The 95,428-nt window shown below is 47.6% G+C and carries 73 protein-coding genes, 1 rRNA gene, 1 other RNA gene and 1 other annotated feature (1 of these 76 only partly in view); of the genes, 31 read left to right on the top strand and 44 right to left on the bottom strand.

Annotation, left to right across the window (positions count from 1 at the left end; all coding sequences use genetic code 11):
* From ACVA6Q_RS16930 to rluD, 4 genes are all read right to left on the bottom strand, one after another.
* Positions 1-465: ribosomal RNA gene (locus tag ACVA6Q_RS16930) — 16S ribosomal RNA — on the bottom strand; the annotation flags it as partial.
* A 524-nt stretch (positions 466-989) separates the two neighbouring features.
* On the bottom strand, positions 990-3,563 hold the full coding sequence (clpB, locus tag ACVA6Q_RS16925) for an ATP-dependent chaperone ClpB (protein ID WP_446648250.1): 2,574 nt from the start codon (positions 3,561-3,563) through the stop codon (positions 990-992).
* An 84-nt stretch (positions 3,564-3,647) separates the two neighbouring features.
* The gene (pgeF, locus tag ACVA6Q_RS16920) at positions 3,648-4,376 is read right to left on the bottom strand and encodes a peptidoglycan editing factor PgeF (RefSeq protein WP_446648249.1); all 729 of its coding nucleotides are present in this window, start codon (positions 4,374-4,376) and stop codon (positions 3,648-3,650) included.
* On the bottom strand, positions 4,376-5,350 hold the full coding sequence (gene rluD / locus ACVA6Q_RS16915) for a 23S rRNA pseudouridine(1911/1915/1917) synthase RluD (protein ID WP_353497904.1): 975 nt from the start codon (positions 5,348-5,350) through the stop codon (positions 4,376-4,378). The genes pgeF and rluD overlap by 1 nt, the downstream gene beginning before the upstream one ends.
* Positions 5,351-5,480: 130 nt before the next feature.
* Between rluD and bamD the strand changes: the two genes are divergently transcribed.
* From bamD to pheA, 4 genes are all read left to right on the top strand, one after another.
* Complete coding sequence (gene bamD, locus ACVA6Q_RS16910; protein WP_353497903.1) at positions 5,481-6,206, top strand: outer membrane protein assembly factor BamD; 726 nt, start codon at positions 5,481-5,483, stop codon at positions 6,204-6,206.
* 111 nt (positions 6,207-6,317) lie between these two features.
* Positions 6,318-7,781 (top strand): transglycosylase SLT domain-containing protein, encoded by a 1,464-nt coding sequence (locus ACVA6Q_RS16905; RefSeq protein ID WP_446648258.1) that lies wholly within the window; start codon positions 6,318-6,320, stop codon positions 7,779-7,781.
* Between the two features lie 287 nt (positions 7,782-8,068).
* A complete protein-coding gene (hpf, locus tag ACVA6Q_RS16900; protein WP_112459827.1) occupies positions 8,069-8,401 on the top strand; it encodes a ribosome hibernation-promoting factor, HPF/YfiA family in 333 nt (110 codons plus the stop codon).
* Between the two features lie 139 nt (positions 8,402-8,540).
* Positions 8,541-8,662: a sequence feature (Phe leader region), on the top strand.
* A gap of 11 nt (positions 8,663-8,673) precedes the next feature.
* Positions 8,674-9,864 carry a prephenate dehydratase gene (pheA, locus tag ACVA6Q_RS16895; RefSeq protein ID WP_446648248.1) on the top strand — a complete coding sequence of 397 codons (1,191 nt, stop codon included), beginning with the start codon at positions 8,674-8,676 and terminating at the stop codon, positions 9,862-9,864.
* A gap of 59 nt (positions 9,865-9,923) precedes the next feature.
* Here the strand turns inward: pheA and ACVA6Q_RS16890 are convergent, their stop codons facing one another.
* Entirely contained in the window at positions 9,924-10,583 is a 660-nt protein-coding gene (locus ACVA6Q_RS16890) for an OmpA family protein (protein ID WP_446648247.1), read from the bottom strand.
* Between the two features lie 190 nt (positions 10,584-10,773).
* Between ACVA6Q_RS16890 and yjjX the strand changes: the two genes are divergently transcribed.
* Positions 10,774-11,289 carry an inosine/xanthosine triphosphatase gene (gene yjjX, locus ACVA6Q_RS16885; protein ID WP_446648246.1) on the top strand — a complete coding sequence of 172 codons (516 nt, stop codon included), beginning with the start codon at positions 10,774-10,776 and terminating at the stop codon, positions 11,287-11,289.
* A 56-nt stretch (positions 11,290-11,345) separates the two neighbouring features.
* On the opposite strand, the gene trpR is transcribed toward yjjX, so the two are convergent.
* Both trpR and sltY read right to left on the bottom strand, forming a co-directional pair.
* Positions 11,346-11,633, bottom strand: coding sequence for a trp operon repressor (gene trpR, locus ACVA6Q_RS16880; RefSeq protein WP_353497899.1), 288 nt, complete (start codon positions 11,631-11,633; stop codon positions 11,346-11,348).
* Positions 11,634-11,705: 72 nt separating this feature from the next.
* Positions 11,706-13,685, bottom strand: coding sequence for a murein transglycosylase (sltY, locus tag ACVA6Q_RS16875; protein ID WP_446648245.1), 1,980 nt, complete (start codon positions 13,683-13,685; stop codon positions 11,706-11,708).
* A gap of 302 nt (positions 13,686-13,987) precedes the next feature.
* Between sltY and ettA the strand changes: the two genes are divergently transcribed.
* Together ettA and ACVA6Q_RS16865 are read left to right on the top strand one after the other, a co-directional pair.
* The gene (ettA, locus tag ACVA6Q_RS16870; protein WP_446648244.1) at positions 13,988-15,655 is read left to right on the top strand and encodes an energy-dependent translational throttle protein EttA; all 1,668 of its coding nucleotides are present in this window, start codon (positions 13,988-13,990) and stop codon (positions 15,653-15,655) included.
* A gap of 149 nt (positions 15,656-15,804) precedes the next feature.
* Positions 15,805-16,812, top strand: coding sequence for a M23 family metallopeptidase (locus tag ACVA6Q_RS16865; protein ID WP_353497896.1), 1,008 nt, complete (start codon positions 15,805-15,807; stop codon positions 16,810-16,812).
* 59 nt (positions 16,813-16,871) lie between these two features.
* Here ACVA6Q_RS16865 and tyrA read toward each other — a convergent pair whose 3' ends face one another.
* A complete protein-coding gene (gene tyrA, locus ACVA6Q_RS16860; protein WP_353497895.1) occupies positions 16,872-17,999 on the bottom strand; it encodes a bifunctional chorismate mutase/prephenate dehydrogenase in 1,128 nt (375 codons plus the stop codon).
* Positions 18,000-18,007: 8 nt separating this feature from the next.
* Complete coding sequence (locus ACVA6Q_RS16855) at positions 18,008-19,081, bottom strand: 3-deoxy-7-phosphoheptulonate synthase (protein WP_353497894.1); 1,074 nt, start codon at positions 19,079-19,081, stop codon at positions 18,008-18,010.
* Between the two features lie 249 nt (positions 19,082-19,330).
* Here ACVA6Q_RS16855 and ACVA6Q_RS16850 point away from each other — a divergent pair, with 249 nt between their 5' ends.
* Both ACVA6Q_RS16850 and btsR read left to right on the top strand, forming a co-directional pair.
* Entirely contained in the window at positions 19,331-21,034 is a 1,704-nt protein-coding gene (locus ACVA6Q_RS16850; protein WP_446648243.1) for a LytS/YhcK type 5TM receptor domain-containing protein, read from the top strand.
* A complete protein-coding gene (btsR, locus tag ACVA6Q_RS16845; protein WP_353497892.1) occupies positions 21,031-21,756 on the top strand; it encodes a two-component system response regulator BtsR in 726 nt (241 codons plus the stop codon). Before ACVA6Q_RS16850 ends, btsR begins: the two co-directional genes overlap by 4 nt.
* Positions 21,757-22,141: 385 nt before the next feature.
* Here btsR and nagZ read toward each other — a convergent pair whose 3' ends face one another.
* Positions 22,142-23,125 (bottom strand): beta-N-acetylhexosaminidase, encoded by a 984-nt coding sequence (gene nagZ / locus ACVA6Q_RS16840; protein WP_446648242.1) that lies wholly within the window; start codon positions 23,123-23,125, stop codon positions 22,142-22,144.
* 102 nt (positions 23,126-23,227) lie between these two features.
* On the opposite strand from nagZ, the gene ACVA6Q_RS16835 reads away from it, so the two are divergent.
* Positions 23,228-24,346 carry an anhydro-N-acetylmuramic acid kinase gene (locus tag ACVA6Q_RS16835; protein ID WP_446648257.1) on the top strand — a complete coding sequence of 373 codons (1,119 nt, stop codon included), beginning with the start codon at positions 23,228-23,230 and terminating at the stop codon, positions 24,344-24,346.
* 8 nt (positions 24,347-24,354) lie between these two features.
* Positions 24,355-25,284: an N-acetylmuramic acid 6-phosphate etherase gene (gene murQ, locus ACVA6Q_RS16830; RefSeq protein WP_446648241.1), complete on the top strand. Its 930-nt coding sequence runs from the start codon at positions 24,355-24,357 to the stop codon at positions 25,282-25,284.
* 83 nt (positions 25,285-25,367) lie between these two features.
* On the opposite strand, the gene ACVA6Q_RS16825 is transcribed toward murQ, so the two are convergent.
* Positions 25,368-25,721 carry a DUF2799 domain-containing protein gene (locus ACVA6Q_RS16825; RefSeq protein WP_446648240.1) on the bottom strand — a complete coding sequence of 118 codons (354 nt, stop codon included), beginning with the start codon at positions 25,719-25,721 and terminating at the stop codon, positions 25,368-25,370.
* A 278-nt stretch (positions 25,722-25,999) separates the two neighbouring features.
* On the opposite strand from ACVA6Q_RS16825, the gene ACVA6Q_RS16820 reads away from it, so the two are divergent.
* Both ACVA6Q_RS16820 and ACVA6Q_RS16815 read left to right on the top strand, forming a co-directional pair.
* Positions 26,000-27,484 (top strand): carbon starvation CstA family protein, encoded by a 1,485-nt coding sequence (locus ACVA6Q_RS16820; protein ID WP_446648239.1) that lies wholly within the window; start codon positions 26,000-26,002, stop codon positions 27,482-27,484.
* Between the two features lie 169 nt (positions 27,485-27,653).
* Complete coding sequence (locus ACVA6Q_RS16815) at positions 27,654-28,082, top strand: GNAT family N-acetyltransferase (protein WP_446648238.1); 429 nt, start codon at positions 27,654-27,656, stop codon at positions 28,080-28,082.
* Positions 28,083-28,202: 120 nt separating this feature from the next.
* Here the strand turns inward: ACVA6Q_RS16815 and ACVA6Q_RS16810 are convergent, their stop codons facing one another.
* The 4 genes from ACVA6Q_RS16810 to thrA all read right to left on the bottom strand — a co-directional run bounded on the left by ACVA6Q_RS16810 (position 28,203) and on the right by thrA (position 33,899).
* Entirely contained in the window at positions 28,203-29,033 is an 831-nt protein-coding gene (locus ACVA6Q_RS16810; RefSeq protein ID WP_446648237.1) for an arylamine N-acetyltransferase family protein, read from the bottom strand.
* Positions 29,034-29,198: 165 nt separating this feature from the next.
* On the bottom strand, positions 29,199-30,479 hold the full coding sequence (gene thrC, locus ACVA6Q_RS16805) for a threonine synthase (protein ID WP_446648236.1): 1,281 nt from the start codon (positions 30,477-30,479) through the stop codon (positions 29,199-29,201).
* Positions 30,476-31,438 (bottom strand): homoserine kinase, encoded by a 963-nt coding sequence (thrB, locus tag ACVA6Q_RS16800; protein WP_446648235.1) that lies wholly within the window; start codon positions 31,436-31,438, stop codon positions 30,476-30,478. The genes thrC and thrB overlap by 4 nt, the downstream gene beginning before the upstream one ends.
* A 1-nt stretch (position 31,439) precedes the next feature.
* Positions 31,440-33,899, bottom strand: coding sequence for a bifunctional aspartate kinase/homoserine dehydrogenase I (thrA, locus tag ACVA6Q_RS16795; protein ID WP_353497883.1), 2,460 nt, complete (start codon positions 33,897-33,899; stop codon positions 31,440-31,442).
* Between the two features lie 421 nt (positions 33,900-34,320).
* On the opposite strand from thrA, the gene ACVA6Q_RS16790 reads away from it, so the two are divergent.
* Positions 34,321-34,809, top strand: coding sequence for a ribonuclease regulator (locus ACVA6Q_RS16790; RefSeq protein ID WP_353497882.1), 489 nt, complete (start codon positions 34,321-34,323; stop codon positions 34,807-34,809).
* 35 nt (positions 34,810-34,844) lie between these two features.
* On the opposite strand, the gene ACVA6Q_RS16785 is transcribed toward ACVA6Q_RS16790, so the two are convergent.
* The gene (locus ACVA6Q_RS16785) at positions 34,845-35,327 is read right to left on the bottom strand and encodes a putative 4-hydroxy-4-methyl-2-oxoglutarate aldolase (RefSeq protein ID WP_353497881.1); all 483 of its coding nucleotides are present in this window, start codon (positions 35,325-35,327) and stop codon (positions 34,845-34,847) included.
* 95 nt (positions 35,328-35,422) lie between these two features.
* The gene (locus tag ACVA6Q_RS16780) at positions 35,423-35,815 is read right to left on the bottom strand and encodes a DUF3293 domain-containing protein (RefSeq protein ID WP_446648234.1); all 393 of its coding nucleotides are present in this window, start codon (positions 35,813-35,815) and stop codon (positions 35,423-35,425) included.
* Between the two features lie 329 nt (positions 35,816-36,144).
* On the opposite strand from ACVA6Q_RS16780, the gene arcA reads away from it, so the two are divergent.
* Positions 36,145-36,861, top strand: a complete 717-nt coding sequence (gene arcA, locus ACVA6Q_RS16775) for a two-component system response regulator ArcA (RefSeq protein WP_112459845.1) — start codon at positions 36,145-36,147, stop codon at positions 36,859-36,861.
* A gap of 80 nt (positions 36,862-36,941) precedes the next feature.
* On the opposite strand, the gene ACVA6Q_RS16770 is transcribed toward arcA, so the two are convergent.
* The 3 genes from ACVA6Q_RS16770 to ACVA6Q_RS16760 form a co-directional block, all read right to left on the bottom strand.
* Positions 36,942-37,409: a hypothetical protein gene (locus ACVA6Q_RS16770; RefSeq protein ID WP_418641740.1), complete on the bottom strand. Its 468-nt coding sequence runs from the start codon at positions 37,407-37,409 to the stop codon at positions 36,942-36,944.
* Entirely contained in the window at positions 37,406-39,757 is a 2,352-nt protein-coding gene (gene arcB / locus ACVA6Q_RS16765) for an aerobic respiration two-component sensor histidine kinase ArcB (protein WP_446648233.1), read from the bottom strand. The genes ACVA6Q_RS16770 and arcB overlap by 4 nt, the downstream gene beginning before the upstream one ends.
* A gap of 68 nt (positions 39,758-39,825) precedes the next feature.
* Positions 39,826-40,764, bottom strand: a complete 939-nt coding sequence (locus ACVA6Q_RS16760; protein WP_446648232.1) for a TIGR01212 family radical SAM protein — start codon at positions 40,762-40,764, stop codon at positions 39,826-39,828.
* A 525-nt stretch (positions 40,765-41,289) separates the two neighbouring features.
* On the opposite strand from ACVA6Q_RS16760, the gene gltB (ACVA6Q_RS16755) reads away from it, so the two are divergent.
* The 11 genes from gltB (ACVA6Q_RS16755) to ACVA6Q_RS16705 all read left to right on the top strand — a co-directional run bounded on the left by gltB (ACVA6Q_RS16755) (position 41,290) and on the right by ACVA6Q_RS16705 (position 60,052).
* Positions 41,290-45,837, top strand: a complete 4,548-nt coding sequence (gene gltB, locus ACVA6Q_RS16755) for a glutamate synthase large subunit (protein WP_446648231.1) — start codon at positions 41,290-41,292, stop codon at positions 45,835-45,837.
* Positions 45,837-47,306, top strand: a complete 1,470-nt coding sequence (locus tag ACVA6Q_RS16750; RefSeq protein WP_446648230.1) for a glutamate synthase subunit beta — start codon at positions 45,837-45,839, stop codon at positions 47,304-47,306. The genes gltB (ACVA6Q_RS16755) and ACVA6Q_RS16750 overlap by 1 nt, the downstream gene beginning before the upstream one ends.
* Before the next feature lie 407 nt (positions 47,307-47,713).
* Positions 47,714-52,177 carry a glutamate synthase large subunit gene (gene gltB, locus ACVA6Q_RS16745; protein ID WP_446648229.1) on the top strand — a complete coding sequence of 1,488 codons (4,464 nt, stop codon included), beginning with the start codon at positions 47,714-47,716 and terminating at the stop codon, positions 52,175-52,177.
* 18 nt (positions 52,178-52,195) lie between these two features.
* Entirely contained in the window at positions 52,196-53,608 is a 1,413-nt protein-coding gene (locus ACVA6Q_RS16740) for an FAD-dependent oxidoreductase (RefSeq protein ID WP_446648228.1), read from the top strand.
* Positions 53,609-53,689: 81 nt separating this feature from the next.
* Positions 53,690-54,130 carry a DUF1499 domain-containing protein gene (locus ACVA6Q_RS16735; protein WP_446648227.1) on the top strand — a complete coding sequence of 147 codons (441 nt, stop codon included), beginning with the start codon at positions 53,690-53,692 and terminating at the stop codon, positions 54,128-54,130.
* Between the two features lie 86 nt (positions 54,131-54,216).
* Complete coding sequence (mtnN, locus tag ACVA6Q_RS16730) at positions 54,217-54,912, top strand: 5'-methylthioadenosine/S-adenosylhomocysteine nucleosidase (protein WP_353497871.1); 696 nt, start codon at positions 54,217-54,219, stop codon at positions 54,910-54,912.
* A gap of 43 nt (positions 54,913-54,955) precedes the next feature.
* A complete protein-coding gene (locus tag ACVA6Q_RS16725; RefSeq protein WP_446648226.1) occupies positions 54,956-55,909 on the top strand; it encodes a cobalamin biosynthesis family protein in 954 nt (317 codons plus the stop codon).
* A gap of 3 nt (positions 55,910-55,912) precedes the next feature.
* Positions 55,913-56,737 (top strand): vitamin B12 ABC transporter substrate-binding protein BtuF, encoded by an 825-nt coding sequence (gene btuF / locus ACVA6Q_RS16720; protein WP_446648225.1) that lies wholly within the window; start codon positions 55,913-55,915, stop codon positions 56,735-56,737.
* Positions 56,738-56,836: 99 nt separating this feature from the next.
* A complete protein-coding gene (locus ACVA6Q_RS16715; protein ID WP_446648224.1) occupies positions 56,837-57,454 on the top strand; it encodes a TRIC cation channel family protein in 618 nt (205 codons plus the stop codon).
* Positions 57,455-57,570: 116 nt separating this feature from the next.
* A complete protein-coding gene (locus ACVA6Q_RS16710) occupies positions 57,571-59,085 on the top strand; it encodes an ATP-binding cassette domain-containing protein (protein ID WP_446648223.1) in 1,515 nt (504 codons plus the stop codon).
* 100 nt (positions 59,086-59,185) lie between these two features.
* Positions 59,186-60,052, top strand: a complete 867-nt coding sequence (locus ACVA6Q_RS16705; protein WP_446648222.1) for a LysR family transcriptional regulator — start codon at positions 59,186-59,188, stop codon at positions 60,050-60,052.
* Here the strand turns inward: ACVA6Q_RS16705 and ACVA6Q_RS16700 are convergent.
* The 22 genes from ACVA6Q_RS16700 to rsmI all read right to left on the bottom strand — a co-directional run bounded on the left by ACVA6Q_RS16700 (position 59,982) and on the right by rsmI (position 88,806).
* Positions 59,982-60,761, bottom strand: a complete 780-nt coding sequence (locus tag ACVA6Q_RS16700) for a TSUP family transporter (protein ID WP_446648221.1) — start codon at positions 60,759-60,761, stop codon at positions 59,982-59,984. The two genes, ACVA6Q_RS16705 and ACVA6Q_RS16700, sit on opposite strands and share 71 nt — an antisense overlap.
* Before the next feature lie 192 nt (positions 60,762-60,953).
* Positions 60,954-64,178, bottom strand: a complete 3,225-nt coding sequence (gene carB, locus ACVA6Q_RS16695; protein WP_446648220.1) for a carbamoyl-phosphate synthase large subunit — start codon at positions 64,176-64,178, stop codon at positions 60,954-60,956.
* A 16-nt stretch (positions 64,179-64,194) separates the two neighbouring features.
* On the bottom strand, positions 64,195-65,334 hold the full coding sequence (carA, locus tag ACVA6Q_RS16690) for a glutamine-hydrolyzing carbamoyl-phosphate synthase small subunit (protein ID WP_446648219.1): 1,140 nt from the start codon (positions 65,332-65,334) through the stop codon (positions 64,195-64,197).
* A 543-nt stretch (positions 65,335-65,877) separates the two neighbouring features.
* A complete protein-coding gene (gene dapB, locus ACVA6Q_RS16685) occupies positions 65,878-66,687 on the bottom strand; it encodes a 4-hydroxy-tetrahydrodipicolinate reductase (protein ID WP_112459857.1) in 810 nt (269 codons plus the stop codon).
* Between the two features lie 91 nt (positions 66,688-66,778).
* Complete coding sequence (gene mutT, locus ACVA6Q_RS16680; RefSeq protein ID WP_353497861.1) at positions 66,779-67,177, bottom strand: 8-oxo-dGTP diphosphatase MutT; 399 nt, start codon at positions 67,175-67,177, stop codon at positions 66,779-66,781.
* Between the two features lie 111 nt (positions 67,178-67,288).
* The gene (gene secA, locus ACVA6Q_RS16675) at positions 67,289-70,021 is read right to left on the bottom strand and encodes a preprotein translocase subunit SecA (protein ID WP_353497860.1); all 2,733 of its coding nucleotides are present in this window, start codon (positions 70,019-70,021) and stop codon (positions 67,289-67,291) included.
* Between the two features lie 552 nt (positions 70,022-70,573).
* A complete protein-coding gene (gene lpxC / locus ACVA6Q_RS16670; protein WP_353497859.1) occupies positions 70,574-71,491 on the bottom strand; it encodes a UDP-3-O-acyl-N-acetylglucosamine deacetylase in 918 nt (305 codons plus the stop codon).
* 98 nt (positions 71,492-71,589) lie between these two features.
* A complete protein-coding gene (gene ftsZ, locus ACVA6Q_RS16665) occupies positions 71,590-72,816 on the bottom strand; it encodes a cell division protein FtsZ (protein WP_353497858.1) in 1,227 nt (408 codons plus the stop codon).
* Positions 72,817-72,845: 29 nt separating this feature from the next.
* On the bottom strand, positions 72,846-74,108 hold the full coding sequence (gene ftsA, locus ACVA6Q_RS16660; protein ID WP_353497857.1) for a cell division protein FtsA: 1,263 nt from the start codon (positions 74,106-74,108) through the stop codon (positions 72,846-72,848).
* 116 nt (positions 74,109-74,224) lie between these two features.
* The gene (locus ACVA6Q_RS16655) at positions 74,225-74,968 is read right to left on the bottom strand and encodes a cell division protein FtsQ/DivIB (protein WP_353497856.1); all 744 of its coding nucleotides are present in this window, start codon (positions 74,966-74,968) and stop codon (positions 74,225-74,227) included.
* Positions 74,969-75,252: 284 nt separating this feature from the next.
* The gene (gene murC / locus ACVA6Q_RS16650) at positions 75,253-76,713 is read right to left on the bottom strand and encodes a UDP-N-acetylmuramate--L-alanine ligase (protein WP_446648218.1); all 1,461 of its coding nucleotides are present in this window, start codon (positions 76,711-76,713) and stop codon (positions 75,253-75,255) included.
* Between the two features lie 17 nt (positions 76,714-76,730).
* Positions 76,731-77,792, bottom strand: a complete 1,062-nt coding sequence (gene murG / locus ACVA6Q_RS16645; RefSeq protein WP_446648217.1) for an undecaprenyldiphospho-muramoylpentapeptide beta-N-acetylglucosaminyltransferase — start codon at positions 77,790-77,792, stop codon at positions 76,731-76,733.
* Entirely contained in the window at positions 77,779-79,005 is a 1,227-nt protein-coding gene (ftsW, locus tag ACVA6Q_RS16640) for a cell division protein FtsW (RefSeq protein ID WP_353497853.1), read from the bottom strand. The genes murG and ftsW overlap by 14 nt, the downstream gene beginning before the upstream one ends.
* Positions 79,006-79,020: 15 nt before the next feature.
* The gene (murD, locus tag ACVA6Q_RS16635) at positions 79,021-80,349 is read right to left on the bottom strand and encodes a UDP-N-acetylmuramoyl-L-alanine--D-glutamate ligase (RefSeq protein WP_446648216.1); all 1,329 of its coding nucleotides are present in this window, start codon (positions 80,347-80,349) and stop codon (positions 79,021-79,023) included.
* Positions 80,350-80,373: 24 nt separating this feature from the next.
* The gene (gene mraY / locus ACVA6Q_RS16630) at positions 80,374-81,456 is read right to left on the bottom strand and encodes a phospho-N-acetylmuramoyl-pentapeptide-transferase (RefSeq protein ID WP_418641746.1); all 1,083 of its coding nucleotides are present in this window, start codon (positions 81,454-81,456) and stop codon (positions 80,374-80,376) included.
* Complete coding sequence (locus ACVA6Q_RS16625; RefSeq protein WP_446648215.1) at positions 81,453-82,817, bottom strand: UDP-N-acetylmuramoyl-tripeptide--D-alanyl-D-alanine ligase; 1,365 nt, start codon at positions 82,815-82,817, stop codon at positions 81,453-81,455. Before ACVA6Q_RS16625 ends, mraY begins: the two co-directional genes overlap by 4 nt.
* Entirely contained in the window at positions 82,814-84,313 is a 1,500-nt protein-coding gene (gene murE, locus ACVA6Q_RS16620; RefSeq protein ID WP_418641747.1) for a UDP-N-acetylmuramoyl-L-alanyl-D-glutamate--2,6-diaminopimelate ligase, read from the bottom strand. Before murE ends, ACVA6Q_RS16625 begins: the two co-directional genes overlap by 4 nt.
* Positions 84,314-84,323: 10 nt before the next feature.
* Positions 84,324-86,060 (bottom strand): penicillin-binding transpeptidase domain-containing protein, encoded by a 1,737-nt coding sequence (locus tag ACVA6Q_RS16615; RefSeq protein ID WP_446648214.1) that lies wholly within the window; start codon positions 86,058-86,060, stop codon positions 84,324-84,326.
* A complete protein-coding gene (ftsL, locus tag ACVA6Q_RS16610; RefSeq protein ID WP_042501227.1) occupies positions 86,057-86,377 on the bottom strand; it encodes a cell division protein FtsL in 321 nt (106 codons plus the stop codon). The genes ACVA6Q_RS16615 and ftsL overlap by 4 nt, the downstream gene beginning before the upstream one ends.
* A gap of 11 nt (positions 86,378-86,388) precedes the next feature.
* Complete coding sequence (gene rsmH / locus ACVA6Q_RS16605; RefSeq protein WP_446648213.1) at positions 86,389-87,339, bottom strand: 16S rRNA (cytosine(1402)-N(4))-methyltransferase RsmH; 951 nt, start codon at positions 87,337-87,339, stop codon at positions 86,389-86,391.
* Positions 87,340-87,490: 151 nt separating this feature from the next.
* An RNA gene (rnpB, locus tag ACVA6Q_RS16600) (RNase P RNA component class A) lies at positions 87,491-87,897 on the bottom strand.
* 45 nt (positions 87,898-87,942) lie between these two features.
* Positions 87,943-88,806, bottom strand: coding sequence for a 16S rRNA (cytidine(1402)-2'-O)-methyltransferase (gene rsmI, locus ACVA6Q_RS16595; protein WP_446648212.1), 864 nt, complete (start codon positions 88,804-88,806; stop codon positions 87,943-87,945).
* Positions 88,807-88,868: 62 nt separating this feature from the next.
* Here rsmI and ACVA6Q_RS16590 point away from each other — a divergent pair, with 62 nt between their 5' ends.
* The 5 genes from ACVA6Q_RS16590 to ACVA6Q_RS16570 all read left to right on the top strand — a co-directional run bounded on the left by ACVA6Q_RS16590 (position 88,869) and on the right by ACVA6Q_RS16570 (position 93,408).
* A complete protein-coding gene (locus ACVA6Q_RS16590) occupies positions 88,869-90,776 on the top strand; it encodes a penicillin-binding protein activator (RefSeq protein ID WP_446648211.1) in 1,908 nt (635 codons plus the stop codon).
* A complete protein-coding gene (locus ACVA6Q_RS16585) occupies positions 90,739-91,128 on the top strand; it encodes a YraN family protein (RefSeq protein WP_446648210.1) in 390 nt (129 codons plus the stop codon). The genes ACVA6Q_RS16590 and ACVA6Q_RS16585 overlap by 38 nt, the downstream gene beginning before the upstream one ends.
* Positions 91,129-91,130: 2 nt before the next feature.
* Entirely contained in the window at positions 91,131-91,721 is a 591-nt protein-coding gene (locus ACVA6Q_RS16580; RefSeq protein WP_353497844.1) for a phosphoheptose isomerase, read from the top strand.
* A gap of 10 nt (positions 91,722-91,731) precedes the next feature.
* Positions 91,732-92,421: a BON domain-containing protein gene (locus tag ACVA6Q_RS16575; protein ID WP_446648256.1), complete on the top strand. Its 690-nt coding sequence runs from the start codon at positions 91,732-91,734 to the stop codon at positions 92,419-92,421.
* Positions 92,422-92,613: 192 nt separating this feature from the next.
* Positions 92,614-93,408, top strand: a complete 795-nt coding sequence (locus ACVA6Q_RS16570) for a nucleotidyltransferase domain-containing protein (protein ID WP_446648209.1) — start codon at positions 92,614-92,616, stop codon at positions 93,406-93,408.
* A 55-nt stretch (positions 93,409-93,463) separates the two neighbouring features.
* On the opposite strand, the gene ilvN is transcribed toward ACVA6Q_RS16570, so the two are convergent.
* Positions 93,464-93,958, bottom strand: coding sequence for an acetolactate synthase small subunit (gene ilvN, locus ACVA6Q_RS16565; RefSeq protein ID WP_353497843.1), 495 nt, complete (start codon positions 93,956-93,958; stop codon positions 93,464-93,466).
* Position 93,959: 1 nt separating this feature from the next.
* On the bottom strand, positions 93,960-95,428 hold the 3' portion of the coding sequence (locus ACVA6Q_RS16560; protein WP_353497842.1) for an acetolactate synthase 3 large subunit. The gene runs 268 nt beyond the window's last position; only the last 1,469 of its 1,737 coding nucleotides appear in the window; its start codon lies off the right edge, out of view; its stop codon occupies positions 93,960-93,962.

Raw genomic sequence — 95,428 nt, 5'->3', positions numbered from 1 at the left:
ACCTTCCTCACGACTGAAAGTGCTTTACAACCCGAAGGCCTTCTTCACACACGCGGCATGGCTGCATCAGGCTTGCGCCCATTGTGCAATATTCCCCACTGCTGCCTCCCGTAGGAGTCTGGACCGTGTCTCAGTTCCAGTGTGGCTGATCATCCTCTCAGACCAGCTAGGGATCGTCGCCTTGGTGAGCCATTACCTCACCAACTAGCTAATCCCACCTGGGCTAATCTTGACGCGAGAGGTCCGAAGATCCCCCTCTTTGGCCCGAAGGCATTATGCGGTATTAGCCATCGTTTCCAATGGTTATCCCCCACATCAAGGCATATTCCCAGGCATTACTCACCCGTCCGCCGCTCGACGCCGTTAACGTCACCCGAAGGGTCAGTTAACTCGTTTCCGCTCGACTTGCATGTGTTAGGCCTGCCGCCAGCGTTCAATCTGAGCCATGATCAAACTCTTCAATTTAAGATTTTGTCGGCTCAATGAATACTGACTTTAAACTACATAAGTAATTCAAAGCTATTATCGTTCCAACAGAACGATAATGAATTGACTGTGCCAAGTCTTTCGACTTGATTGGTCACTCAGTTCATTGAAAACCTAATTTGATACCGAGGTATCTAATTTGATTATCATCAACGAGTGCCCACACAGATTGATAGGTTTATATTGTTAAAGAGCTTGTTTCGAAGCTTGCTTCAAAACGGACGGCCATTTTAGCGAGATAAGCTTTAGTGTCAACCACTTTTTTCAACTTATTTTGCTTGGCTTCCTCAGAAGCTTTTGACCTTCTGACTCGTTGGAGATTTCTCTCTCCGTTCCCGTGTCAGCGAGGTGGCATTATAGAGATCGCCATTCACTTGGCAAGCGCTAATTTGCACTAAATTCGCTTTTTCTTTCCATTCGCACACAAATGAATCAGAACGCCCAAAAAAGACACAAAAAAGGGGAGTAACCTCCCCTTTTATTTGCCAAAACGCTAGTAACAGCTATTGGCCAACCGCAATTTTGTCGTTATTGACGATTAGTTTGACCGGTTTAGTGGGATCCACCTTACCTGCTAGTATCTCTTTAGCGAGTGGGTTCTCTATACTTTGCTGAATTGCTCGTTTTAGAGGTCTAGCTCCGTATACCGGGTCATAGCCCACTTTCGCAATGTAATCGAGAGCTGTATCTGCCACGACTAACGAGTAGCCACTGTCTTCCATGCGCTTACCTAAACGCTCAAGCTGAATGCTAGCAATCGACTTAATGTGTTGCTGACCTAGTGGGTGGAATACCACACTTTCATCCACACGGTTTAAGAACTCAGGTCTAAAGTGAGACGTCACTACATCCATCACTTCTCGCTTAATGCCTTCATAATCGAGAACTTGGAAATTCTCTTGGATTCTCGACGACCCTAAGTTCGACGTCATGATGACGACAGTGTTTCTGAAATCCACCGTGCGACCTTGTCCATCGGTAAGGCGACCATCATCTAATACTTGTAGAAGAATATTAAAGACATCTGGATGCGCTTTTTCTACCTCATCAAGTAAGATCACCGAATATGGCTTACGTCTCACCGCTTCCGTTAAATAGCCACCTTCTTCATAGCCAACATAACCAGGAGGAGCACCGACTAGGCGCGCCACCGAATGTTTCTCCATGAACTCAGACATGTCGATACGCACCATGGCATCTTCACTGTCGAACATAAAGTTGGCGAGCGTTTTGCACAGCTCAGTTTTACCCACACCTGTCGGACCTAAGAATAAGAACGAACCAATAGGCTTATTCGGGTCGGCAAGGCCTGCACGACTACGACGAATCGCATCGGAAACCGCTTCCACCGCTTCCGCTTGACCAATGACGCGTTTATGTAGAACCTCTTCCATACGAAGCAGTTTGTCTTTTTCTGCTTCTAGCATCTTAGATACAGGAATACCGGTTTGCTTCGACAATACTTCTGCAATTTCAGCGTCTGTCACTTTGTTACGAAGCAGGCTCATCTCTTGCATCTCAGCTTGCGTCGCTAGGTCTAGTTGTTTCTCTAGCTCTGGGATACGCCCATATTGAAGCTCAGACATACGGTTTAGATCACCAGCACGTCTTGCCACATCCATATCCAATCTTGCTTGTTCTAACTCAGCTTTAATATGTTGCGTACCCGAAAGCGCCGCTTTTTCTGCATTCCATACTTCTTCAAGCTCAGCATAGTCACGCTCTTTAGTGTGCAGCTCTTCATTTAAGGCAGAGAGACGCTTACTACTTGCATCATCCGACTCGTTTTTCAGTGCTTGCTGCTCTATTTTAAGCTGGATGATTTTACGCTCAAGCTTATCTAATGACTCTGGCTTAGAATCAATTTGCAGACGAATGCTTGAAGCGGCTTCGTCAATAAGATCAATCGCCTTATCAGGTAGCTGTCTATCGGTTACGTAACGATGGGAAAGACTGGCCGCCGCAACAATCGCTGGGTCCGTGATTTCCACGTGATGATGCAATTCGTAACGTTCTTTCAATCCACGAAGAATCGCCACCGTGTCTTCAACACTTGGCTCATCTACCAGCACTTTTTGGAATCGTCTCTCAAGTGCAGCATCTTTCTCTATATATTGACGATATTCGTCTAGAGTAGTCGCGCCAACACAATGCAGATCACCTCGGGCAAGCGCTGGTTTGAGCATATTGCCGGCATCCATTGAACCTTCGCCTTTACCCGCCCCAACCATGGTGTGCAGTTCATCGATAAATAGAATGATGTTGCCTTCTTCCTTGGCAAGCTCATTGAGTACCGATTTCAAACGTTCTTCAAATTCACCACGATATTTAGCGCCAGCCACCAAAGAGCCCATATCAAGGGAAAGAACTCGGCGACCACGTAAGCCTTCCGGTACTTCATTATTGATAATGCGTTGAGCTAACCCTTCAACAATGGCGGTTTTACCCACACCAGGCTCACCAATAATGACCGGGTTATTTTTGGTACGGCGCTGCAATACTTGAATCGTTCGTCGGATCTCATCGTCACGACCAATCACCGGATCAAGTTTGCCCTGCTCAGCACGTTCGGTAAGATCAATAGTGAACTTTTCTAGCGCTTGGCGTTTTTCTTCTGCGTTTGGGTCATCAACCTTTTGACCGCCACGAATCTGCTCAATGGCTTGGTTGATTTTCGCTTCCGTAAGACCTTGCTGTTTAAGCAGTTGTCCTAATGCGCCTTTGTCTTCGATAGCCGCAAGCAAGAAAATCTCAGATGAGATATACGAATCTTGGCGTTTTTGAGCCACCTTATCACATAGGTTGAAGAGCTGACCCATTGAACTAGATAGCTGAACGTCACCACCTACGCCTGTCACTTTTGGAAGCTTATCCAATAGCTCGGCCAGTTTTGAACGTAAATGAACCACATCGACGTTCAACATTGTCAGCAATGGACGAATAGAGCTTCCCTCTTGGTTAAGCAAAGCAACCATGAGATGGACAGGTTCAATATATTGATGGTCTCGCCCTAGAGCTAGAGACTGAGCATCAGAAATAGCGACTTGGAATTTGCTAGTAAATCGATCTAAGCGCACAGCAACCCCCTTTAATTACATACGGCTTGATATGCAAATAAGATGGTTACTCACATTGAGGATTTCAAGAGTGGAAATAGAAAATCAGGCGTTGATCCAAATAAAGCTCGCCATACGGCCAGTTTGCCCATCGCGTCGATAAGAATAAAAGCGAGTAGGATCCTTGAAGGTACATAGCCCGCTCTGAGTAACTGAATTGACTCCAAGTGACTTGAGCTTCATCTCAGCAATCGATGCTAGATCCGCCAGCCACTTACCTGATGACGAGTGGGGTTTGAATGCAATAGCGTATTCAGAATGACTTGCACAAAATGCCTCACGAACATCCTCACCGACCTCAAAACTATCAAAGCCAATGGCAGGGCCAATCCAAGCTTGCAGCTCAGTCTCGAAAAGAGACACTGCATTTTCAACAATACCATCAGCAAGGCCGCGCCAGCCGGCATGAACAGCAGCAACGGCAGTGCCGTCTTTAGCCGCTAGCAAAATCGGCAAACAGTCCGCGGTCATTGCACTGAGCACGACACCTGGCTGAGTCGTAAAACTCGCATCGGCATCGATAACGACATCAGTGGGAGTCGCAATATTGGCAACCACAGTAGAGTGGGTTTGATTAAGCCAAACTGGCGCGGTTGGCATGTTCGCTAACGTAGCTAGTTGAGCTCTATTCGCTTCAACATCCGCAGGGTTATCACTGACATGCATCCCTAGATTCAACCCAGAAAACGGCGCTTTTGATACACCGCCTTCTCGAGTTGAAGTCACCGCACTCACATTCGGTGCGGTGTGCCAATTTGGCTTAAGAGTCGACATTAATAGTCTTCTTCTTTATTTAGCTTAGTGTCTTCGCGAAGCGCTTCTGCCATTGCCACCATATCGTCAGGCACTGGTGCATGGAACTCCATCTCTTCGCCAGTCACTGGGTGAGCAAACCTCAACATTACCGCGTGCAGCGCTTGACGATCGAAACTACGGATCATATCCGTTAGCTCTTCACTTGCACCGCGCGGGATGCGTGCGCGACCACCGTAAGCGGTATCACCTAAAAGTGGATGCTGTAGATAAGACATGTGTACACGGATCTGGTGGGTACGACCCGTCTCTAGACGCAATCTAATACGGGTATGCTCACGGAAGTGTTCTGCAACACGGTAGTGAGTCACCGCTGGTTTACCGAGCTCATTCACCGCCATCAACGTACGTTTCGTAGAATGGCGACCAATTGGCTTATCCACCATACCACCCGCGGTCATTTTGCCGATCGCAATCGCTTCGTACTCACGAGTAATATTACGTTTTTGCAGAGCACGAACCAAACGCGTTTGCGATGGAACCGTCTTCGCCACTACCATCAAACCTGTGGTGTCTTTATCGAGACGATGAACGATACCTGCACGAGGTACTTCCGCGATAGCTGGGTAATGATGCAAAAGCGCATTCAGAACCGTGCCATCTGGTGTCCCTGCTCCAGGATGGACAACGAAATCTCTTGGCTTATTGATAACAATGATGTCATCATCCTCGTAAACGATGTTTAGAGGAATATCTTGCGCTTCGAAGCGTTCTTCATCTTCTAGTTCAGCTTGAACGGTAATCAGTTCACCGCCCATCACCTTAGTGCGAGGCTTGGTAACCACTTCACCGTTAACCGCAATTTTTCCGTCAAGTAGCCATTCTTTCAGGCGCGAGCGAGAAAAATCTGCGAAGAGTTCAGCTACAGCTTGGTCTAAACGTTGACCTAACTGGCTGTCTTTTACTGTATTTGTTAATTCAATCTGCTGAGCCATATCGAACTTTTTAAAAAACCTTGGGACTAATACCACGAGTGTGGATAATATAGCTCATCATTGTATCTGTTACTGACAAGAAAAGTAATGGAAGCGGAAAAATATTTACGTCAAGGAAACTCGTTCTCGTATGAAACTACTTAAACTAACAGGCTTGCTTTCTATAGCTTTGTTGTTTGGTTGTGCTGACAAAGAAGTCACCGTCCCAGATGTCCCGCCGTCTCAGTTGTATTCAGAAGCCCAAGAGTCACTGCAAAGTGGTAACTGGACGTCGGCCATTGAGCGCCTTGAAGCACTAGACTCTCGTTACCCATTTGGTGCTTACACTGAGCAGGTGCAACTTGATCTCATCTATGCCTACTATAAGAACGATGACCTGCCATTAGCGCTTGCGACCATCGAACGTTTTTCTCGCCTAAATCCTACGCACGAGCGCTCGGATTGGGTTCTGTATATGCGCGGTCTAAGCCATATGGCGCAAGATCGTAACTTTATGCACGATATCTTCCGTATCGACCGTTCTGACCGAGATCCTGAGCCAGTAAAAGCAGCGTTCGCAGATTTCGACCGCTTGCTGAAGCGCTACCCAAACAGTGCCTATGCCGAAGATGCTGCAAAGCGCATGGTAGCACTGAAGAATCGCCTCGCGAATTACGATTTGGCAACGGCAGATTTTTACCTGCGACGTGAAGCCTGGATTGCGGCAATTAACCGCACACAAGAGCTTCAAAAGACCTACCCAGATACTGAAGCTGCGCGTAAGTCACTCAGCATTCAAAAGCAAGCCTACGAAAAGCTAGGCATGAAAGAGCAAGTTGAGCGCACTGAAAAGCTCATAGAACTCAACCCGCAATAATAGATTAAACCTTTAAAAAAGCGCTGTCTTATCAGCGCTTTTTTTGTGTCTAAGTTGGCGAAAATCCGTTTTCATTTATATAGTTATCATTAGATATGTAGTGAAAAAGGAATAGAAGTGAAAGCACTATTACTGGTTTTTGTTTTCGTTGTCTTCTCGCTACCACTGCGAGCACTAGAACTAAGTCCATTAAGCAACACCCCTTATACAGGGGACTTAGACACGCTCACAGAAAAGCGAGTACTACGTGTATTGGTGTCTGCCGATCTCGGTTTTTACTACATCGAAAAAGGGCAACCAAGGGGCATCGGTGCCGAGCAGCTCTATCACTTTGAAAATTACCTAAAGAAAAGATTCCCCAAACTCAAAGTACAAGTCATACCCGTACCGCGCGACGATCTTATCCCTGCACTGGTCAATGGTTACGGCGACCTCATTGTTGCTAATCTTACCGTAACCCCAGCTCGTGAAGCCGTAATCGAATTCAGTCGCCCCATACTCGACAATATCGATGAGCTCATCATCACCAGCGACGACTACCCTACTCTCTTAAGCCCCGAAGACTTAAGTGGCAAAGAAGTCTGGGTACGTGCCAGTTCAAGCTATTTTGAAAGTCTGCAAGAACTCAATAAAACACTCACCGGAGACGGACGCCCGCCTGTATTGGTTCAGTACTTAGAAGAAACATTACAAGATTACGAACTGGTTGAGATGGTCAAACAAGGCTTAGTCAGCGCGACTGTTCTTGATAGCCACAAAGCTTACTTCTGGAACAAAACCTTTGATGATTTGAACATTCACAGCGGTATTCCAATACGTAGCGGCGGACAGATAGCTTGGGCGATGCGCAAAGGTAGCCCGAAGCTTGCAGAGCAAGTTAATGCTTATATCAAAACGGCCAAAGAGGGCACACTGCTAGGCAATGTTATCTATAACAAGTATCTGGAGAACACGTCATGGTTTGCCAAAGCGCTTGATCCCAAAAACATTGATCAATTAGAGAAGCTGGTTTCACTATTTAAAAAGTACGCAGACCAATACGACTTTGACTTCCTAATGATTGCAGCACAAGCATTTCAAGAGTCAAAACTTAATCAAAACAAGGTGTCTCCAAAAGGTGCTGTCGGTATTATGCAGGTGCTGCCGAGCACAGCACGAGATCAGAACGTCAACATAAAGAACATCAACAACATCGACAACAACGTACATGCTGGGGTGAAATATTTACGCTTTATTCGCGATCGCTATTTCAGTGATGATGCCATTAGCGAAGATGACAAAGTCTATCTATCGCTGGCTGCTTATAACGCCGGCCCCGGCAACATATCACGCATGAGACGCTTAGCCGAAAAGCACGGTTACGATCCCAATAAGTGGTTTGGCAACGTCGAACTCATGGCGCGACGCAACATCAGCTCAGAGCCTGTCACCTATGTGGCCAACATCAACCGGTACTTTGTTATCTACAAACAGTTGGAGTCATTGCAGGAGATCCGCGAAGAGCAACAAGCCAAAAATCAAGACATTGAATTCTACAGAGTATTGGGGAGTAACAAGGAGGAAACAGTTAAGTGACAAAGATCACATTTCATTAGTGAGCATTTAATAGACAGCAACTTTTCTTAGGTCGTACTAAGTCGCCAAAAATGGGGAATTTTCAGAACGCTACTCTATCCAAATTAATGACTTTTGGAGGAAAGAAAAGGCTTTTTTACTGTTAACGATACAAAGTTTTGCGATAGATCACATTTAGATTTGGACATCAAAAACCATTACACAAGAGTGATCTAGATCACATTCTTTTCGGTCTGGATGAGTAATCTGGAGTTAACCCATGAGGGATGCAACAGAGGAAAAAACATATGAGAGTAAACATCACTGGTAAAAACATTGAGATCACCTCTGCAATCCGTGAGCATATCGAAAGCAAATTTAAGAAGTTAGAAAAGTGGCAAGTCGACATCATCAGCTGCCAAACTGCTTTCAACGAAGAGCCAAACAAACAGATGAAATTCGAAGCGGCCATTACGGTACCCAAAGGCAAACTTGTCGCTTCCGCTACTCATGAAGATTTATACGCTGCCGTGAACGAGGTTGAACAGAAGCTAGAACGTCAGCTAAACAAACTAAGACACAAACCGGAAGCTCGCCGCACAGAGAAGCCAGAGCTAGCTGAAGTAGAAGAAGTCGAATAATTCGGTCGTCTTAGCGAAAAGCAATTCAATTTAGTCATCATTATATAGCGCCTACGGGCGCTATTTTTTTGCTTGACGCCCCATGCTCCCTTGCTTATTGTGGGGCTTAGCCAATACAAACTGATAAACAACGATTTATGCGCCCAATTATTCTGTTCTTTTTTGACTTCTTTTTTCTCCACTAGGCTTGGAGGCTTCTTCGTTTTCGAAAGAAAAGTCAAAAACGAACGGAAAGCCTCCCAATTGGGAGGCTTTTTTATAAGGATTATTTGATGACCGACACTAAGTATTCTCTTGACGACATTCGCCTGCGACTCAACGAGTTGGATGACAACCTGCTGCAACTGCTATCCGAGCGCCGTCAGCTCAGTATTGAAGTTGCTAAAAGTAAGGTACAGACTTCGAAGCCGGTTCGTGATGCCGCTCGTGAGCAGCAGCTACTCGTCAAGCTGATTAACAATGGTAAAGATAAATACGAGCTTGATGCGCCATACATCACCAAGATTTTTCACACTATCATTGAAGACTCAGTGTTGCTTCAACAGGTCTACCTGCAAAATCTCGCCAACCCAGACCAGAGCAGAAAGCCAGTGGCACGCGTCGCATTCTTAGGCGCCAAAGGCTCATACTCGCACTTGGCAAGTCGTGACTACTTCTCGCGCAAGAACACCGAATTGGTTGAGCTTAACTGCGATCAGTTTAAAGAAGTCATCAAAACCGTTGAATCCGGTCATGCGGATTACGGTGTGCTTCCCATTGAGAACACCAGCTCAGGTTCGATCAACGAGGTGTTCGATTTACTTCAACACACGACACTGCATATCGTTGGCGAAATCACCCAACCGATTGAACATTGTCTTGTTGCAACCAAAGAGCTTCGTCTCGAAAACATCAAAACGCTCTATTCACACCCACAGCCGCATCAGCAATGTAGTGAGTTTTTGAGCCGCCTAAAAGGCGTGACATTAGAGTCTTGTGCGAGCACTGCTGATGCGATGCAAAAGGTACAACAGTTAAACCGCGATGACGTAGCAGCAATTGGTCATGCCGCAAGCGGTAAACTTTATGGCTTGCAATCTATTCAAGGCAATATTGCTAACCAAACAGAAAACCATACGCGCTTTATTATCGTGGCGAGAAAGCCTGTCGAAGTGTCTGCACAAATTCCGGCGAAAACCACTTTCATTATGGCAACGTCACAGGAAGCTGGCTCACTGGTGGAAACCCTATTGGTGCTGCAGCGTTATGGCATCAATATGACCAAGCTTGAGTCGCGTCCTATTATTGGTAACCCATGGGAAGAGATGTTTTATGTCGATGTAGAAGGCCATAAGGATTCTGAAGCGATGAAGTGCGCGGTCGATGAGCTAGTGAAGATCACTAAGCACTTAAAAGTGCTTGGCTGCTACCCTATCGACAATGTCAAACCGGTCATTCCAGACCTGACCGATAAGAAAGACTAAAACAAAAAATCCCTAGGCACGACCTAGGGATTTTTTTATGTCATCTTAGAAAGCGCTGCTTATGTAAGAGGCAAGATTTTGATCTCTACGCGTCGATTGCATTGGCGTCCTTCCGTCGTAGAGTTGCTACAGATTGGAAAGCGCTCCCCCATTCCACGCGCTACTGCGCGGCCGGGGGCAACCTTTTGGCTTACGAGGAAAGCACGAACTTGTTCAGCGCGCTTCTCAGATAATTCTTGATTGTAACTCGCACTACCAGTGCTATCGGTATAGCCATCAATCACTAGACTAGTATCTGGGTATTCAACCAGAATACGCGCCACGCCTTGCAGCGTTTTATGAATATTGCGATCTAACGCGTGTGAGTTGCTGGCAAAGCCAATACCGTTTTCAAGGCGAAGTACGAGCTGGTTGTCACCAGTACGTTCAACTTGCACACCAGAATTTAACAGCTCTTGGCGAAGTGCTTTTTCCTGTTGATCGAAGTAGTAGCCCGCGCCACCACCAATGGCAGCACCACTCGCTGCACCTAACAGAATGCCCTTACTATCGCCCCCGGAGGCGATACCCACTGCAGTGCCTGCAATGGCACCAATTACGGCACCTTTGGTTGCAGAGTTCGTTTCGTATTCACCGGTTGTGGCATTTTGACGCTGCGTTGCCTGACAACCTGCCAGCGTCACAATCCCTAAAGCCACCACTACTTGTTTTAATTTCATATCCATTGTCTCTTGTCGATGCTTCTGATCTAGAAAACAGAACATCATACTATAAAAATTATATTCGCTGTTAATTGAACTTCAAATAAGCTCATTAACAGAGTACGGATATTGAAAAATTTAATGACATGAATAAGGAAGATTTACGTTAGAATTAGGTTGTTACGTTCTCTACATGGATATGTCTGTCATGAAAAAGGTTGTCATTGCCTCTCTTAATCCCGCCAAAATTAATGCTGTAAAAAGCGCGTTTGAGTCGGCTTTTCCGAACCAAAGTTTTGAGTTTGAAGGCGTCAGCGTCCCTAGCGGCGTAGCAGATCAACCCATGGATAACGAAGAAACACACCGCGGTGCAGTAAACCGAGTCAATAACGCGAAGCAGGTCAAGAAAGGTAGCGATTATTACATAGGGATAGAAGCCGGACTTGACGGCGGCTGCACGTTTGCGTGGATGGTGATTGAATCTCAAGGCTTGATTGGTGAATCGCGAAGCGCCAGTTTGATGTTGCCCCCTGCGGTCGTCGAGCAGCTGTCACCCACCGTCGAGCTTGGAGACGTGATGGACAAAACATTTGGTACCGACAACATCAAGCAAAAAGGTGGAGCCATTGCGCTGCTCACACAGCACCAGCTCACTCGAAGCTCGGTGTATCATCAAGCGTTAATACTGGCTTTAATTCCTTTCGTTAACCCCGAGCATTTCTAACCGCCTATTTTCTATCGCTTAGCGATAAAAAGAATGAGCGAGACTCAAAGGTCTCGCTATTTAAGTAATAAGTCGCTAAGCGCGTTCCTGTCGGCGTCCTCAAGACGTTTCACTTCTGCACTGCCACGAGTAATTGTCGCAACACCCACCCCTAACATCTGGCTAATTTGACGCTGAGATAAATCGCCCTTTAACAGCTCACACAAAATATTGACGCGAGCCGTCACCGCTTCACGTTCGTCAGGAGTCAACAAAAGAGTCATTAACTGCGCTTGCTGCTCTGTACTTTGTGAGCGTTGGATCAGGTCGAGAACTTGTTGCCAGTCTTGGTATTGAGGTTCCATGAATCATTCCATTAGATACTTGCAATACTCCATTCTAACCCCAAGCTCGCGCCAATGCCTAGCCCAGGGTCATCAGTAACGTCTTTTCGCCTCAGCATCGGTTAGGAAACTTCCCTGAACACCCATCAGATCACGGTAATAAACCTGGAACATCAGAATGTTCTGAACATAGCCACGAGTCTCTCTAAACGGTATCGCTTCTATAAACGCGATAGCATCTAAATTACCATCGGATGCCGCACGCCAGCGCTTAACGCGGTTGGGTCCTGCGTTGTAAGCCGCAAGCGCAAAAATACGATTATCGTCGTAGTTCCCTAGTAATTCATTCAAGTAATGCGAACCGATTTCAATGTTTTTTGCGACCTGATAAAGCTCGCTAGTGCGCTTGTAGGCAATCTTATGCTTCTTAGCGGTGTACTTAGCCGTAGCGGGCATAATTTGCATAACCCCTCTTGCGCCAACAGGTGAACGAGCCTCCACATCCATTGCACTCTCCTGCCTTGCTAAAGACATAAGAAGATCCTTGTCTAGGTCAAGCTTCTCACCATAAAAGTTAAACCACCATGCATGTGCCTGTGGAAAGCGAAGACTCATGTTGTCCCACATTTTGGCTGAAATGGTTGCGACCACCGTCAGATGATGCCAACGCTTTTTGCCTGCATACGCTGCCAGCATCTCTTTATCTGGTGTGGATACTCTAGACAGCAAAAAGCGCCACTCAGATTTTGCTGCAGCAATTTTATCGCGCGCAATTAACTCTTCGATGCGTGTTAAGCTCGTTTGGTATGGCGCTATCGCGGCGTTATCGAGCGTGGTGGTAGAAATAGGATAGACAATCGAATGCTTGAGCTGAACTGCAGCAGCCGCACTATAGAAATTGCGCTGCCCGACAATCGATTCCAATCGTTTTTCACCCTGCGCTTTATCGCCACGACTGATCTCCGCTCTCGCAAGCCAATACTGCCAGCGACTAGTCTGCTTAGCTTTGTCACTGAGCTTACCAATCCATTGCTCCAACCCCCTCCAATCGGCTTGCTGCACCGCTAGTCGAGCACGGCGTTCTAAATACCCATCGCTGCTAGATTTCGCCAAAATACTGTCGCGCCATTTGGCTTCGCTATCTGAGTCGGTAGTAATAAACCGCATTGCCACGTACTCATTCATCGATTGTTTGAGTTCCGAGGTCAATTGACTGTTTTTATTAAGCGAAGCTAGCGCTGTGCGAGCTTGCTCTTTGTCACTGCGAGCAAGCTTTTGCAAGGCAAGTTCGGTGAGAGTGGAACGATTGGGCTCAGGGAAGTTGCTTGAAGCAAACTTGGTCACCATTTTCGGTGATTTAAACAAACTTTGAATTTGCTTACCTTGCTGTTTGCCCTTGGAAGTTTTGAGCTGTTTATTCAGATAGTTAATCAAAGAGCCATTGCGACGTTGAAACGCCAGTGTCATTCTCTCGAGATCCAGTTCATCGCTGCGCAGCCCCGCTTTGGTCCACGAATCAAATAGAGGATCACAAGCACTATCAACACTGTCACCACTTTTCCACAATGTTTTTGCTCCATCATAGGCTGAATCCGTATCACCTGTTTTTAACTGCGCATAGTGGTAGTGACATTGGTAACGTTCACCACTTGGGTAGCGGGTTTGAAACGAGAGCAAATCGTCCCAACGCTTTTGCCTGGCGAGCTGGTCTAGATAGGGGGCTCGAATGCGTGATGAAAAAGGAAAAGCCTGATGTTTCTCGATAAAACGGTTCACTTGCGATACAGATTTGTCAGCTAACTGCAGCGAAAATACGCGATAATCGACATAAGGTGTTAAAGAGTAATCCGCGATTTTCGGGCGGATTTTGTTGTAACCGTTGATGTTTCTACTATCAATCAGTTCTTGCGCCATATCGTAAGCTGCACGCTGGCGCTCAAGCTTATTTTCGGAGGCTGACGCATTAGTTTCAGAGGCAACCGCGCTACTCATTAGCGCTGGTAAAGCCAAAGTCACGATAGCTCCGCAAGCGGTACTGACGAGCGGCTTCCGGTATCGTTGTTTAGAGTTCATGTAACCGTTCCTTCGATGCTGTAACAGTTGACCAAGAGAAGTATTGTTATTGTTTTCCGTACCGCTATGTCAGCCAGTGTTGAGTGCATGGTCAAACTTCAATTTAAGACCAAATAGGTCAACTTTCCAATGGCTTTGTCATTAAGAATTTGTTTCTGACTGTTTGTTACGCGGCGACTGGGGCCAGTAGCGCATTCGATGTACGCATTCTTCAAAGTAATCTCTGAAGTAAAATTGAAAGGATTCCGCTCGGTGGTGTAAAATAGAAACTTTATTGACTTCAAAATTAGGAACGATCGGCAATGGCTGAATACGTCTATACTATGTCGCGCGTGAGCAAAGTGGTGCCACCAAAGCGACAAATCCTCAAGGACATTTCTCTAAGCTTCTTCCCAGGCGCGAAAATCGGTGTACTTGGTCTTAACGGCGCAGGTAAATCGACACTGCTACGCATCATGGCAGGTATTGATACTGACATTGATGGTGAAGCTCGCCCACAACCAGGGCTTAACGTAGGTTACCTACCGCAGGAGCCAGTACTAGACGAGTCAAAAACGGTTCGCGAAATCGTAGAAGAAGCCGTTTCTGATGTTGTTGGCGCTATGAAGCGTCTTGATGAAGTTTACGCGGCTTACGCAGAACCAGATGCAGACTTTGATGCGCTAGCAAAAGAACAAGGTGAACTAGAATCGCTGATTCAAGCGAAAGAAGGCCACAACCTAGAAAATGCACTGGAGCGCGCTGCAGATGCACTTCGTCTTCCTGAGTGGGATGCGAAGATCCAACACCTTTCTGGTGGTGAGCGTCGCCGTGTTGCTATCTGTCGCCTACTGCTTGAGAAGCCAGACATGCTGCTTCTTGACGAACCAACCAACCACTTGGATGCTGAATCTGTCGCTTGGCTAGAGCGCTTCCTTGTTGATTATACTGGCACCGTTGTGGCGATTACCCACGACCGTTACTTCCTAGATAACGCAGCAGGTTGGATTCTAGAACTTGACCGTGGTGAAGGTATTCCATGGGAAGGTAACTACACCTCTTGGCTTGAGCAAAAAGATGCGCGTCTACAACAAGAAGCGTCATCAGAGAAAGCTCGTCAAAAGACCATCGAGAAAGAACTTGAGTGGGTTCGTCAAAACCCTAAAGGTCGCCAAGCGAAGTCTAAAGCACGTATGGCGCGCTTTGAAGAACTGCAAAGCGGCGATCACCAGAAGCGTAACGAGACTAACGAGCTGTTCATCCCGCCAGGTGAGCGTCTAGGTGACAAAGTTCTTGAAGTGAACAACCTGACTAAGTCTTTCGACGGCCGCGTACTTATCGATGATTTATCATTCAGCATTCCTAAGGGTGCTATCGTGGGTATTATCGGCGCCAACGGTGCAGGTAAATCAACGCTATTCAAAATGCTAAGCGGCACTGAGCAGCCAGATTCAGGTACGATTGATCTAGGTGACACCGTTAAGCTGGCGTCTGTTGAGCAGTTCCGTGACTCAATGAATGACAGTAACACTGTATTCCAAGAGATCTCTGAAGGCGCTGACATTATCAAGATCAACAACTTTGAGATCCCAGCTCGTGCTTACTGTTCGCGCTTTAACTTCAAAGGTAGTGACCAACAGAAGATCATCGGTGAGCTATCTGGTGGTGAGCGTAACCGTGTTCACCTTGCTAAGCTTCTTAAAGCTGGCGGTAACATGCTGCTACTCGATGAGCCAACCAACGACCTTGATGTTGAAACGCTACGTGCACTAGAAGAAGCACTGCTTGAGTTCCCTGGCTGTGCCATGGTTATCTCGCACGACCGTTGGTTCCTAGACCGTATTGCAACGCACATCATCGACTACCGTGACGAAGGTCAGGTTAACTTCTACGAAGGTAACTACACCGAATACATGGAATGGTTGAAGAAGACACTTGGCCCTGAAGCCGCTGAACCACACCGTATCAAATACAAGCGTATCTCAAAATAATCACCCATATTTGAGATAAACTTGTTTTTTTCCTAGAGGGCGCCGATAATAGCGCCCTCTTTTTTTTGTGATTTTGCACCATAAATCAGCGAAATTTACTGAAAATTCACCTTATTTTATAGACACACTGTCTTTTATGAACTGTCACTATGCCTAATAAGATCCGGGTGGTTATCCCGACACAACAAGGAAAGAAGAGAACGCTGCGCCTAGGGAAAAAGCGCACCTATACAGCGATCTTACTTGCTGCGGCTTTTCCTGTTGGCTTGGGTTTAGTTGGCTATTCATATCAACAATCGCAACTCGAACTGACCTCAACTGAAGGTTCATTAGCGAGTCTTAATCAAGAAAAAGCGATGCTCGAGGTGAAGCTGGAACAGCAAGTGAATGAAATGCACGCGCTCTCTCAAGAGCTTGAAGAGAAACGTGATTCATTACAGCTTCTGGGTAAACGTGTTAACGATGTGGAAGCGGTACTTGGTCTTGTTGATGAAGAGCAGTATGACAGTGAGATGCCATTAGAAGAGCGCATTGATGCGGCAGCCATTGATTCAGCAGTGCGCGCGACCATGCTCAGACTCATTCCCAATGATAGTCCGATGACTTATCAGCGCATCTCTTCTTCTTATGGCAGGCGTACACACCCTATTACCGGTAAGCGTCATGTACATAGCGGTATCGACCTAACCTGTAAAACTGGTGAACAGATCTTAGCGCCCGCAGACGGCGTCGTTGAAACCGTAAGACCCAGCCGCCAAGGTTATGGTAACTATCTCACCGTGCGTCACGCCTTTGGTTTTATGAGCTCTTACGCTCACCTACACAAGTTCAAAGCGAAGAGCGGTCAGTTTGTGAGTAAAGGCGATGTGCTGGCCACTTGCGGCAACAGTGGCACCTCGACAGGCCCACACCTTCACTATGAAATCCGCTTCTTGGGTCGTACTTTAAACCCTCAGTACTTTATCGATTGGAGTCCAGAAAACTTCGATTATGTCTTTGAAAAAGAGAAGAAAGTACAATGGGCGCCATTGATTGAGTTGGTTAGTAGTGTGGTTAAGCTTCAGATTAACCTGACCAATGCGCCTTATGTGGATTCATCGATTAAGACCGCTGGCAATGAAGAAGTCGACGCGATAGACACCGAACAAACCAATTAAAAAAACGCAGCTAACTCGCTGCGTTTTTTCTATCTCATTCACTCGATATATTTAGTCAACTAGCCACGATGAATCGCATCATTCGCCTGCTTGAGCAAGTTCTGGCTCTCAGACATAAATTGCTGTGAGTAATCACCAAACCAATCGCTGACCTCATTAAACTCTGTCACGAACTGGGCTTTGTCCTTGCTGTCGAGCAGCGCTAACGCTTCGCCGAACTGTTTGTGGAAACACTTAATCATCTCAATGTTTTCATCCGACGACATAATAATATCACCGTAAAGCGTTGGATCTTGAGCAAACAGTCTGCCGACCATAGCAAGCTCAAGGCGGTAGATAGGTGAACTTAGTTTCACCAAAGTATCAAGATCTGGGTTCTGCTGGCTTAGGTGACGGCCGTATGCGAACGAGGTGAAGTGACGTAGTGCCTGGATAAGCGTCATGCCTTTGTCGTGCTGCTCTGCAGAGATCTGGCATAGACTTGCGCCCCAAATTTTAAACTGCTCAAGCAGCCATTGGTACTCTGTGTCTTGTCTACCATCACAGTAAACAATAACCTGCTTAGCAAGACTTGGAACGTCTGGACCAAACATTGGGTGCAGACCTACAACAGGACCTTGGTGAACGTTAAGCATGGCATTGAGTGGCTTAGACTTAACTGACGTTAAATCACACAAAATGCAATCTTCTGGCAGGTTACCAAGCTTCTCAATCACCCCTTCTGTTAGGTGAATGGGCACCGTCACTACCACTAGACCGGCATTGTCTAAGATCTCGTCGGCGCGATCCCAATCTTGGCTGCCAAGTACTTTTACTTGATAGCCAGACAAGGTAAACATACGACCAAACAAGCCACCCAACTGTCCTTTACCACCAACAATCACAACCGAGCGCAATTCTGGGTTGAGGCACTTGAAGCCTGAGTCCTTTTCACTGGCGTAAGACTCTCGCATAGTGCGGCGTAGGATGTCCTCTATAAGTTGCGGCGGCACACCCTTTTTTGCCGCTTCTTCACGGCGAGAGGCCAGCATGGCTGCTTCTCTGTCAGGGGCATAGATGGGTAAGCCATGTCGGCTCTTTACTTCACCAACTTGCTCCACAAGAGATAGACGCTTTGCCAAAAGCTCAAGCATCTGCTTATCAACGTCATCGATTTGGTCACGCAATGCGTTCAGTTCAGCAGCCATGGATGTCATTATTCCTTAATACGATTTTCCAAGAATGGGACAAGCTCAGTATGAGCATGACGTAATAGTGCCTCAGTTGAATCCCAATTGATACACGCATCGGTGATAGACACACCGTATTTCATTTCGCTTAGAGGAATATCGCTACTCTGGTTACCTTCGTTGAGGTGACTTTCAATCATTAGCCCGATAATCGACTTGTTACCTTCACGGATTTGATGGATAACATCTTCAGCAACCAATGGCTGGCGACGGTAGTCTTTACGTGAGTTCGCGTGGCTACAATCGACCATTAGGGATGCGTCTAGGTTCGATTTGGCAAGCTCCTGCTCACATTCAGTCACAGACACTGAATCGTAGTTAGTTTGTTTACCGCCACGCAAAATTACGTGACCGTTAGCATTACCTTGGGTCGTCAATAGTGCTACCTGTCCTTCACGGTTAATACCCATGAAGCGGTGGCTTGAAGATGCCGCTTGCATCGCATTAATTGCGGTTGCTAAGCTACCATCGGTGCCGTTTTTGAAGCCGATAGGCATAGACAGACCACTCGCCATTTCGCGGTGAGTTTGTGATTCTGTTGTACGTGCACCAATCGCTGCCCATGAGAAGGTATCCGCTAGGTACTGTGGGCTGATTGGATCAAGCGCTTCTGTTGCCAGAGGGATTTCCATTTCTGCCAGTTCCACCAGCAACTGACGACCTACATGCAGACCGTGCTCAATGTCGAACGTGCCATCAAGTTGAGGATCGTTGATAAGACCTTTCCAACCCACTGTGGTACGAGGCTTTTCAAAGTAAACACGCATCACGATGTAAAGCTGATCACTCAACTGCTCTGAGAGTGCTTTTAGGCGCTTCGCATATTCTTTTGCTGCATCCACATCATGGATAGAACAAGGGCCACATACAACCAATAGGCGATGGTCTTTTTTATGGATGATGTCAGCGATGGTTTCACGAGAGTCTTGGATGAACTTACGCGCTTTTTCACTAAGCGGCAGTTTTTGTTTTAGTTGTTCCGGCGTAATTAGTACCTGTTCGTCACTGATATTAATATTACTGAGTTCGCTCTTTTTCATCTCGTCACCTGTAAATTTATTTTTACACCGAACTTTTGTCACTTCCACGTTCGGATAAGCTTTAACTGGTAATATACATAGATAAAAAACACATGCAAGCGTAAACTTTAAAAAACACTTAATGTAAACTTAATTGTACACTAACTTATCTCTATTCTGCTTTCACTCTACTATCAGACTTAGAGATGTTCCCCTCCTCTTTATTCGTACTTGGGTTACAATAAAACCATCGAGGTTGAGGTGGTATCCATGGACTTAATTATCTCTCTGCTGCAACAGATGTGTGTGTATCTGATGCTGGCTTATATGCTCAGCAAAACGCCGCTGTTTCTGCCACTGTTTAGCGTAACCAATCGCTTGAGTCATAAATTCAGCATTTATGTGCTGTTCTCTTCATTTTGTATTCTTGGCACTTACTTTGGCCTTCAGATCGACGATGCGATTGCCAATACACGAGCCATTGGTGCAGTAATGGGCGGCCTATTCGGAGGGCCGGTCGTCGGTTTTGCTGTGGGCTTTACTGGGGGGATGCACCGCTACACGTTGGGCGGCTTCACGGATGTCGCTTGTGCTATCTCAACCACCGCTGAAGGGGTAATTGGCGGCATTATGCACCTTTACTTCCTTCATAAAGGCAAGAAAGAGCAGCTATTTAATCCATTAGTGGTGTTCTACGTGACCTTTGTCGCCGAAGTGGTACAGATGCTGATTATTTTGATTGTCGCTAAGCCGTTCGATCAAGCTTACACGCTCGTCTCTAATATCGCAGCGCCAATGATTATTGCCAATTCGGTAGGCGCCGCGCTATTTATGAGCATACTGCAAGATCGAAAAACCATCTTTGAAGAGTACTCAGCAACCTTTTCACGTCGCGCTTTAAACATTGCTGAGCGCTCAGTGGGGATTTTGGTGCACGGTTTTAACTCCGACAACGCCAGTAAAATTGCGCGTATCATTTACGAAGAGACCAATGTTGGCGCCGTTGCCATCACCGACAGAGAAAAGATCTTAGCGTTTGTTGGCATTGGCGCCGACCACCATAAACTGAACCGCCCAATCTCATCACAAAGCACCCTCGACTCGATGAACAACAACGACATCATCTACCTCGACGGTAAAGAAACTCCATATCAATGTTCAATTTCCAAGGACTGCAAGCTAGGTTCGGCCCTGATCATACCGCTGCGTACCGGAGACGAGGTTATTGGCACCATAAAGCTGTACGAGCCGAAGCGTAAACTGTTTTCAACCATCAATATGTCGATGGCTGAAGGCATTGCTCAGCTTCTTTCCAGCCAAATTCTGCATGGTGACTACATCCACAAGCAGACCCTACTCAATCAAGCAGAAATTAAACTGCTGCATGCACAAGTGAATCCGCACTTTCTGTTTAACGCGCTCAATACCATTAGTGCTATTACACGCCGAGACCCAGACAAGGCTCGCAGTTTAATTCAGCATTTATCGCAGTTCTTTCGCAGTAACCTCAAGCAAAACATCGAAACGGTGACCCTCAAAGAAGAACTCGCGCACGTCAATGCTTACCTCACGATTGAAAAGGCAAGGTTTACCGACCGCTTGGAAGTGGATATTGATATCAGCCCCGAGCTACTCGAACAAACCGTGCCCAGCTTTACCTTGCAGCCCCTAGTTGAGAATGCCATCAAGCACGGCATCTCTAATCTACTCGAGGGTGGTTCAATTCGAATATTCAGTGCACCGTGTGAGCAAGGTTATCGGCTGACGGTAGAAGATAACGCTGGCACCTACCAGCCACCTGAGCAAGATCACCAAGGTCTGGGGATGCAGATCGTAGATAAACGCCTACGCAATCAATTTGGACGTGACTCAGCGCTAAAAATTGAAGTGGAAAACCACCAACACACACGGATGAGCTTTATTATTCCAGCGCCCGCAAATTCAGACGATAAAAGGACGGCTATCGCCTCATGACACGGTTAACCGCAATAGTAATTGATGATGAGTTATTTGCTCGTGAGGAGCTTATTGAGCTTTTATCTGAGTTTGATCAAATTGAGATCATCGATCAAGCCAGCAACGCCATAGAAGGTTTGAAGAAAATAAATCAACACAAACCTGATGTGGTGTTCCTCGATATTCAAATGCCACAGATCACCGGCATTGAGCTTTTGAGCATGTTAGATCCAGATACTATGCCGAATGTCGTGTTTGTCACCGCGTATGACCAGTACGCAATCCAAGCTTTCGAAGACAATGCGTTCGATTATCTGCTCAAGCCCGTCGACCCTTGCCGCCTAGCTAAAACCGTCAAGCGCCTAAACAAACGCGATACAACCCAAACAGAAAGCTTTGATCCCATCGCACCGCCTACACTTGATCAAATTCCCTGTTCTGGTCACAACCGTATCGTCATTATTGCCACTAAAGATGTGGAGTTTGCTTACAGTGACCTGTCTGGCGTGCACGTACAAACGGCGACCCAGAAAGCCACCTCGCAATTAACGCTGAAAGTGATTGAAGACAAGACATCTCTGATTCGCTGTCATCGCCAGTTTTTGGTCAATGTGAAGGCAATTAAAGAGATCAAGTTATTGGAGAACGGGCTGGCGGAAATCATTACCCAAAGTGACCATCCAATACCAGTGAGTCGCCGGTATTTGAAGGCGTTGAAAGAGACGTTGGGGTTTCACTAATTCTCTCAGCTAGCTTGCACATTAGCACTTGTTACCAATGTGCCTGGTTAGAAATGTTACCTATGAGCCCGGTCAATATCCAAGGGTTCGTCATTCCACTAGCCGCGCTCCTGTGTAGACAGAGATCTACTCAACGCACGCACCAAGCCTCAGGAAGATTCCTGTCTGCACAGGAATGACGCGCGCTTTAAATCCATTTATCAAAATAACCGTCACCCCTGCGCAGGCAGGGGTCTACTCAACTCTCGCACCAAGCCTCAAGTAGATTCCTGCCTACGCAGGAATGACGCGCGCTTTAGAGCCATTTACCAAAATAGCCGTCACCCCTGCGCAAGGCTAGTGGAATGACGCGCGTTGAGAGTTGTTCTAATCCTGAAACGCCCCCCTAACCTTCCAGCGCCGACAACACCTTACTATTCGCCGCTTTCCACTGAGCACTTTTCTTAAGCTCTGCTAAGTCAAAGTTCTTCTTTCTAAGCATGCGACTTGCCTGCTTCACTTTGGTAATCGGCAAGTTATCCAATACTTCAATTGTCGAGTTGCGGTTATTACACATTAACAGCGTATCGCAGCCCGCATCGAGTGCTTGCTGAGCGCGCGCCGCAGGGCCGCCCATAATCGCAGCACCTTCCATAGAGAGGTCATCAGAAAACACGATACCGTTGAAACCAAGCTGTTTACGAAGTACCTCTTTTAACCAGTAGCTTGAGCCGCTCGCTGGTTTATCATCGTAATGAGGGAACACCACATGGGCTGGCATCATCGCATCAAGCACGCCAGCTTTGATATGCGCTTGGAAGATACGCATGTCGTCCTCAAAAATAGAGTCTCGATTATCCACTGGCGTTTCAAGATGCGAGTCTGCAGTCACGCCGCCGTGCCCAGGAAAATGCTTTCCGGTTGTCGCCATACCCGCTGACTTCATACCCGCCATAAAAGCAGTGGTGTATTGCACGATAGTTTGGAAATTATCCCCAAAGGCGCGATTACCAATGGCTTTGCTTTGCTCGCCTTGGTCTAAGACTGGCGCAAAGCTTAAATCAATATCATGAGCAATCAGCTCAGCGGCCATCAGCCAACCCGCTTGATGCGCCAAGGCTTCGTCTTTAAGCTTGGCATAACGCGCCGCAGGCGGCAGCAAAGTAAACCCGTCACGGAAACGCTGTACTCGCCCACCCTCTTGATCAACACCAATGACAATAGGCTTCTTCGCCGCTTGACGGATTTGTCGATTGAGTTCAATAAGCTGCTCGGAGTCATGGTAGTTTCTAGCAAACAGAATCAAGCCACCGACGGTTGGGTGCTCTAAAATTTCGCGATCTTCCGCAGTCAGTTCGTAGCCTGCCACATCAATCCATAGCGGTCCCATAGTTGCTCCTCTGCAAATTTATTATCAAATGGGCATCCCCAGAGGTTATTCCTATTGTTTTTGATTTACAATAAAGCTACGTAAAAACGGAGTAAGTTTATGATGTCAAAGGAAGCGTTGTATATCGGTATCATGTCTGGCACTAGCCTAGATGGTGTCGACACCGCCATTGTTGCGATTAGGGACAAGCAGATTCGTCTCGTAGACAGCGATTTCTTGAGCTATCCCGACGCCCTTAAAAGTGAGGTGCTAGCGATATGCCAAGGACAACCCACCAGCCTAAAACAAGTCGGTGAACTCGACCATAAACTCGGAAAACTCTATGTGCGTGCGGTGGAATCACTACTGGCTAAATCGAACTACAGCGCTGGTGACATCACCGCAATCGGCAACCATGGGCAGACGGTCTTTCACCAGCCAGACGGCGAAATGCCATTTACCACCCAGTTGGGCGATAACAACCTGGTTGCCGCGCTCACTGGCATTAATACTGTCGGTGATTTCAGACGCAAAGACATGGCGCTAGGTGGTCAAGGCGCGCCCTTAGTACCTGCTTTTCATCGCTACCTTTTTAGTGACAGTGAATCGACTCAAGTGATCCTTAATATTGGCGGTATTGCCAATGTATCCGTTCTGCAACCAAATGGTGATGTCGTAGGATTTGATACTGGGCCTGGCAATGTGCTATTGGATCATTGGTGTTCCCACGCGTTCTTGCAAGCTTTTGACCAAGATGCACACCTTGCCAAACATGGAAACGTTAACGATAGCTTGTTGGCACAGATGCTCACCGACCCTTACCTCAAGCGCAGCGCACCAAAAAGTACCGGGCGTGAGTATTATCACGGTGAGTGGTTGCAAACTCAGCTAGCAAAACTAGATAGCGCCGTTAACAACCACGATGTATTACGCACGCTCACCGAATTTACCGCCAGAACCATCGCCCAAGCAGTCAAGCCATACTGCGTTGGTGCCAGTCCAAAACTGCTCGTCTGTGGCGGCGGCGCGAACAACCCGATTATCATGAGCCGCATGAGCGAGCTACTCGCAAACTGGCACGTCGATTCTACCGATAGTGAAGCGATCAGCGGTGACTACATGGAGTCGATGGCCTTCGCTTGGCTGGCACACTGTTTTATAAATAAAATACCAAGCAATCTACCTTCGGTGACCGGCGCCAGCAAAGCCGTACCGCTAGGTGTGTTTTACCCTGCTAACTAGGACTCACTATGACAAACGACGCTTTATTAAATGCGCTTTCCCAACTCGTCTCTGAAGGGCGCAACCCGGAAACCATGGATATCGATCTGCTCTCGTCTGAGCAAATCCTGATGCGTATGAACCAGCAAGACAGCCTAGTTCCGCTCGCCGTCGAAAAAGTGATTCCAGAAATAGCCGAGGCCGTCGATGCCATTACAGAAGCCTTCAAACAGGGGGGGCGCTTACTCTATGTTGGCGCAGGAACCAGCGGTCGTCTTGGCGTGTTGGATGCATCGGAGTGCCCGCCAACCTTTGGAACCGACCCTGATATGGTAGTTGGCATTATAGCAGGCGGTAAAGAGGCAATGTTTAAAGCCAAAGAAGGGGCAGAAGATGACCCAGTGCTTGGTGCGCAAGACTTAAAAGATATCGTGCTTACCGACAAAGATGTGGTGGTGGGCATCGCGGCAAGCGGCCGAACACCTTATGTGATTGGTGCTCTTGAGTATACCAACGAAGTTGGCGCGACGTCAGTGGCACTGTCATGTAATCCCGCTTCTGATATTGCGAATGTAGCGAATATTGCCATTAGCCCAGTCGTGGGACCAGAAGCACTGACCGGCTCGACACGTTTAAAGTCTGGCACTGCGCAAAAGCTGGTTCTGAACATGCTAACAACCGCGAGCATGATCCGCTTAGGCAAGAGCTATCAAAACCTGATGGTAGATGTGAAAGCGACCAACGCAAAGTTGGTTGCCCGTGCAACGCGCATTGTGATGCAAGCGACCGACTGCAACAAAGACGCTGCGACGACAGCACTCAAACAAACGGACTATGATGTAAAACTATCGATACTCATGATTCTAACGGGATTAGACAAAGCCAATGCTGAGAAGCAGCTTACAAAGCAAGACGGATTTCTTCGTAAGGCTGTGGATAACGAGACAAGCGCCAACTAATACGCGACCTTAAACTAAAAGCTCATAAAAACGAGAAGGGTTAGCACTAAGCTAACCCTTTTTACTGCGATCGAGAGGCGCTATTAAAAGCCACTTTGCTGAGAGTAATCCGTCCAGCCTCGTTGCCACTCCATTCGAAAACGCTGCGCTTCAGGCAGACCTTCACACGCACCCGTATAGTATTGTCCTGACAAACCAATTTGGTATGCAAAGTCGGCATCACAAAATTCGATAACACCGCGCTGATAACCCGCATCATACTCAGAGTGCACCGCTTCACCGAGCTTATTCAAATCCGAGTAACTGCGCGATAGCTGACCTCTCACGCCATCTTGATAGCCGATCTGATCCCAGCTCCCTTCTTGGGCAAGATCGTCCACACCTTTAGCACAGCCGAATGCCAGTAAGCTGGTCGCAACGATGATTAGCGCTCTCATGATTTCCCTTTATGATCGATAAATATCTGCCGGTAACAATGCCAGTTCTCACGCAGTTTTGCCACTCTCAAACAGTGAAAGTGACCCACTTCACGCTTTTATTCTACCACTCAGCCGATAAATTCGACCGCTTAGTTATCAGCAAAACCACTTAACTTAGCTATTGACCACTTAATCAGCTATTTCACCACTAACCGAATAAGCCAATGTGGAACCAATTCATCATTTTTATAATGGTTACCAGAAATTAATGTCATCACAAACTAGGGATAACAGTTATGTTGTGGTTTTTAACTTGTGTTGCAGCCTTGATTGGCGGCTACTTTATCTACGGGGCTTTCATTGAGAAGGTCTTTGGTATTAACGAAAAACGTCAAACCCCCGCTCATACGAAAGCTGACGGTGTGGATTACGTTCCAATGTCGACCAAGAAAGTTTACTTGGTTCAACTACTGAACATCGCAGGTGTCGGCCCTATCTTCGGCCCAATCATGGGTGCTTTATATGGTCCTGCAGCAATGCTTTGGATTGTTATCGGCTGTATCTTCGCAGGTGCGGTTCACGATTACTTCTCAGGTATGCTGTCTGTTCGCAATGGCGGTGCATCTGTACCTACCATAACCGGTCGTTACTTAGGCAATGGCGCCAAACACTTTATGAACATTTTTGCCATCGTCCTATTACTACTGGTTGGTGTGGTTTTCGTTTCAGCTCCAGCTGGCATGATTACTAACCTAGTGAACGACCAAATGGACATGTCGATGAGCATGACCACTATGGTTGTGATTATTTTTGCGTACTACATCATCGCGACAATTGTTCCTGTAGATAAAATCATCGGCCGCTTCTACCCACTGTTCGGCGCACTGCTGATCTTCATGTCTGTCGGTCTAATCACTGCGGTTGCACTGTCAAGCGAGCACCAAATCATGGGCGGCTTTGAAATCAGTGACATGTTTACCAACATGAACCCGAATGACTTGCCACTTTGGCCTGCACTATTCATCACCATCGCTTGTGGTGCTATCTCTGGCTTCCACGCGACTCAGTCTCCACTGATGGCTCGCTGTATGGAAAATGAAAAGAACGGTCGCTTCGTATTCTACGGTGCAATGATTGGTGAAGGTGTTATCGCGCTAATCTGGTGTGCACTGGCTCTATCTTTCTTCGGCTCTATCGATTCTCTTGCAGAAGCAGTGAAGAACGGCGGTCCTGGTAACGTAGTTTACAGCGCGTCATTCGGTCTACTGGGTGTGTTTGGTGGTGTGCTTGCCTTCCTAGGTGTGGTTATCCTACCGATTACTTCTGGTGACACAGCGTTCCGTTCAAGCCGTCTTATCCTTGCTGAATACTTCAACATGGAGCAGAAGACACTGCGTAACCGCCTGATGATGGCTATCCCACTGTTCATTATCGGTGGCATCCTAACTCAAGTAGACTTCGGTGTTATCTGGCGCTACTTCGGTTTTGCAAACCAAACCACGGCAGTAATGATGCTTTGGACTGCGTCGGCTTACCTGCTGCGTCACAACAAGCTTCACTGGGTAACAACAGTACCAGCGGTATTCATGACAACGGTAGTGATCACCTTCATCCTGAACAACGCGACACTAGGCTTCGGTCTGCCAATGCAGCTATCAACCATCCTAGGTATCGTGTCTTCACTTTCTATCGCGGGCTACGTGATTAAGAAATCAAAAGGCAAAGGTGATATTGACCTGGCAGATGAAGATAAACCGACCGGCGAAACAGAGACGGCGTAAGTAATCCCTCAACGCTAAGTTCTACTGAACTCAAAATTTGAGCTGAACACTCTAAAGCCCTCAACATCTGTTGAGGGTTTTTTTCACACTCATAGGAAAAGCCAATCAACTCTAGTACTATTTGCGGTCACTATCTTCCTACCCGCGTATAAAGCAGTAGAGGTGCACAATGCCAAATATCGAATTCACCCAAGGTCGCCTGGATGAAAAATCACAACTTGAGCTCACTGCTGGTCTTGAGTCTCATAGTCAAATGCAGGTAGCGCCAAACTATGACAAGCAGCATGTCAATTGGACAGTTCGCGATAACAATGGTGAGCTAATTGCTGCATTGACCGCAGACCTTCTTTGGGACTGGATGTATATCGATGAACTTTGGGTCGATGACCGCTGCCGAGGAACAGGAATGGGCAGTAAGCTGATGAAACACGCAGAGCAATATGCCATTAAAAGCAAGTTATCTGGGCTTTGGTTGTGGACTCAAAGCTGGCAAGCGCCAGTGTTTTATCAAAAACTGGGATTTGTGGAATTCACACGCTTTGATGATTTTCCAAAAGGCCACAGCCGTATCGGGCTTCGAAAAACACTTAGTAGCTAATTGGAAAGATCCCAACGAAATCACAATCAAAGACAAAGGGGCATTGTGTCCCTTTGCCTTTTTAACTTCAGTCAGCTCTTAAAGACAGATTCTCACCAAAGCACACTCCCAGTGACCAGCTTATGAATACAGCCGAGCTAAGATGAGTGCTCGCTTTTCTTCAGGTACCACTATCCCAAACTCCCGCTCCACAACGTCAAAATAACCGTGTTTATCAAGCTCACTCACTTTAGTTTCTTGCTCCCCCTGACGATGACGAAGTGTGGTATCAAGTAGCGTCACATTACCCTCAGCAGTAGCAAGTGCCGCCGTAATAGACTGGGTAAACACCGCATTGGGGCTAGTCGATGTATAGTGATTGGCGTGCTCGATGTCGCCCCTTGCAGCAAACACTAAATCTAAGCTATACAGATCCAACCACCCTTCTTCAACTCTACGCTGTAAAAGGTAGCCAAAGTCCTCTACCTCAATAAACCGAAACACTTGGAAATCCGCCTGTTGCTCAACATTGGCCACCAACTTGATGGGCGCACGTGGCGTATTCGAACCAAAGCCGACATCGACAACCCATTGCTCTTCACTAACCGTCACCAGCGTCACTTGATGGCTTCGTCCCGATGGCGTGCCAGAGAGGTGTACGCGAGCAAGCTTAGGCTGAACGTGATAACCCAAAGTCTTCAGCACTTCTAAAAACAGTGCATTGACCTCAAAGCAGTAGCCACCGCGAGAGTGCGTGACAAGTTTTTCAAATCTCACCTCAGATTCGAGACTGATACTGTCACCAGCAAACACATCAAAGTTTTCAAAAGGGATCGTGCGGTGTTGAGCTTTTTGCAGCTTGCTCAAATCGGCATTGCTGGCTAAAAACGTATTTCTCACCACACCGCTATCTACGCCACAGAGCGTGATATCCAATTTATCTAAGTACTGCTGCAACTGGTTTGGTGTCATGGGGGTTCCTGTTGTTTGGTATTAAGCTGATTGGCCACAAGCATAAAACCTCAACCTAACCTGAGGTCAATGATTTCAATTCGGTTTATCCGCTCTTTATCATGTACTGAAGATAAAAAAATGCCCAAGCTGCATAGGCTCGGGCATTGATACCAACAAATCTGATTACTGAACTCGACGTAATACGGCTTTCAGTGCATCAAAGTCGTTATCAAGATCTTCAGATAACAGCTCCATCACTGCGTGTTTCGCTAGAGGTCCTGGAAGGTCGATGTCTGACTCGAGGATATCATCCACCACTTCTTTAAACTTGGCTGGGTGAGCAGTACACAAGAACAAGCCGGTTTCGCCTTCTTGCAGTTGCTCGTCGAGCAAGCGGTAAGCAATCGCGCCGTGTGGCTCACACAGGTAGCCATGAGCATTGAGATCACGCACTGACTCAGCACTTTGCTCATCCGTCACCATGCCTTTACCTAACGTATCTAGACCCCAACCTTTGATTTGGCATAGCTCTTCGATACGTGGCCAGTTGTTTGGCTGGCTTACGTCCATTGCATTTGAAGTTGTCGCAACCGTTGGCTTAGGATCCCACTCGCCTGTTTCTAGGTAACGAGGAACGGTATCGTTGGCATTGGTTGCCGCAATGAAGCGTTTGATAGGAAGACCTAGTGCTTTCGCCAATAGACCTGCCGTTAAGTTACCAAAGTTACCACTTGGTACCGACACCACTAGGTTCTCACGCTGTTGTTTAGACATCTGAGATGCCGCTTCGAAGTAGTAACAAATTTGCGCCATCAGACGGCTGATGTTGATTGAGTTCGCCGAGTTAAGGCCAATCTCTTCACGCAATGCTGCATCGTCAAAGGCGTGCTTAACCAACGCCTGACAGGCATCGAAGTCGCCGTCTATCGCTACAGTATGGATGTTTTTACCTAGTGTACAGAATAGCTTTTCCTGCAGCGGGCTGATCTTACCTTTTGGATAAAGGATAACAACATTGATGTCTTCCATGCCGTAAAACGCATGAGCAACTGCCGCACCCGTATCGCCGGATGTCGCTGTTAGGATAGTGATCTTTCCACCATCAGAGACTGCAGCCAGAGACTGAGCCATAAAGCGACCACCGAAGTCTTTAAACGCTAATGTTGGGCCGTGGAAAAGCTCAAGCGCGTATACGCCGTCTTTTACCTGATTGATAGGAGCTGGGAACTGGAATGCATTGTCGACCAACTCATTCACTTTTTCTGCTGGAAGCTCATCACCGATCAGCGCAGACAAGATTTTTGCACTACGCGTGACAAAGTCTTCTGCCAAAAGTGCGTCTACATCATCGAACCTTGGCAGTTCAGATGGGAAAAATAGACCTTGGTTACGACCTAAGCCTTGGCGAACGGCTTGGCCAAACGAGACTTGCTCGTCGTTCTCTTTGATGTTGTACAGCTTCATAGCTTACTTCCTGTTACCTTCGAGCCTTGCTTGTCGAGACGACAAACATGGACGAATCCTTCGTTATTTTGTACGTAATTCTCTTCTAGCCAGCGAGCCACTCTGTCCGCGACATCTTTATCTTTGCAGATGCTAAATAGCGTCGGGCCGCTGCCTGAAATTCCTGTTGCTAGTGCGCCCGCGCTCGCAGCGTATTCACGAGCTTTGCTAAACCCTGGAAGCAGTTTAGCGCGATAAGGTTCGGCGATGACATCTTTGATCATCTTCGCTGCCAACTCAGGTTGATTCGAGTGACAAGCATGGATAAAACCAGCTAAGTGGCGACCATGGGCAATGATATCTTGTCTGCGATACTGAGATGGTAGGATCTCACGCGCTTCTGCAGTTGACACCTTGATGCCTGGATAAGCCATAACCCAGTACCACTCATCGAAACAGGGGACTTCTTGGCTGATGATACCTAACTCTTCCAGCATCAACTGCACGCCACCTAGGTAGCAAGGTGCCACATTGTCATAATGGATGCCACCAGAAATTTGACCTTCCATCTCGCCCATTAGTGCGAGAAGCTCAGTTTCATTCAGTGGATTACCGTGGAACTGGTTCAAAGCGTCGAGCGCAGCAACAATAGAACAGGCGCTTGAACCTAGTCCAGAACCAATCGGCATGTTCTTCTCAAGCGTCATGTACACAGGTTTGAGTGCCACACCTTTTTTGTCTAGTTCACGGGCATAAACCTTCCAACAATCGTAAACGATGTTCTCTTTTGGATCGCTTGGCAGCTTATCAACAAAACTGCCTTTGGCCGCAAGATCGAACGGCTTATCGCCCGGTCTCACCTCAACACAATCGCCAAGCAAGGTACCATCAACAGGTGATACCGCCGCGCCCAACACATCAAAGCCAACGCTCACATTGCCAATCGAGGCAGGCGCATAAACGACAACGCTATCACTCATCTTATACTCCTAGTTTCCAGCCTAACGTACGCATCACATCAGAGAACACGCCCGCGGCCGTGACTTCTGTACCTGCACCGTAGCCGCGAAGAACCAATGGAATTGGCTGATAGTAACGGCTGTAGAAGGCCAGTGCGTTCTCGCCATCTTTGATCTTAAACATCGGATCGTTTTCATCGACAGCTGCAATACGAACTCGGCACTTACCGTCAGCGATCTCGCCAACGTAACGCAATACTTTGCCTTCTTTAGCTGCGTTTTCTACCAACTCACTAAAGTAAGCATCAGCTTCTGGTAATCGAGCCATGAACTCATCGATAGAACCAGAATCATCAAAGCCTGGTGGCAGAGCTTGGTCAACTTCTACATCTTCAAGCTCGAGTGCCATACCCGCTTCACGTGCCAAAATAAGTAGCTTACGTGCCACGTCCATACCCGAGAGATCGTCACGTGGGTCTGGCTCAGTAAAGCCTTTATCTTTCGCAACATTGGTTGCTTGACTTAGTGTTAGTCCTTCATCCAACTTACCGAAGATGAATGATAGAGAGCCAGACAGGATGCCGTTGAACTTCTCAAGTTCGTCACCAGCGGCAATCAGGTTCTGTAAGTTTTCGATAACTGGCAGACCTGCACCCACTGTCGTTTCATACATCAACTTACGGCGAGAGCTGCGAGCCACATCGCGAAGCTGATGGTAGTATGACATGCTTGCTGTGTTCGCTTTCTTGTTTGGCGTTACTACGTGGAAACCTGCAGCTAAGAACTCAGCATACTGGTTAGCGATATCTTCGCTTGATGTACAGTCCACTAATACAGGGTTAATGATGTGATTACGTTGAACAAGTGCAGCTAGGCTAGAGACGGTGAATTTTTCACTGACATCACCCATGCGATCACGCCACTGCTCAAGCGGCAAACCATTACCATCAAGTAATACACCTTTGCTGTTTGCCAGACCGCAAACACGAATGATGATGCCTTTCTCGGCCAGCTTCGCTTGCTGTCTTTGGATTTGATCCACCAACTCACCACCTACGCCGCCAACACCAACAACAAACACATCTAAGAAGTGCTTAGAATTGAATAGGTTTTCGTGACAAGCTTTGATGGCTTCAGAAATCTTATCTTCTGGAATAACCGCTGAAATCGCGCGCTCTGATGAGCCCTGAGCGATAGCCACAATGTTGACGTTTACTTCAGCAAGTGATGAGAAGAACTGAGATGCGACGCCACGAGAAGTGCGCATACCGTCACCCACAAGCGTCACAATCGCAACATCATCCATAAACTCTACTGGCTCAAGTAGACCGTTTTTCAACTCAAGTTCGAATGCTTCACTAAGCGCACGCTCAGCTTCTAGCTTGTCTTCCTCTTCAATACAGAAGCTGATGCTGTACTCTGATGAAGATTGAGTAATAAGAACAATCGACACACCCGCTGATGACATCGCACCAAATACGCGGCTTGCCATACCTACCATGCCTTTCATACCAGGGCCAGATACGTTAACCATGATGAGGTTAGAAAGCGTGGTGATACCTTTAATTGGCAAGTTGTCTTCGCCAGTGTCTTGGCCGATCAAAGTACCCGCACCCTGTGGGTTAAAGGAGTTCTTGATAAGACAAGGGATATGGAACTGAGCAATTGGGGCAATAGTTTTCGGGTGAAGTACCGAAGCACCGAAGTAAGAGAGCTCCATCGCTTCTTGATAGCTAAGCGATTTAAGAAGGCGCGCATCGTCAACCAGTCGAGGGTCACAGTTGTAAACACCATCGACATCGGTCCAGATTTCACAGCAATCAGCACGCAAGCATGCGGCTAGTACCGCTGCTGAGTAGTCCGAGCCATTACGACCTAACGTCACTAACTCGCCTTTAGCATTGCCTGCAGTGAAACCTGGCATGATGTGTACAACACCCTCAGCAAGCGGATTCGCTCGGAAGTTTTGAGTCGACACTTCAACGTCAACCATGGCTTCTAGGTGGTCGCCGTTGGCAAACAGGTATTTCACAGGGTCGATAAGATCCGCCGCTTGGCCTTTCGCGATAAGCACCGCTTTCATCAACTGGATAGAAATGCGCTCACCTTTAGATATGATGCGAGCATTAACATGATCTGGACAAGTGCCAAGAAGGCGAATGCCATGGACGAACTGGTGAAGCTGGAACAGCGATGTTTTGACTTGATTGTCAAAATCTGTGCTGTCGATATTCGGGAGGACTTTCTTAATGTTGGAGAACAACTCATTGAATGACGTCTCTAGTTCAGAGATTTGCAGTTCAACTTCACTGTTCTTGAGTGCAGTTTCAATGACTGCTACTAGTTTGTTGGTCGTTTTACCTGGTGCTGATAGCACCACGGCTAAGTCTTCTTGCTGGGCATTGTTGGCGATGATGTCCGCCGCTCTTAAAAAACGGTCCGCATCGGCTAACGATGAGCCTCCAAATTTTAGTACTCGCATCCTTTCCTCCCGAAATACTCAAAACAGGTAAAAAAAAGGCCCGTATCTCGGTGATACAGGCCTTGTTTTTGAATTTCTTTCGTCTACCAGCCTGCCCCAACGATAATGTCGGTAATAATAATGGTGGTGGTCATTACTACGTGCTGGTGATTAAACATAATAGGTCGTGCTTCAGATTCTGTTATGTGCTTACCCATACGTGTACCGCATTTGTTGGCGATTAGTCAATCAAAATTTGTTCTTTTGTTGCTTATCATGTGATTTTTTCTTAAAACCATGAAAATAGCCACTATTGCATTTATATGCACTTGAGATCTTTAGACATAACTAAATGCTATATAGTTTTACAACTTTTTGCTTAGATTCTGTGCTTTAATTAGAAATCAATAAACTATAAAAACTATAACCAAGGAGTGGTGCCATGAGAGCAGTGTCTTTATACGCCTCAGCGTTATTGTTTTTTAGTGGTTTGTTGTTCAGCGCCTCTGCACTCTCTGTTGAGCTTCCAGCGCTTCCCTCTCAGCATAACCAGTCACCCCACAGCTTTTTCTTGTCTTCCGGCAGTAAATCCGGCGGTGCAGACTCATTTGATGTTTGGAACGTTGATAGTGGGTATTCTTATGCCGTGTTTGATTCTCTAGATGTTTACATTGGTGCCCGTCTCAACAATTCAGACATCACCAATGATCGTGGTTTTTTAAGTGGTGTGAACTATCAAGTGTCTGATCGTATCTCTGTGAAGAGTACGCTACGCGGGTATCAGTACGAAGAGAATAATGAAACACAAGGTGCGATGGCGGCCGAGATTTCCAGCCGAATGAGGCTAACAGAAAACCTAGACGTTCACGCCACCTTTGACTTTGAAAAGGTCCAGCAAGGGGTCGAAGTCGGCCTAGGTTTCCGTTTTTAGTTGAGTATCTAGATACTGCGGTTATCGCTCACAAACTAAAATTCCAGTGCTTCTTTACTGATTAGCACGCCATTCCAATCTGAATACACATAGTGACCAGGCTGAACAATTTGATTGTTCATGGTCAGTGTGACATTGATTTGCCCAGCTCCGCGCTTTTCCGTCTTAAATGGACACGCTGCGAGTGCTTTCACCCCAAGATCCATCTCCGACATTGCGGCAACATCGCGAATTGCACCATTAACAATGACGCCTTCCCAGCCATTCTCAATGGCCATGATCGCCAACTGGTCGCCCAAAAGCGCTTTCGCACATGAGCCATTCCCATCAACAAAGAGTACTTTCCCTTTTCCATCGTGGCCTAACACTTCTCGCACCATGGAATTGTCGTGGTAACAACGTACCGTGACAATCTCGCCCCAAAAGGCAGCGCGTTGACCAAAGTTTTGCAGTGGTATGTTCAGCAGCATCACTTTGTCTTCGTGTTGGTCACAAATATCAGGTGTGATATCTCTCATGTTTCCTCCGTGATAATAGCTCAATAGACGCAAAAATAGCCGCACCTTTAGAGAGCATTAAAGTAAAATCCCTTTTCACTTGCCCAGCCAAACGGTCATTGACGCACGTACTGACTCAGCAAGCCTAAATTTTTTTTCGTCTGGTCTTCATCACAGGAGACCAGAAACAGTACACCATTTTCGACCCAGTAGATGGCATTTTGCTCATATTTTTGCGCTAACTCACACGCTTGTGAAAACGAGATGTCCACTGCAAAACTCGCTTCCACCCACTCAAAGCTGGGGTCACCAACGTTTACACTTACATGATGAAAATCTGCTAAATTTTGTTCTAGCTCTCGGTTTTTTATGCAGTTTTCTTCATCACTCAGCTTACGGCTTCGTGGGTTAAAAGCCGTTATAACAGCGTAGCTCTCGCATTCCCACTCAGTGAGAAACCGCATCACAATGCTTGAATAAGCACTCCAAAGTTGTGCATCGATACTCATACTATCTAAAATTTAGCCTCTGCCCAATACTATTAATATTTGTTACAAAGCGCCTATTGATTTAAATCAACAAACTGCATGGAATTAACATTTGACCATTGTTAGCATGCTGTTAACATTATAGAATTCGCCTCAATGACCTAGCAGAATAATAAGAGATTACAGGGATTTCTCGTTTTTTGGCAACATCATGGATGGCGACGTAAAACGTAACTGTTTCAGTGATGGTGAGTAAAAGCTCCAAGAAACATTACCTATATGTTAACTTTTTGCCTAGAATTTATTCTACTACAGACAGAATTTTCACAAGTTTAATTTAGGTACCGCCGATGCAAAGCCCGCAGATTCTTATTGTTGAAGATGAGCAAGTAACCCGTAACACCCTAAAAAGCATTTTTGAAGCAGAAGGATACGCTGTATTCGAGGCCAGCGACGGTCAGGAAATGCACCAGGTGATGTCAGAAAACTCTGTAAACCTAGTTATCATGGATATCAACCTTCCTGGTAAGAATGGTCTACTGCTAGCACGTGAACTACGTGAGCAAGCTAACGTTGCTCTTATGTTCCTAACTGGTCGTGACAACGAAGTTGATAAAATCCTTGGCCTAGAGATTGGTGCTGATGATTACATCACTAAACCATTTAACCCACGTGAACTGACTATCCGTGCACGCAACCTACTGACTCGCTCTATGAGCAGCGGCGCAGCGACAGAAGAAAAACGCAGCGTTGAAAAATACGAGTTCAATGGTTGGGTTCTAGATATCAACAGCCGTTCACTCGTTAGCCCAAGCGGCGACAGCTATAAGCTGCCACGCTCTGAGTTCCGTGCACTGCTGCACTTCTGTGAGAACCCAGGCAAGATCCAAACTCGTGCCGACCTTCTTAAGAAGATGACTGGTCGTGAGCTTAAGCCACATGACCGCACTGTAGACGTAACTATTCGTCGTATTCGTAAGCACTTTGAATCAGTATCTGGTACACCAGAAATCATCGCTACGATTCACGGTGAAGGTTACCGCTTCTGTGGTGATCTAGAAGAGTAATCGACCATCGATTATTGAATATGGAAAAGGGACGCATTCGCGTCCCTTTTTGTTTTTCTCTGACTATTCACAAGCAAAGCTTAGTACACGGTATCCACTGGCACTTCACCGTTGACTACCCAGATTTCGCGGCCACTATCGGTTAGCTGCACCGCCACATCGATAGGCTTGGTGATGTTGACTTCAAGCTGCCAGTTGAACGCCACTTCCCATTGACTTTCTGATTGAGTTCTCAACTCAAAATCATCACCTTCAAATTCCCATACCATGTCGTCCTGCTTAAGTACGACTTTACTCACGTCCATCCCAGCAGGCAGCTGCTTATCGGTACGCAGATAGAGCGCCCCATAGAGATTTTGCTCTTTTAACAGCGCCGACGTTTCCCCTACTTTGGGCATCATATCAATCCAAAGCGTCGACTCTAAACGCACCGCTTCTTTTTCAACCATGACAGTATCGCTGGATGCCCAGATAGCATTTCCTGTTGGTGATGACGCACAACCAATAAGAGCGATAGAAAGTGCGACCGCTGAGACTATTTTTTTCATTTTGATTCCCTACTTTCCAACCACGATTTTAGTATCTGAATATCATTCTGATACTCGTTTTTGATCTCTTCAACCCAATCTTCGATATTCTCCCACCAAGCTGGAAGCTCTGGGGACTGTGCTTTTTGAGCAATCGACTGAATACGCTTAAGACCAATCGACCCTGCCGCGCCTTTTATCTTATGCGCTTCAGAGGCGATACCAGGCTGATCTTTGGCCGTCATATTTGAGTCGAGGATATCGATATAGTCTGGCATCATCTGCTCAAACATTGTGATGCTATCGAGTACGGGTGCACTGCCAACAATATCGACATACGACTCCAGCATGTCCAGATCGAGTAAGCGATTAAATACTTCACTGTTGATATTCGTTTCCACTTCTTTTTCCTCTGGTTGCGGCTCTTGCAAGGTGTCGTCACCGTGACATTTGTTAATCACTTCTGTGAGCGCTTTCACGCTGAGCGGTTTACTAATGGCATCATCCATGCCGTTTGTCAGGTACTCCTGCTTATCTTTGAGCACATTGGCTGTGAGTGCCACAAGCGGTGGTACCTCAGAATAACGCGATCTTAGCTCCTGGGCGACATCGAAACCCGTCATATCTGGAAGCTGAATATCCAGCAGCGCTAAATCAAAACTTGCTGGATTAAAGTTCGCTAACGCTTCTTCACCCGTCATGACAACTTCGACGCTATGACCAAGGCTCTCTAGCAAAGAACGTGCGACGGTTATGTTAAGTTCAATATCTTCCAGCAAGAAAATACGCAGGCTACCTTGTCGCTTCACCTCAACCGGTGCAAGCTGCATTTCATCGGCACATGGAACATTGATGGTCACAGTGAACGTACTGCCAAAGCCCTCTTCACTATCGACCGTAATGTCGCCATCCATCATTTGGATAAGCTGTTTCGATACCGCAAGGCCAATACCAGTACCAACCGCGTGCAGGTTGTCTTTGCCCGACTTCACCTGGTAGTACATAGCAAAAATTTTATCGAGCTCTTTTTGCGGAATGCCGATACCGGTATCTTCAATTTCGATCGTAATGTACGCGCGGCCATCCTCGATATCCGCGCTGATGGTCATTACCACTCCGCCCTGCTTAGTGAACTTCATGGCATTGCTCACCAAGTTCCAAATTACCTGACGTAGACGCGTTGCATCAACGACGACGCCTTCCGGCAGGTCGGTAAGCCTCTCAAGGTCGAAACGCAGCCCTTTTTGCTCCGCCATCAAGCCTGAGATACTCTCTAGCTCTGCGACAAAATCTTCAAAGTTCAACGGCTCTGGGAATAGCTCAAGCTTGCGTCTATCAAACTTATCCATGTCGATAATATCGTTAAAGATATGACCAAGAGTGATGGCGCTGACGTTAATCGTTTGCAGCTGCTTGCGCTGCTCACCATCCAACTGCCCATCTAGGAGCATGCGGCTTAGGCCAACAATGCCGTTGAGCGGTGTGCGCAGCTCGTGACTGATGGTTGAGATAAATGTGGTCTTGTCTCTGCTCGCCTTTTCTAATGACTCAGCATGGCGTTTACGCTCGGTGATATCACGGCCAAAGCCCACCAGCCCGAGATGGCGACCATCCTTACTGTAGAACGGCACTTTACGAAGCTCATAGAAGCATTTTTTGCCATCAGGGTATTCCAGCCACTGCTCATACGTCAGTGCCTGATTATCACCCATCACCTTGTGGTCGGTTTCCACGACTTGTTTAGCGACTTCTTCTGAATAGACATCCCATGGAGTTAGGCCGACCAAGTCTTGCTCTTTACGACCGGTAAGCTCCTCCATTGCCTTGTTACAGCCAGAGAACACACCTTCTGCATTGCGGTAGTAAATAAGGTCTGGTGATGCATCGATGAACGAGCGCAGCAGCGCGGTTCGTTCCGCAAGTTCAAGCTGGGTACGTTCACGTTGAAAGACTTCGTTCTCGAGATCTTTCATCGCTTCTTCACGAGCCTCTTCCGCTTTTTGACGCTCTTCAATCTCTTGGTTGAGCTTACGAATGTTTTGCTGAAGTTTATGGTTAAGATCTTGGTCGCGTGAGCGCATCTCCTTGAGCTTAGACACCATCTTAGCGAGACGCTGACGAGATTCTTCAAGCTGATCGACCACAACTGACAGGAAATAGACCGCCCAAGGGGTGATCAATAGTCCAAAGAACACCGAGCGAACAATGTCGATATCATCAACGCGTCCATTGAGTACCAAGGTAATGCCAACCTGAACCACAACGGCCAAGGCGACAAGAGCTAGCGCCAATATAATAGAGAAGCGCACAATACCGAGTTTCACCAATAGGTCGACATAGTATTGCGCGAGATTTTTGATGGGTTTCATTCAGCACTCCGTGCGTTACAACTGGGCTAAGTCTATCACTAAGCCCAAGTTTGCACACGGAAGGCGAATTATTTGAGAACAGGTTTGTGATAAGTAAACGGATTCTCGGTCAGTGCTCCCTGAGCGCCTTCTGCCGTTAGAGTTCTGCCAAGTTCGGTCATCGCCAGCCAACGGTTTTCACACCATAATGGTGAGAGCAGCGTTGGTCGTCTTGCTGAGGAAGAAACGCGGTGATAAACAATCTCGGCCGGCGTTCTGCGAATCATCTCACTGGCAACATCTAAGTAGAACTCTAAAGTTGGTGCCTCTAGGCGTCCTGCACGCCAAGCCTTTGCCATGGTGCTACCCTCAACAATATGAAGCCCATGCAGCTTGATGCCATCGGTACCGGTTTCCAGTACCTTTTCTAGCGTCTGTAGATTATCTTGCTTGATTTCGTTCGGCAGACCGACAATCAAATGCGTGCACACTTTAATACCTAGAGCGCGAGCGCGCTTGGTGATTTCATCATAAACCGCAAAATCGTGACCACGATTAATGCGTTTTAAGGTTTGATCGTTCGCTGTCTGCAGACCTAGCTCGAGCCAAATCTCATAGCCTTGCTCAACATAACCGGCAAGTAGCTCTAACACCGAATCTGGCACACAGTCTGGGCGGGTTCCCACACACAAACCAACGATATCCGCGTATTTGAGCGCTTCTTCGTACATGTTTTTCAGCACTTGAACTTCGGCATAGGTACTGGTGTAAGCCTGAAAGTAGGCCAGATACTTCTTAGCACGCTTCACTTCACCCGCGCGATCGGTGAGCTGTTCGTTGATCGATTGGATCTGGGTCTCCTCACTTGCGAAAGAGGCCACGTTGCAGAATGTACAACCACCACGGCCAATAGTGCCATCGCGGTTTGGGCAGCTAAAGCCGCCGTGCAGGGTTAGCTTGTGAACCTTTTCTCCATATCGACGCTGCAGATCTTGGCCGATGGTATTCACTAACTCATGTAATTGCATGTTCAAAAAACCTACTAATAAGAATGAATCTCACTCTAATTTGTGAAACTAAATTACATCCCTGCAAAAGAAAACCATGAAGAGTAGCAATCAGCGTTTTAAACACTCTTAATCAAAATCAATAAATATGCAGAAAAACAAGCAAAAAACCCGAAATGTTGCACCGATGTTATAAAACATATTCAAAACAAGATAAAAAAAATGTGTAACAGACGTAAGTTTCGTTGGAATTAACGAGGACAAAATTGTAGGATACTTACACAATTCTGCTGTATTTGCCGTTTTTATTACAGTACGAATTGGTAGATTAGGGTCGATATTCTACTCCCACCAACAGATTTCACTAGATTGTGGAATGAAGACATTGAATATCACCACGGAATGTTTTTCTCGCGACACTTTTCCTGCGAGATGCAGAATGGACTCGAACACTGCCCCCTCTGGCAGTCAAGAATCAAAATTACAAAGGACAAGACGCAATCACACACTCTAATTGCGTCTAGATTTAACTGGAAGGAAGTATCTATGGTAGATAGAGAGCAGAATACACAAGGTCTGTATACTCCTGAATTGGAGCATGACGCTTGTGGTATCGGTTTTGTTGCTCACCTAAAAAACCGTAAATCTCACGATGTAGTGACTCAAGCCCTGGATATGCTAGCGCGAATGGAGCACCGTGGCGGTCAAGGTTGTGACCCATGCAGCGGTGACGGTGCAGGTATCCTACTTCAAAAGCCACACGAATTTTTGCTAGAAGAGACCGTGAAGCTTGGCATTAAACTGCCATCGTTTGAGAAATACGGTGTAGGTGTTGTGTTGTTCCCTAAAGACGAACACAAACGCGCACAATGTCGTGACATCCTAGAGCGCAATGCACAGCGCCTAGATCTAGAAGTGATTGGCTACCGCGTGCTGCCAACCGACAACTCTATGATTGGTGCTGATCCACTAAGCACAGAGCCTCAATTTGAACACGTATTCGTAACGGGCGGCCCTGGCTGCACACCGGAAGAGCTTGAACGCAAGCTTTACGTCCTTCGTAACTACACGGTTCGTGTATGTCTAGAAAGCGTGTCAAACATCGGTGATGACTTCTACATCAACTCGATGTCTTACAAGACTTTGGTGTATAAAGGTCAGTTGACGACAGAGCAAGTACCTCAGTACTTCTTAGATCTACAAAATCCAACGATGGTGACAGCACTTGCGCTGGTTCACTCTCGTTTCTCTACCAATACTTTCCCAAGATGGCGCCTAGCGCAGCCTTTCCGTTACATTGCCCACAACGGTGAAATCAACACAGTTCGCGGTAACTTGAACTGGATGAAGGCGCGTGAAGCTATCATCGAATCTGACTTGTTCACACAAGCAGAAATCGACATGCTGCTTCCTATCTGTCAAGAAGGTAGCTCGGATTCATCAAACTTCGATATGGCACTTGAGCTCCTAGTTCTGTCTGGTCGTAGCCTGCCACACGCGCTAATGATGATGATTCCTGAAGCGTGGCAAGAAAACAAAAACATGGATCCAACCCGTCGTGCGTTCTACCAGTACCACGCGAATGTGATGGAACCATGGGATGGCCCTGCATCGGTCTGTTTCACTGACGGTGTTCAGGTAGGTGCAACGCTTGACCGTAACGGCCTGCGTCCATCACGTTATACCGTGACCAAAGATGACTTCCTAGTCATGGCGTCCGAATCTGGTGTTGTCGACATTGAGCCAGAGAACGTTGAGTTCCGTGGTCGTCTACAGCCAGGTCGTATCTTCGTTGCTGACCTAGAGCAAGGTCGTATCATCTCTGATGAAGAAGTGAAAGATGGCATCGCAAGTGCTCAGCCATACCAGAAATGGGTGGAAGAGAACCTACTAAGCCTGAAGAAGCTTCCAGATGCGAGCAACGAATTCAGCCAACCTTCTCCAGAGAAGCTACTGCACAAACAGCAAGCGTTTGGTGTCAGCTCAGAAGAAGTAAACGAAATCATTGTGCCTATGGCAAAAGATGGCAAAGAGCCACTTTCTGCAATGGGTGCCGACTGGCCACTAGCGATCCTTTCGCACCAGTCACAACATCTATCTAACTACTTTAAGCAGCTGTTTGCTCAGGTAACCAACCCACCAATCGACCCGATTCGTGAGCGTATGGTTATGTCTCTGAACACTTACCTAGGTAAAGATCAGAACCTATTGGCAGAATCGCCAGAGCACTGCCAAAAAGTTGAGCTTGAGTCTCCAGTTCTGTCTAACTCAGAGCTTGAGAAACTGCGTGCTATCGACAATGAGCACCTACAAGCGAAGACACTGGATATCGTATTCCAAGCAAGCGAAGACGAAGGCAAGCTAGAGCGCGCCCTAAAACGTATCTGCCAATACGCGGAAGACGCGGTTATCGATGGTTACTCAATCATCTTACTAACGGACCGTGCCGTGAACTCTAACCACGCCGCTATCCCAGCGATGCTGGCGGTTGGCGCAGTTCACCACCACCTAATCCGTAAAGGCTTGCGTGCTAAGTGTGACATCGTGGTTGAAACGGGCGACGCACGTGAAACGCACCACTTTGCAACACTAGTGGGCTACGGCGCGAACGCAGTGAACCCATACCTAGTTATCGAAACTATGGTAGAGCTACAGCGCACTAAGAAGCTTGATCCAGAAGCTAGCATCTCTGAGTTGTTCGAGAACTACCGTAAGTCTATCAACGGCGGTCTTCTGAAGATCTTCTCGAAGATGGGTATCTCAACGCTGCAGTCTTACCACGGTGCACAGATCTTCGAGGCACTTGGCGTAAGCAAGTCTGTGGTTGAAAAATACTTCACTGGCACGGTTTCTCGTATTCAAGGTCTAACCATTGATGACATCGCGAAAGAAGTACTGATCCGTCACCGTGTTGGCTTCCCAACGCGTGAGATCCCAGTACAAGTTCTTGATGTCGGTGGTGTTTACCAGTGGAAACAACGTGGTGAGAAACACCTGTTTAACCCAGAAACTATCTCGCTACTGCAAGAGTCGACTCGCAGCAAAAATTACGCTCAGTTTAAGCAATACGCGAAAGCGGTTGATGACCAAGGCGACAACGCTGCAACACTGCGTAGCCAGCTAGACTTTGTTAAGAACCCAGCAGGTTCAATCCCTCTAGAGGAAGTTGAGCCAATTGAAAGCATCCTTAAGCGTTTTGCAACGGGTGCAATGTCGTTCGGCTCTATCTCGTACGAAGCTCACTCTACTCTTGCTGTAGCGATGAACCGCATTGGCGCTAAGTCGAACTCAGGCGAAGGTGGTGAAGACCCAACTCGTTTCGAACGTAAAGAAAACGGCGATTGGGAACGCTCTGCGATCAAGCAGGTTGCATCAGGTCGCTTTGGTGTTACCTCTTACTACCTAACCAACTCTGAAGAAATTCAGATCAAGATGGCACAGGGTGCAAAACCGGGCGAAGGTGGTCAGCTACCAGGTGATAAAGTCGATGACTGGATCGGTGCGACTCGTCACTCCACTCCAGGCGTTGGTCTAATCTCGCCACCGCCGCACCACGATATCTACTCAATCGAAGATTTGGCTCAGCTGATCTACGACTTAAAGAATGCGAACCGTGCTGGTCGCGTGAACGTAAAACTGGTATCGGAAGCAGGCGTTGGTACTATCGCCTCAGGTGTAGCGAAAGCGAAAGCGGACGTTGTCCTTATTGCAGGTTTCGATGGTGGTACAGGTGCATCACCAATGTCTTCCATTCGCCACACTGGTCTTCCTTGGGAGCTCGGTTTGGCAGAAACACACCAAACGCTTCTGAAGAATGGTCTACGTAACCGTATCGTGGTTCAATCTGATGGTCAGATGAAAACGCCACGTGACCTTGCCGTTGCGACCTTGCTAGGTGCAGAGGAATGGGGTGTAGCAACAGCCGCTCTTGTTGTTGAAGGCTGTATCATGATGCGTAAGTGTCACAAGAACACCTGTCCTGTCGGTATCGCAACACAAAACAAAACGCTACGTGAGCGCTTTGATGGCCGTGTAGAAGATGTCGTCACCTTCTTCCAATACATGGCTGAAGGCCTGCGTGAAGTAATGGCAGAGCTTGGGTTCCGCACTATCGACGAAATGGTTGGTCAGTCTCAGAAACTGAAGATCCGTGACGACATCGGCCACTGGAAATACAAGAACCTAGACCTATCGCCAGTTTTGCACATTCAACCGGCACGTGAAGAAGACGGTGTTTACAACCAAACAGAGCAAAACCATAACCTAGAAGAGGTTCTAGACCGTAAGCTGATTCAAGCGGCTATCCCAGCACTTGAGAAGGGTGAAGCCGTTAACGCTGAATTCCCAATCATCAACACGGATCGCTCTGCAGGTACCATGCTGTCGAACGAAATCTCTAAAGTTTACAAAGACCAGGGTCTACCACAGCCAATGAACGTTAAGTTTAACGGCAGCGCTGGTCAGTCATTCGGTGCTTTCCTTGCTAAGGGCGTGAAGTTCGAAGTAGAAGGTGACGCGAACGATTACTGGGGTAAAGGTTTATCTGGCGGTACGCTAGTACTGTACCCAGATGCGAAATCGAGCATTGTTGCTGAAGACAACATCGTTGTTGGTAACGTTTGTTTCTACGGTGCAACGTCTGGTGAATCGTACATCCGCGGTATGGCTGGCGAGCGCTTCTGTGTTCGTAACTCTGGCGCGAAAGTTGTGGTTGAAGGCGTGGGTGACCACGGCTGTGAATACATGACTGGCGGTGTGGCGGTTATCCTAGGCTCAACAGGTCGTAACTTTGCTGCCGGCATGAGTGGTGGTGTGGCGTATGTTTGGGATAAAGCCGGTGACTTTGAAACCAAGCTAAACCCAGAATTGGTCGACCTAGACCCAATCGAACAAGAAGATCGCGAACTACTACTAGACATGCTAACTAAGCATGTGGAGTTCACAGGAAGTGAAGTCGCTCAGTCGTTCTTAGACAACTTTGAAGCCAGCATTGCATCGCTAGTGAAAGTGATGCCACGCGACTACAAAGCGGTGCTACTAAAGCGCAAAGCAGAAGCTGAGCAAGCTCAAACGGAAGAAGTGGAGGCAGTATAATGGGTAAGCCTACTGGATTTTTAGAACATGGTCGCGAGCTTCCAGGGAAGCTAGACCCAGCAGTTCGTATTGAAGACAACAAAGAGTTCGTTCTTAACGAAGAGTTTGGCGATAAGATCAATACTCAGGCTTCTCGTTGTATGGATTGTGGCGTACCTTTCTGTCACAACGGTTGCCCTATCGGCAACATCATCCCTGAGTTTAACGATGCCGTGTATCGTGACAGCTGGGAAGAAGCTTGGCGCATCCTAAGCACAACAAACAACTTCCCAGAGTTTACAGGTCGTGTGTGTCCTGCTCCGTGTGAAAGTGCCTGTGTACTTGGTATTAACCAAGACCCAATCACTATCTGTAACATTGAGAAGACGATCGTTGAAACGGCTTACCGTGAAGGCTATGCGAAACCAAAAACGCCTCGCTCTCGTACGGGTAAAACGGTGGCTATCATTGGTTCAGGTCCTGCGGGCCTGTCTGCGGCTGAGCAGCTAAACAGCGCTGGTCACTCAGTGACAGTGTTTGAACGCGATGAGAAAGTCGGTGGGCTATTGCGCTTTGGTATTCCTGACTTCAAATTAGGCATGGATATCATTGACCGTAAGATCAACCTAATGGCTGAAGCGGGCGTTGAGTTCAAGGTTAACCAACACATCGGTGTTGATGTAAACGCTGCGCAGCTTCGTCAAGAGTTTGATGTTGTGCTGCTAACCGGTGGCTCTACTGTACCTCGCGACCTACCGGTTCCAGGACGTGAGCTGAACGGCGTTCACTTTGCGATGGAATTCCTAGCGCAAAACAACCGCCGTGCTAACGACATGGATCTGAAAGGTGAAGAGATCCACGCGAAAGATAAGCATGTTGTGGTCATCGGTGGTGGTGATACTGGCTCTGACTGTGTAGGTACTTCTAACCGTCATAAAGCAGCAAGCGTCACTCAGGTAGAAATCATGCCAATTCCGCCAGAGAAGCGTCCAGCTAACATGCCTTGGCCGCAATACCCAATGATCATGAAGACCACAACTTCTCACGAAGAAGGCTGTGATCGTCATTGGAACATCCTAACCAAAGAGTTTATCGGTAACGATGAAGGTCAAGTAACGGGTCTTCGTATCGCTGATATCGTTTGGCAAGATGCCGCTCCAGGTGAGCGTCCTGGGTTTGAAGAAGTAGCCGGCTCTGAACGTGTGATCCCATGTGACATGGCGTTCCTAGCAATGGGCTTCCTACACCCAGAACCTACCGGTGTGCTGGCTCAGCTTGACATCAAACTGGATGAGCGTGGCAACGTTGCTGCAGAGAACTTCCAAACTAACCAACAAGGTGTATTTGCCGCAGGTGACATGCGTACTGGCCAGTCTCTGGTTGTACGCTGTATCAACGAAGGCCGTGAGTGTGCGCGTGCTATCGATGAATACCTAATGGGCAACACTAACCTAGAAGCGAAAGCCAACTCGTTGATGCTTTCCGCTTAAAGGTAGACTGTCTAGTTACGCGGATAAGTAACTAACAGCATTCCTTCCTAATTTGGCCAGCTTTATGCTGGCCTTTTTTCTATCTATAACTCAGCCTAGGCAAAAGCACATCATTGACGGGCGACACCCATAAATCACGCGCAACTTGTTAACCTTCTCTCCTTTTACACAGCAACCGACTGTAAAGTAACTAGATTATTTGTTTGTTTTTTCGAGACATACACAACAAATTTCTGAAAACTTGACCTTTCTTGCCATAAGCTATACGTTGTGAAGTTCGTGAAAATAAAATAAATGCAATTTGTTAATAACTAACAGTTAAAAATTTGACTCACATAACAATAAAAAGTCATTAAAAAGCATTAATTTACTGTCAGGATGACAGCAAGCTCAAAGGGAGAAAGGCAATGGCTCTTTACGATCCAAGTCTTGTAAAAGACAACTGTGGATTTGGCCTGATTGCGCATATGCAAGGTCAACCCAGTCACAAACTGGTTCGCACCGCAATCTCAGCACTGGACCGCATGACTCACCGTGGCGGCATCAACTCAGATGGAAAAACCGGCGATGGTTGTGGCTTATTACTTCAAAAACCCGATTCATATTTCCGCTTAATTGCAGAAGAAAACCAATGGAACTTGGCTAAGCAGTATGCCGTCGGTATGATGTTTCTCTCCAAAGATCCGGTCAAAGCCCAATCTGCAAAAGACATCATCCACCAAGAACTGTCTAAAGAAACGCTGACCATTTCTGGCTGGCGTGACGTGCCAACCAACGAAGACGTACTCGGCCCAATCGCGTTAAGTTCGCTACCCAATATTGTTCAGGTCTTTATCTCGGCACCGGCAGGTTGGCGGGAGCAAGATGTTGAACGACGTCTATACATCGCTAAGCGCCGCATTGAAAAACGCATTACGGAAGATCAAGACTTCTATATTTGTAGTTTATCGACTCAAGTGATCGTCTACAAAGGTCTATGCATGCCGGCCGATCTTCCGCGATTCTACCTCGATCTTGCCGATCTTCGTATGGAATCGTCGATCTGTTTGTTCCACCAGCGTTTCTCTACCAATACTCAGCCCCGCTGGCCATTGGCACAGCCTTTCCGCTACTTAGCGCACAATGGTGAGATCAACACCATTGAAGGCAACCGCCAATGGGCAAAGGCTCGCGCCTACAAATTTGCGTCACCACTCTTACCGGATCTACAAACTGCCGCTCCTTTCGTGAATGAAACGGGCTCAGACTCTTCGAGCCTAGATAACATGCTCGACCTATTCTTATCTGGTGGTATGGATATCTTCCGAGCTATGCGAATGCTGGTTCCGCCAGCATGGCAAAATCACCCAGATATGGACGCAGATCTGCGCGCCTTCTATGACTTCAACTCAAAACACATGGAGCCTTGGGATGGCCCTGCTGGTATCGTCCTTTCCGACGGTCGCTATGCGGCCTGTAACCTTGACCGCAATGGCTTACGCCCAGCACGTTACGTGATTACCAAAGACAACCTCATCACGCTGGCATCTGAAGTCGGTATATGGGATTACGCTCCAGATGAAGTAGCAGAGAAAGGGCGTGTCGGCCCAGGCGAACTGCTGGTTGTCGATACTCAAGAGGGCGAGCTGTGGCATTCAGATGACATCGATAGCGACCTCAAGAGCCGTCACCCATACCGCGAGTGGATGGAAAACAACGTCCACAAGTTAACGCCATTTAGTGCTCTCGAAGATGACCAAGTTGGCGAGCGCAGCTTTGATGAAACGGTGCTGAAGACCTATCAAAAACAGTTCGCTATGACCAACGAAGAGACCGATCAGGTTCTTCGCGTGCTTGGCGATATGGGTCAAGAAGCGGTTGGCTCCATGGGCGATGATACTCCAATGGCAGTGCTCTCCTCTAAAGAGCGCTTGGTGACTGACTACTTCCGTCAGAAGTTTGCTCAGGTCACCAACCCACCTATCGACCCACTGCGCGAAAAACACGTGATGTCGCTTGCAACCAGTGTCGGTCAAGAGATGAATGTGTTCTGTGAAACCGATGGCCACGCCTACCGTGTGACGTTCGATTCACCTGTACTGCTTTACTCTGATATGCAGCAACTCCTTGAGCTGAGCGACAAGCATTATCGCAACACGATCCTCGATATCAACTACGATCCAAATGAGAAAGATCTCAAACAAGCCCTACTCGATCTCTGCGATCACGCCGAGACCGTCGTTAAAGAAGGGACGGTTCTGGTGGTGCTTTCCGATCGTGCCCTCGTTAAAGGCAAGTTGCCTATTCCAGCAGCTATGGCGGTTGGCGCGGTACAAACTCGATTGATTGACGCGAACCTTCGCTGCGATGCCAACATTATTGTTGAAACTGCAACCGCTCGTGACCCACATCAGTTTGCGGTTCTGCTTGGATTTGGCGCGACTGCTGTCTACCCTTACCTCGCTTATGAAGCGCTAGGAAAACTTGTTGATGATGGTGCCATTGATAAGAGCTACCGCGATGTGATGCAAAACTATCAGTATGGCATCAACAAGGGTCTGTATAAGATCATGTCAAAGATGGGCATCTCGACCATCGCCTCTTACCGCTGCTCACAGCTGTTTGAGGCGGTTGGTCTGCATCGTGATGTGGTCGACCTATGCTTTACTGGCGTAACGACACGTATTCAAGGTGCAAGCTTTGAAGACTTCCAACAAGACTTGTTCAACCTATCTCGCAAGGCATGGGCAAAACGCAAACCCGTAGAACATGGCGGCCTGCTTAAATACGTCCACGATGGCGAATATCACGCCTACAACCCTGATGTCGTTGGTACGCTGCAACAAGCGGTGAAATCGGGCGAAGCCTCCGACTACAAGTCGTATGCCAAGCAAGTGAATGACCGTCCTGTCGCGATGCTACGTGACCTAATGCAGTTGAAAAAGGCGGACAACGCGCTGCCACTTGAGCAAATTGAACCTAACACGGAGCTGTTCAAACGCTTTGACTCAGCGGCAATGTCCATTGGCGCATTGAGCCCAGAAGCGCACGAAGCGCTTGCCATGGCAATGAACAAGCTTGGGGGCTATTCCAACTCTGGTGAGGGCGGCGAAGATCCCCGCCGCTTTGGAACTAACCGTAACTCTCGCATTAAGCAGATTGCCTCCGGCCGTTTTGGCGTGACGCCACACTACCTCACCAATGCCGACGTGCTGCAAATCAAAGTTGCGCAAGGGGCGAAACCCGGCGAAGGTGGCCAGCTGCCAGGACATAAAGTCACAGCGGAAATTGCTAAGCTTCGTCACTCAGTACAAGGGGTCACGCTTATTTCCCCACCTCCGCATCACGATATCTACTCTATTGAGGATTTAGCCCAGCTTATCTTCGATTTGAAGCAGGTTAATCCCGACGCGCTGGTATCGGTAAAACTGGTTTCCGAGCCGGGTGTCGGCACGATTGCCACAGGTGTTGCCAAGGCCTATGCCGATCTCATCACCATCTCAGGCTATGATGGTGGCACAGCAGCAAGTCCACTGACATCAGTGAAATACGCGGGTTGTCCTTGGGAACTCGGCCTTGCTGAAACGCAACAAGCTCTCGTGGCCAATAACCTGCGCCATAAGATCCGATTGCAAGTAGATGGGGGTTTAAAAACCGGCTTAGACGTTGTTAAAGCGGCCATCCTTGGTGCTGAAAGTTTCGGTTTCGGCACTGCACCTATGGTCGCGATGGGCTGTAAATTCTTACGAATCTGTCACCTGAACAACTGCGCGACGGGCGTTGCCACGCAAGATGAAACGCTGCGTAAAGAGTACTTCAAAGGTCTACCTGAAATGGTAGTCAACTACTTCACGGGACTTGCCGATGAAGTACGCGAACTGCTCGCTGAACTCGGAGTAGAAAAGCTCACTGACTTAATTGGTCGTACCGATTTATTAGAAGCTGTCGAAGGGATGACCGCGAAGCAATCCAAGCTCGATCTGTCGAACATTCTCGAAGCGCCAGTGTCTCCGCAATCTCATCCACTGTATTGGACTGAGCCAAATCAACCTTTTGATAAAGCAGAGCTTAACCAGAAGATTGTTGAACAAACCAAATCGGCCGTTGAAAACAGATCCGGAGGCAGTTTCTACTTTGATGTCAGAAACACCGATCGCTCTGTTGGTGCGAGACTTTCTGGCAGTGTGGCTAAGCGCTATGGTAACCAAGGCATGGCGACCAGCCCAATCAAACTCTATCTCGATGGTACTGCTGGCCAATCCCTCGGCGTTTGGAACGCTGGTGGGGTGGAAATCTACCTAACGGGTGATGCCAATGACTATGTCGGTAAAGGTATGGCGGGCGGTAAGCTCGTTATCAAACCACACGTCGGTACTACTTTCACTTGTAACGATGCCACTATCGTCGGTAACACCTGTTTGTACGGCGCAACAGGCGGAAAATTGTATGCAGCAGGTACCGCTGGCGAGCGCTTTGGGGTGCGTAACTCAGGCACTATTGCTGTGATTGAGGGCGCCGGTGACAACGCTTGTGAATACATGACTGGCGGTATTGTCGCCATCCTTGGCGCTACGGGGGTTAACTTTGGCGCAGGAATGACCGGCGGCTTTGCTTATGTGATGGACAGTAACGACGACTTTGAAGGTCGCGTCAACACGGAATCAGTAGAAGCGATTTCGCTGTCTGATTTGTATATCCATCAAGAGCATCTGCGCGGCCTTATTGCTGAGCACCTAGAAGAGACAGGCTCAGTGCACGCCGAACACATTCTGGCGAACTTCGATGAATGGATTCCGAAGTTCTATCTCGTCAAGCCAAAAGCTGCGGATCTTCGCACCTTGCTTGGTCACCAAAGCCGAAGCGCTGCAGAGCTGCGCGTTCAAGCACAGTAATTGGAAGGAGCCAGAATAATGAGCCAGAACGTATACCAATTTATTGATGTGAATCGCGTCGACCCTGCTAAAAAGCCGATTAAGATTCGCAAAATCGAATTCGTGGAAATCTACGAACCCTTCACTAAACAGCAAGCGACGGCTCAAGCCGATCGCTGCCTTGACTGCGGTAACCCATACTGTGAATGGAAATGCCCTGTTCATAACTACATCCCGCAATGGCTAAAGCTCGCCAATGAGGGACGTATCATCGAAGCGGCTGAACTTTCGCACCAAACCAACAGCCTGCCCGAAGTCTGTGGTCGCGTATGTCCGCAAGATCGTCTCTGCGAAGGGTCATGTACCCTGAACGATGACTTTGGTGCCGTCACTATCGGAAACATCGAAAAATACATCACCGACAAAGCCTTCGAGATGGGTTGGAAACCGGACATGTCTCATGTGGAGTGGACGGATAAAAAGGTCGCCATTATCGGTGCTGGACCCGCTGGTCTTGCGGCGGCTGATATTTTAGTGCGTAATGGGGTCAAGCCGGTTGTATTTGATCGCTATCCAGAGATTGGTGGCCTACTCACCTTTGGCATCCCATCATTCAAGCTAGAAAAAGATGTCATGCTCAACCGCCGCCGCATCTTCACTGAGATGGGTGTTGAGTTCCGCCTCAATACCGAAGTCGGCAAAGACGTTGAGATGGCAAGCTTAGTTGAAGATTACGATGCGGTGTTCCTTGGCGTCGGAACTTACAAAAATATGCGAGCAGGTTTAGAGAACGAAGATGCTCCTGGTGTTTTTGATGCCCTGCCGTTTTTGGTTTCCAATACCTATAAGGTAATGGATCTAGGTGAAGAGCAGCCGTTTATTGATATGAAAGGTAAAAAAGTCGTCGTCCTTGGCGGTGGTGATACAGCCATGGACTGTGTGCGCACCTCAATTCGCCAAACGGCGAGCAGCGTTATTTGTGCCTACCGCCGTGATGAAGCCAACATGCCAGGCTCTCGCCGAGAGGTGAAAAACGCTCGCGAGGAAGGCGTTAACTTTATGTTTAACCTTCAGCCGCTTGGTATCGAAGTGGACGCCAACGGCAACGCTTGCGGCGTGAAAGTGGTGAAAACAGCCTTAGGTGATCCAGATGAAGCGGGTCGCCGCCGACCTGAACCTGTGGAAGGCAGTGAGCATGTGCTGGAAGCAGACGCTGTCATCATGGCATTTGGCTTCCAGCCGCATCAAATGTCGTGGTTGGAACCTTATGGCGTAGAACTTGACCAATGGGGTCGCATCAAAGCGCCAGTATCTCAAGAGTTTATGTATCAAACCACTAATAAGAAGATCTTTGCCGGTGGTGACGCCGTGCGAGGCTCAGATTTAGTCGTTACGGCCATTGATGAAGGACGCAAAGCCGCAGAAGGCATACTAGACTTCCTAGAAGTATAGGGTTGCCAGTACACGAACCAAGACTAAGCCCAGCACTACTGCTGGGTTTTTTTAAAGCGCTACATTTTGCAAGGGAACGTTATGACAATAACAAAGCTAATTACCCTCTCTTCTGTCATTTTGCTTACCGCTTGCGGTGCAGGCTATAAGACCACCACAGATCGAACTGAGGAGCCTTGCGGCGATAGTCCGCGCTGCGTCTCCACCCAAGATAGCCGTGAAGAATTTAAACTCGCGCCATTTAAGCTCGCCCCGGATACCAACATCAATCAGATTGAAACCGTAGCGCTTAGTTTCGATAACGCCGAGGTAGCTGCATTCGAAGGCAACTATCTACGCGTGGAATACACCTCAAGTGTGTTTCGGTATGTAGATGATATGGAGGTTAAAATCCAAGACGGTGAGCTACTAGTGCGCTCCGAAGCACGAATTGGCTACTACGATTTCGACGTAAACAGAAAACGAGTTGAAGCGTTTCGCGCTAAGCTCATCGAAACTGGATTAGTCATCGCAAATCCCTAATCGCTCCATCTCGCAAAGGTTGGGAAGCGCGGCGACTGTTGCTATACTGCACGCCAAAATACGTTTTCCAACTTGAGAGACTCTCTATGAAAATCGGCGTAATTGGCGCAATGGAACAAGAAGTGTCCATCCTAAAAGCAGCACTGACGAACCTTGAAGAAACCAAGAAAGGCGGTTGTACCTTCTTTACTGGTCAACTTGACGGTGCAGACATCGTGTTGCTTCAATCAGGTATCGGTAAAGTCGCGGCAGCAGTGGGTACCACGATCCTTCTTAGCGATTACCAGCCAGACGTTGTGATTAACACGGGCTCTGCAGGTGGCTTTGAGTCTTCTCTAAACCTAGGTGATGTGGTTATCTCGACCGAAGTTCGTCACCACGACGCTGACGTAACAGCATTTGGCTACGAGATTGGTCAAATGGCAGGTCAACCAGCAGCGTTTGCAGCGGATCAAAAACTGATGGACGTCGCTGAGCAAGCGCTGGCTCAAATGGAAGACAAGCACGCAGTACGCGGCCTTATCTGTACAGGTGACGAATTCGTATGTCGCCCAGAGCGTCAAGCGGTTATCCGTGCTAACTTCCCTGGCGTTATTGCCGTTGAGATGGAAGCGTCTGCGATTGCGCAAACCTGTCATCAGTTCAACACGCCATTCGTAGTGGTTCGTGCTATTTCTGATGTAGCCGATAAAGAATCACCAATGAGCTTTGAAGAGTTCCTACCCCTAGCAGCGCAAAGCTCGTCGGAGATGGTAGTAAAAATGGTTGAGCTGCTTAAGTAAGCGCGCCTTGTTGTAAACAACATCACGTACAAGGACGACGTAAATGAGCTCTTTTATTGAGAGTTTATATGCCAATGGTGCACTCCTAACGCTTTGGGGTGCACTTTTGTTTCATCTACTTATCCCCATTCCACCCTCGGCACATCCAGTCAGGTTCTGGCAATTATTGCTAAGTCATATAGCGAGCAAGGTTAACTCGCCAAGCGCATTACCTCAACAGCAGCAGCTATCGGGAATACTGGCGTTAATGCTACTACTCGTTCCAACCTTGGCCGTGCTAGTCGCACTTCAGACCTTGGTTTGGAAAGCAGAATTCTATCAGCTCGCCCTACTACTGCTCGCCGTTGAGTGGCGAGGCAATGAGCTATTCACACGACGCTTCATAGACGCCTTGGCAAAAGAAGATAAGCTAGGCGCTCGCCATTTACTCGCATCCAAAGTCAATCGAGAAACGGACGCGCTGTCGTTACTTGGACTTGGTAAGGCTGGAGCGGAAAGCGTTATTGTGGGCTATGCGAGAAACGTCATCGGCGTTTTGTTTTGGTATGGTCTAGCGGGCGGCATAGGCGCACTAATGTATCGTCTTTGTGCAGAGCTCGCTCGCAGCTGGAGTCCAAACAAGCTAGGTTATGCGACCTTTGGTAAACCCGCGGCTTGGCTATTTATGATGATTGACTTTGTGCCGCAAAAACTGTTTTCAATGATGGTTTTACTCGGCCTGCCTACACACGCTATCAAACAAACCCTATCACAAGCGAAAGCTTGGCCAAATGCAGCGACTAACTGGCTCATCTGCGGCTATGCCAACCGCTTTGAACTGGCGTTAGGTGGCCCTGCTATTTATGGCACTGACAAACTACAGCGTGCTCGAGTAGGTGGGAAAATCGCACCCGCGGCCATTCATATCGCTCAAATTCAAAAACACATCGCATGGCGGATCTATGTGTGGTTAATGCTACAAAGCGCTGTGATGTTCATCATCTACCAAGGATTGTAATCAATGAAGAAAACCCTGTTAGGCGTTTTAGCTCTGCTAGCCAGTGGCGTAGCCATTGCCGATACCCAGCGTATTATCAGCCTCGCCCCACACACGACAGAGCTGGCTTATGCCGCTGGTCTTGGCGACAAGCTGATTGCTGTCAGTGAATACAGCGACTACCCAAAGCAAGCAGAAAACCTTGAACGCGTTGCTAACTATCAGGGCATTAAGTTAGAGCGAATTGTTGCTTTAGAGCCTGATCTAATCTTGGCATGGCCAACCGGAAACCCTGCCCGAGAGCTTGAAAAACTAGAGCGCCTCGGCTTCAACCTCTATTACTCCAAAGCCAAATCTCTAGAAGGCATTGCCAACAACCTTGAAGCGCTAAGTCAATATGCTGACGATCCTGATATCGGCATCAATGCTGCAAAGCAGTTTCGTGCCAAGCTTGCTGAGTTAAAACAGAAGTACGACACCGAGGATAAGGTGCGTTATTTCTACCAGCTGAGTGAAAAGCCTATCATTACCCTGTCCGATGGTAACTGGCCAAGTGAAGTGTTTGAGTTTTGTGGTGGAGAAAACATCTTCGCAAGTAGCAAAGCGCCCTATCCTCAAGTAAGCCCAGAGCAAGTTATCGTTCGCCAACCTGAGGCTATATTCACTTCTGAGCATGCCATCGCTAACGGCAATATGTGGCAAAAATGGCAGCAAGAACTGCCCGCGGTACAAAACGACCATGTATGGGCTTTAACCTCAGATTGGCTCAATCGCCCAACCCCAAGAACCTTGCTGGCTGTCACTCAAGTGTGTGAGCACCTAGACTGGGTACGAGCACAGAAGAAATGAGACATCGATCACATTCAGGTAAGATTCGCTATCCGCAAACGTTAAATCCCGTAAAATTGGCGCACTTTCCTATTACTTTTCTTCAGTGAGAATATAGCTGTGGATTCCATGCTCTATTTGGTCGACCTTTTTGGTACGGCAGTGTTTGCAATATCGGGAGTGATACTTGCAGGAAGACTTAGGATGGATCCTTTTGGTGTTATGGTGCTAGGCAGTGTAACCGCTATCGGTGGTGGTACTATTCGTGATATGGCGCTTGGTGCAACACCTGTTTTTTGGATAACGGATACAACCTATATCTGGGTAATCATAGTGACCTGTATTGCCACTATGATGCTGGTCAGGCATCCAAGACGACTGCCTTGGTATGTATTGCCTGTCAGTGATGCGATTGGCCTTGCGGTATTTGTCGGCATCGGCGTTGAAAAAGCACTGTTCTTTCAAGATTCGTACTTGATTGCAGTGATCATGGGGGTATTAACCGGCTGCGGTGGTGGTATTATTCGTGACGTTCTTGCCCGTGAAGTTCCTATGGTATTGAGGCGCGAGGTGTATGCTACCGCCTGTATTATTGGTGGTGCCTTCCATGTCGGAGCTCTGATGATGGGCGCGTCAACTGGCAGCGCCTTTCTATGCTGCGTAGTGGCCACTCTGGTGATCCGCCTTGGCGCAATTCGTTGGCACCTTTCTTTGCCAACCTTCGCACTCGACAAGTAGCTTCAAATAACTGACAGGAGATACCGAATTCTCCTGTCAGCCTCTTCATTTTTCTCTGTCGCTTTAGTATGTTGGTTAAAAGCCACTCACTTTTGTATTCAGACAGGGAAACGTCTATGGATATCTGCTTCAATAATGTCTCACTAAACCACCCACTGTCGCTGTCTGTACCTGAATGGATCATTCGCTCAGGCGAACACTGGGCAGTATTTGAAACCCATGGCAATGTTGGCAGCCTACTTGGCGATCTACTATGTGGGGAACTGAAAGCCGATGAAGGCCAGCTCCAGCAACCTCACTCTGGCATTGCTCAAGTCTCGCTTGCCGAACAGCAGCGACTGTTAGAATTAGAACAAGCTAATGACGACAGTGAGTTTTTAGATCGAATTGATTTTGGACGCACCGTTGAGCAATTGGTCTCGGAGTTTTCTGATAATCGGGATGTGGTTGAGCAGCTTATCCAAGAGCTAGATTTACTTCATCTTAGAGAACGCGGCTTTAGACAACTCTCAACCGGAGAAACCCGCCGCGTGATGTTAGCTCGAGCACTCGCTAGTGCGCCAAAAGTATTGGTGCTCGATGAGCCTTTTGTTGGCCTAGATACCCTGCACCGTAAAATGCTGGCAGACTACCTGAAAGACCTATCCCTACACGTTCAATTGATCATCATTACCTCTCGAGAAGATGAAGTCCCAAGTTGGATGTCACATGTAGCAATGTTTGAAAAAGGGGCACTCAAGGAGCAGCTCAGCTATTCCGAATGGCGCGAGCACCCAGTCATTTCTCAGCTCTTAGCGCAATCTTCACAGCAAAGTGAACAGTGGCTCGAACTTATCCGTAAACATCAGCATACGGCAAAGTTTGCGGATCCCTTGGTCAACATCACTGACGGTAAGGTGGAGTACGTTGAACAAAAGATCTTCTCCGGGGTCAATTGGCAAATCAACAATGGCGAACACTGGCAAGTTCGCGGTCCCAATGGCTGCGGCAAAAGTACTTTGCTCGGGATGATTTTTGGTGACCACCCACAATGTTATAGCAACGATATCGAGATTTATGGCATCAAACGCGGCAGCGGCGAGACAGTTTGGGACATCAAGCAGCACACTGGAATGGTGTCTTCCTCTTTGCACCTGCAATACCGAGTTAACTGCAATGCCCGTGACGTTTTACTGTCTGGATTCTTTGATTCCATCGGACTTTATGACAAACCAAGCAAAAAGCAAATCAACGCCGCTGATGAATGGTTAACTCTGCTGCACATGTCGCACCTGAAAGATTGCGCATTCAAGTCTTTAGAATACAGTCAGCAGCGTCTGCTCCTTATCGCACGTGCCATTATCAAACAGCCGACGATACTGATTTTGGATGAACCTTATCAAGGCCTTGATTTCTTAGGGCGCAAATTGGTTATGAATGCATTAGAGCTTATCGCTAAGGAAAACCTAAGCCAGTTGCTGTACGTCTCGCATTATGTCGAAGATGAGCTAGACAGTATTCACTATTTTGTGGATTTTGTTGAAGCAGGTAATGAGAAGGGCTACCGCGTAGTCATCACCACACCGGAGCTAAAAAGCCAAACGCCTGCTAACAACACCAATCAAAAGGAAATCTCGTGTCAGGAAAAATAGCCATCGTCTACTTTACTAAAAATGGCACAACGCGACAGTTAGCGCAGAGAATTGTATGCTAATCTAAGCCTATTGATTCCATTTTTTCATCGTAATCGACATGCTTTTAGAAGGTATTGAAACACTGCTGGTGCTTGCTCAAGAGAAAACCATGGGACGTACCGGTAGTCGTCTCTATATCAGCCAATCTGCGGTCAGTAAACGCATCGCCAATCTAGAAAAGAAACTCGGTAAAACCTTAGTTGAGCCAGAAGGAAGGCAGATACGTCTGACTCCAGAGGCAGAGGCGCTCATTGCTCGTGTTGGCCCAAGTTTGAATGAGCTGCGCGGCTTAATTGCTGAAGAGCAGCAGGTCGAAACACACTCAATATTAAGACTCGATTGCTCAGAAACCTTAGTTGCAGGCTACTTGAGTGACGTAATGCCGCAGCTACTTGCCAAAGACAGCTATCTCACCGTCACCACCAACCACACGCCCCGTATCATCGAGCATGTCAAATCTGGTGAGGCGGCGGTAGGTCTGTGCGCCGGTCATTTAAACTCGCGGCTTGGATTAGTAACGACGCATCTTTTTGATGAGCCATTTAAGGTGGTAAGCAAACAGCCTTTAACCGAGCCACCTACGAGTCTTATCACCAACGACCTTAACAACCCGGCAAATACATACCAGGCTGGATTGCTGCAGCAAGCAGGAATAACGCCAAGCATGCAGATGGACTCGTACACTGCTGCAGCTCAGCTCGCTATCCGAGGGGTGGCACCTGCACTCGTACCGCTATCAATCATCAAAACCTTGCACATAAGTGAGTCACTGTGTTTTGACTTTGATTTTTTGACCACCCTAACGCGCCCAGTTCATGTGATATACCGGCCAAGTGCACTCAAGCAATCACGCCTTAAAACAGTGATTGAAACCATTGAGGATTTTGTTCCCAAAGTAGCTTTAATGCCATCACCATTGACATAACAACCACCAGCGGACGAATAAACTTCTTTCCCTTAGACACAACAACTTTAGCTCCCATGCGCGCACCTAGGAAGCCACCCGCCGCCATTACTAAACCAATTTCCCATACTGGTAGACCGGCAATGATAAAGAAAATCAACGCAGCCAGGTTCGAGGTAAAGTTGAGTACCTTAGTACGCGCAGTCGCATGAACAATCGAGAGCTGAGCGATAGCAACAAAACAGATAGTAAAAATAGAGCCAGTACCCGGCCCAAAGAAACCATCGTAAAAGCCCACACCAGTACCAACTGAAAAAGCAAACAGGGTTTCCGACATCTTAGGTTTGCCACCACCTTCGCCTGCCTGTGGTGCTAATAAGAAATAGAGTGAGATACCCAATAGCAAAACCGGAATAAGGCTCGTCAACACGCCCGCATCTATATGCTGTACAAGCTCAGCACCCACAGCCGAGCCAACAAAGGTACAGGCAATCGCCAAGCGCATATCTTTGAGATCAACAATGCCGTTACGAACAAAATACCAAGTAGCCGAAAAACTGCCAAACGAGCTCTGCAGCTTATTGGTCGCCAGTGCCTGAGTGGGCGGCACACCCGCAGAGAGCAGCGCTGGCAACGTCAACAAACCACCACCACCCGCCATGGCATCAATAAAACCAGCTAAACCAGCTACAAAAAACAATAAAACAAGAATGTCGTAAGTTACGTCCATGTCAGGCGCTCAATAATGTAATTTTGCTAAATTGTAACGACTTACATCGCAAGGACTAGCGAAACCATCGCTACAAACCTATTCCAAATAGGAATCATTGGATTTGAAATAAAAAAAGCCCGCTCAAATGAGCGGGCAATGTGGTTGTCTAGGAGGTGATAGCTCACCTCTCTATTCTGTTGTGCTACGCGATTATGCGTTTTTGATCTGCTCGTGCAGTTCTTGTACTGACGTTACTGCTACTTTCGCATCAGCAGTGTGAGCCATACACGTTGCAAACGCTGCATTTAGCGTTGTTGTGTAGTTCACTTTCTCAGCAAGAGCACCGCGACGTAGAACTTTTGAGTCTTCAATCGATTGACGACCTGCTGTCGTGTTCACGATGTAGGTGTACTCGTTGTTCTTGATGCGGTCTAGGATGTGTGGACGACCTTCGTGCACCTTGTTAACAAGACGAGGGTTGATGCCAGCTTCACCTAGGATAACTGCTGTACCGTGTGTTGCATCCAGTTGGTAACCAAGCTTAGTCAGCTTAGATGCTAGGTCAACAACGCGCTGCTTATCGCCTTCACGAACAGACAATAGTGCGCGGCCGCCTTCTGGGTAAACATTGCCGCAACCGAGTTCTGCTTTCGCGTAAGCTTCTGCGAACGTTGCGCCAACACCCATAACCTCACCAGTAGAGCGCATTTCTGGGCCTAGTAGTGGGTCAACACCTGGGAACTTGTTGAACGGCAGCACTACTTCTTTAACAGAGTAGTATGGTGGGATGATCTCTTTCGTAAAGCCTTGAGACTCTAGAGATTGACCCGCCATAACACGCGCCGCAATTTTCGCAAGTGGTGCACCTGTTGCTTTAGAAACAAACGGCACTGTACGAGCTGCACGTGGGTTTACTTCGATTAGGTAAACTTTGTTGTTCTTAACCGCAAACTGAGTGTTCATTAGACCGCGTACACCCAACTCGAACGCTAGCTTTTCAACTTGCTCACGCATCACATCTTGGATTTCCGCGCTTAGCGTGTAAGCCGGTAGCGAACATGCTGAGTCACCTGAGTGAACGCCTGCTTGCTCAATGTGCTCCATGATGCCGCCGATAACCACTCGCTCACCGTCACAGATTGCATCAACGTCGACTTCAACTGCATCATCAAGGAAGCTATCTAGAAGTACTGGTGATTCGTTAGACACGCTCACTGCTTCGTTGAAGTAGCGACGTAGATCTTGCTCGTCGTATACAATTTCCATCGCACGACCACCTAGTACGTATGAAGGACGTACTACCAGTGGGAAGCCGATTTCACGTGACTTATCAACCGCTTGCTCAAGCGTTGTTACTGTCGCGTTTTCTGGCTGAAGTAGGCCTAGACGGTCTACAGCAACTTGGAAGCGTTCACGGTCTTCTGCACGGTCGATAGCGTCTGGGCTAGTACCAATAATTGGCACACCCGCAGCTTCTAGAGCGCGTGCTAGTTTCAGTGGCGTTTGACCACCGTACTGAACGATAACACCCTTTGGCTTTTCAACGCGTACGATTGACAGTACATCTTCAAGCGTTACAGGTTCGAAGTACAGACGGTCTGACGTGTCGTAGTCCGTTGATACTGTCTCTGGGTTACAGTTAACCATGATGGTTTCGTAACCATCTTCACGCAGTGCAAGAGACGCGTGTACACAACAGTAGTCAAATTCGATACCTTGACCGATACGGTTAGGACCACCGCCCAGAACCATGATCTTGTCTTTGTCGGTTGGCTGTGCTTCACACTCTTCATCGTAAGATGAGTACATGTAAGCCGTGTCTGATGAGAATTCTGCCGCACACGTATCGACGCGCTTGTAAACAGGATGAATCTCGTACTGGTCACGTAGACGGCGGATTTCGCTTTCAGATACACCTAGTAGAGTCGATAGGCGAGCATCCGCGAAGCCTTTGCGCTTCATCTTACGAAGTACGTCTTCAGTAAGACCTGCAAAACCACCGGCCTTAACTTCGTTCTCCAGTTTCACAATCTCTTCGATTTGAACTAGGAACCAACGGTCAATTTGCGTTAGGTTGAATACACCGTCCACAGACAAACCGGCACGGAATGCGTCTGCGATGTACCAGATACGCTCCGCACCCGCTTCTTTCAGCTCGTGACGGATTTTAGATAGTGCGTCTGGAGAGTCTAGGTCAACCATCTCGTCAAAGCCGTTCGCGCCAACTTCTAGGCCACGAAGTGCTTTTTGTAGAGATTCTTGTTGGTTACGACCAATCGCCATTACCTCACCAACTGACTTCATCTGAGTCGTTAGACGGTCGTTAGCGCCCGCAAACTTCTCGAAGTTGAAGCGAGGGATCTTAGTCACAACGTAGTCGATAGTTGGTTCGAATGATGCTGGTGTTGCACCGCCCGTGATGTCGTTCATTAGCTCGTCTAGAGTAAAGCCAACTGCTAGCTTCGCAGCAATCTTCGCGATTGGGAAACCTGTTGCTTTAGACGCTAGCGCAGAAGAGCGAGATACACGTGGGTTCATCTCGATGATAACCATACGGCCATCTTTCGGGTTGATACCAAACTGAACGTTTGAACCACCTGTTTCTACACCGATTTCACGCAGTACCGCTAGAGAAGCGTTACGCATCAACTGGTATTCTTTGTCCGTCAGCGTTTGCGCTGGCGCCACAGTGATTGAGTCACCAGTGTGGATGCCCATTGGGTCAAAGTTTTCAATCGCACAAACGATGATACAGTTGTCCGCTTTGTCACGAACCACTTCCATCTCGTACTCTTTCCAGCCGATTAGCGACTCATCGATAAGAAGCTCGTTGGTTGGAGAAAGGTCTAGACCGCGGCGACAAATCTCTTCGAACTCTTCTTTGTTATACGCGATACCACCACCGGTACCACCCATAGTGAAAGAAGGGCGAATGATACAAGGGAAGCCAACCATATCAAGAACGCCATAAGCTTCTTCCATAGTCTTAGCCGTGTCAGCACGTGGACACTCTAGGCCAATTGACTTCATTGCTTTATCGAAGCGAGAACGGTCTTCTGCTTTATCGATAGCGTCAGCCGTTGCACCGATCATCTCTACGCCAAACTCAGCAAGTACGCCGTGTTTTTCTAAGTCTAGAGCACAGTTAAGTGCAGTCTGACCACCCATCGTAGGGAGTACTGCATCTGGACGCTCTTTCTCGATAATCTTACGAACCACTTCCCACTGGATAGGCTCGATGTAAGTTGCATCTGCCATGTCTGGGTCAGTCATGATAGTTGCAGGGTTCGAGTTCACAAGAATAACTCGGTAACCTTCTTCGCGCAGTGCTTTACACGCTTGAGCGCCTGAGTAGTCAAACTCACAAGCCTGACCGATAACGATTGGGCCAGCACCAAGAATTAGAATACTTTTTAAGTCAGTACGTTTTGGCATTCTCAACTACTCCGAATTACGCTTTGTGTTGTTTAATAAGTTCGATGAAGTGGTCAAACAATGGCGCTGCATCGTGTGGACCTGGGCTCGCTTCAGGGTGACCCTGGAAGCTGAACGCTGGCTTATCTGTACGGTGGATACCTTGAAGTGTGCCGTCAAACAGAGATTTGTGCGTTGCACGTAGGTTCTCTGGAAGCGTCTCTTCATCCGCAGCAAAGCCATGATTCTGTGAGGTAATCATTACTACGTCACGGTCTAGGTCTTTAACTGGGTGGTTTGCACCGTGGTGACCAAACTTCATCTTCACTGTTTGCGCACCAGACGCTAGAGCCAAGATTTGGTGACCAAGGCAGATACCAAAGAGTGGTAGGCCTTTGTCTAGGAATACTTTTGTTGCTTCGATAGCGTAAGTACATGGCGCTGGGTCACCAGGACCGTTTGATAGGAATACGCCATCTGGGTTAAGTGCAAGCACGTCTTCAGCAGAAGTTTGCGCTGGAACCACTGTTAGGCGGCAACCGCGGTCAACAAGCATGCGTAGGATGTTGCGTTTTGCACCGAAGTCGTAGGCAACAACATGATATGGCAGCTCGCTGTCGTCTTTCGCTTCAGGAAGACCACCCTCGAGCGTCCACGAACCCTGTTTCCATTGATACGTCTCTTTTGTTGTAACTTCTTTCGCAAGATCCATACCTTTCAAGCCAGGGAATTCTTTCGCTTTAGCGAGTGCTAGCGCTTCATCTAGGTTATCACCTGCAACGATACAACCGTTTTGAGCACCTTTCTCACGTAGAAGACGAGTCAGCTTACGCGTATCGATATCTGCAATACCAACGATGTTTTGAGACTTAAGGTAGTCTGAAAGTGACTGTTCAGTACGGAAGTTAGAAGCGATAAGAGGAAGATCGCGGATCACAAGGCCTTGTGCGTGGATTGCTGAAGACTCTTCGTCTTCTTTATTAGTACCAGTATTACCAATATGAGGGTAAGTAAGGGTAACAATCTGTTGAGAATAGGAAGGATCAGTGAGGATTTCTTGGTACCCCGTCATCGAGGTATTAAAAACAACTTCACCAACGGATAAACCATCTGCTCCAATGGAAACACCGCGGAACACTGTCCCATCTTCTAGGACTAACAGTGCTGATTTACTCAAGACAACCTCCAGAATAAAAATGCATAAATTTTAAATTAAATTGCAGATTTGCCTTCCTCTTCGCTATAAGTAAGCGGTTTTAGGTAGTTCAGACAAATTGGCGGTATTCTAATGATGCCGACGTTTTGTGTCAACAAGCATGGAAAAATAAATTTAATTTTTATAGTCGCTGGCGAATTTTTCGTTTTAAACCGCCAAAAATGTACATTTACAAAGACAAATTCAATCAGTTAACGGCAAGCATAGTTTTTCGATGCAGAAACCCGTCAGCCCACTCCGTTATTTGCAACAACTATTTGCGCAAACGATCGCCAAACAGACAAAACATATAAAAATAGAGGTTTAAGTTAAAAAACGACAAATAATCTCCATAAAAATAAGCAAAAACCACAATTACTGTACAGTTTGCATCCATTTGTGAAAGTTGGGGCGCAAAGTGTTTATAGTAGTTCCGACCATCGTTTCTAGAATATTTATGTATTTGTTGTTTCTAATCACTACCCCAATTTTGGGTATAAAAAAAGCGCCATACTGGCGCTTTTTTTAAATGCTATCTAAGCCGAGCACTTCGGTCATGGTGTAAAAACCAGCAGGCTTGTCGTTGAGCCACACTGCGGCTTTCACTGCACCGTTTGCAAAGGTCATACGATCGGTCGCTTTGTGAGTAATCTCAACACGCTCGCCGATATCTGCAAACATCGCGGTGTGCTCACCGATAATGTCACCGGCCCGAATAGTCGCAAAGCCGATTTCATCACGAGTTCGCTCACCCGTAATACCTTCGCGAGCATAGACTGCCACATCGTTTAGCTCATTACCCATGGCGCCAGCAATCGCTTCACCCATGCCAATCGCAGTGCCAGATGGAGCATCAACCTTATGGCGGTGATGTGCTTCAACAATTTCAATGTCGCAGTAATCACCCATCACTTTCGCTGCTTTCTCTAGCAATTTGAAAACGAGGTTAACACCGACGCTGTAGTTTGGAGCCATAACCACTGGAACCACTTTGGCCGCTTCATCGATAAGTTGTTTCTCTTCATCGCTAAAGCCAGTGGTACCAATCACCATTTTTTTGCCGTGTTGTTTACACAGCTCGAGGTTCGCAAGGGTACTTTTTGGTGCGGTAAAGTCGATAATCACATCGAAGTCTTCAATCGACTTTGTTAAATCGTCTACAAGCGCGACATCAAAACGCCCCTCACCACATAGTTCGCCAACATCAACACCAACGAGTGAAGACTCAGGACGCTCTGAGCCCGCTCCCACGGTCGCTTGTTTGTTGTGAAATGTTGCTTTTACTAGGTTGCGACCCATTCGGCCCGCTGCTCCTGCAATCGCAATTCTTACCATTGCGCTATTCTCCGTTGTTTTGTGTTGCTACCGTTTTTTGTTGCTACCAATGTAACGTAAAGCCTTTGGGGCTGCTAGCACCTAAGGGGATTTAGCTGAATTTTTCTATCACTTTATTCAACACTGGCACGTTGGCTTCTGGGAAGGCATAGTCAGCCAACTCACTGATCATTACCCATCGACCTTCCTGTCCTTCTTTTCCAAACGGAGTACCTTCGAAGGCAGTGACCGAAATAAAGTCAAACTCCAGTGACTTCTCTGGGTAGTCGTGCAGCAGATGCTCAAACACGGTTTGCTCGGTCACTGTGATATCAATCTCTTCGTAAAGCTCACGAATGATAGCCTCGCTAATGGTTTCTCCGGTTTCAACTTTACCACCAGGGAACTCCCAAAAACCGCCTTTATGCAGATTGTCCGGTCTTTTCGTAATGTAGATTTGAGATTTATCTTGATTGAAAATGATTGCGGCAACGATATGAATGCGTTTCACTCTACTTTCCTCATTATTGTTTTTGTTACTCGCGCAGAAGCTATGCATAAAAAAGAAGTTACGCATAAAAAAAGAGCCGCATAGCGCGACTCTTTTCTTCAGCATCGTGTCTTAGTTGATCTTACCATGACATTGCTTGTACTTCTTACCGCTTCCACATGGGCATGGTTCGTTGCGGCCTACCTTACGCTCTTCACGCACCATAGGTTGTTGTGAACCATCCTCCGCTTGCTCTGAATTATCGGCTAGCTGATTTTCAGCATTGGCATGCTGCGCTTGCGCTTTTGCCGCTGCCGCTTCGGCTTGAGCTTGGCGCTGAGCTTCCATACGCTCCACTTCTTCTTGCTGCTGTACACGTACTTTAGAAAGAATCGTGATCACGTCAAATTTCAGAGAATCTAGCAGTTGCTCGAACAACTCAAACGACTCACGCTTGTACTCTTGTTTCGGGTTCTTCTGAGCATAACCACGTAGGTGGATACCTTGACGTAGGTGATCCATCGCCGCTAGGTGCTCTTTCCAAAGCGTGTCTAGCGTTTGTAGCATCACAGATTTCTCGAAGTTGCGCAGTACTTGTGCGCCAACCGTCTCTTCTTTCTGCTGGTAAACCGTTACTGCAGTATCCAAGATCTTCTCACGAAGCGCTTCTTCGTAGAGCTTGTCGTCTTCTTCCAACCAAGACTTGATCGGCAGATCAAGGTCAAAGTCATTCTTAAGACGCTCTTGAAGGCCTTCTGTATCCCACATATCTTCTAGCGATTGCGGAGCAATGTATTCATCAATAACAGACGTGAACACATCACTGCGGTTCTGCTCTAGCATCTCGCTGATGTCATCAGCAGTCATTAGCTCGTCGCGCAGCTCGTACACTACTTTACGTTGGTCGTTCGCCACATCATCGTATTCAAGAAGCTGTTTACGGATGTCGAAGTTACGACCTTCCACTTTACGCTGTGCTTTTTCTATTGAGCGAGACAGCATCTTACTTTCAATCGCTTCACCTTCATCCATACCGCTTTGGATTAGGCTTGCCATACGATCAGAGGTAAAGATACGCAACAGTTGATCTTCCATCGATAGGTAGAAGCGTGAAGAGCCCGCATCACCCTGACGACCAGAACGACCACGAAGCTGGTTATCGATACGACGAGATTCGTGACGCTCAGTACCGATGATGTGTAGGCCACCGGCTTCTAGCACTTGGTCATGAATCACTTTCCATTCCGCTTTAATCGCGTCAATCTGCTCTTGTGATGGGTTGTCTAGCTGCTCAACCTTCGCTTGCCAGCTACCACCTAACACGATATCGGTACCACGGCCTGCCATGTTAGTCGCGATAGTTACCGCGCCTGGCGTACCCGCTTCAGCTACGATTTCCGCTTCTCTTTCGTGGAATTTCGCATTCAGTACGTTGTGTTTGATCTTCGCTTGCTTAAGGGCGTTAGACAATAGCTCTGATTTCTCAATCGATACCGTACCCACTAGGCTTGGCTGACCGTTTGCCGTGCGCTCTTTGATGTCTTCAATGATGGCGTTGAATTTTTCCACTTCTGTACGATAAACCACATCCGGCATATCATTACGAACCATAGGCTTGTTGGTTGGGATAACCACTGTCTCTAGGCCGTAGATAGATTGAAATTCGAATGCTTCAGTATCAGCCGTACCTGTCATGCCTGACAGTTTGTCATATAAACGGAAGAAGTTCTGGAAGGTAATCGATGCCAGCGTTTGGTTCTCGTTTTGGATCTTAACGCCTTCTTTTGCTTCAACGGCTTGGTGAAGGCCTTCAGACCAGCGGCGACCCGGCATAGTACGGCCAGTGTGTTCATCAACGATAACCACTTCACCTTGCTCGTTCACGATGTAGTCAACGTTCTTTTCAAACAGTACGTGAGCACGAAGCGCCGCATTCACGTGGTGTAGCAAACTGATGTTAGTTGGCGAGTAGAGAGTGTCGCCCTCTTCCATCATGCCATTCTTGATAAGCAGTTCTTCAACAAATTCCTGACCGGTTTCTGTTAGGTGCACTTGCTTAGACTTCTCGTCCACTGTGTAGTGGCCGTCACCACGATACTCTTCCGAATCTTCTTGATCTTGTTGCTCAAGGTGAGGAATCAAGGTGTTGATGCGAGTGTAAAGATCAGAGCTATCTTCGGCTGGACCAGAGATAATTAGCGGTGTACGCGCTTCATCGATTAAGATCGAGTCCACTTCATCGACAACAGCAAAGAAACGTTCACGTTGAACACGATCTTCAACGCGGAAAGCCATGTTGTCACGTAGATAGTCGAAACCAAACTCGTTGTTTGTTCCGTATAGAATATCTGCTTGGTATGCGTCTTTCTTCTCTTGAGGGTGCATGTTTGGCACGTTAATGCCAACGGTCATACCTAAGAATTCAAACAATGCACGGTTGGTTTCCGCATCACGTTTCGCAAGGTAGTCGTTCACGGTAACAATGTGAACGCCTTTACTTGGTAGAGCGTTTAGGTACGCAGGTAGTGTCGCCGTAAGCGTTTTACCTTCACCAGTACGCATCTCTGCGATTTGGCCAGAGTTAAGAACCATGCCACCGATAAGCTGAACATCGAAGTGACGCATGCCGAATACACGTTTAGATGCTTCACGAACAGTTGCAAATGCTTCTGGCAGGATTTGGTCTAGGTTTTCACCTTTGTCCAAACGCTCACGAAACTCAACCGTTTTCGCTTTTAGTTCTTCGTCAGACAACGCTTCGAACTGCGGCTCGTAGTTATTGATCTGTTTTACGATTTTTCTTAGTCGACGCAGTGTTCTGTCGTTGCGACTACCAATGACCTTTGTCAGTAGGTTACTAATCATTGTGTTTTTGTTCTCTCTACCATTAGATCATTTCGACCTATTAAAATTGCCTTCCGTCTCTACTAAGGCCAAGCGACCTAACTGAGATAAAATCTATACCAACTGATATTGAGTTCAAGCGGCTAGAATTCAAGGCAGACATACCAATTAATGGCACATAGTTTAAGGAATTTTTGACCCAACAACCAAGCATCTATCGAAACTAACCGTAATTAGTTTGATGTGTTTGGAAGTTTTGAAGAATAAACCCGCTATAAGGTGGATATTGTCGCTGAAAAGAACGGCATTTGATAAAGATAGCGCGGCTCAAATTTGCAAACTTAAACTGCGTAAACGCCGCCTACTTTAGTATTTCGCCGAAGTGGTTGAGGTAAATATCGAGGAAAGATCCCTATGATCGGCAAGAGATCGTCGCGATCCTGAAAGTACTTGGCAAGCTTTTGCCACCTAATTGACTCTCAATTTGCGAAAGCAATTCAAACTAAAAAGCCAAATCACAGATACAAAAAAATCAGGCGCTAGGCCTGATTTTTCTCAATGAGGAGGATTGGATTACGCCAAAACCATGCTCGGATCTGCAAACGCAACTGGAGAACCTTCTTTTTCTTCAAAGGTCGTCCACTCCCACGCTTCTTGATCCGCCAGTACCGCACGAAGCAGTTGGTTGTTCAAGCCGTGGCCAGATTTGTAAGCAGCAAACTCACCAATGATGGCATGACCTGCCATATAAAGGTCACCAATCGCATCTAGTACTTTATGAGTCACAAACTCATTATCAAAACGAAGGCCATCTTCATTAAGAATACGGTAGTCATCAAGTACGATTGCATTATCAAAACTTCCGCCAAGCGCAAGGTTCTTAGACTGCAGATATTCGATGTCACGCATGAAGCCAAACGTTCTTGCACGAGAAATCTCTTTCACAAAGCCTTGTGAAGAAAAATCGAACAGTAAGTGCTGCTCATCTGCATCAATTGCAGGATGGTTGAAATCAATCTCGAAATCCATGCGGAAGCCGTTAAATGGACGGAACTCAGCCCACTTGTCACCATCTTCAAAACGTACAGTTTTCTTGATACGAATGAATCGTTTTGGTGCATTTTGAGTCTCAATGCCCGCTTGTTGTAGCAGGTATACGAATGGGCTTGCGCTACCATCCATAATTGGGATCTCAGGTGCATCAACTTCAACGATAATGTTATCGATACCCATGCCAGCCAGAGCCGCATTTAGGTGCTCAACCGTAGAAATACGGATGCCTTCATCGTTAACAAGCGCAGTACATAACATAGTGTCACGTACAGAAAGAGGATCCGCAGGGAAATCCACAGGCGGATTCACGTCAGTACGACGGTATACAACACCAGTATTCGCAGCCGCAGGACGCAAAGTTAGTGTTACTTTACGGCCAGAGTGGAGACCCACTCCTACAGTAGTCACTATTTCTTTAAGCGTACGTTGTCTGATCATCTACAAACCTCTTAATCTACGCTACATATCACGGTTGATTATGTAACCAACCGCGAATCCTACCAGAAATTTGAGCTATGTCAAATTCACGCAGATTATCAATCTGCCTGACGACGCAAAAATGCTGGAATGTCTAAGTAGCCACTTTCCTTCTCAGGCTTAGGTGCTGCGCTGGTATTGCCGCTCGACACAGGTGCAGAGCTTGCAGTATTCGGCGTGTTCACCTCAACCTTCTCCTGATTATTTACAGGCAAAGATTGTGCCACCTTGTCCTCTACTTTTGCAGCTGGTGCTTGAGTTGACTGTTGGGGCTGACTTGCCGTCACTGGCGTTTTACCGCCTGCGACTAGCGTAATATCTGGCTTACGTTCGTTGCCAATACCCGTCGCAACCACAGTCACGCGAATTTCGTCGCTCATGTCTGGGTCTAGAGAAGTACCGATAACAACCGTTGCATTGTCAGACGCAAAGGCTTTCACTGTGTTACCAACCGTCTCGAATTCGTCTAGACGCATATCAAGACCAGCAGTGATGTTCACAAGCACACCACGTGCACCTGCTAGATCGATGTCTTCTAGAAGTGGGCTAGAAATTGCCATCTCTGCCGCTTCTTCTGCACGATCTTCACCTTTAGCAACACCGCTACCCATCATTGCATGACCCATCTCTGACATCACGGTACGTACGTCCGCAAAGTCGACGTTAATCATGCCTGGGCGAGTAATCAATTCTGCGATACCTTGAACCGCATTCTTCAGTACGTCGTTTGCACTTGCAAACGCTTCCAGTAGCGTAACGCCACGGCCTAGTACTTTCAGAAGCTTTTCGTTTGGAATCGTGATCAAAGAGTCAACGTGCTTTGATAACTCTTCAATACCTTGCTCTGCGAATAAAAGACGCTTTTTACCTTCGAAGCTAAATGGTTTCGTGACCACTGCGACGGTAAGAATGCCTAACTCTTTCGCGACTTCAGCAATTACTGGAGCGGCACCGGTTCCGGTACCACCGCCCATACCAGCTGCGATAAATACCATATCGGCACCAGTAATGCTTTCTTTAATTCTTTCTTTGTCTTCAAGAGCTGCATCACGTCCAACTTGAGGGTTTGCACCCGCGCCCAAGCCTTTTGTGATATCGCCGCCAATTTGAATAACGTGGTTGATGCTCGTTTTGCGTAGTGCTTGAGCATCGGTATTAACACTAATGAAATCAACCCCTTCGATTGACTCACGTACCATGTGTTCTACAGCGTTACCACCGCCACCGCCTACACCCACTACTTTAATGACAGCTTCGTCAGACATTTCCATCATCGGTTCAAACATTTGTTATCTCCGTTTTCCTGCAACTCAGGTTAAAACTCTTTTTGTATCCAGTTACGCAACTTACCAAAGATTGTCGACACCGATTGACGCTTTGGTTCGTTATAATCATTGTCGTCATTAATCTGACTGTCTCTTGCGTAATGAAGTAATCCAACGGCCGTAGAATGATACGGCTCTTTTACATAGTCCGTAAGGCCACTCACCTCTAGAGGCTTGCCTACACGAACCTGGTTACGGAATACACGTTCAGCGCACTCCACAACCCCTTCAATTTGTGCTGCACCGCCGGTTAAGACGACACCTGCTGCGAGATGGTGCTTCACACCGTTCTCTCTAAGTTTAGCTTGAACATTATCAATGGTTTGATTAACAAGTCCCATTAATTCTGTATAGCGCGGTTCTATCACTTCTGCCAATGTTTGACGTTGTAAACTGCGTGATGGACGACCGCCAACGCTTGGAACGTTCACTGTATCGTCTTTACTCACCAGTTCACTCAGTGCACAGCCATACTTCACTTTGATTTCTTCAGCATCACTCAAAGGTGTACCGAAAGCAAAAGCGATATCACTGGTCACCGCATTGCCAGCATAAGAGAACACTTCAGTGTGTCTCAGTGCACCGCCAGTCCAGATGGAGATATCCATAGTGCCAGCGCCAATGTCAACCACACAAACACCAAGCTCGCGCTCGTCTTCGGTGATCACAGCATTACTTGATGCCAGACCAGAGAAAACCAGTTGTTCGACTTTGAGTCCACAGCGTTCTACCGCTTTAATGATGTTTCTTGCCATGTCGTTATGACAAGAGATCAAATGAACACTCACTTCCATTCGAACCCCAGACAGTCCAAGCGGGTTTTTAATACCCTCTTGATAGTCTATGGTAAATTCCTGAGGAATCACATGAAGAATGCGCTGTTCATCACCAATTTTTATGGATTTAGCGGTATGAATCGCCCTGTCCATATCATCTTGTGACACTTCTTCCTCAGAAATGGTTCCCATGCCCTTTTCAATTCGACTCGCAATATGCTTACCAGAAAGTGAGATAAACACGCTGCTGATCTGGCATTCCGCCATCAGCTCAGCCTGATCGACAGCACGTTGCACGGATTTAACCACTGACTCAAGGTCGTTAACGCCACCTTTGTCCATTCCGCGAGAAGGACTAGAACCTGCACCAATGATATTTACCTGCCCGTCCGGCAAAACTTCGCCGACTAGCGCAGATACGGTCGCAGTGCCAATATCAAGACCGACAATAATATTGTCATCCGTGGTCTTCGTCATCTGTACTCTCTTATGTTTTGCTATCTCAAATCCCAGAGAACAACTCGCTTGGGTTGCCCAATTCCTAACTGAACTTAAGTATCGATACGCTAATGCCTATCGATACATAAAACCAGTTACCCTGCCGACTCCGTAAGATTACCTTCTGCTGTCATTTCAGCAGGAAACCAACCGACGGCTGCACCTGTGTCATATCGCAAATCGATGTAACTGATTTGAGATACCTTGTCACCCAGTTCGCGATACAAAGAGATAAAACGCTGTAAGCGCTCATCAAGTGCATCTTTGCCTAGCTCTAGACGGATCCCGTTATCTAGGATCACTTGCCATGCCCGGCGCTCATTCAACACTAACGAAGATATGGCTAGCCCTAAACTCGCTAACTTGGCATTGCTATCACGATAAGTATCCAACACAAAGCGTTCAGTACCCATCGGGCCATACAGTTTCACTTTCTGTTCTTCAATCACAGAAACATCACCGCTGAACACGACACCATGAATATCAAGCATATCGATGCCATTCCAAATTGCGCTAGCCTGGTACTCGGTCAAAAACACCTTAACTGTATCTGGCCACTGTTTACGTACCGATGCTTGCGAGACCCACGGAATTTGCTCAACACTTTGCTGAAGAACATCGATATCTTGAGACATGAAGGTCCCAATATGTTCCAAATTGGCAAAGGCATGCTGCACATCTTTAGCACCTACATGGGTTAAATCCCCTTGTAGCACTATCTTAGATAATGGAAGGCGCTGGTCGTCCCACATCCAGCTAATGGTGGAATAAAGTGTTGAACCGATGACTGCGATCACTGCAAATAAAAAAATCGCCCCGATCCCGTGTTGTGAAAACATGGAAGCTCGACGCGTTTGCTCTACACTGCTGTCTGAAGTTTCAGTCAAACTCTTTGGTCCCTTATTAACTTCTCTTCGCCTTTCCTTAAGATAGTGGAATAAGAGTCTAATCTAATGGTCTTAACCTAACGATTATACTAATCAATATCAAACTATCAAACACTCAACCCAAGAAAACTAGGCTTTTGCGCACTGAAACAACAAAAAAGTTCGGATGGGCGATCAATTCACTGTATCGCTCATTCGAACTCATAAATTATTCAATACACTCGAAAATCGAGAAACTAGCTATTTTGCATCACTTGGATATCTAGCTTCATCTTCTCAAGCTGCTTAGCCACTTTACCAATATCACCAGCACCTTGCGTCAAGACTAAGTCGCCATCTTGCAAAAGATTGGATAAAACTGATGGTAAACCATTCATTTCTGGAACAAAAACTGGATCAAGCTTGCCGCGAGTACGAATAGTACGGCACAGTGAGCGGCCATCAGCGCCAGCAATTGGGGCTTCTCCAGCCGAATACACATCCAGCATCACCAGTACATCTACCTGCTCCAGTACATTGGCAAAATCATCGTAAAGGTCACGAGTACGGCTATAACGGTGCGGTTGGAACACCATCACCAGTCGTTTATCCGCCCAACCATTACGCGCCGCTTTGATGGTGACGTCCACTTCTGTTGGATGGTGACCATAATCGTCGACCAACATGACACGGCCATTACCCGTTTCAAATTCGCCTAAATGCTCGAAACGACGTCCTGTACCTTCAGTACCAAGCATCGCCTTAACGATGGCCTCATCACTAATATTATCTTCGGTCGCGACAGCAATAGCAGCAGACGCATTCAACGCATTGTGTTCTCCCGGAATATTCAGGGTAATCTCAAGATTATCTCGGCCTTTTCTGACAACGGTAAACTTACCTTGCTGCCCTTCTTGGCGATAATTCTCAATACGTACGTCCGCATCCTCTGAAAAACCGTAAGTAATCACTTGACGACTAACACTTGGAATCAGCTCACGAACCACTGGGTCGTCAACACACATTACGGCCTGTCCGTAAAACGGCAGGTTATGTAAAAAGTCGATAAAGGTCTGTTTGAGCGTATCGAAATCACCACCATAGGTATCCATGTGGTCAGCTTCAATATTGGTGACGATGCTGACCATTGGTTGAAGGTGTAGGAACGACGCATCACTTTCATCAGCTTCGGCAATCAGGATACGGCTTGAGCCCAAGCGGGCATTCGTGCCGGCACTTTTCACCAAGCCACCGTTAACGAAGGTTGGATCCATGCCCGCTTCTGAATAGATTTGCGTAACCAGCGCTGTGGTCGTGGTTTTTCCGTGCGTCCCCGCAACGGCAATACCATGTCTAAAACGCATCAGCTCAGCAAGCATTTCAGCACGGCGAACCACTGGGATTCGCAATTCTTTCGCCGCAACTAACTCAGGGTTTTCAGGGTCAATCGCAGTAGACACTACTACCACACTCGCAAGATCAATATTACTAGCAGCATGACCAATAAAGACAGTCGCCCCCTTTTGCGTCAGGCGCGCTGTCACAGCATTCTCAGCAATATCAGAGCCGGTAATTTGATACCCCTCGTTCAGTAGCACCTCTGCGATACCACTCATACCCGCGCCGCCGATACCGACAAAGTGAATACACTTCACGCGTCTCATTTCAGGTATCAAGGCACGGATCTGCGCTAAGTCTGGTGTTTGTTGCTGTGTCATGAGTCTGTCTCGTTAATCTATTTTGTTAATTCGATAATTTCTTTCGCGACGCGTGTATCCGCATCGAGCTTAGCCGCTTGTCGGGCATTAATGGCCAGCGTTTTTAACTGCGTTCGGTCTAAGCTACGTATCTGTTCAGTCAGTTTTTCCACGCTCAATTGAGGCTGCTCAATCATATACGCAGCCTGGCAGTCGACCAAGTGGTCGCCATTAAGCGCCTGCTGACGATCTTTATGCATAAATGGAATAAAGATAGCGCCAACGCCGGCTGCAGCAAGCTCGGATACTGTCAGTGCACCGGAGCGACAAACCACAAGGTCTGCCCATTGATACGCTTCGCTAACATCATCAATAAACTCCGTCACCTCAGCCTTACCAACTTGGTTTTGCTGGTAAAGCTCAGCGACTTCTTGCTTGCTACCTTTTCCTGCTTGATGGCGAATCGTGTAGCCTTCACCCAGCGCAGCCATGACTGGTGGCAGCGTGTGATTGAGGATGCGAGCACCTTGACTGCCCCCCATCACTAAAATTCGAATATCACCATCACGGCCGTTAAGTCGTGTTTCTGGCGCTTCAATGTCTAATAAGTCTTGGCGCACTGGATTCCCTACTACTTCTGCGTCAGCAAAAGCGCCCGGAAATGCCTGGAACACCTTTTTGGCAATTTTGGAAAGCCACTGGTTGGTCAGTCCCGCGACGCCATTTTGTTCGTGGAGGACGACAGGGATACCCATAGTCCAAGCCGCAATGCCACCAGGCCCACTGACATAGCCCCCCATGCCGAGCACAGCATCAGGTTGCCAGCGCTTTAAATGTTGGCGCGCTTGAAAAATCGCACTGATGATCTGAAACGGTGCTTTAATCAGTTTAGCAATGCCTTGACCGCGCAACCCTTTCACTTTAATAAAATCAATTTCAATCCCGTGCTTTGGTACTAAGTCTGCTTCCATTCTGTCTGCAGTGCCAAGCCAACGGATCTCCCAGCCTTGCTCTTGCAAGCGCTTCGCAACAGCCAATCCCGGAAATACGTGACCGCCGGTTCCACCAGCCATCACCATTAAGCGTTTATTTTTCTTCATCTTGTTTCTTTTTCTTATCTGTTTCAGGCTCGCTGCTCGGTGCAGGCTCAGGTTCAATGTCCGGAAGCAGTCGACATTCATGGTCTACTCGTAGCAGGATCGATACCGCCACCGACATGATAATCAAACTGGAGCCACCATAGCTTATCAGTGGCAATGTTAGACCTTTGGTTGGCACCATACCCGCTGCTGCACCAACGTTGACTAAGGTTTGAAACGCAAACCAAATACCGATGGCAAAACACAAATAGCCGCCAAAAAACTGCTGTTTTTCAAACGCACGCCTACCGATATACAGGGCTTTAATCACCAGTGCAAATACCAACATCAATACTAAGACGACACCAACAAACCCGAGCTCTTCAGCCAGCACCGCAAATACAAAGTCGGTATGCGCTTCTGGTAAGTACTCCAATTTTTGCACTGAGTTACCAAGCCCTTGTCCCATCCAGTTACCACGGCCAAATGCCATGAGTGATTGCGTAAGCTGATAGCCGCTGCCAAATGGGTCTTCCCAAGGGTCTAGAAACGAAGTAACACGTCTTACTCGGTATGGCTCGACCAAAATCAGCGCTATAACCGCGCTGACGCCCGCAACAAATAGAGCAATAAACTGTGATAATTTGGCACCAGCAATAAACAACATGCCAAACAAAGTCACCAGCATCACCACCACGGTACCTAAGTCAGGCTGTCCCAACAATAGGATGGCAAACGTGGTGAACACCATAATAGGTTTGATAAAGCCGCCAAAAAACGACTGCCTGACCTCGTCTTGCTTTCTCACCAAGTAGCCGGACATGAAGATGAACAGCGACAGTTTGGCTACCTCTGCAGGCTGAAGGTTAAACAGCCCAAGCGGTATCCAACGAGACGCGCCGTTAACGGACTTGCCGACGACGAGTACAACGATCAGCAAGAAAATAGATATCGCTAGCAAATAAGTACTGTATTTGAACCATTTAGCGATAGGGATTTGCAGAACCACAGCCGACGTACCAAGCGCTAATACCAGAAAGATAGCGTGGCGAAACATAAAGTGGAATGGCTGATCCGTCAGTCGAGAACTGATCGGAAACGAGGCTGAAGTTACCATCACCAGTCCCGTCACCATCAACCCAAACGCCAACCAAACCAGTTGTCGGTCATAAAGCGTATCTGGGGCACTGTGGGTCATCCATCCCATGGTGCGTTGTCGAATTTGATGAAACATAGTGACGAATCCGTGTTAACTAACTTGCGCTGAATAACGCTCTGCCAAATCGGTAAAGTGATCACCGCGAGCCATGAAATTGGCAAACTGATCAAAGCTGGCGCACGCAGGCGACAACATGACCATATCACCTTGCTTCAATTTTGGCGTGATCTCAGCCAATATATCGTCCATTGAAGCAAAGTAGCGCGCACTATCGTGAAGCGGTAGAAACTCTTCTCCATCGAGACCAAAACAGCACAGCTGAACATTGAGTCGAGAAAGCGGCGTAGCAAGCTCAGAAAAATCTGCGCCTTTCCCCACCCCGCCGACAAGCAAGTACAGCGTTCCTTGGAGTGCTAAGCCTGACAAAGCGGCAAGCGTACTTGCTACATTAGTGGCTTTCGAATCATTAACCCATTTCACGTTAGCTTGTTCGGCCACCACTTGGCAGCGATGGGTTAAGCCTCGATAAGATTTCAAGCATTCCAATGCCGAACGATAATCGATATTTGCTAGCTTGAGCAGCGCACAAGCGACCAAAGCATTTGACCAATTGTGCTTACCCACGATGCTCAGCTCATCCGCCGCGAGGATTTTAGCATCGCCATCCATCAACCAAGTGCGTCCATCAAATACCTGCATACCGAACTGCTTAGCATCAAAACCAAATGTCGATAGTGCTAGAGACGTCTCTGTTGGATAAGTCTCTGGCTCATCGCGATTTACTAACACATGCTCAGCATGTAAGAAGATCCTGCGCTTGGCCTCGGCATAATCCGCCATACCCTCGTAGCGATCCATATGGTCTTCTGAAAGATTTAGAAACGTTGAGACTTGCGTTTTCAGCGACGACGTCGTTTCCAGTTGGAAACTGGATAGCTCAAGCACATAGAGATCGGCATCAAGCTCAAGTAAATCGAGCGCAGGAACACCAATGTTGCCACCCACTCCGACACTAAGTCCCGCAGCCTTGGCCATCTCACCCGTGAGATCAGTCACGGTACTTTTTCCGTTTGAACCGGTAATGGCAATCACTGGCTTGTCATTTGCCCTAGCAAACAGTTCGATATCGCCAATGACAGAGACGCCGTTTGCCATGGCTGCGTGAATTTCCGGCGTCGCTAGAGCGATACCTGGGTTACACACCACTAAGTCAGCCTGCATCAACCAATCGGCTTCAAAACTGCCGGTATGTAGGGCAACGCCTTGCGGCAACTGCTCAGCCCCCGGCGGATTGTCTCGACTGTCCATTACTTGAATGGTCAATGTAGGATGATATTTACGAAGGTGATTAACGACGGAGAGCCCGGTAATACCGAGCCCTACGACGACCACTTGCTGAATGTCTTGCCAACGTTCCATGAACAAGGATCCCTAGCCTGTTGATTAACGTACTTTAAGCGTCGCTAGGCCAATAAGTACCAATACGATTGAAATGATCCAGAAGCGAACGATAACACGCGGTTCTGGCCAGCCTTTTAGTTCATAGTGATGATGGATAGGTGCCATACGGAAAATGCGCTGACCACGCAACTTGTAAGAGCCAACCTGAAGGATTACCGATAGCGTCTCCATTACAAATACACCGCCCATGATCACCAGTACGAACTCTTGACGTACCAACACGGCAATGACACCCAATGCGCCGCCAAGTGCTAACGAACCTACATCACCCATAAAGACTTGCGCAGGGTAAGTGTTAAACCAAAGGAAACCAAGTCCAGCACCAACCATCGCAGTACAGAACACCACAAGCTCAGAGGTGTATGGAATATAAGGAATGTGCAAATAAGCTGCGAAGTTAACGTTGCCTGTTGCCCAAGCAATCACCGCAAAGCCGGCGGCAACCAATACCGTTGGCATAATAGCCAGACCGTCAAGGCCATCGGTCAGATTCACCGCATTACTGGTGCCAACAATCACAAAGTATGTGAAGACAATGTAGAACAGCCCCATTTGCGGCATTACATCTTTAAAGAATGGTACTACAAGCTGTGTGGCTGCCGTGTCTTGGCCGTGAGCATACAGAGCAAATGCCACCACCAAGGCAATCAGCGACTGCCAAAAATACTTCCAACGAGCGATCAGGCCATCGGTGTTTTTGCGCACTACCTTGCGATAGTCATCCACAAAACCAACGGCACCATAGCCAAGTAGCACCGCAAGTACAGCCCAAATATAAGGGTTACTCAAGTCTGCCCAAAGCAAAACGGTAATAGAAATCGCCGATAGGATCATTATACCACCCATCGTCGGTGTACCACGCTTGCTAAAGTGCGACTCCGGACCTTCATTTCGAACGACTTGGCCAATTTGCAGCATTTGTAGACGGGCAATCATTTTTGGCCCCATCCACAAAGAAATACCTAACGCAGTTAATACACTGACAATGGCTCTGAATGACAAATATTCAAACAGACGAAAAAAAGAAAAGTATGGCTGTAGTAATTCTGCAAGCCAAATGATCATGTGTATTTCTCCTTCAGTGCATTGGCGATAGTAAACATGCCAGCACTTAGCGCCCCTTTAACCAACAAGGTATGAGAGGTCTGGTTTAACTGTGTTAATGTGTGCTCGATATGCGCAAACATATCGTCGTGACTTTTAAAATGCTGTCCACCGCAAAGGTCACTGATTACTTTCGCATCCTCACCATAGGTTAAAACATGTTCAAATGCGAAAGGTGCAGCATGTTGTCCGACTTCTTTGTGAAGTGCAAGGCTTTCATGCCCCAATTCTGCCATGTTACCCAAAATCAACCAGCGCTGGGTTTGAGTAAACTGCCCCAACAGATCGACCGCCGCCTTCATTGCGGGAACACTGGCGTTATAGCTATCATCAATCAGAGTGAGCGTTTCGGTAAGCTTCTCAACATCAACACGGCGCTTCACTTTACTTAATGATTGTAAACCGTGTTGAACTTGCTCGAGAGTTGCACCAACTTGCGTTGCCAAAGCGGCTGCAGCCACTGCATTTGCCACATTGTGCTCACCGATAATGGTCAACTCAATCGAAATGTTGCCTACTGGGGTGTGGAGTGTAAACAACGGGCTACCAAGAGATGACAAGGTTATGTCAGAGGCGTAAAAGTCTGCGTGAGCGTTCTGTTTGGCGATGCGCACAACCTGTTTGTCACTCAGTACCGATTGCCAGTAGTCACCACCTTCACTATCAAGGTTCACAAGTGCAATACCACCCGCAGGCAGTCCTTGATAGATTTCCCCCTTAGCCTGTTTAACACCGTCAAGAGAGCCAAAACCTTCTAGATGCGCCTCGGCCACATTGTTAACCAGCGCGACATCCGGCTGAGTTAACGCTGTTGTGTAGGCAATTTCACCGATATGGTTAGCACCCAGTTCAATCACGGCAAATTCGTCTTGAGGGGTTGAGCGAAGCAAAGTTAATGGCACGCCGATATCATTATTAAAGTTACCCGCGGTATACAGCACCTGCCCTTTGCTAGACAAAATGCTGGCAATCATCTCTTTAACTGTCGTTTTACCGCAGCTGCCTGTAATGGCAATCGTTTGGGTTTGGCTGCGCTTATGAACTTCCGCCCCCAGTTTACCCAAGGCTTGTTTACTATCGGCAACCACGACTTGAGCAATGGCGACATCCAACTCTCGCTCAACAATTAGCGCTGCTGCGCCTTTCTCTGCCGCTTGCTCAGCAAAATCATGGGCATCAAAACGTTCACCAACCAAAGCAATAAACAGCGCACCCGGTTCGATGGCTCGCGTGTCTGTGGTGACATCTGTGATACTTATATCGTCACCCACTAGCTGTCCGTCAACAATGGTCGCGATATCCGTTAATTTGAGTTCAATCATAACGTCAGTCCTAGTAACTGTGCTGCCGTTTCACGGTCTGAATAGTGGACATTGTCATTGCCAATCACTTGGTAGTCTTCGTGCCCTTTACCGGCAAGTAGAATGATGTCGGAAGCACTCGCGTGCTTCACCGCTAGCTGAGCCGCATTAAAACGTTGATGCTCAACAAATGCCACCTCTGGCGCACTCATTCCCGCCAGCATATCTTCGACAATCGCTTTAGGATCTTCACTGCGTGGGTTGTCATCGCTTAAGATCACCTTGTCCGCTAACTGCTCAGCGATAGAGGCCATCATTGGACGTTTACCTTTGTCTCGGTCACCACCGCAGCCGACAATAACCCAAAGCTGGCCATCACAATGCACGCGAAGTGCCTGCAAGGCTTTCTCTAACGCATCTGGGGTGTGAGCGTAATCTACCACCAGCTTTGGTTTATCATCCGCTTGAAACAGCTCCATACGACCAAGTACAGGTTGTAGCTTGGATGCTGTATCCATTAGCGCTTGTTTATCAAAACCAAGCGCCAACAGAGCAGAAAACGCCAGCAACACATTGCTCGCATTGAACTGACCAATCAGCGGAGCATTGAGCTTGCCACTGCCAAAGCAACCATCAAATTCTAAAGAGATGCCGCCGTCACTATATTCAACCGATGTTGCCCAAACGCCCTTTGCGCCTAGCTGGCGCCCTTCAACAGACACAGCAATGGCATCGCTGCGCGCCGAAAGCCAGCGGCGACCCACTTCGTCATCGACATTCAACACCGCATGCTCGCAGTGATGCCCGGTAAATAGTAGTTTCTTGGCCGCTTCATAACCTTCCATCGTGCCGTGATAGTCCAAGTGGTCACGGCTGAGGTTAGTGAAAATACCTAGTGAGAAAGGCACAGCGGCCACACGACCTTGAACCAGTCCATGGGAGGAGACTTCCATCGCCGTGTATTGCGCGCCCTGGGCATCAAGCTGAGATAAAATGCGCTGCACATCAATAGCGCTGCCCGTGGTATTTTTCGCTTGTTGCAAATCGTTCAAGAAGCCATTGCCCGTGGTGCCCATGATGGCGGCTCTATCGCCGACAAGTTCAATCCACTGCGCGATAAGTTGGGTGATGGTAGTTTTACCATTCGTCCCTGTTACGCCAATCACTTGCTGCTTGTACTGATAAAGACGCGCGGCCATCACCGACAACAAAGTGTCGAGCTGATAAATATGAACAACAGGCACGCCATCGACAAGGGTCACTTCGCCATGTTTGTGCTCAGCATCGGCCTGAGCAATCACTGAGTCGGCACCAGACTGAATCGCACGCTCGATAAACAGACGCCCATCTACCGTATGGCCGATGATCGCCACAAACGTATCACCTTGCTTAATAGCACGGCTATCAAGCTCCAAGTTAGACACATTGATGGCTCCGAGCGTGTCGTTTGCCATCAGTTTACTGCTGTCATCAAGCCATGGTTTTAATAGCTTTGCCAATGTCAAAGAGGTCAACATTGTTTCTCACCTATTGCTGAAATTGGTTTTCGTCAGGAGCGACATTGAGTATCTGCAACGCTCCCTTCATGATTTCGGAAAAGACAGGGCCTGCCACCGCACCGCCATAGTACTGATCGCCTTGCGGTTCATTAATCACCACTACCAAGGCAATACGCGGGTCACTTACCGGCGCGACACCTGAGGTAATCGCTACATATTCATCACTGTAGCCACCCGCCGCTGCCTTTCTTGAAGTACCAGTTTTCGCGGCTACTCGATACCCGGGCACCGCCGCTCGTGTTGCTGTACCGCCAGGCTGCGTTACCGCCTCTAACATATGCAGAACCGACATCGCGTAGTCATGGTTGATAACCTGCTTGGACAAGTCCTGCTGATTGCTTTCAATAATATGTACTGGCTGATACAAGCCGCCATTACCGAGAGTGGCGTAAGCGTGTGCTAACTGAAGAGGCGTGATGGAGATACCGTAGCCAAATGCGAGTGTCGCGATTTCAAACTGCGACCAACGGCGACGGTTAGGGAAGATACCCGTGGTCTCACCGACCAAGTTAAGACCAGACAGCTGACCATAACCAATGGAGCTGTACATCCCAAGTAGCGCCTCTAGTGGCATGTCTAAAGCCAGCTTTGCCACACCGATGTTGCTCGACTTTTGCAGGATCTTAGCTAAGTTCGCTTTACCCACCTTCGATGTATCACGCACTCGGCTACCACCGATCTGCATGATGCCATTACCGGTATCGATGATGGTGTTTTCATCGGCAATACCTGCCTCTAGTGCCGCTAGCACGACAAATGGCTTAACCGTAGAACCCGGCTCCATCGCATCGGTAATAACACGATTTCGCATCGTAAAAGACTGGCGTGAAGAGCGGTTGTTCGGGTTATAAGAAGGCGCATTTACCATGGCTAATACACCACCGGTTTTCACATCAATGATAACGGCACTGCCCGACGTGGCGCGGTAATCGGCCACAGCCTGTTTGATGGCGCGATAAGCGATGGCCTGCAATCTTTGATCGACGGTAAGCTCAAGTGGTTTACCTTCCTCTCTGTCTTCAAGAGAGATGTTTTCCACCACGCGACCATAGCGGTCTTTACGAATAATGCGCTTACCCGCTTCACCGGTCAGCCATTTATCATAGCTGCGCTCAACGCCTTCAAGACCGTGACCATCGATACCAGTCACACCCACTAAGTGAGCACTAACCTCACCCGCAGGATAATAACGTCTGGATTCCGCTTTTAGCCCTACGCCAGAGAGTTTCAACTCTTTGATGTACTTCGCCATCGCAGGGCTCACTTGACGCTGCAGGTAAATAAATCGGCGTGATTTGTTCTTGTTGATTTTGGCAATAAGTGCATCGCGATTGAGACCAAGTACATCAGCAAGTGCATGCCAACGGTCTAACTGCTTAAGTCCATCATCTTTAAAAATAGTAGCTGGATCGGCCCATACCGCCTGAACAGGTACACTGACTGCAAGTGGTTCACCGTTTTTATCGGAGATAATGCCGCGCGCCGAAGGCAGCGCCTTTACACGAACAGAGCGCAGATCGCCCTGTTTAATCAGATTGTCAGGCTCGATAACTTGAATATAACCGATGCGTGCGACTAGCGCGGTAAAGATAAGCAGCACGCCGCCCATAATGAGGCGAAAGCGCCAAGCGATCAGCGCAGGTTGGCTTGCGGCTTGCTGAGATTGTTTTTTGTTGGAAGACTTAACGACTTTTTTGCCTTTCATTTCAGGGAAACCACTACTTCCTTGTCTGCGTCTGGGCGCGTCATCTCTAACTCTTGTTTAGCCATAGCCTGAACGCGGCTATGTTCCGACAGCGCATTTTCCTCAAGCAACAGGTTGCGCCACTCATTATCAAGTCGTTCACGCTCTTGAAGCGCGATATCTTTCTCGTTGATGGCTTCGCGGGTGTGATGCGTTGCAAACACCACCCCCATCGCCGTTGCAAATATCATCAAAAACACGATAAGCGGAATACGGCCTACCGTAATGATATCTAAGGCAATCAGTTTCGCGAGATTATGAGTCGGTTGGTTAGACATCCCGTCATCCGTTACAGTTTTTCCGCCACACGAAGTACAGAGCTGCGTGAGCGAGCGTTCATTTCCACTTCTTGACCCGAAGGCTTGAGCGCCTTACCAATGGTCTTTAGGTTTGCACTACCCAGCGCTCGAATTTGATCTTCGGTCATCGGGATACCATGGGGTACCTGGGGTCCTTTGCTCTCTTTGCGCATAAAATGCTTCACCATGCGATCTTCAAGCGAGTGGAAGCTAATAACCGACAAACGCCCCTCTGGAGCAAGAATGCTGGCAGCGCCTTTTAGCGCCGTATCGATCTCTTCGAGCTCACTGTTGATGTAGATTCGAAACGCTTGGAAAGCACGCGTCGCTGGGTGCTTTTTCTCTTTGAAGCTCTTAGGTGCCGCTTCAGAGATCAGCTTTGCCAATTGGCCGGTACGCGTAAGCGGCTCTTTTTCTTCATCTTCACGATGGGCAACAATCGCTTTAGCAATACGGCGAGCATGCTTGTCTTCACCAAACTCGCGGATCACCCACGTAATGTCATCAAGATCGGCTTGCGCTAACCAATCAGAGACAGGCATACCAGATGTTGGATCCATACGCATATCAAGCGGGCCATCTTTCATGAAACTAAAGCCACGCTCAGCATCGTCAAGCTGCGGCGAAGACACGCCCAAATCAAGCAACACACCGTCCACTTTACCCACAAGATCATAACGCTCTGCGTATTCTGCCATACCAGAAAATGGGCCATGAATAATGGTAAAGCGCGGATCATCAATCTTTTTTGCTTCCTCTATCGCCGTCGGATCGCGGTCAATACTGAATAGGCGACCGTTTTCACCCAGTTGTGAAAGAATTTGACGACTGTGACCACCGCGGCCGAACGTTCCATCAATGTAAGTTCCATCCGGTTTGATCGCTAGACCATCAATGGATTCGTGAAGTAGTACCGAAATGTGTTGAAAGGATTCGCTCATGGGTGATCTCGAGAGTTGCTTAGCAAAGATGACAAGTTTACTGATTTCCTTCAGTAACGTCATCTGGTTAAGTTCAGCCTATCGTAAAGATAGGTGATAAAAAAGCAAAAAACCCATTACAAAATCAATTTGTAATGGGTTTTTCTATAATAGGTGAAGTTGACCTGTACGCCGGGTTCTGTATCCGCCGAAGCGGTGATAGCCATTCGTCTAGGCCAGCAATCGCTCACTGGCTCAAGCAACCTACCCGCCTCCATACGCGAGCAACGCAATGTGGAGGCCTATTTGGTCTTGCTCCGGGTGGAGTTTACCTTGCAACGAACTATTGCTAGTCGCCCGGTGCGCTCTTACCGCACCCTTTCACCCTTACCTGTGCTCCTTCCGAAGAAATGGAGCCATCGGCGGTCTTCTCTCTGCTGCACTTGTCGTGGGCTCGCGCCCCCCAGGCGTTACCTGGCACCCTGCTCTGTGGAGCCCGGACGTTCCTCCCCTCCGTCAGTCTCCCCCAAGACAAGCTCAAGGGGACGTCAACGAAGCAGCGACTATCCAGTCAACTTCAGGGCGCGGATTGTAACTAAGCGAGCGTGATTACTCAATGTTTTTCTAGGATAAGTTTTCTAGACCCCATTTATACAAGGCATTCTTTTTGAGGTTATAGATTTCAGCCGTCGCCGCTGCCGCTTTTTTAAGTGGTAAATCTTTAACCAAAATAGCCAGTGTACGTGTCGCTTCATCTGGCAGCTCTTCATTCACAGGCTCACGATGACCGTGAATCAATAACACCATCTCACCACGCTTACGGTTATCATCTTCTCCAATCCACGCAATCAACTCACCAAGTGGCAAACCTTGAATGGTTTCATAGGTCTTGGTTAGCTCGCGCGCCAATACAACCTCACGTTCAGGCCCCAGCACTTCAAGCATATCGGCAAGTGACTCGGTAATTCGATGTGGCGATTCGTAGAAGATACAGGTGCGCTCGGCTTTGGCGATCTCCATGAATTTATCTTTACGGCCTTTGCTTTTCGCTGGCAAAAAGCCCTCAAAACTAAAGCGATCAGAGGGCAAGCCAGATGCGCTCAGCGCAGTAATCACAGCACACGCCCCTGGTAATGGCACAACTTTAACGCCTGCCTGACGACATTGAGTCACCAAATGATACCCTGGATCGCTGATAAGCGGTGTGCCAGCATCAGAGACCAATGCGATGGATTCACCCGCAAGCAGTTTATCGACTAAAACTTGCGCTTTTTGCTGTTCATTGTGATCATGCAACGCAAATGTTCTAGTTTGAATATTGAAGTGAGACAGAAGCTTACCCGTATGGCGCGTATCTTCAGCAGCAATAATGTCGACGCTATGGAGTACATCCAGCGCTCTTTGTGTGATATCACCGAGGTTTCCAATCGGTGTCGGTACAATAAAGAGCGTTGGTTGCTCAATATAAGTAGTTTTGTTGCTTGTCATTTGTTTACCAGCACTTCAACGATTAATATAATGATTTTACACGAATAGTGATTAAAGAGCTCATGGCAATGATGAACCCAAAGAGAAATAGTGTAACACGCCTACTGACTCCAATTGCATTGGCTTTGTCCATTGCCGCTTGTTCTACTCAGCCAAGCGCCCCAGAAAGCGTTGATATCACCCTAGCACCTACTGCCTCTTCGGAGACCTATCTGATGCGAGCTGACGCCGGTCAAGACGGTTTTGCAAACGAATGGTTGATCTTGGCATTCAAAGCATCAATTCAAGAGGGCAATTACGAGCAAGCCCAGAGACTCTCTAATCGACTTGCCAAACAAAATCTCACCACGGTGCAGCAAGCCGAGTGGCAACTCGCACGCGCGGAACTAAACCTTGCGCAAGGCAAAGCAGAACAAGCGTATCTGCAGCTTAGCTTCCCATCTGAATGGCCACTCGCGCAGCAACAATGGCAGCGTTATCATCAATTGCGCGCACAAAGCCTTGCCGCCATGGGCAATTACTTTGATGCTAGCCGTGAGCTGATTGCACAAGCAGGTTTTAGCGCCAGTGACCAGCAAGAAGCGATCAACGCCCAAATCTGGCAGTACATGAACCAGTACTCAGCGCAGGATCTATCAACCTTAGTTGCCCAGCCTAATGAGGAAGTACTGGATGGCTGGTTACAACTGGCTACCTATATGAAAGGCATGGCAGCTAACTTGCCACAACTGCAAAATACACTAAATAACTGGCTCGCAGAAAATCCAACTCACCCAGCAGCTATCTACACTCCGCAAAGCATTTACGACATTCTCAACTTAGAGATTGCTTCGCCTCAAAGCACCGCTCTACTTCTGCCACTTTCTGGTAAGTATGCAAAGCAAGCTCAGCTGGTACGCGATGGGTTTATGATGGCGATGATGGATGACGAATTGCGCGATCCAGAGGCTATTTTTACCGTTATTGATACAAACGAAGCCACCCCTGCTGACATCAAGACAAAACTCGTCGCTAATGGTGTTGATTTTATTGTCGGCCCACTGGTTAAAGAAAATGTTGAGAAGCTACAGCAAGCTCAGCAAAACTCTGAGACACCAATCCCTGCGCTCGCACTGAATATTCCTAATGAGATAGAACCAACACAGATGATGTGTTACTTAACTCTATCTCCTGAGCAAGAGGTTGCTCAGGCAGCTCAACATCTGTCTAAAAACCAATATGCTTTCCCGCTGATCATTGCGCCGCAAGGCTCGCTGGGCAACCGTGTGGCAAAGGCTTTTGAGGCTGAATGGGCAAAAGTGAGTGACAACAAAGTCGCCGTAGCGCAGTACGCGAATCGCGCACAACTACAAAAAACCATCAACAACGTGTTTGGCCTACAAGAAAGCCAGCAACGTATCGCTCAAATGGAAGCGCTAACGGGTATGAAGCTCGAAAATCAGCCACGTAGTCGTCGTGACATTGATTCCGTATACATTGTTGCCAATAATGCTGACCTTACGCTGATCAAGCCATTTATCGAAGTCGCTATTAACCCTGATGCTAAACAGCCACAGCTGTTTGCTGATTCCCACAGCCACAGTGAGAAACGTCAGTATGAAGACCTCACTGGCGTGGTATACAGTGATATTCCACTGCTAGTGGAGCAAAATGTCGACCTCGATGCACAAATGACTAAGTTCTGGCCGAAAAGCTCAAATGCAGAGAAACGCCTGCAAGCATTAGGTATGGATGCCTACACGCTGACTAAAGAATTACCGCAACTGAAAGCAGTACAAGGTTACTCTGTCGATGGACAAACCGGTATGCTAACGATCGATCCAGACTGCGTAGTTCAACGCCAGATTGCTTGGGGTGTCTACGGCGAGCAACCTTCTACCGTACAACCTTCTACCGTACAAGAAACAACCGCGACTCAGGATGAGACAAGCGATGACACTACTGTCGTGGAAACGCCAATCAGCGAGTAAACGCGCCGTTGGAAAACGTTATGAGGAACTGGCCAAAGACTATCTCGGTCGTCAGGGCTTGGTTCCTCTATCAGAAAACTTCACGGTAAAATGCGGTGAAGTTGACCTGATCATGCAAGATAAATCGAGCATTGTGTTTGTGGAGGTCAAATACCGACGCAATCAATGTTATGGTAGCGCCCAAGAAATGGTGACGCGAGCCAAAGCAAAAAAGCTCGAAAAAGCCGCCACACTGTGGCTGCTCAAAAATGGCCTATCGCCATACGAGACCGAATTTCGATTTGATGTGGTTGCTATTCACGAACAAGGCAACGACATCAACTGGATAAAAAACGCCATCACTCAAGGATAACCATGCGCGATAGCATCAAAGAAAGTTTTACTGAAAGCATCCAAATTCAAATCGCCGCCGCCGAAGCGCTGCCAGACGCCATCACTCACGCAGCACAAGCAATGGTCGCAACACTGCTCAATGGCAACAAAATTCTGTGCTGCGGTAACGGCGGGTCAGCGTCCAACGCTCAGCAATTTGTCTCATGCCTACTGAACCGTTTTGAAACCGAACGTCCGAGCCTCCCTGCAATGACACTGACTGCTGACAGCACCACCATGACCGCAGTGGCGAACGACTACAACTTTGAAGATATCTTTGCCAAACAAGTGCGCGCCTTCGGCCAAACTAACGATATCTTGTTGGCAATTTCAACCAGCGGTAACAGCAAAAACGTCATTAAAGCGATGGAAGCGGCTGTGACTCGAGATATGACCATCATTGCCTTTACCGGCAAAGATGGTGGCGAAATGGCCGGCTTATTGGGCGAAAACGATGTGGAAATACGTATCCCATCTCAACGCACCTCACGCATTCATGAAGTCCACATGGTGACACTCCACTGCTTGTGCGATCTCATCGACCAAGTGCTATTCCCATCTCACGAAGAGTAACATTATGAAGATGTATAAAGTAATGGCACTGCTCATGGCCAGTATGTTCCTTTCGGGCTGTGCCGGTCTATTTGTAGCAGGTGCTGCGACGACGGTAAACCTCGTCACCGATACGCGCAGCGCAAAAGAGATTTGGAATGACAGTGCCCTTGAGTCAGAAGTAGCTGGTATGGGTAACAAAGCGCCCTATGTTAGCAACGTGCGCGTCGTTGCCAGCTCACAGCGTGGTACTGTCGTGCTGATGGGACAGGCGAATACGGAAGCGCTTCGTAGCCAGCTTGAAAACCAAGTTAAAGGTCTTAATGGCGTAAAAATTGTCTACAACCAAGTCCGCGTTAAGCAGCCACTTAGCTTCACGCAAATCAGCAATGACAGCTGGTTGACGACGAAGGTCAAGTCAGCGCTCTTGACCGACGAAAGACTCAACGGCGTCAAAATCAAAGTCATCACTGAAGACAGTGAAGTGTTTCTACTGGGTTATGTGTCTAAAGAGCACGCCGATGTGGCCACAGAAATCGCCAGAAATGTATCCGGCGTAAAACAGGTGATCCGTGCGTTCCAATTCAGTGAGCAACAAGAAAAGCTCAACACAGAAGCCGAGCCTGAACAGCCAGCAGCAGTTGAAGAGCAGCCTCAACAAGAAGAGGAAATGAAGCCAATTATCGAAGAGCCTGCTCCTTTTGTAGAAATTGAAGGCTAAACCCTCCAGCCACAGAAACCTAAAACAGCCAGCATGATTGCTGGCTGTTTTAGGTTTTAGGCTTAACAAAAGCAAGCGTTGTGAGCATGCTAGTTGACAATGAATGATGCTCGACATACTTTATAATGCTGCGTTGATTTTACCGCACTAGCTGCTCCAACAGGCAGTTTTACTTTTATAGATAGGTAAAATATGAATCTTCCGACCTCACTTCCAACGACTCACCAAACTCTTTTGATCCGTATTATCGACTCGCTTAGCCAAGACGCACGAATTTGTGGAATAGGCGCCAGCGGCTCATTTGCTACCAATACAATGGACGAATACAGCGACCTAGATCTTGTCATCGCTATCCACCCAGAAAGTGTTGAAAGTGTTATGAATGAGCGATTTCAACTCGTAGAACGTATTGGCGGCAGTGTCGCTGCCTTTACAGGCGAACATGTCGGTGAACCACGCTTGGTGATAGCACTGTTTGAACCTGATGCAGTACACGTCGACTTTAAGTTTGTTTCTCTGCCTGATGCAGCAATGCGCGTGGATGATACTCAAGTACTTTGGCAGCAAGAGTCATTGCTCACGGACTGTTTTTCAACAAAACAGCCGCACTACCCGCAGCCGGATCCACAATGGATTGAAGACAGATTTTGGATTTGGACACACTACGCTGCTACGAAGATTGCACGCGGTGAGTATTTCGAAGCGCTCGATTTTATCTCGTTTATTAGGCATAACGTGCTTTCACCATTGGCGCTGAAGCAAAATGGATTAACGCCATCAGGCGTTAGAACGATAGAAAAGCGTTTACCGGCACTGAATCAGCAACTCAAAAGCACCATTGCAATCACTGAGAAAACATCGCTTGTTGGTGCATTTGAAGCCTGTATAGCGCTTTATCTTGAGCTTAGAGGGAATGAAGAAAGCGTTGCGATTAACCACCAAGCTCAAAAGCTGTGTCTTGATTACTTTAATCATAGACTTACTTAACAATAAAAAAGGCCAGTCTCATGACTGGCCTTTTTTATTAATAGCTTAGTTTGGTTTATGGCTTAAGCGCTCGCTCTCCACGAGCAATGCCAACAATACCGCTTCGAGCCACCTCAACCACATCCGTCACTTCTGATAGCGCTGACACAAACGCATCAAGCTTTTCAGCCGTGCCTGCAAGTTGAACCGTATATTGCGACGAAGTGACATCAACAATCTGGCCACGAAAGATATCCGCCGTACGCTTCACTTCTGCACGCGCAAAACCGCTCGCTTTGACTTTAACCATCATTAGCTCGCGCTCAATGTGCTCAAACTCAGTCACTTCCTGAACCTTAAGGACATCAATCAGCTTATGCAGGTGCTTTTGGATCTGCTCAAGCTCCATTTTATCCGATTCTGTGGTGATGTTAAGGCGTGATAACGTCTCATCATCGGTTGGCGATACGTTGAGTGATTCGATGTTGTAGCCGCGCTGAGAGAACAGGCCAACCACTCGAGAAAGTGCACCCGGCTGGTTTTCCAATAGTAGCGAAATGATATGTCTCATATTAGGTTCTCTCCGTCTTACTTAGCCACATCTTATCCATGCCTTCCCCTTTGATTTGCATCGGGTAAACGTGCTCTGTTTCATCAACATTGATATCAACGAACACGAGGCGATCTTTCATCTCTAGCGCTTTCTTCAGACCAGATTCAAGTTCGCTTGGGTTGGAAATGCGAATACCTACGTGGCCATAAGCTTCAGCAATAGCAGCAAAGTCAGGCACCGAATCCATGTAGGAGTTAGAGTGACGACCCTGATAAATAATATCCTGCCACTGTTTTACCATCCCTAAGAAACGGTTGTTGAGGTTGATTATTTTAACCGGCACATCGTATTGCATAGCCGTCGACAGCTCTTGAATGTTCATCTGAATACTGCCATCACCGGTGACACACACCACCTCTTCATCTGGGTAAGCAAACTTCACCCCAATCGCTGCTGGGAAGCCAAAGCCCATGGTGCCAAGACCACCTGAGTTGATCCAGCGGCGTGGCTTATTAAACGGATAGTAGAGCGCAGCAAACATTTGGTGCTGACCCACATCGGATGCCACAAACGCGTCACCGCCCGTCAGCTTGTGCAGCACTTCAATGACCTGCTGTGGCTTAATACGCTCTTCCGAGGTTTCGTAACCAAGACAGTTACGCTCTTTCCAAGAAGCAATATCATCCCACCAAGCATTAAGCGCAGCTTCATCATTGGTGCCACCCTGCTCTACCAGAAGTTTCAACATGGTCTCTAGAATCACATCCGCAGAGCCAACAATCGGCAAATCAGCGCGTACGTTTTTCGAGATCGAAGAAGGGTCGATATCAATATGTACTACCTTGGCATTTGGGCAGTACTTGTCGAGGTTGTTGGTGGTACGGTCGTCAAAACGAACACCAACACCAAAAATAAGGTCAGCATTATGCATCGCAAGGTTGGCTTCGTAAGTACCATGCATACCCAGCATACCTAATGCGTTTTTATGTGTGCCAGGAAACGCACCCAAACCCATCAACGTGCTGATGACGGGTAGGTTCAACGTTTCAGCCAGCTTAATGATGTGTTGGTCTGCCTCAGACATGATGGCACCACCACCCACATACAAAACAGGTTTCTTCGCTTCTAAAATCGCTTTTAGCGCTTTTTTGATTTGCCCTTTATGACCCGATGTCGTCGGGTTGTATGAGCGCATCTTAACGGTTTCAGGGTACTCGTAAGGGAACTTGATCTGCGGATTCATGACATCCTTCGGAATATCAACAACAACCGGACCTGGGCGGCCAGTAGACGCGATATAGAAGGCTTTTTTCAGCGTTTCAGGGATATCTTCAGCACGCTGCAATAGGAAACTGTGCTTAACCACCGGACGGGATACACCGACCATATCACACTCTTGGAACGCATCATTACCGATCAGATTGTTCGGTACGTTGCCAGAGAGCACCACCATAGGGATCGAGTCCATGTAAGCGGTAGCGATACCGG

The sequence above is a fragment of the Vibrio sp. DNB22_10_4 genome (genome assembly GCF_052879755.1).
The sequence above is the reverse complement of the archived record's forward strand: the minus strand, read 5'-3'. Positions and strand labels throughout refer to the sequence as shown.

Bases quoted from the DNA above. Each gene is read 5' to 3' on its own strand.
- secA (WP_353497860.1), bottom strand. From the start codon at position 70,021: ATGATTAGTAACCTACTGACAAAGGTCATTGGTAGTCGCAACGACAGA.
- ACVA6Q_RS16735 (WP_446648227.1), top strand. From the start codon at position 53,690: ATGACAATAACAAAGCTAATTACCCTCTCTTCTGTCATTTTGCTTACC.
- ACVA6Q_RS16655 (WP_353497856.1), bottom strand. From the start codon at position 74,968: ATGTTTTCACAACACGGGATCGGGGCGATTTTTTTATTTGCAGTGATC.
- ACVA6Q_RS16760 (WP_446648232.1), bottom strand. From the start codon at position 40,764: ATGCAATTACATGAGTTAGTGAATACCATCGGCCAAGATCTGCAGCGT.
- trpR (WP_353497899.1), bottom strand. From the start codon at position 11,633: ATGGAACCTCAATACCAAGACTGGCAACAAGTTCTCGACCTGATCCAA.
- ACVA6Q_RS16825 (WP_446648240.1), bottom strand. From the start codon at position 25,721: ATGAGAGCGCTAATCATCGTTGCGACCAGCTTACTGGCATTCGGCTGT.
- ACVA6Q_RS16740 (WP_446648228.1), top strand. From the start codon at position 52,196: ATGAGCCAGAACGTATACCAATTTATTGATGTGAATCGCGTCGACCCT.
- ACVA6Q_RS16705 (WP_446648222.1), top strand. From the start codon at position 59,186: ATGCTTTTAGAAGGTATTGAAACACTGCTGGTGCTTGCTCAAGAGAAA.
- rluD (WP_353497904.1), bottom strand. From the start codon at position 5,350: ATGGCTCAGCAGATTGAATTAACAAATACAGTAAAAGACAGCCAGTTA.
- ACVA6Q_RS16700 (WP_446648221.1), bottom strand. From the start codon at position 60,761: ATGGACGTAACTTACGACATTCTTGTTTTATTGTTTTTTGTAGCTGGT.
- ACVA6Q_RS16790 (WP_353497882.1), top strand. From the start codon at position 34,321: ATGAGAGCAGTGTCTTTATACGCCTCAGCGTTATTGTTTTTTAGTGGT.
- bamD (WP_353497903.1), top strand. From the start codon at position 5,481: ATGAAACTACTTAAACTAACAGGCTTGCTTTCTATAGCTTTGTTGTTT.
- ACVA6Q_RS16815 (WP_446648238.1), top strand. From the start codon at position 27,654: ATGCCAAATATCGAATTCACCCAAGGTCGCCTGGATGAAAAATCACAA.
- ACVA6Q_RS16785 (WP_353497881.1), bottom strand. From the start codon at position 35,327: ATGAGAGATATCACACCTGATATTTGTGACCAACACGAAGACAAAGTG.
- thrB (WP_446648235.1), bottom strand. From the start codon at position 31,438: ATGAGTGATAGCGTTGTCGTTTATGCGCCTGCCTCGATTGGCAATGTG.
- ACVA6Q_RS16850 (WP_446648243.1), top strand. From the start codon at position 19,331: ATGGACTTAATTATCTCTCTGCTGCAACAGATGTGTGTGTATCTGATG.
- ACVA6Q_RS16710 (WP_446648223.1), top strand. From the start codon at position 57,571: ATGGATATCTGCTTCAATAATGTCTCACTAAACCACCCACTGTCGCTG.
- murD (WP_446648216.1), bottom strand. From the start codon at position 80,349: ATGGAACGTTGGCAAGACATTCAGCAAGTGGTCGTCGTAGGGCTCGGT.
- dapB (WP_112459857.1), bottom strand. From the start codon at position 66,687: ATGGTAAGAATTGCGATTGCAGGAGCAGCGGGCCGAATGGGTCGCAAC.
- lpxC (WP_353497859.1), bottom strand. From the start codon at position 71,491: ATGATCAGACAACGTACGCTTAAAGAAATAGTGACTACTGTAGGAGTG.
- sltY (WP_446648245.1), bottom strand. From the start codon at position 13,685: ATGAACTCTAAACAACGATACCGGAAGCCGCTCGTCAGTACCGCTTGC.
- ACVA6Q_RS16820 (WP_446648239.1), top strand. From the start codon at position 26,000: ATGTTGTGGTTTTTAACTTGTGTTGCAGCCTTGATTGGCGGCTACTTT.
- ftsA (WP_353497857.1), bottom strand. From the start codon at position 74,108: ATGACGAAGACCACGGATGACAATATTATTGTCGGTCTTGATATTGGC.
- btsR (WP_353497892.1), top strand. From the start codon at position 21,031: ATGACACGGTTAACCGCAATAGTAATTGATGATGAGTTATTTGCTCGT.
- ACVA6Q_RS16575 (WP_446648256.1), top strand. From the start codon at position 91,732: ATGTATAAAGTAATGGCACTGCTCATGGCCAGTATGTTCCTTTCGGGC.
- rsmI (WP_446648212.1), bottom strand. From the start codon at position 88,806: ATGACAAGCAACAAAACTACTTATATTGAGCAACCAACGCTCTTTATT.
- murQ (WP_446648241.1), top strand. From the start codon at position 24,355: ATGACAAACGACGCTTTATTAAATGCGCTTTCCCAACTCGTCTCTGAA.
- thrC (WP_446648236.1), bottom strand. From the start codon at position 30,479: ATGAAGCTGTACAACATCAAAGAGAACGACGAGCAAGTCTCGTTTGGC.
- ACVA6Q_RS16625 (WP_446648215.1), bottom strand. From the start codon at position 82,817: ATGATTGAACTCAAATTAACGGATATCGCGACCATTGTTGACGGACAG.
- gltB (WP_446648231.1), top strand. From the start codon at position 41,290: ATGGTAGATAGAGAGCAGAATACACAAGGTCTGTATACTCCTGAATTG.
- ACVA6Q_RS16780 (WP_446648234.1), bottom strand. From the start codon at position 35,815: ATGAGTATCGATGCACAACTTTGGAGTGCTTATTCAAGCATTGTGATG.
- ACVA6Q_RS16835 (WP_446648257.1), top strand. From the start codon at position 23,228: ATGTCAAAGGAAGCGTTGTATATCGGTATCATGTCTGGCACTAGCCTA.
- ACVA6Q_RS16615 (WP_446648214.1), bottom strand. From the start codon at position 86,060: ATGAAAGGCAAAAAAGTCGTTAAGTCTTCCAACAAAAAACAATCTCAG.
- btuF (WP_446648225.1), top strand. From the start codon at position 55,913: ATGAAGAAAACCCTGTTAGGCGTTTTAGCTCTGCTAGCCAGTGGCGTA.
- ftsW (WP_353497853.1), bottom strand. From the start codon at position 79,005: ATGTTTCATCAAATTCGACAACGCACCATGGGATGGATGACCCACAGT.
- pgeF (WP_446648249.1), bottom strand. From the start codon at position 4,376: ATGTCGACTCTTAAGCCAAATTGGCACACCGCACCGAATGTGAGTGCG.
- pheA (WP_446648248.1), top strand. From the start codon at position 8,674: ATGACCGACACTAAGTATTCTCTTGACGACATTCGCCTGCGACTCAAC.
- murG (WP_446648217.1), bottom strand. From the start codon at position 77,792: ATGAAGAAAAATAAACGCTTAATGGTGATGGCTGGTGGAACCGGCGGT.
- carB (WP_446648220.1), bottom strand. From the start codon at position 64,178: ATGCCAAAACGTACTGACTTAAAAAGTATTCTAATTCTTGGTGCTGGC.
- murE (WP_418641747.1), bottom strand. From the start codon at position 84,313: ATGTTGACCTCTTTGACATTGGCAAAGCTATTAAAACCATGGCTTGAT.
- mtnN (WP_353497871.1), top strand. From the start codon at position 54,217: ATGAAAATCGGCGTAATTGGCGCAATGGAACAAGAAGTGTCCATCCTA.
- mraY (WP_418641746.1), bottom strand. From the start codon at position 81,456: ATGATCATTTGGCTTGCAGAATTACTACAGCCATACTTTTCTTTTTTT.
- ettA (WP_446648244.1), top strand. From the start codon at position 13,988: ATGGCTGAATACGTCTATACTATGTCGCGCGTGAGCAAAGTGGTGCCA.
- ACVA6Q_RS16570 (WP_446648209.1), top strand. From the start codon at position 92,614: ATGAATCTTCCGACCTCACTTCCAACGACTCACCAAACTCTTTTGATC.
- ACVA6Q_RS16725 (WP_446648226.1), top strand. From the start codon at position 54,956: ATGAGCTCTTTTATTGAGAGTTTATATGCCAATGGTGCACTCCTAACG.
- ACVA6Q_RS16590 (WP_446648211.1), top strand. From the start codon at position 88,869: ATGGCAATGATGAACCCAAAGAGAAATAGTGTAACACGCCTACTGACT.
- ACVA6Q_RS16750 (WP_446648230.1), top strand. From the start codon at position 45,837: ATGGGTAAGCCTACTGGATTTTTAGAACATGGTCGCGAGCTTCCAGGG.
- tyrA (WP_353497895.1), bottom strand. From the start codon at position 17,999: ATGGCTGCTGAACTGAACGCATTGCGTGACCAAATCGATGACGTTGAT.
- ftsZ (WP_353497858.1), bottom strand. From the start codon at position 72,816: ATGTTTGAACCGATGATGGAAATGTCTGACGAAGCTGTCATTAAAGTA.
- arcB (WP_446648233.1), bottom strand. From the start codon at position 39,757: ATGAAACCCATCAAAAATCTCGCGCAATACTATGTCGACCTATTGGTG.
- murC (WP_446648218.1), bottom strand. From the start codon at position 76,713: ATGACACAGCAACAAACACCAGACTTAGCGCAGATCCGTGCCTTGATA.
- ACVA6Q_RS16855 (WP_353497894.1), bottom strand. From the start codon at position 19,081: ATGAAAAAGAGCGAACTCAGTAATATTAATATCAGTGACGAACAGGTA.
- ACVA6Q_RS16810 (WP_446648237.1), bottom strand. From the start codon at position 29,033: ATGACACCAAACCAGTTGCAGCAGTACTTAGATAAATTGGATATCACG.
- ilvN (WP_353497843.1), bottom strand. From the start codon at position 93,958: ATGAGACATATCATTTCGCTACTATTGGAAAACCAGCCGGGTGCACTT.
- ftsL (WP_042501227.1), bottom strand. From the start codon at position 86,377: ATGTCTAACCAACCGACTCATAATCTCGCGAAACTGATTGCCTTAGAT.
- rsmH (WP_446648213.1), bottom strand. From the start codon at position 87,339: ATGAGCGAATCCTTTCAACACATTTCGGTACTACTTCACGAATCCATT.
- hpf (WP_112459827.1), top strand. From the start codon at position 8,069: ATGAGAGTAAACATCACTGGTAAAAACATTGAGATCACCTCTGCAATC.
- gltB (WP_446648229.1), top strand. From the start codon at position 47,714: ATGGCTCTTTACGATCCAAGTCTTGTAAAAGACAACTGTGGATTTGGC.
- thrA (WP_353497883.1), bottom strand. From the start codon at position 33,899: ATGCGAGTACTAAAATTTGGAGGCTCATCGTTAGCCGATGCGGACCGT.
- ACVA6Q_RS16580 (WP_353497844.1), top strand. From the start codon at position 91,131: ATGCGCGATAGCATCAAAGAAAGTTTTACTGAAAGCATCCAAATTCAA.
- ACVA6Q_RS16585 (WP_446648210.1), top strand. From the start codon at position 90,739: ATGACACTACTGTCGTGGAAACGCCAATCAGCGAGTAAACGCGCCGTT.
- yjjX (WP_446648246.1), top strand. From the start codon at position 10,774: ATGAAAAAGGTTGTCATTGCCTCTCTTAATCCCGCCAAAATTAATGCT.
- nagZ (WP_446648242.1), bottom strand. From the start codon at position 23,125: ATGGGACCGCTATGGATTGATGTGGCAGGCTACGAACTGACTGCGGAA.
- ACVA6Q_RS16770 (WP_418641740.1), bottom strand. From the start codon at position 37,409: ATGAAAAAAATAGTCTCAGCGGTCGCACTTTCTATCGCTCTTATTGGT.
- ACVA6Q_RS16890 (WP_446648247.1), bottom strand. From the start codon at position 10,583: ATGAAATTAAAACAAGTAGTGGTGGCTTTAGGGATTGTGACGCTGGCA.
- arcA (WP_112459845.1), top strand. From the start codon at position 36,145: ATGCAAAGCCCGCAGATTCTTATTGTTGAAGATGAGCAAGTAACCCGT.
- ACVA6Q_RS16865 (WP_353497896.1), top strand. From the start codon at position 15,805: ATGCCTAATAAGATCCGGGTGGTTATCCCGACACAACAAGGAAAGAAG.